Source organism: Kribbella sp. NPDC003557 (assembly GCF_040610805.1).
Taxonomy (GTDB): Bacteria; Actinomycetota; Actinomycetes; order Propionibacteriales; family Kribbellaceae; genus Kribbella.
The window spans coordinates 338183-422951 of sequence record NZ_JBEXMY010000008.1; the positions used below are offsets into that span (position 1 = coordinate 338183).

Below are 84769 nucleotides of genomic sequence, written 5' to 3' on the forward strand. Positions count from 1 at the left end.
GCCTCAGTGCTGAGACCCAACTCGACGTTGGGGGACCGACAGCTTCGCGCCGACCAGGTACGTGGCGGCGGTGGCGCGTACCTGGCCTGCATGTGCCGCCGGTCGGTCGCTCCCATGATCGATCCGACCCTGGCTACCGGCAGCTCCGACGTCGGCATTCCCGCGACCGAGGCCACGCCTACAACCACCACGGAAACCAACCTCACTCGGCGGCCAACCATCACCCGCATTGACAAACCTGCTCGTCATTGCAGCTGGCTGGCGATTCCACAGACGGCTCGTCGCCCGCGGCTGCTCTACGGAGAGGCTCGCCGTCGGCGGCGGTTCCACAAAGGCTCGCGGCCGGCGGCGGTTCCGCAAGGGCTCGCCGTCGGCGGCGGTTCCACAAGGCTCGCGGCCGGCGGCGGTTCCGCAAGGGCTCGTCGCCCGCGGCTGCTCTACGGAGAGGCGCACCGTCGGCGGCCCTCCCACAAAGGCTCGCCGCCGGCTGGTGTCTCCGCGAAAGGGCTGTGGTCAGGGGGTCAGACCTGGCTGGCGCCGCCGTCGACGTAGATCTCGGCGCCGGTCATGTAGGCACTGGGCGGCGTGGCCAGGAACAGGACCGTGGCAGCGATCTCCTCGGGGGTGCCCAAGCGGTTCATCGGGACGCCCGACGCCAGTCCCTTCAGGAGTTGGGCGGCGTCCTCGGGGCTGCCGGCCAGGCCTGAGAGGCCGGGTGTGTTGATCGGGCCGGGGGCGATGGCGTTGACGCGGATGTGGCGCTCGACCAGTTCGGCTGCCCAGCTGCGGGTGAACGAGCGCACGGCGGCCTTGGTGGCGGCGTAGACGCTGAAGGCAGGCGCGCCCTTGACGTCGATGTTGGAGCTGGTCAGGATCACCGACGCGCCGGGGTTGAGCAGCGGCAAGGCCTTCTGCACGGTGAAGATCGTGCCGCCCACGTTGGTGTTGAACGTCGTCGCGTAGTGGTCCCAGGTGACGTCGGGTAGGGCCGAGAACTCACCGGCTCCGGCGTTGGCGAACAGGACGTCCAGGCCCTGGCCGCGGGCAGAGATCGCGGCATAGACGCTGTCCAGGTCTTCGGGACTGGAAATGTCGGCCTGGATCGGGGTGATGTTGCCGGAGGCCACGGCGTCCAGGGCCTCCTTGCGGCGGCCGGTCGCGAACACGTGCGCGCCCTCGGCGGCCAGCAAGCGGGCGGATGCGAGACCGATGCCGGAGGTGGCGCCGGTGACGAGGGCGGTCTTGCCGTCGAGCTGTCCCATCAGAAGTTCTCCTTGGTGAGTTCGGAAAGGTGGGTGGGAAGGAACGAGTTGGCCCCCAGGAAGTGCAGGGCCACGTGGTCGGCGCCCGCCTCGAGCTGAGCGCGGACGCGGTCGCGGATCTCAGCGACGCCGCCGTGCGCGACCAGAGCGTCGATCAGGCGGTCGCTGCCGCCGGGGACCAGGTCCTGGTCGGTGAAGCCCAAGCGACGCAGGTTGTTGCGGTAGGCCGGGAAGCCGATGAACATGCCGATCTCGGCGCGGGCGATCGCCCGCGCCCTGGCCGGATCGGATTCGAGCACCACGGCCTGGTGCGGTGCGATCAGCGGGCCTTTTCCGACGCGAGCACGTTCGCGAGCCACATAGGAGGGCGTGACCAGGAACGGGTGCCAGCCGGCCGTACGGGCGACGGCCAGGTCGACCATCTTGGGCCCGAGGGCGCCGAGCAGCAGGCGATCGGCGGGCACCTCGAGCTGATCGAGGTAGCGGCTCATCGACGCGATGGGGTTGCCGTAGTCCTGGCCACTCGAGGCAGCGCCGGCAGCGTTTCCGACGCCCAGCCCGACCAGCAGCCGGTCGGCGTCGAGCTCGGCGATCCTCTTCGACAGCTCTTGCGGTGACTGACCCCAGATGTTCAGGACGCCGGTCACGACCGTGCTGTGCGGCGCGGCTTGGAGCAGGTGCTTTACGTCGTCGAGTGCGCCGGTGCCGTCGAGACCCGGAATCCAGAGGGTGTCCCAACCGGCTGCCTCGAGATCAGGCAGCGACGGGTGGCCCCGGAATCGCATGCTCCAGAGCCCTATGCGTTGCATGACCAGCCTCCAAATTCTGTACCGTTCGGTATGGATTGGAACAGTAGTACCTTCCGAGTTATTTCTGTACCGAGCGGTTAGAATCAGTGGTGTGACGGTGAAGACACGAGGACGGCCGCGGGGCTTCGACGCGGACGCGGCGCTCGACCGGGCCATCGAGGTGTTCTGGGAGCGCGGCTACGAGGGCGCGTCGCTGGCCGACCTGACCGACGCGATGGGGATCAACCGTCCGAGCATGTACGCGGCCTACGGCAACAAGGAGGACCTGTTCCGTCGGGCGGTTGCGCGCTACGCCGAGCGCGACATGGCGTACGCCCAGGAGGCGCTCGCTGAGCCGACCGCGTACGCGACCGTGGAGAGGTTCTTGAAGGCGAACGCGGACGCGCTCACACTGCCCGGTCGGCCGGCTGGGTGCCTGTCGATCCAGGGCGGCCTGGCGGGCGGAAGCGACAACGGTCAGGTGGCGCAGTTCCTGGCCGCGAGCCGTCTGGCCGGCGAGAAGCGCCTGGCCGAGCGCCTGGCCCGCGCGGTCGACGAGGGCGACCTGCCCGCCGGCACCGACCCGGCCGACCTCGCGCGCTACGTGATGACCGTGAGCGAGGGAAACGCGGTGCACGCGGCGGCCGGGGCAGACCGTGCAAGCCTGTACGCCACGGTAGAGATCGCCCTACGCGCGATCCCGAGACTCTGAGCGCTGTCCGCGATCCTGAGCCCCTGAGCGCTGCGCGTGATCCTGAGCCCCTGAGCGCTGCGCGTGATCCTGAGCCCCTGAGCGCTGCGCGTGATCCTGAGCCCCTGAGCGCTGCGGGCGATGCCGAGCCCCCAGGCGCTGCGCGGGATCCCGAGACGCCGGGCGGGGCGCGGCCATCCCTGGATCCGGGCCGCGTTGTGGAGCGCAGCGAGCTGTTCGTGAGAAGGGTGCACCTCGGCGGCCGAGGTGAGTGGCTCAACCAGCCGCGGTCACAGGGCGAACGGCTGCGGTCGGGCGGCGGCAGGTGGACGGGACCGGCCTGTGGCCTGGCCCGGTCATCTGCGTCTTTCCATCTACGGCTAGTTGCGCATGTGTTTGCCGCGGGACGGCTTTTGGGCTTGTTCGGGTGGGGTGCGGATGGCTCGGAGTTCGGTGGGGCGGTCCTGGTCGGGGCGGATGGGTTGGAAGCCGCCGGTGCCGGGGTCGGTGTCGCCCAGGTCGAAGTCCCAGCTGTCCTCGTTGGCGAGGCGGCTGTGCCAGCGGCCGTAGAGGCCGTAGATCGCGATGCCGATGACCATCCAGACGCCGAACTTGGTCCAGGTGCTCGTCTTCAGGTTGAGCATCAGCCAGACCGTCGCTGCCAGCGACAGGAGCGGGATCAGCGGGACCATCGGCACCCGGAAGCCGCGCTCCAGGTTGGGCTCGGAGCGGCGCAGGGTGAGGACGCCGATCGCGCAGAAGGCGAAGCAGAACAGGGCTCCGATGACCAGCAGCTCTTCGAGTTCGAGGACCTTCGGGTAGAGCGTGAGGGCCAGCGCGGCGATGCCGGCGGCCGTCGCGGCGCGGGCGGGGGAGGAGTAGACCCGGCTGACCCGGCCCAGGCTCTTCGGCAGCAGGCCGTCGCGGCCCATGTTGAACAGGACCCGGCTCTGCGCGATGAGGACCACCATGATGACCGTCATCAACGCGAGCAAGGCGCCCAGGTTGACCACCTTCGCGGCCCATCCGACGCCGACCGCGGCCAGGGCTTCGGAGACCGGTGCGCCGCCGCCGAGCTTGCCGTACGGGCGCATGCCGACCAGGACGACGGCCATCGCGATGTAGAGGATCGTCACGGCGCCGACGCCGAGCAGCATGCCCTGCGGGACGGTCTTGCGCGGGCTGCGGGCGTCCTCGGACGCGGTCGCGATCAGGTCGAAGCCGATGTAGGCGAACACGATCGTGCTCGCGGCGGTGAAGATGCCCATCGTCCCGAACGAGCCGAACGACGAGTCCAGGATCCAGCCCAGCAACGTCGGGCTCGCGGTCGCGGGCGCCGCCCGGGCCGGCGGCACGAACGGGTGGTAGTTGTCCATGTTGATGTGCGCGGCACCGACGATCACCACCAGGAGGATCACCGCGACCTTCGCGATCACGACGACGGTCAGCACCCGGGCCGAGAGCTTGGTGCCGGTCACGACGAGCGCGGTCAGGATCAGCAGCAGCAGCGGGGCGACGAGGTTCACCTTGGCCTCGGGGCCGAAGAACTGCGCCACACCCGCGGGGAGCGTCACTCCGAATCCGTCGAGGGTGGCCAGGAAGTACGCCGACCAGACGCGCGCGACGATCGCCGCCGCGGTGACGAGCTCGAGCACCAGTGCCCAGCCGACCAGCCACGCCCACGCTTCGCCGAAGGTGACGTAGCTGAAGGTGTACGCGCTACCGGAAACCGGGATCGTGGACGACAGCTCGGCGTAACAGGCCGCGGCCAGCAAACAGACGATCGCGGCGATGACGAACGACAGGATCACTGCCGGTCCGGCGACATTCGCCGCCTGAACGCCGCTGATGCTGAAAATGCCGGAGCCGATCATCACGCCCAGGCCGAGTACGACCAGGTCGCGACGACCGAACAAGCGCGGCAGACGGTGCCGCGCATCCTCGACTCGAGTGAACGCCGACTCGACCGGCAGGCGCCGGCCTACGGTCTGTCCGTTCGCTGAGGGGGCCATGGTCAGGGGTGCCTCCGTTGCTACTAGGGCAATCGGGCCGAACAGTAGTCGACCGTCGGGCTATCGACCAGACCTCCTCTCCTCGGCGTCCGCGCGGTGCCTTGCGATGCCGGGCCACCTCACGCATCGTCGAGACATGACGCCGGACGAAGTCAGTGGAAACCGTTCCTGGCCGGAAGGTTTCGCTGTGTTACTGGCTGACTACGAAAGGCATCTGACGGCGGAAAGAGACCTCAGCACTCACTCCGTGAGAGCCTACATCGGAGACGTCGCGGATTTACTCGAACATTTGATTCGGCTTGGTCACGATGATCTTGAGCAGTTGGACATCCGGGGTCTACGGTCCTGGCTGGCCAAACAGCAAAGTCTGGGGAAATCCCGCAGCACGATGGCTCGCCGTGCGACGGCCGCGAGGGTGTTCACGGCGTGGGCGCAGCGGACCGGGCGGATCGAGACGGATCCCGGAGCGCTGCTCGCGAGCCCGAAGGCGCACAAGAGCCTTCCGGGGGTGCTCGGCCAGGCGGACACCCGCGCCGTCCTGGACGCGGCCGGAGTCGCGGCTGACGACGGCAGTCCGGTCGGGCTGCGCGATCTCGCGATCATGGAGTTGCTCTACGCAACGGGTATCCGCGTCGGCGAGCTGTGCGCCCTGGATGTGGATGACGTCGACCGGTCGCGTCGCGTCGTGCGGGTCTTCGGGAAGGGGCGGAAGGAGCGGTCGGTCCCGTACGGGGTGCCGGCCGGGCAGGCGCTCGAGCGGTGGCTGGCCGAGGCACGGCCGAAGTTGGTGCGCGAGGGGAGCGGGCCCGCGGCTTTTCTCGGGGCGCGTGGTGGCCGGATCGATCAGCGGACGGTACGGCGGATGGTGCACCAGCGAATCGCTGTCGTCGACGCACCGGATCTCGGGCCGCACGGGCTGCGCCATACGACGGCCACGCATCTTCTCGAGGGTGGCGCGGACCTCCGGAGCGTCCAGGAACTTCTCGGGCATGCGTCGCTCGCGACCACCCAGATCTACACGCACGTCTCCACCGATCGGCTTCGCCAGGCCTACCAGCAGGCCCATCCGCGGGCCTGAGGGAACGCGCACGGGCAGGTCGAGGCGACGGATGTTCGCGGGTGATGCGGCGTGTGGGCGCCGGCATGCGGCAGACTGCGGGACATGCGGGTTTCGGCGAAGTCTGACTATGCGTTGCGAGCTCTGATCGAGATCACCCAGCGATGGGTGGCCGGCGATCCTGCCGTGGTGTCGGCCGAGGAACTGAGCCGGGCGCAGGGCATTCCGCACGGGTTCCTCCAGGGCATCCTCGCCGACCTGCGCCGGGCCGGCGTGCTGTCGAGCCAGCGCGGGCAGTCGGGCGGCTGGCGGCTGGCCGTCGACCCGAACGAGATCTCCGTCGCCGACGTGATGCGCGCTGTCGACGGGCCGATCGTGAGCATCTCGGGCGTCCGGCCCGAGAGCGTCACGTACAACGAGCACGCGGTCGTCCTGCAGCGCGTCTGGATCGCTGCTCGCGCGAGTCTGCGGGACGTCCTCGAGAACACCACTCTGGTCGATCTGGCCAAGAACAAGTTGCCGGCCGGAGTCGAGCGCCGGTCGCGCGACGAGGACGCCTGGCAGGCCCGGGTCCCCGGGAGCTGATCCGGTGTTACAGTCGAGACTTATATAAGCCACGACTGTAGGAGATGGGCGATGCAGCAGATCAAGACGTTCCTCATGTTCGAGGGTGGCGCGGAGAAGGCGATGACCTTCTACCAGTCGCTGTTCGACGACGCCGAGGTCGTGTCGATGGTCAAGTACGGCGCTGAGGGGCCGGGACCTGAGGGGTCCGTGATGGTTGCGGTGTTCCGGCTGGCCGGGCAGGAGTTCATGTGCAGTGACAGCTACCAGCACCATGGCTTCACCTTCACTCCTTCGATGTCGTTGTTCGTGGACTGCCGGGACGAGGCGGAGCTCGAGCGGTTGTACGGCGCGCTGGTGGACGGCGGGGGTGCGCTGATGCCGCTGGGGGACTATGGGTTCAGCAAGAAGTTCGGGTGGGTGAACGACCGGTACGGGGTGTCGTGGCAGCTGAATCTGCCGCACGAGTGAGCGTCATTCGCGCCTGAGCAGCAGGCCGGCGGTCAGGGTGAGCGCCGCCGTGACGGCGATGACGAGCTTGGCCGCGCGCCGGTTGTCTGGTGGGTCTGTGGGCGAAGGCGCAGATGGTGCGCTGCGTGCTGCCGGTCGGGTCGGGCCGTGGGTGAGTGGGAGTAGGCGGACCGGGCGGTGCGGGAGCAGGGCAAGGGGGTTGAGGTACTGCTTGCCCTGGAGGAGGCCCCAGTGCAGGCAGGTCCTGGGTGGGCAGTGCGAGCCCGCGGCCGAGAGGCGGCCGATGACGGTGCCGGTGGTGACGGTGGCACCGACCGCGACCTCGGGGATGACGGGTTCGTACGTCGTGCGGCGGGGGCCGGCGGTGATCGTGATGACGCCGCGGCCGGCGAGCGGGCCGGCGTAGGTGATCGTGCCGGGGGTGGCGGCGAGGACGGGCTGGCCCGGGCGGCCTGCGAGGTCGACGCCTCGGTGGCCGGGTAGCCACGGTTTCGCCGGGAGTTCGAAGCCGTGCACGACCTCCGGCCGAGGCTGCAGCGGCCAGGCGGCCGGAGGCGGGGTAGCCAGAGGCAGGGCGGCGTGCACGGGTGGGATGGCGGCGGGTGCGGGTGGGGCGGCGGCGAGGGGGAGGAGGGCGAAGGTCATGCCAGGGAAGGTGCCGTGGGTGGGGTGGGTTTTGACCGGCGAGAGCGGATTTGTGGACAAGTGGGGCCGGTTCGCATCCGGTGCGGGTGGTCCCGTACACTTCCGGTGGCGCCACACCTCGGTGGGGCGACTACGCATGCCTGCACAAGTGCGTTGGGTCCGACGGTCCCGGAGCGATCCGGGTGGATTCGCGCGACGGGCATCAGGAGCCGCGGATCATCCGGTCCGGGGCGAGACAACCGAGTAGACCCGGAACGCAAGCCGGGTCGCAATAAGGAGACCACCTCATGGCCGTCGTGACCATGAAGCAGCTGCTCGAGAGCGGCGTGCACTTCGGGCACCAGACCCGGCGCTGGAACCCGAAGATGAAGCGCTACATCCTCACCGAGCGCAACGGCATCTACATCATCGACCTGCAGCAGTCGCTGTCCTACATCGACCGCGCGTACGAGTTCGTCCGCAGCACGGTCGCGTCGGGCGGGGCGATCCTGTTCGTCGGCACCAAGAAGCAGGCCCAGGAAGCGATCGCCGAGCAGGCGACCCGGGTCGGGATGCCGTACGTGAGCCAGCGCTGGCTGGGCGGCATGCTGACGAACTTCCAGACCGTGAACAAGCGGCTCCAGCGCCTCAAGGAGCTCGAGCTCATCGACTTCGACGACGTCGCCGCCTCCGGTGTCACCAAGAAGGAGCTGCTGCAGAAGCGTCGCGAGCACGACAAGCTGCTCAAGACCCTCGGCGGTATCCGCGACATGGCCCGGGTCCCGGCCGCCGTGTGGATCGTGGACACCAAGAAGGAGCACCTCGCCGTCGACGAGGCGCGCAAGCTGAAGCTGCCGATCATCGGCATCCTGGACACCAACTGCGACCCGGACGAGGTCGACTACCCGATCCCGGGGAACGACGACGCGATCCGCTCGGTCGGCCTGCTGACCCGCGTGGTCGCCGACGCCGTCGCCGACGGCCTGATGGCCCGCTCGGGCCAGGGTGCCGCCGCGGCCGGCGAGGAGCTGGGCCAGGAGGAGCCGCTGGCCGCCTGGGAGCGGGAGCTGCTGGAGAGCCAGAACGGCGCCGCCGAGGCGAAGGCCACCGAGGCGAAGGCCGCTGAGGCCGCCCCGGCGACCGACGTCCTGACCGAGCCGGTCGCGACCGACGCCGCGGTGACCGAGGCCAAGGCCGAGGAGACCCCGGCCGCCGAGGAGACCCCGGCCGCCGAGGAGACCCCGGCCGAGGCGCCGAAGGCCGACGAGGCCTGACAGCTCGTAAGCCGCCCGGTTCACTCCGGGCGGCGCCGGGCCACGCCCCCAGGACCCCGGCCGGGGTCCTGCGGGCACCCTGACAGCCCGCCCACCCAGCCGCACCAGACAAGACGAGAGAACGAGGAATGGCGAACTACACCGCCGCTGACGTGAAGAAGCTCCGCGACACCACCGGCGCGGGCATGATGGACGCGAAGAAGGCGCTCGAGGCCACCGACGGCGACTTCGAGAAGGCCATCGAGGAGCTGCGCATCAAGGGCGCGGCCAAGGCCCAGAAGCGTGGCGCCGAGCGGTCCGCCACCAACGGCCTGGTGGCCGCGGCGGAGAACGCGCTCGTCCAGCTGAACTGCGAGACCGACTTCGTCGCCAAGAACGAGCAGTTCCAGCAGCTCGCCGCCGACATCGTCGCGCACGCCGCGGCGAGCAAGGTCGGTGACGTCGAGGGCCTGCTCAACGAGAAGCTGACCGACGGCAAGTCGGTCGCCGAGAACATCGAGGCCCTGGCCGCGGTGATCGGCGAGAAGCTGGAGCTCGGCAAGGTGGCCGTCTTCGACGGCAAGGTGACGGCGTACATGCACAAGCGCGCCGCTGACCTGCCGGCCCAGGTCGGCGTGCTGGTCGAGTTCGAGGGCGACGACGTGGAGGCCGCCCGTGGCGCCGCCATGCAGGCCGCCGCGATGCGCCCGCTGTACACCACCCGCGACGAGGTCCCGGCCGAGACGGTCGAGAACGAGAAGCGGATCGCCGAGGCGACCGCGCGCGAGGAGGGCAAGCCGGAAGGCGCCCTGCCGAAGATCGTCGAGGGCCGGGTGAACGGGTTCTTCAAGGACGTCGTGCTGCTCGAGCAGCCGTCGGTCACGGAGAACAAGAAGACCGTGAAGGCTGTGCTCGACGAGGCCGGTGTCACCGTGAAGCGGTTCGCCCGCTTCGAGGTCGGCGCCTGATCCCGCGAAGGATCTGAGCACACAGTCAACGAACGAGGAGGCCGGAATCGTGACGGAAACCCTGGGTACCGAGACGAGTCCGGCCTCTTCGCCGTTCTCGCCCGCCTATCACCGGGTGCTGCTGAAGCTCTCGGGTGAGGTGTTCGGCGGCGGCAAGCTCGGCGTCGACCCCGACGTGGTGAACTCGATCGCCAAGCAGATCGCCGACGTGGCCCGGGCGGGCGTCCAGGTCGCCGTGGTGGTCGGCGGCGGCAACTTCTTCCGCGGCGCCGAACTCCAGCAGCGCGGGATGGAGCGCAACCGCGCCGACTACATGGGCATGCTCGGCACCGTGATGAACTGCCTGGCGCTGCAGGACTTCCTGGAGAAGCTCGGCATCGAGACGCGGGTGCAGACCGCGATCACGATGGGCCAGGTCGCCGAGCCGTACATCCCGCGCAAGGCCGAGCGGCACCTGGAGAAGGGCCGCGTGGTGATCTTCGGCGCCGGCTCCGGCATGCCGTACTTCTCCACCGACACCGTCGCCGCCCAGCGCGCGCTGGAGGTCGGCGCGGAGGCCCTGCTGATGGGCAAGCAGGGCGTGGACGGCGTCTACGACTCCGACCCGAAGAAGAACCCGGACGCGGTGAAGTTCGACCAGCTGTCGTACGACGACTTCCTGGCCCGCGGCCTCCGGGTCGCCGACGCCACCGCGATCAGCCTGGCCCGCGACAACGCGCTGCCGATCGTCATCTTCGGTCTCGAGGAGGGCAACATCGCCCGGGTGATCCACGGCGAGAAGATCGGCACGGTCGTCTCCCGGGGGCAATAACCCGGCGGAGGACGGCGTACCACTAGGATCGTTGGACACAGGCGAAGTAGGACCGGCCGCACCGACGCGGCCCGAGGAAGCGAGGAATGTCGTGATCGACGAAGCTCTCCGCGATGCCGAGCAGAAGATGGCCAAGGCCGTGGAGGTTGCGAAGGACGACTTCGCCGCGATCCGCACCGGCCGGGCGCACCCGCAGATGTTCGCGAGCATCCTGGCCGATTACTACGGGACCCCGACTCCGCTGCAGCAGCTGGCCGGTTTCCAGGTGCCGGAGCCCCGGACCGTGCTGATCTCGCCGTACGACAAGGGTGCGATGACGGCGATCGAGAAGGCGATCCGCGACTCGGACCTGGGTGTGAACCCGGGCAACGACGGTGCGGTGATCCGGGTCGTGATGCCGGCGCTGACCGAGGAGCGCCGCAAGGAGTACATCAAGGTCGCGAAGACCAAGGCCGAGGAGGCCCGGGTCTCGGTGCGCAACATCCGCCGGCACGCCATGGACCAGGTGCACAAGACCGTCAAGGACGGCGACGCCGGCGAGGACGAGGGCAAGAGTGCTGAGAAGCGGCTCGACGGGTTGACGAAGAAGTACGTCGACTCCATCGACGACCTGCTCAAGCACAAGGAAGCCGAACTGCTCGAGGTGTGATGGGCGTCGAGAGCACGCCTGCGCCGAGTCCCAGCCCGAGCCGTGCCGGGCGCAATCTGCCTGCGGCGATCGCGGTGGGTGTCGGGCTCGGCGCCCTGATCCTCGGATCGCTGTACTGGCAGAAGGTCCTGTTCGTCGTCCTCGTGCTGGCGACCGTCCTGGTGGCTGTCGACGAGATGATCAAGGCGCTCCGGACCGGCGGCGCGGTGATCCCGAAGATCCCGCTGTTCGTCGGGACGGCGGCGATGCTGCTGGCGGCGTACTTCGGCGGTCCGATGGCGTTGCTGGTCGCGCTCGGGATCACCGTTCTCGGCACGATCTTCTGGCGGATGCCGGGCGGGTCGGTCGGGTTCGTCCGGGACGTCAGTGCCGGGGTGTTCCTGATCGGCTACGTGCCGCTGCTGGCCGGGTTCGCGATCCTGCTGGTACAGCCGGAAGCGGACGGTCCGGGCCGGGTGCTCACGTTCTTCCTGGTCGTGGTTGCCAGCGACGTCGGCGGGTACGCCGCGGGTGTGCTGTTCGGCAAGCACCCGATGGCGCCGACGATCAGCCCGAAGAAGTCCTGGGAGGGCTTCGCCGGCTCGACGCTGGCCTGTATCGGGGCCGGCATCGCGTCCGTCGTCTTCCTGCTGGACGGTGACTGGTGGGTCGGCGCGATCGTCGGCGCGGTCGCGGTGGTGACCGCGACGGTCGGCGACCTCGGCGAGTCGATGATCAAGCGCGACCTGGGCATCAAGGACATGTCGAACCTGCTGCCCGGTCACGGCGGTGTGATGGACCGGCTGGATTCGCTGCTCGCGACGGCGCCGATCGTCTGGCTTCTCCTGCATGTGCTGGTGAAACCATGACGGTTGCTCCGGACGGACGGTCGCTGGTCGGCGACGTCGTACGGCTCGATCGGATGCAGGAATCCGACATCGACGAGCTGTACGCCGCGATCGGCAACGAGCAGGTGTACGCCGGTGGTTTCGGCGGCGGACCCGCGGCGATGCCCGCCGACGCGGACGAGATGCGGGCGAAGTGGATCCCGGCCGCGGCCAAGCGGTTCGCGTACGTCGTCCGCCTGGTCGCCGACGGCTCCGTCGTCGGTACGTCGAGCCTCGGCGACGTCGACGTCGTGAACGAGCGGATCCACCTGGGCTGGACCGGCTACGCGCCGGCTGTCTGGGGGACCGCGGTCAACCCTGCGACCAAGCTGTTGCTGCTGGAGCACGCGTTCGAGGTGTGCGGCTTCGGCCGGGTGAAGATCCAGACCGGGTCCAAGAACACTCGCTCGCAGGCGGCGATCGCCAAGCTCGGCGCGACCCGCGAGGGCGTGCTGCGCCGGCACATGCTGACGGCCGACGGCTCGTTCCGCGACACGGTGGTGTTCTCGATCCTGGCCGACGAGTGGCCGGATGTGCGGAAGCGGCTGGAGGACCGGATCAGCCGGTGAGCTTCGCCAGCGCGGCGTAGTTCGCGAGCAACGCGCCGCGGTCGTAGGTGTTCGTGGTGATCAGCAGCTCGTCCGCGGCGGTACGGCGTACGAGATCGCTCAGCGCCTCGTCGACGTCCGCGGACGTCCCGTAGATCTGGCCGCGCAGCGCGTTCTCGAAGAACTCCTGCTCCCGCGCGGTCATCGGCTCCGGCACGTCGGGCCGCAGCGGCGGGAACACGCCACGGGTACGTGAGTACGCCGCGGCCCATGCCTCGGGCAACAACAGCTGCCGGGCGGCCTCCGCGGAGTCGGCGATCGCGGCGGTGACGGCAAGGATCACGTACGGCTCGGGCGCCCAGGCAGACGGCCGGAACGTACTGCGGTAGTCGTCGAGCAGCTCGGCCGAGTCGGAGCGCGCAGCCAGCACCACGGGCAGCCCCAGCGACGCAGCGATCGTCGCGCCCTCGCCGACCGCGAGGACGAACGGTGGGATCTGCAGCCCTTCGCCCGGTCGTGCATGAACCTGATCGGTCGACGTACCGGCTAGATACCCGAGGAGTTCCTGCACCTGTGCCGTGAAGTCCTCCGCCGCATCCTTGTCGACACCCAGAGCACGCCGTACGCCGTTGGTGAAGCCGACCGAGCGCCCGAGCCCCATGTCGATCCGGCCCGGGTACAACGACTCCAGTACGCCGAACTGCTCGGCCACGACGAGCGGCTTGTGGTTCGGCAGCATCACGCCGCCGGTGCCGACACGGATCCGGTCGGTGCGCGCGGCAACAGCCGCGGCCAGCACGGTCGGCGCGGAGCCGACCACTCCGGGCACGCTGTGATGCTCCGAGACCCAGAAACGCTTGTAGCCAAGCTGTTCCACCTGCTGAGCGAGCTCGACGGTTGCCCGTAGCGTCTCCGCCTCGGACTCGCCTACCCGTGTCCGCGAGCGGTCCAGGACTGACAGCGGGACAGGGAGCATGCACAGTCCAACCTGCCTGCCGGAGCCGTCATTCCCCGAGCAGCAACCGCAGCTCGTCGCGGAACCGATCCGGGACCGCCAGGGGAGCGAGGAACTCCTCCTCCACCTTCAGACGGACCTCCTCGGCGGACGCGAACGTCGACTCGCCCTGCGGCGTCAGGACGACGACGTTCCGCCGCCGGTCCTCGGTGCTTCGCCGGCGCTCGACGAGCCCGCGTTCCTCGAGCCCGTCCAGCAGGTCGCCGATCGACGTACGGTCCACCCGCAGGCGCGCCGCGACCTCCAGCTGCGACAGCGGCTCGCCGGCCACGATCGCCGACAGCACGGCCAGGTCCCGCCCAGTCACGCCGTACGGCTCCAGTGCCGTGGCCTGTGCCTCGGTGAGCTGCGCGAGGACGTGTTTGAGCAGATACCCGAGCCGGTCAGCCATGGGTCAAATCTACCGGGCACCTGATCGTCAGTAGAGCTGATCATCAGTTACCCTGACGATTATGTCACCAACCTTCGGTCTGAAGACCACCCCGATGCACGTCCCGTACGCCGACATCCGCCGCGTCTGGCTGGAGGCCGACGAGGAGCCGCGAATCCGCGACGCCTGGCTGTGGGACCACTTCCTCCCACTCGCCGGCCCGAAGAACGGGGACGTCCTGGAGGGCTGGACCCTGCTGACCGCGCTCGCCGCGCAGACCACGCGGCTCCGGCTGGGCCTCCTGGTCACGAGCAACCGGATCCGCCCGCCGGCCGTCCTCGGCAAGATCGCCAGCACGCTGGACGTGATCTCCGGCGGCCGCCTCGTCATGGGTCTCGGCGCCGGTGGCACCCACCAGCCCTCAGGCCCGAATCCCGCGATCGAGGAGTACGCCGCCTACGGGCTGTCGCTCGTGCCGCCGGGGGAGGGGATCGACCGGCTGCGCGAGACGATCGAGATCCTGCGGCTGATGTGGAGCGAGGAGGAGTTCGACTTCCACGGCCGGTACTCCACGCTGGAGCGGACCCGGAATGCGCCGAAGCCGGTCCAAGAAGGTGGTCCGCCGCTGCTGATCGGCGGCTGGGGCAACCGGATGATGCGGCTGATCGCGGAGTACGCCGACATCTGGAACATCAGCGGCCCGCCGCACACCGACCTCGACACGCTCGCCGATCGCGCCCGCCGGCTGGATCTGGAATGCGAGCGGATCGGCCGCGACCCGTCGACGATCAGCCGCTCTTTGCAGCAGATCGTGTCGTACGACGACCCGGGCGAGACGCGCGCGATCGTGCGGAAGGCCGTCGGCCTCGGGTTCGACCACATCGTCCTGTCGCTGCCGCGGCCGTACCCGGAGCGGGCCGTGCGCTGGCTGGTGCGCGAGATCATCGAGCCTTTCGACTGACCTGGAAAGGGTTGGTGATTTTTTCACCACACTGCAACGCGCCGTGTCAGGATCAAACCGGACGGTCCGCCCCGGTCGTCCAGTGAGGAGCTGACATGATTCCCACGACGAAGTTCAAGGCCGCCCTGTGCGGTCTCGCCCTCATCACGGCCGCGGCCCTCCCGGTGAACGCGGCCACGGCCGCACCGGCAACCGAGTCGGCAGCTGTGTCGGCAGAGGCGGTCGCGGCGAGCAAGCCGGTCCCGAAGCTCGGCTACTCGACGCAGACCCTCAAGACGCTCACCATCGATTTCCAGTACCAGCAGACCGGCTACTGGTGCGGCCCGGCCGCCACCCGGATCGCGCTCTCGGCCCGGATCTCACCGCCGAGCCAGCAGCAACTGGCCAACGAGCTACCCACCACGACCAACGGCACCGACTGGATCGGTCAGGTCACCCGGGTGCTCAACAACCACCTCGGCACCGGCTGGTACGAGACCAAGGAGATGCCGAACGACCCGCCCACGCAGGCGCAGCGGGACCTGCTCTGGCGGGACGTCGTTCTCGACATCAACAACAACTACCCGATCGTCGCCAACATCGTCGCGCCGGCCAGCAACCACCCGCCGGGCTACCCGAACTACACGATCTATCACTACTTCACGGTGATCGGGTACGACGACAGCGACCAGACCGTGCTGATCGCCGACCCGGCAGGCTTCGCCCCCACGGCGACGTACTGGCTGACCTTCAACCAACTCGCCACCCTCATCCCGCCGAAGGGCTACTCGGCCTGAAGCCCACTTTGTGCACCAGATCCGTACGGCGACCGCGCTGAGACACGGATCTGGTGCACAAAGTCGGCCGGTACGGTGTGGGCGTGAGTCGAGCGCCGCGGTTGGAGATCGAGTACTGCACGCAGTGCCGGTGGTTGATGCGGGCGGCGTGGACCGCGCAGGAGCTGCTGACGACGTTTTCGAAGGAGCTCGGGGAGGTCGCGCTCGTGCCGGGGACCGGGGGAGTGTTCGACGTCAGCCTCGACGGGGAGTTGTTGTGGTCGCGGAAGGCGGAGGGCGGGTTCGCCGAGATCCCGTTCCTGAAGCAACTGGTGCGGGACCGGATCGCCCCGGACCGCAAGCTGGGCCACTCCGACCGCAAGGCCCCGGGTGATGCGGGTCATGGGATGTGAATTTGTGAAGCGTCGCACCGGCGGGCGACAATAGGGCGGTTATGTCTACCTCCCTGCCTCTTGTTTTCGATGAGCCGCGCCGCGCCAAGAAGCCGCCGCGGCACCTGGCCGACCTCACCGGGGAGGAACGGCGTACGGCGGTGGCCGCGCTCGGCGAGCCCGCGTTCCGCGCCAAGCAGCTGTCCAACCACTACTTCTCCCGGCTGGTGTCCGACCCGGCCGAGATGACCGACCTGCCCGCCGCGACCCGCGACAAGCTCGTGGCGGACCTGATGCCGCCGCTGCTGACCCGGGTCCGCGACCTGGAGTGCGATAACGGGGAGACCCGCAAGACGCTCTGGAAGCTGCTCGACGGCTCGCTGGTCGAGTCCGTCCTGATGCGGTATCCGGGCCGCGCGACGATGTGCGTGTCCTCGCAGGCCGGCTGTGGGATGGCGTGCCCGTTCTGCGCGACCGGCCAGGGCGGCCTGACGCGCAACATGACGACCGCCGAGATCGTCGAGCAGGTCGTCGACGGCGCCCGGGCGCTCGCCCGCGGTGAGATCGCCGGCGGGCCCGGCCGGGTCTCGAACATCGTGTTCATGGGCATGGGCGAGCCGATGGCGAACTACAAGGCCGTGATGGGCGCCGTCCGCCGGTTCACCGATCCGTCACCGGAGGGCCTCGGCATCTCCGCGCGCGGCGTGACCGTGTCGACGGTCGGGCTGGTGCCGCGGATCAACCAGCTGGCGACCGAGGGGATCCCGGTCACGCTCGCGCTGTCGCTGCACGCCCCGGACGACGAGCTGCGCGACGAGCTGGTGCCGATCAACAACCGCTGGAAGGTCGACGAGGTGCTGGACGCGGCCTGGGGGTATGCGCGCCAGACCAAGCGCCGGGTCTCGATCGAGTACGCGATGATCCGCGACATCAACGACCACGCCTGGCGGGCCGACCTGCTGGCCGAGAAGCTCAACGCGCGCGGCGACTGGGGCTGGGTGCACGTCAACCTGATCCCGCTGAACCCGACACCGGGCTCGAAGTGGACCGCGTCCGACCCGGCCGACGAGCGCGAGTTCGTCCGTCGTCTCGAGGCCGGCGGGATCCCGGTCACCGTGCGCGACACCCGTGGTCAGGAGATCGACGGCGCCTGCGGTCAGCTCGCCGCGAGCGAGTCCTGATGCTGAAGCCCGAGTTCCGGGTGCGCCGGCTCGGGCAGCGCTACGCCTGCGAAGAGGTCGACGCGTTGGTGGCGCGCATCCTCGCGACGGCCGAACGCCGGTCCGTCGGGCCGGACGTGACCGTCGACGAGATCCGCGGCGCTGCCTTCCGTACGCCGCTGCTCGGGCCCGGGTACTCGGTCGAGGAGGTCGACAACTTCCTCGCCGAGGCGGAGCGCTGGCTCCCCGGGCGCCCCGCGGCCGAGTCTGCGGGCAGAGCGACGCCGGTGCCGGGAGAACGTCCGGCGCCGCAGTTCGCCACGGTCCGGCTGCGTGAGGGGTACGCCGTCGACGAGGTCGACGACTTCGTCGAGCGCGTGATGGCGACCGTGAACGGAGGGCCGGTGAGCCGTCCGGTGACCGTGCGGGACGTCCGCAACGCGCAGTTCAGCCCGACCCGGCTCTCCGAGGGGTACGACATCGTCGAGGTCGACGCGTTCCTCGACACCGCGGAGGAGTGGCTCAGCTAGCGCGTCAGCGGAGCCCGGTGAGGACCTTCGCGAGCGCGGCCGGCTGGGAGAACATCGGCCAGTGGCCGGTGTTCAGTTCGACCAGCTCCCAGGACGGGTTGGCGAGCTGCTCGGCGACTGCTGACGAGGGCGTCGCGCCGTCCATCAGGCATTTGATGTACGTCGTGGGCAGCTCGCCGATCGGCCTGCTCAGCTGGGCCGGCTCGGTGATCGAGCGGCCGGGATGCGGCGTACCGCGCTCCAGGATCACCGCGATGCTTTCGTCGGACAGGTCCTGGCCGACGTAGTCCTCAGCGGTCAGCGGCGGCCAGTAGCCGTCGGTGCTCTCCAACTGGCCCCGCACCCAGGCCTGGCCTTCCTCCGACCAGCCGTCGACGAACGACTGCCCGTCGGCCGGGATGTTCGAGTCGACGTACACCACCCGCCGCAGCCGGTCCCCGATCCGGCCCGCCGCCTGTCCCACCGGGATCCCGGAGTAGCTGTGCCCCGCGAGCACGACGTCGCGCAGGTCGTTCTCCTCGACCACGGTCACGACATCCTCGACGTGCTGTTGCTGTCCCGCGTCCTGGTCCCGCCGCTCGGCCAGCCCGCTCAGGGTCACCGCGAACACCCCGTGCCCCTCGTCCCGCAGCACATCCGCGACCTCGTCCCACGCCCACGCCCCGAGCCACGCCCCCGGCACCAATACAAAGTTCGCCATGCTGCGCACCGTAAACCAGCCCACCGACAAACCGGACGGTCTGCACGGACGCCGGTCCGAAGAGGCAGACCCCCGGCGGCCCGCGCGGGCGGGGTGGGGCATGATCGAGCGGTGAAGATTCTCTCGATCCAGTCCGCGGTCGCGTACGGGCACGTGGGCAACTCGGCCGCCGTGTTCCCGCTCCAGCGCATCGGGGTGGAGGTGCTGCCGGTCTACACGGTGAACTTCTCGAACCACACCGGGTACGGCGCGTGGCGGGGGCCGTTGATCAGCCCGGACGACGTCCGGGAGGTCCTGCTCGGGATCGAGGAGCGCGGCGTCCTGCCCCAGATCGACGTGGTGCTGTCGGGCTACCAGGGCGGCGAGGGGATCGCCGACGTCATCCTCGAGGCGGTGAAGCGGGTCAAGGCGGCCAACCCGGCGGCGGTGTACTCGTGCGACCCCGTGATGGGGAACGCGAAGTCGGGCTGTTTCGTCGCGCCCGCGATCCCGGTGCTGCTGCGCGACCGGGTGGTCCCGGCCGCCGACATCATCACGCCGAACCAGTTCGAGCTGGGCTTCCTGACCGGCACCGAGCCGGACACGCTCGAGTCCACGCTGGCCTCGGTGGAGCTGGTGCGCGCGACCGGGCCGCGGACGGTGCTCGTCACCAGCGTCGAGCGCCCCGACCGCGAGGACGGCACGATCGAGATGCTGGCCGTCGACGACAGCGGCGCGTGGCTCGTGCAGACGCCGCACATCCCGATGAAGGCGAACGGCTCGGGTGATGTGACGGCCGCGCTGTTCACCGCGCACTACCGGCGGACGGATGATCTCGCCGAGGCGCTCGCCCGGACGACCTCGAGTGTCTTCGACCTGCTCACCCGCACCCACGAGTCGGGGGAGCGCGAGCTGCAGCTCGTCGAGTCGCAGGACGCGTACGCCGCGCCCCGGATGCAGTTCACACCCCGCCAAGTCGCCTGACGAGCCCGACTCACCCGGCTGCGGCGCTGAGGATCTCCGCGAGCGCTGCCGGCTGGGACAGCATCGGCCAATGCCCTGTCCGCAGCTCGACCAGCTGCCACTGCGGTGACTGCAGCTCCTGTTGTACGTCGGGAGCGGGCTCGTCACCGGCCATGAGGCACTTGACGTACGTCGTCGGCAGCTCGCCGATCGGTCTGGCCAGCCGTGCGGGCTCCGTCAGCGTCAGGCCGGGGTGTGGCGTACTGCGGGACACCAGCTGCTGGACGGCCTCGTCGGACAGGTCTTGGTCGACGAAGTGCTCCGCCGGGGCCGGAAGCCAGGTGCCGTCGCCTTCGAGCAGCTGCTCCTCCAGCCAGGCCCTGTCGTCGTCGGACCACCCGTCGGCGAACGACGCGCCGTCAGCCGGAACGCTCGAGTCCACGTACACCACCCTGCGCAGCCGGTCGCCGATCCGTCCGGCGGCCTGCCCGACCGGGATCCCCGAGTAGCTGTGCCCGACCAGCACCACGTCGTACAGGTCGTTGCCCTCGATCACCGAGACGATGTCGTCGACATGCTGCTGCTGGCCGACCCGCTCCGTCCCCGGCCCTCCGCGCTCCGCCAACCCGCTCAGGGTCACCGCATACACGGCATGCCCCGCATCCCGCAGCCGCTCCGCGACAGAGTCCCAGGCCCACGCGCCCAACCGAGCCCCCGGCACCAACACGAACTCACCCATGCCGGGCACAGTAGAACATCGTCAGCCGACCAGCGCGGCGGCCTCTTCGATGGTGTCGACGAGGTGGACGGAGTGGGCGAGCGGGCGGTTGGTGGCCAGGGACTGCAGGAGCGGCCAGACAGGGAGCTTCACGGTCCAGTGCTTGATGTCCACGAGGATGAGCGGGATCTGGGTGGCGGCGTCGCCGTAGTAGTTCGGGGTGACGGCCTGGAAGACCTCCTGGACGGTGCCGGCGGCGCCAGGGAGGTAGATGATGCCGCCGCGGGCGCGGCCGAGCAGGACGTCCTCGCGCTGGGCGTTCGAGAAGTACTTCGCGATCGAGCCGGCGAACACGTTCGGCGGCTCGTGGCCGTAGAACCAGGTCGGGATCGACACCCCGCCGTCCCCGGGGAACCGGGCGCGGACGCTGAGCCCGGCAGCCGCCCAGGCGCCGATCGAAGGCCGGAACGACGGTACGGCGGCCAGTTCGGCGAGCGCGGCGTCGACGTCTGAATCGTCGTACGACGCCAGCGACGCGCCGAGGTTGGCGGCCTCCATCGCGCCCGGCCCGCCGCCGGTGACGACCATCTGGTTGCGACGGGCAAGCGTTCGCCCGAGCAGCACCGCGGCCCGGTAGTTGTCGTCGCCCCGCAGGACGCCGTGGCCGCCCATCACGCCGACCCACGGCTCGTCGGCGGGCAGTTCGGCCAGGGCGTCCGCGATCGCGTGGTCATGCAACGCCGCGGCGAGCGTACGGCGGGTGTCGCCGCGCTCGTCATGCTGGCGGGACCACGCGTAGATCCGCGCGTCGGGCGTCGCGTCGTACCCGTGCTCGATCCCGGCGTACAGCTCGTCGGCGTCGTACAGCCGCCCGCGGTACGCGTCGAACGGCAACGCCGGGATAGCCGGGAACACCAGCCCGCCGCCGTCCCGGATCCACAGGTCGGCCTTGTCCTCGAGGGCGCAACCGAGGAACACCGAACCGGTCGGCCTGAGCGTCAGCAGCTCCGCGGTCCGCCCGGTCAGGTCCACCGACTGCACCCGCCAGCCCATCATCGCCGTCGCCCCCGCGGCCAGGAGCTGGTCGAAGTGTTCCAGCGACTCGATGTCCACATGCGGAATGCTCGGCAACGTCACGCAGAGCACACTAATGGACGCCTACTCCCGGCTGAGGTAATGCTTAGGCATGACACATGCGGAGCTCTGGGAGCGTCACAAGGCCGTTATGCCGGCTTGGCTCGCGTTGTACTACGAGGAGCCGATCGAGATCGTCGAGGGGTCGGGCCGCCGGGTCACCGACGGTGAGGGAAACACCTACCTCGACTTCTTCGCCGGCATCCTGACCAACGCGATCGGGTACGACATCGCGGAGATCTCCGACGCGGTGCGTGAGCAGCTCGGCTCCGGGATCGCGCACACCTCGACCGTGTACCTGATCCGCAAGCAGATCGAGCTGGCCGAGCAGATCGCCGAGCTGTCCGGGATCCCGGACGCGAAGGTGTTCTTCGCGAACTCGGGCACCGAGGCGAACGAGACGGCCCTGCTGCTCGCCACCCAGAACCGCCGCTCCAACCAGGTGCTGGCGATGCGCAACTCCTACCACGGCCGCGCGTTCGGCACCGTGGCGATCACCGGCAACCGCGGCTGGTCCGCGAGCAGCCTGTCGCCGGTGAACGTGCAGTACGTGCAGGGCGCGTACCGGTACCGCAGCCCGTTCCGGGACCTGTCCGACGCCGACTACGTCAAGGTCTGCGTCGACGACCTGCGCAACGTCATCGAGACCACGACCGCGGGCGACGTCGCCTGCCTGATCGCGGAGCCGATCCAGGGCGTCGGCGGGTTCTCCTCGCCGCCCGACGGGCTGTACGCCGCGTTCAAGGAGGTCCTGGACGAGTACGGGATCCTGTTCATCTCCGACGAGGTGCAGACCGGGTGGGGCCGGACCGGCGACCACTTCTGGGGCATCCAGGCGCACGGTGTCGTCCCGGACGCGATGACGTTCGCGAAGGGGCTCGGCAACGGGTTCGCGATCGGCGGCGTGGTGGCGCGCGGCGACCTGATGGACAGCATCAAGGCGAACTCACTGTCCACGTTCGGCGGCAACCCGATCTCGACCAGCGCCGCGAAGGCCACCATCGACTACCTGCTCGACAAGGACCTGCAGGCGAACGCGGCCAAGCGCGGCGCGCAGCTCGCCGACGGCCTGCGCGGCATCTCCGACGAGTACCCCGAGCTCGGCGACGTCCGCGGCAAGGGCCTGATGCTCGCGGCCGAGATCGTCAAGCCCGACGACAACGCCCCCGACGCGGCCGCCACCGCCAAACTCCAGCAGGAGACCAAGAACCGCGGCCTGCTGGTCGGCAAGGGCGGCCTCTACGGCAACGTGCTCCGGATGGCGCCCCCGATGACGCTGACCGAGGAAGAAGCCACGGAGGCGCTGGAGATCATCCGCGACTCGTTCAACACGCTGCACTGACAGTCGCCGGACCGAACCAGGTCGCCATCGCCTCGTCCAAACCCTCGGCGGACGGCTCGTCCGTGGCCCAGGCGACGTAGCCGTCCGGCCGGATCAGTACCGCGGCCGGCGCGGAGACGTCGCCGACGCCGGGCACGGTCCAGCCGTCGGTGCCGCACTGCGCCTGGACACACTCGACGCGGTCCGCCCACCCGTCGATGGACGGTGCCACGCCCTGCAGCGTCAGCAGCACGGGGCGGCCGGCGGTCAGCAGTTGATGGACGCGAGTGGCCTCACCGGCAACGGTGAGGTCCGCGTCCGGAACACGGCGTCCGATCAGCGTGTGCTCGCCCTTGACGTCGTACCGGACGTCGAGGGCCGTGAGCATCAGGCCGAGCCGGAAGCGTACGTCGTCGCTCTCGAGCAGCCCGGTGAACGTCTCGCGCAACGCGTCGACGTGCCGGCCGGGCCGTGACAGTGCGGTCTGCGCCCGGGTGTTCTGCAGCACGCGGGCAGCGACCGGGAACCGCTCGGCCTCGTAGCTGTCCAGCAGCTCGCTCGGCGCGTGGCCCTGCACGACGGCCGCGAGCTTCCACCCGAGATTGACCGCGTCCTGCACGCCGAGGTTCAGCCCCTGGCCGCCGGCCGGGAAGTGGATGTGCGCCGCGTCCCCGGCCAGGAACACGCGGCCCTCGCGGTACCGGTCGGCCTGCCGTGCCGCGTCGCCGTACTGCGAGACCCACCGCGGACTGTGCATGCCGTAGTCGGTGCCCGCGACCTCGCAGAACGAGGCACGGAACTCGTCGAACGACGGCTGGTGCGCACGATCGAGGACGCGGTCGTACCGCTGCACCATCAGCCGGTGCCAGCCCGGCTGGAACTGGATCACCGAGAAGTCGCCCGGACCGCGCCGGTGCCCGAAGACCGTGCCGGCCGGCGGTTCGGTCAGCTCGACGTCGGCTAGCATGCCGACCATCGTCGCGTCCGTGCCGTCGAACCCGATGCCGGCCAGCTTGCGGACCGTGCTGCGCCCGCCGTCGCAACCGACCAGGTGCGCGCAGCGGATCAGCCCGCCGTCCGGGCCGCCCACCTCGACCTCGACCCCGTCGTCGTCCGGACGGATCCCGGTCACCGGCGAGGACCACCGGACAGTGGCGCCGAGCTCGGTCGCGCGCGCCTCGAGTTCGCGTTCGACCACCGCCTGCACGATGCCGAGCGTGTACGGGAAGCGGGTGGGGAAGTCGCCGAACTCCATCCGCAGGCCGCCGAAGTGGCCGGCCTGGATCAGCCGTCCCTGCGGCAGCAGACGGTCCATCAGGCCGCGCTGGTCGAAGATCTCCATCGTGCGGGCGTGGATGCCGCCCGCCCGCGACTCGCCCGTCCGCGCCGGGAGCGCGTCGACCACCACGACGTCGATCCCGGCCAGCCGCAACTCGGCGGCCAGCATCAGCCCGGTCGGCCCGGCGCCGGCGATCAGCACATCCATGAGCTTCTCCTTAACGTCCTTCGATTTTCTTTAACGCTGTTAAGGAGAGCAAAACGTTGTTAAGCTTGTCAAGGACGAACAGGAGATCGACGTGAAGCTCGACGCCAGGACCATCGCCACCGCGGCGCTGCCGTTGCTCGACGACGGCGGGGTCGACGGCCTGACCATGCGCAAGGTGGCCACCGCGCTCGGCGTCCAGGCGCCGGCGCTCTACTGGCACGTCAAGAACAAGCGGGAGCTGCTCGACGCGATGGCGCGCGTGCTGTTCGTCAGCGCCGTCGACGGGCTGGAGGCGCCGCGGAGGGGGACGGACTGGCAGGACTGGCTGGCCGAGCTGGCCGGCCGGCTGCGCAAGACCCTGCTGCGGTACCGGGACGGCGCCCGTGTGCTCGCCGGCACCAACGTCAGCGACGACTCCATGTGGCGCGTGACCGAGTTGACGCTGCGCACACTGGAGGACGCCGGGTTCTCGGCGCGCGACGTGACGCGGGTGTTCCCGCTGCTGCTGCACTTCACGATCGGCTACGTCATCGAGGAGCAGGCGCGGACCGGCGTCGACTACCCCGACGGCAATCCGTACCAGGCGGACCGGATCGGCCGGTCCGTCGACGCCGAGCGTTATCCCCTGACGGCGCGGATGGTCGGCGACCTGTTCGCGGCCGACCCCGACGCGGAGTTCGACCACGGCGTGCGGGTGATCCTGGCCGGCGTCCGCGCGACGTACGACCTCGGCCCCGGAAACTGAGAAGGTCCCTCCTCGCACGAGGAGGGACCTTCGGGTCAGATCTTGTCGTCGGCGTCCAGGGTGTGGGCGGCGTCAGGTGCCTCGGTCATCGGGGGCGGTGCGCCGGTGATCTTGCGGCGCCGGCGGGACCGGCCCTCGAGGTAGCGGGCGAGCAGCGACAGCAGCGAGCAGAGGCCGATGTAGATCAGCGCGACCACGATGTACGTCGGGATGTACGGGAAGCCGTACGTCAACCGGCCGCCCATCTGCTTCGCGACGTACAGCAGCTCGGCGTAGGTGATGATGAAGCCGAGCGCGGTGTCCTTCAGCAGCACGACCAGCTGGCTGACGATCGCCGGCAGCATCGCGCTGATCGCCTGCGGCAGCAGGACGAGCCGGACCACCTGGTTCTTCCGCAGACCGAGCGCGTACGCCGCCTCGCGCTGGCCCTTCGGCACGGCGGCGATGCCGGCCCGGAAGATCTCCGCGAGCACCGAGCCGTTGTAGAGCGTCAGGCCGAACACGACCGCCCAGAACGGGCTGAGCCCGAGCTGGAACTGGATGTTGCCGAAGTAGAAGTAGAACATCAGGATCAGCAGCGGGACCGCGCGGAACAGCTCGACGATCAGCGTCGCCGGGGTCCGGACCCACTTGTGGTCGCTGATCCGCGCCGCCGCGAAGACCGCACCGAACAGCAGTGCGAGCACCGCCGCGAGACCGGCGGCCCGCAGCGTGTTGAGCAGACCGTCGAGCAGTTGCTGCTGGATCGACGAGTACTGGAACTGCCGCCAGAGCCGGCCCTCGAACTGGCCGTTCTGGTACATCCGGTTGATCAGCCAGGCGAGCGCGCCGACCAGCACGACGATCACCACGATGTTGGTGATGCGGTTGCGGGTCTTCGCCCGCGGCCCCGGGGTCTCGTAGAGGACTGTGCTCATCAGGCCACCGCCGTCCGTCGTTCGGCCCATCGTTGCAGGAAGATCAGCGGCACGATCAGGATCAGGAAGCCGATCGTGATCCACAGCAGGGTGAGCAGCTGGTTCTCGCCGCGCTCGGACATCGCGGCCGGGATCGAGCCGGCCTCCGCGACCGAGAACCCGGCCGCGATCGTGGTGTTCTTCAGCAGCGCGATGAACACGCTCATCAGCGGCGGGATGATCGCGCGGAACGCCTGCGGCAGGACGACGATCGACAGCACCTGGTTGAACGACATGCCGATCGCGCGGGCCGCCTCGGCCTGGCCGGGGGCGATCGTGTTGACGCCGGACCGGACCACCTCGCAGACGAACGCCGACGTGTAGATCGTCAGCGCGCCGACGCCGGTCCAGAACGGGCTCGGCAGGGCGAGCTGCATCTTGGCGGCGCCGAAGAACAGGAACGCGAAGACCAGCGTCAGCGGAGTGTTCCGCAGGACATTCACGTAGCCGGTGCCGATACCGCGCAGGGCCGGCACCGGGGAGACCCGGAACGCACCCAGGATCGTGCCGAACACCAGACTGAGCACGCCGGACACCACGAACAGGCGGATCGTCAGCCAGAAGCCGTCCCGGAACAGCGGCCAGTTGTCGGTGAGGACCGAGAACATCGCGACCTTCCTCTTGCCTTCAGGAACAGAGTCCGGCCGCGGCGCCCGTTGCGGACACCGCGGCCGGCTGTTGGGTCAGTACTTCTCGAGCGGCGGCGGGGTCGAGTCGGAGCCCGACTTGCCGAGCGTCTCGTCGTAGATCGCCTTCCAGGTGCCGTCGGAGGCCGAGGTCTCGAGGATCGAGTTCACCTTGTCCCGCAGCGCCTTGTCGGCCAGCGGCAGGCCGATGCCGTACTTCTCGGTGCTGAACGGCTTGCCGACCACCCGCAGCTCGTCGGGCGCCGTGGCGGCGTAGCCCTTGAGGATCGCGTCGTCGGTGGTGACCGTGTCGACCTTCTTGTCCAGCAGCTGGGAGACGCACTCCGAGTAGGTCTTGAACTCGGAGATGTTGCTCGCCTCGGTCAGCTGCTCGTCCTTGACCCGCTGGATCGGGGTCGAGCCGGTCGCGGAGCAGACCTTCTTGCCCTTCAGGGCGGTCTTGCCGGCGTCCATCGAGGTGTCGTCCTTGCGGACCAGCAGGTCCTGACCGGCGATGAAGTACGGGCCGGCGAACGAGACCTGCTTCTTGCGCTTGTCGGTGATCGAGTAGGTGCCGACGTAGTAGTCGATCTCACCACCGGCGATCGCGGTCTCGCGGTTCGCCGACGGGATCTCCTTGTACTCGATCTTGTCCGGGTCCATGCCGAGGCCGGCCGACACCATCCGGGCCACCTCGATGTCGAACCCGCAGCGCTTGCCGTCGGCGTCCTTGTACCCGAGGTTCGGCTGGTCGGCCTTGACGCCGACGATCAGGTTGCCGCGCGACTTCGCCTTGGTGAAGGTCTGGCTGCCGGCCACGTCCACGCCGCTGGCCGCGGTGAACTTGTGCAGCTCGCCGCAGGAGTCGGACGCGCCGCCGCCGCTGTTGCCGCCGCCGGCGCTCGGCTCGTCCTTGCCACACGCGGCGGCGGTCAGCGCGAGCGCTGCGACGCCGAACGTGGCGACGAGGGTGCGCATTCTCATGATCAGGTTCCCCTTCGTTTCGTTGCTGGTACAGCCCGCGGGCGGCGCGACTGCAGGTCAGTGCTTCAGGATCTTGCCGAGGAAGTCCTGGGCCCGCCTCGAGGTCGGATTCGTGAAGAAGGTCTCCGGGTCGGACTGCTCGACGATCTCGCCGTCGGCCATGAACACCACCCGGTTCGCCGCGGTCCGGGCGAAGCCCATCTCGTGCGTCACCACGACCATCGTCATGCCCTGCTTGGCGAGGTCGATCATCACCTCGAGGACCTCCTGGATCATCTCCGGGTCGAGCGCCGAGGTGGGCTCGTCGAAGAGGATCACCTTCGGGTCCATGGCCAGGGCCCGCGCGATCGCGACGCGCTGCTGCTGGCCACCGGACAGCTGGGCCGGGTACTTCGTGGCCTGCGAGGCCACCCCCACCCGCTCCAGCAGCTCCATCGCCCGCTTCTCGGCCTGCTTCGGGTCCGTCTTGCGGACCTTGCACGGGCCGAGGGTGACGTTCTGCAGGATCGTCTTGTGCGCGAACAGGTTGAAGGACTGGAAGACCATGCCGACGTCCGCACGCAGCTTGGCCAGCTCCTTGCCCTCGCTGGGCAGCGGCTGCCCGTCCAGCGTGATGCTGCCGGAGTCGATCGGCTCCAGCCGGTTGATCGCGCGGCAGAGCGTCGACTTGCCGGACCCGGACGGGCCGATCACCACGACGACCTCGCCCTGGTCGATGGACAGGTTGATGTCCTTCAGGACGTGCAGTTCGCCGAAATGCTTGTTGACACCGGTCAGCGCGACCAGACCGGTTTTCGTCAGCGTGCCGGAATCGCTCATGGCCAGAACCTAGCGGAGCGGGGGGCCCGGTCGCAGCGCTGGGTGGTACCACGGTGGTAACGATCTGCAATAAAGGCACGCTCCGTACCAGGGTCGTCACGGATCGCCGAAATGCATGTTTTCCCTATGTAACTGATGGTCGGAGGACGATCACTTCCACGCCTGCGGACGGGGACGTATGGTCCCTGCGGCCCTCGCACGACAGGGCTACGGGAGCGCCGCCACGGGACGGCGACCCGCCAAGAACCACACCGGAGTGCGTCATGCGGATCTCGCTGACCAAACGCAGTCGTCAAGTCATCGCCGGCGGGCTGGGAACCGCCCTCGTCGCCGCCGGGATCGGCGCCTACGCCGGCCGCTACGAGCTGAAGGAAGAGTGGCTCAAACATCAGTGGGCCGGGCGGCACTACAACGCCGCCGTGATGGAGAAGGCGCTGATGATCGCCGGCGGGAATCCCGCCGAGATGCAGAGCGAGTCGAAGGAAGCGTTCACGATCGCCGACGAGTTCGAGCAGGCGCGGACCGCGCCGGGCGGCATCGTCGCGCCGGGCGCCTACTCGGCCGCCTTCGCCCAGCTCACTGCCCTGCCGCACACCGCCGGTGCGTGGCGTGAGGTCACCAAGGTGCCGTACGACGCCGACGACGCCCGGTACCGCGACTGGTACTCGAACTCCAGCGGCGGCGCGGGTTACGTCACGGGCCGGATCACCGGTCTCGCCGCCGACAACGCCAACCACGTCTACGCGGCCGGCGCGAACGGCGGCGTGTGGCGCTCCAGCACCGGCGGCGGCAACTGGACACCGCTCAGCGACACGCTGCCGTCCCTGAGCGGCGGCGACCTGCAGCTCGCCGGTGACGGCTCGCTCTGGTACGCGACCGGCGAGGCGAACACCGGCGGTACGTCGTACGTCGGATCGGGCGTCTACCGCCTCGCGAATCCCACGACCGGCACGTACGCGCCGACCGACCGCGTCGGCGGCAAGGAACTGGAGTCGACGACTGTCGGCCGGCTGCGCTGGGGCGGCGGGCAGGTGTTCGCGGCGACCAACCGCGGCGTCTGGTACCACGACGCGTCGACGAACGCCGGCGCCTGGAAGGTCGCGTTCTACCCGAACCCGGACTTCATGCCCGAGATCAAGGACGACGCCGGCAACGTCCTGGTGCCGGCCGGCAGCCAGACCGGGGGCGCGACGGATGCGGCGTACAAGAACATCGTCAACGACATCGCGATCGACCCGAAGAACCCCAAGCATGTGATCGCCGCGATCGGCTGGCGGTCGGGTGACACCTACAACGGGTTCTACGAGACCAACGACTACACCGCCGGTCCGTCGAGCTGGAAGCGGCTCGATGTCGTGCTGGGCGGTATCAAGAACAGCACCGACGTCGGCTACACGACGTTCGCGTTCAGCAAGACCGGCGATCGGCTGTACGCGATGGTGCAGCAGCCGAGCAAGATCAACGGCAGCACGAGCCTGGCGGGCATCTTCGTCTCCAAGACCGGCAGCCCGTCGGGTCCGTGGAACAAGATCGCCGACCCGCAGATCCTGCACAACAGCGGCTCCGCCCTGGACCGCAAGGGGTACGCCGTCGGCGTCCAGGCCTGGTACAACCAGTTCCTCGCCGTGGATCCGGCCAACGCCGACCATGTCTGGGCCGGGCTGGAGGAAGTGTTCGAGACGACCGACGCCGGCGCCCATTGGGCCACGGTCGGGCCGTACTGGAACTTCGGCTTCCCCTGCTGGAACATCGACGACTCCAAGAACACCTGTCCGATGGCACCGCACTCCGACCAGCACTCGGTCGCGGTCGGCACGTCGGGCGGCAAGCCGGTCGTCTTCGTCGGCAACGACGGCGGCATCTACCAGCGGCCGGTCAACGGTCAGGTCAACGCCAACAAGAACGGCACCGACTGGAAGTCGCTGACCACCGACGGGTCGATGGACGCCTTGCAGTACTACTCGGTGTCGGTCGGCAAGGACACCAAGAACGGCGGCGTCGTGGTGTCCGGCGGTCTGCAGGACAACGGGGTCTCGAACCTGTTCGCGGTCCAGCCGAACGGCAGCAACGGCGACTCCAAGATGGGCTCCAACTTCGGCGGCGACGGCGGCGACGGAGCGGCCGATCCGCAGAACGGCTGCAACCAGCTGCAGGAATACGTCGCTCTGGCGGTCAAGATCACCAACAACTGCGCACTGAACAAGGGTGCGCTGAGTGAGGCCGACGCGAGCTCGTGGAGTCTGGACCCGGGGGACCCGAGCCCGCGCTTCATCGCTCCGATCGCGATCGACTCCGCGAACTCGAACGGCTTCATCGCCGGTGGTCAGTACGTCTACACGTCCACCAAGGGCTGGGGCATGCGCAGCGCGTCCGAGTGGACGAAGGCGTTCGACCTCGGGGCGGGGCACTCGGCGACGGCGGTCGCGATGCGCGGCGGCGTCGGCTGGGTGAGCTGGTGCGGTCCCTGCAACAACACGGGCTTCGCGCGTGGTCTGGCCACCAATGCCGGCGGCAGCTGGCACCAGGTGACCTTGCCCTCGGAGTTCCCGAACCGGTACCTCGCGGGCGTCGGCATCGACCCGGCCAACGGCGCGCACGCGTACGTCGCCGTCAACGGCTTCTCGCGCCGCTTCACCGAAGGGCCGGGTGCGGGTGTCGGTCACGTGTACGAGACCAAGGACGGCGGCAGCACCTGGTCGGACATCTCGGCGAACCTGCCGGACGTTCCGACGAGCGCCGTCAAGCAGCTGGCGAACGGAGCGCTCGTGGTCGGATCGGACCTGGCCACGTTCTACCGGGCGCCGGGCGCGACGAACTGGCAGGTGCTGGGCACCGGCCTGCCGACCACCACGGTGATGGACATCGAGTCCGGCCCCGACGGCAACATCTATGCCGCCACCCACGGTCGCGGCATCTGGAGCGTCACTCCACCGGCCTGACCCGCGGACCGGCGACGGCCCACCCCCGCACGGGGGTGGGCCGTCTCACGTACTCTTGGTGGCTGTCATGCGTACTTATGAGGTCCGCACCTACGGGTGCCAGATGAATGTCCATGACTCCGAGCGGCTGCGCGGGCTGCTGGAGGACGCGGGCTACGTCCGCGCGCCCGAGGGTGACGAGGCCGACGTGGTGGTCTTCAACACCTGCGCGGTCCGGGAGAACGCCGACAACAAGCTCTACGGCAACCTCGGTCACCTGGCGCCGGTGAAGGCCCGCAAGCCCGGCATGCAGATCGCCGTCGGCGGCTGCCTGGCGCAGAAGGACAAGGCGTCCATCACGCGGAAGGCGCCGTGGGTGGACGTGGTCTTCGGGACCCACAACATCGGCTCGCTGCCGGTGCTGCTGGAGCGGGCCCGGATCGAGCAGGAGTCGCAGGTCGAGATCCTCGAGTCGCTCGAGGTGTTCCCGTCGACGCTGCCGACCCGGCGCGAGTCGCCGTACTCGGCCTGGGTGTCGGTGAGCGTGGGCTGCAACAACACCTGCACGTTCTGCATCGTGCCGGCGCTGCGCGGCCGGGAGAAGGACCGCCGGCCGGGCGAGATCCTCTCCGAGGTCGAGGCGCTGGTCGGCGAGGGCGTGCTCGAGGTGACGCTGCTCGGCCAGAACGTGAACTCCTACGGCGTCGAGTTCGGCGACCGGTACGCGTTCTCGAAGCTGCTCCGGGCCTGTGGGGAGATCGACGGGCTGGAGCGTGTCCGGTTCACCTCGCCGCACCCGCGCGACTTCACCGCGGACGTCATCGAGGCGATGGCCGGGACGCCGAACGTGATGCCCTCGCTGCACATGCCGCTGCAGTCCGGCTCGGACACCGTGCTGAAGGCGATGCGCCGGTCGTACCGGCGGGACCGCTACCTGAAGATCATCGAGGACGTGCGCGCGGCGATGCCGGACGCGGCGATCACCACCGACATCATCGTCGGGTTCCCGGGGGAGACCGAGGAGGACTTCCAGGGCACGCTCGACGTGGTCCGGCAGGCCCGGTTCGCGGGCGCGTTCACCTTCCAGTACTCCAAGCGTCCCGGGACGCCGGCCGAGTCGATGGACCACCAGGTCCCGCGCGACGTCGTCCAGGATCGGTACGAGCGTCTCGTCGCCCTGCAGGACGACATGGCCTGGGCCGAGAACAAGCTGGTCGTCGGCCGGTCCGTCGAGGTGCTCGTGGCCGAGGGGGAGGGGCGCAAGGACGCCGCCACCCACCGGCTCAGCGGTCGCGCCGCGGACAACCGGCTCGTCCACTTCGCCGTGCCGGACGGCGCCGAGACGCCGCGACCGGGTGACATGGCAACGGTCGAGGTCACGTACGCCGCGCCGCACCACCTGGTCGCGGACGTGTTCGGCGGCGTCCGCCGGACCCGTGCCGGCGACGCCTGGGAGCGGGCGCAGGACGCGCCGGCCGCTGCGCCGGGCGTGATGCTCGGGATGCCGACGCTCGGCGCGAAGCCGATGGAGCCGGCAGTGGGCGGCTGCCAGGCCGGATGAACCTGCCGGCCGACGCGGAGCCGTTCGCCTTCGGCAGGGACGCCGACATCTACGCGATCGACGACGACTGGGTGCTGCGGCGGTACCGCAACGGTCACCCGGTCCGTGACGAGGCCGACTTCATGCGGCACGTCGCGCAGCACGGGTACCCGGTGCCCGCGGTCCGCGACGTCGACGGCGCGGACATGGTCATCCAGCGGCTCGACGGGCCGACGCTCGGCGACGCCGCGATGGCGGGGGAGCTCAGCGCCACCGAGATCGGCCGGATCCACGCCGACCTGCACCACCGGCTGCAGGCCGTCCCGGCCCCCAGCGGTACGCCGGGGCGCGTCGTCGTGCACGGCGACCTGCATCCGCTGAACGTGATCTCCACCGCGGGCGGCCCGGTCGTCATCGACTGGCGCAACGCGGAGGAGGGCACCCCGGCCTTCGACGTCGCGATGACCGCGATCATCTTCGCCCAGGTCGCCCTCGACCCGTCGTACGAGAACTTCAGCGACCTGCTCCGCGACGCACTGGCGACGTACCTCGCCAACTCGATCGACCCGACCCCCGGGCTCCCCGAGGCGCTGCGCCGACGCGGCAACAACCGCACACTGACATCCGCCGAGCTCGCCCTGCTGCCCGCTCAGGAAGCCCTGATCCGCTCACACCTCTAGGCCTCTAAGCGTTGAGGAACTGCGACGGCTTGAGTGGGCGGGTGACGATGCGGAGTTCGCCGATGTGTCCGGCGAAGCCCTGGTCGACGGTGTTGGCGTAGTGGCCCGCGCCGACCAGCCAGGGTTTGCCGGTGGCGGCGAGGCCGTTGGACGGGGTCGCCGGGTTGCGGAGCAGCTCTGAGGAGTCGACGTACACGACGCTGTGCCGGCCGTCGTTCACGATCGCCAGGTGGAACCACTCGCCGGCGCGCTGCTCGTGGCCCCAGTTGGTGAACGTCTCGTCGCGATCCACCGGGTACACCGCCCACTGCACCTGCAGACCGCCCGAGAACCCGAGCTTCGCGGCCGGCTCGTCCGGGTCGCTGCCCGTCTTGCCCGCGTCGCGTCCGGTGCCGAGCCGCGTGAACAGCCCTTCCCACGCGTGGTCCTGCCCGTCGGCGGCGAGCTTCACGAACGCCTCGATCGTGTAGCCGCTCGCGAACGTCATCGCGTTCAGCGGGGCGCCGTCCGGCGTCCTCAGGTACCCGCCGCGGGCCGGGTTCTTGCCGCCGGGGAACAGCCAGCTCGCGTGGCCCGGCTGATCCGGGTGGTACTCCGCCGATGCCGTCGGCAGGTCGTTGCTGAGCTGCACGCGGGTCAGGTCGTTGCCGTGGCCCGACTGGTCGAGCACCGTGTCCGCGACCGGCCCGTCGAAGCGCCAGTACGCCGCCGTACCGGGGATGACGAGCTGCTTGGCCGGACGCGCCGGCCGGACCGGCTCCGGAGCGAACCCGGCGAACCGCTCCGCGAAGTCGATCGGCACGCTGAACCGGTCGACGTCGTCGCTCAGCTCGATCTCCGCCTCGGCCAGCTCGTTCCGCCGGGCCGGGTCCTGCGCCAGGATCCACGGCGCGATCGTCTCGACGTCGATCGTGTTCCGGGCCAGGTCGAAGTGGTAGAGCCGGACCATGCCCGAGCCGCCGTAGTACCGGTCCTGGTAGTTCGTGATGTGCAGGTGCACGTCGTTGCCGGCGGCATTCTTCCGGGTGACGCGGCCGGGCGGCCAGTAGTGGCCGTTGAGGGTGAGGAAGATCTGGTCGTTGCCGTCGACGAGCTGGTCCCAGACGCGGTTGCCGTGGTCGCTGAAGTACGCGACCGGGTTGCCGTGGTCGGCGTTCACCAGCTCGTGAATGGTGAGGATCACCGGCAGCTTCGGGTGCGCCTTGATCACGGCGCGGGCCCAGGCGAAGCTGGCGTCCGACGGGCGCCAGTCCATTGCCAATAGCAACCACTGCCGGCCGGCGGCGCGGAACACGTGGTAGGAGTTGTAGCCGTTCGGCGTCGATCCGCCGTACGTCGGCATCCACCGGAACCGGCGCGGGCCGAACGTGTCCAGGTACGGCGACGGGCCGCGGGTGTCGTCCTTCGAGCCGTCGATGTCGTGGTTGCCGGCCAGCACCGAGTACGGGAAGCGGGCGCGGTCGAGGAGGCCGAAGACCGGGTCGGCCTGGGCGAACTCGCTCGCCAGCGCGTTCTCCACCACGTCGCCGAGGTGCGCGACGAAGACGATGTTCTGCTCGCCGCGCTGGTCGATCAGGTACTTGAACGTCGCGGTGAGCGGCGCGGCGTCACCGCGGTCCTGGTCGAACTGGTACTGCGTGTCCGGCACGACCGCCAGCGTGAATCGCGGATGCTCCGTGTCGATCCTGCTGGTCCCGCTGCTTGCTGATGCGGTCGAGGCGCTCAGTACGCCGGGCGCTGCCACCGCGCCCGCCCCGAGTACGCCTGCCTGCAAGAGCCGACGCCGGCTCGTTCCGTCGTACCGCTCGTCCATCGCCCCACGCTCCTGTGCTCGCTGACACCGCAGCGAACCTCATGGCGTGGGCCCGGCGGTGAACTCAGGCGAAACCCTGGGCGATCACGGCGGGAAGCGCATCACCGGTCAGCGACGCGAGCACGCGCGCCTCGTGCGGGACGACGGGATCCGGCAGCTTGTCCAGCCGATACCACTCCAGGCCGGCCGCCTTGTCCGGTTCCATCAGCCGCGGCTCGCCTGTCCACTTCTCGGTCACGAAGAAGAAGTCGACCCGCTCGTCGATCGGATCGCCGTTGCCGCCGGTCCGGTGCATCGCCGTCAGCGGCACCAGATCCGCCGCGTCGACGTCGATCCCGACCTCTTCCTTGAGCTCCCGCACCGCGGCCGCCAGCACCGACTCACCCCGCTCCACGTGCCCGGCGGGAACCGCCCAATACCCGTCCATATAGCCGGTGTCGGCCCGCAGCAGCAACAACACCTCGTCCCCACGCCGAACAATCACATAAGCCGCCGGCACGACCACAAACCGATCCATACCCGCACCCTATTCACCCCCACCCACCCACTCCCACAGGACACCGCTCCGCGGCGACTGTCCTGTTGCCCGCCTCCGGCGGCACGGTCGGTGGCAAGTGTGGTGGGGCCCGCAGGAAGGACACCGCTTCGCGGTGACTGTCTTGTTGGCCGCCTCCGGCCGCGGCGCGGATTGTGCGGGCTGGAGGTTTGTGCTCGGCCGGGGAGGTGGGGGCTGCAAGTCGGGCACGCCTTCGGCGGCGTGGACTGGCGGGCGTGCAGCCTTGTGGCGGGTGGATTGGCGCGTTAGGAACTGCAGATCGGATGCCCCTTCGGCGCGGCTGCCTTGTTGGCCGACCTCGTCGGGCGAACTGCTCTGAGGTCCGGACATGTGCGACGGGCTGCTGCGCTGAGCGGCAGGCAAATCATGCCTTGGCTGCGCCCGCCGGATCGGGAGCTTCGCCGGGCGCGGACCGTGAGCACACCCATCTGAGTCCGCAAGAACCTCGTGCGGTGGCGGTTCGTGCAGACTCGACCCTGGGGAGGGTAGCCGGTTGGTAGCGCCGAATGGAACCGACGCCGGACTGTCGAGCGTCAACTGGTCGCCATTACGACATACCTGCCGCAATCGCGCTTGCACCGCCTGCGGCGTTCTCGTCCGAGCGTATGTCGGCTGAGGTCACACTGGACTTCCGTCTGGTCGGATATCCATCCCACATGGTCGAGTATTCGCTGGCAGCACTCGAGCGAAATCGCAAAATCTCGTTCGGCTCTGCGAATACCGCTGAAATCATTAGGTACTGCCTCATGCGGAGCCCGGGCAGCCTGAGCCAGTCGTATGACGACGGACGAGCGAATGCAATCTCCCGGCCACGCGGATCTGCCAACACGTAGATTCGGCGACTCCATTCGTCGCCGGTGTCGTTAAGGGGATGGAATAGCAGTCTGGTGAATCCGGCCTGTTCAAGTATGCGTACGGCCTCCTCTGCACCTGCGAGGCAGCTAATCAATCTCTCCAAGTCGGCCGTTGAGCGATTGAAGTGCAGTTGATCATTCCGGACGCCGTTCACATCTGCCGACACGAGGACTCTGCTCACATTACTTAGTATTGATAGAATATTCCGCTGCGAGCGCTCGGTAAGGTCTAGGAATGCCATGTCGTGAACAAAAGCGAATTTTTTCAGAGTGGTGTGCTTAACATATTCGGGAAGATCTGCGTCAGACCGCACGCACTCGGACGCCTTCGTTGTCATGTGTTCGAGATGGCGAGCAAGTATCTGAAACCCTCTACATAGAGGGTAGAGGGTGTTCTTCTCCGAGAAGCGAATGACTTCGGATTCCGATTCGCGCTCCTCTTCCGCTGTGTTGAGAATTTGGAATGCTGCGATCCTATCCACCTCGGAGCGATATCGATATGGGCGCGGAGAGGCAATATGGTCAGTCGTCAATGCCCACGTGACAAACGCTAGGCTGTCGTCAAGAAGTTCTTCTAGCATCACGAAGTAGTTGGATGCCAATGCCCTGATTGCCTCTTGATCGACGACTGCGCTGACGCCGGCTGTCTGAGTCACATGTTTCATCTTGTCGTGCAGCTGCCAGAATCTCGCATTTGAGTCTAGGTCGCGATCGGGGCTGAATCCGAGCTTCCAGAGCATTGCGCCAATCAAGTCCGCGTCGGTGGTGTACCTGTGCTCGTCGATCGAGAGATCTGTGCATGCGGCGATCATGTTGGTGCGCCGCGAAAGCACAAGCCTTCTAAGCACCTCCTCAGGCGTGCATGACCTCACGAACTCTGCGATCTTCAGCTGCAGAGTCTCACCTTCGACGCCGCGAAGTTGCCATTCGAGTTCCGAAGTATCTGCGCCTTCGTCCATTAGGTATAGCTGGTCAACGAGGCGACGTAGCCTTAACGGTCCGATTTGGGCGTGGATGCTATGGAATCGAGTTCCGTAATGAGAGATCTGCGGTTGCAGCCCGAATGATCCTGAAACGTAATTTTGGTTGACCATGGGAATCCGAAGTTCTTCTGCGGGAACTCGGATCGTGTTGGTCGCGATCAAACGATCGAGGGCGTCGATGATAGTCGCGTCCGGTGCCATCAAGATGAGCTGCATGCAATGTGCGCGCGTCAACTCGTCTTGTGCTCTGCCGGGGCCCGGGAAAATTCCAAGTTTGCCCACCTTTGCTCGGAAGTCATGATCCGCTCCGCCGGTCAGCAATCTAGCCAGCAGTGCATGGAGTTCTGTGACGGAGAGGCAGTCTCCGAGAAGGTAAATGAGGGTTGATGGGGATTTGTCATCATATGTGGTTCGCTGCAGGCCAGCGATCTCTGCGATGAAGTCACGCCAGGCTGATGGCTCTTCAGAGATGTCGCGCAATACCCGGTTGATCTTCGGGCGCTCGTCATTGACAGCGGCATTGTGATCGGTTGTTAGATAGCAAGGGTGAATTGACTGGCACGTAAGGTCGGCGCAGTGATACAGAGGAATCCGTGTCGTTGGCGCAATCCATCTAGCCTCTTGACCGAACTGCAAGCCGTAAGGTCCAGATATGATATCGCCCAACTGGAATACTCCGCGCGGGGTTGCGTCGAGTAGATTCAAGGTCTCTTCGTAGCTTAAGGAGTTTCGCTCTACCGGAAATATTCCTGCTGCCCGATCATATAACTCACGCCCATACATGAACGGATGCAGGATATCGCCGTCGACAATCTGTCGGTGAATCGATTGGTGTAGTGCGCCAAAGTCCGTCTTTTCAAGGTCAACGAGCATGTCGACATGCGCCGTCGCCAAGAAGCACATTATCGTGGCCTCCTTGGCTGGTACCTGATGCTTGGTAATTAGTGTCTGCCGAATGGCGATACCGTCGCTCGTGAGGACAATAGAGTTGTTCAACGAATCCGGGATCTTGTAGTCCTTGCGAAGTATGCAATCTTCTAGGAAATTGACGTAATACGAGGTTAGGAGCAATCTGCGCCGCCACTCGTTGTCTGGATACTTGCCTTCGAGTTCTTCCTTGGTCATTCGTTCAGATCGCACGTATGCCCTCCCCAGTGCTTGGCGGATTGGCGCCGACGTCTGACGGACGGCGCCGGTGAGCCAGCCATACCTGACTTGAGGGATTAGGCGTCTGTAGGACTTCGACGCCCGCGCATGCAGGATTGAACGCCAATGCAATTGGCGTCATGACTCACCCCCAACCTCGAGCCCCCTCAAGATCGCACGATCGTAACGATGAGTGATGTGTGCTGACTAGCCCACGGTGGTCTACTTATCGCACCACGTTACGTTTGACTGCGTTGAGTAGCAGACTCATCACCGATGGTGCCGCTCGTTCCACCTCGACCGCATGTCTGGGCGAGAATCCAGCTTGATGTGTCCCGGACCAAGGAATCTTGACGCTCGCTTGCCACTCCAGCACGGTTGGTTGGTATGACATCGTCGCTCGGAGCGCAGACGCGGTGCCTGGCGTGAACGATCATCGACTTGACGCGGTGAGAGTCGAGCAGTGGTCGACAAGCCTTTGCCCGAGCGGTGGGCGGGCAGAGCGACATCCGGCGGCGGGACTCAGTTGCTCGGAGCTACGGTCTTGGTCATCACGCAGTGGTTCTTGCCTTTGGGGCGGTCGTAGGTGAAGCCGGCTTTTTCGAAGAGGGTGCGGGTGCCGTTGTAGAGGAAGGAGGCGGTGATCTTCTTGCCGCCCGTGTCCTGGGGATAGGCCTCGACGCGTCCGCCGCCGGACTGGGCTACCAGGGTCAGGGCGCCCTGGAGGGCGACGGACGAGACGCCTTGGCGGCGATAACTGCGGTCGGTGAAGAAGCAGGTCAGGCGGTAGTCCGGCAGTTGCCCCAGCCCGGCCTCGTACTCCTTGCGGTGGTAGATGTTCGGCAGCTCGGCCGGCGTCCCGTACTCGAGCCACCCGACCGCCCGCTCCCCGTCGAACACGAGCGCCGCATGCGCCCGCCCCTCCAGGACAAGGCGGTGCTTGAGGTCCCGGTTGCTCTCGGCCTCGAACGTCTTCTCGTCGTGCATCGTGTGGAAGTACGTGCACCAGCACCCACCCCACACCCCGTTGTGCCGTTCCGCGAGCGCCGCGAACCCGTCCCAGGTCTCAGGCGCCAACGCCCGTACCACCAGCTCGCCCATGAGCCGAGCGTACGACGCTATCCGGACGATCCTCGTCCGGAACGTCAGACGGTGTACGTCGTACCGGGGGAGGCGTACTCGATCGTCCCCGAAAACCTCTCGGCCGCGCGCGCAACTGCGACAGACGGCGTGAGCGAGCGGCCGACATGCGTGAGAATCAGACGCTTGGCGCGTGCCGCGGCCGCCGTGTCGCCGGCCTGCTCGGGAGTGTGGTGCGCCGGCTCCTCGGTGGAGGTGTCCGCCTCGCAGAGCAGTACGTCGCAGTCGGTCGCCAGGGCGGTCAAGCTGTCGCACGGTGCGCTGTCACCGGAGTACACAAGAGACCGCCCACCAGTCTCGACACGTACGGCGTACGCGGGCATGCCGTGCTCGACCGCGCGACTGGTGAGCCGGACCGAGCCGACGGCTGCAACCTGTCCGTCGTACAGCTCGATGATCTCGAACGCGGACTCGATAGGGCTCCGGGCCGGACCGTGGGTGAGGAAACCCGCGAGCCGGTCGGCGATCCCCGGCGGGCCGCACAGGGGGATCGGCGCGCGCAAGGTGACGTCGGCGTACAGCGCGCCGTAGTACGCCGTAAGCAGGTCGGCGCAGTGGTCCGCGTGCAGGTGCGAGATCCAGATCGCGTCGAGCTCGTCCAGCCGAGCGTGCCGCTGCAGCGGACCGAGTGTCCCGGTGCCCGCGTCCATCCAGATCCGCGTACCACCCGCTGCGACAAGGTATCCGGAGCATGGGTTGTCCGCCGCCGGGTAGGGCGTAGCGGAGCCGAGCACGGTGAACTGGAGACTCATGAGGAGAGCCTAGGCACGGCGAAGGGCCGCAAGCGGGGTGCTTGCGGCCCTTCGTGGGTGTGCTTCAGGCGGGGTTCTGCCGGTCGGGGATGTCGTCGTTCTGGCCGTCCAGGTTGTCCAACCCTTCCTTGGCCTTGTCGACTCCCGTGTCGATCTTGTCGCCGTACTTGCCGCCCGTCTTCTCGTCGACGAAGTCACCGGCCTTGTCCAGACCTTCACCGACCTTGTCGCCGTGGCTGTCGACCAGGTCGGTGGCCTTGTCCTTGAGGTCCTCGGCCTTGCCCTTGAACTTGTCGAAGATGCCCATCTCGGGGCTCCCATTCCTGCGTAGTTGAGTGCTTACAGACAGCTAGCGTGATCTTCGCACCCCGAACGCCGGAACTGTGGGATCTCCGCGAGCGCCGTACCCAAAACGATGCAGGACAGGAATCTACTACTCGACGTCCCCGCCGCTGTCCGTCGTGCCACCGCCGGACTCGACGTCGCCGCCCGACTCCACGTCGCCGCCGGAGTCGCCCCCCGGCTCGACGTCGCCGGCGCTGAACTCCACGTCCCCGCCGCTCTTGCGCGACTCGACGTCACCACCGCTGCGCTTCGCCGCGGACAGCTCGTCGGTCTCGTCCCCCAGGCCGAGCGCGTCCTTGGCCGCGTCCGACTCTTCCTCGAACGGATTCGTCACTTCGTTCCTCCCGTAGAAATGTTGCGAACTCCAGCGTTCCTACCGAACTTTCCGGGTCATCCACAAGACCGGTCCGTACCTCTTGGCGAACTCTTCAAGCCGGTGCTGCCAGACTGGAGCGATGTCTGCTCCCCTCGTCGTCGCGGTCGTCGGCCCCACCGCGGCCGGGAAATCCGACCTGGCCGTCGCCCTGTCGCAGCGCCTGGGCGGCGAGGTGGTGAACGCGGACGCCATGCAGGTGTACCGCGGCATGGACATCGGCACCGCCAAGATCGGTCCGGCCGAGCGCGCCGGCGTACCGCACCACCTGCTGGACATCCTCGACGTCACCGAGACGGCCACCGTCGCGGAGTTCCAGGAACTCGCCCGGCACGCGATCGACGACTGCATCGCGCGGACGCGGGTCCCGGTGCTGGCCGGCGGTTCGGCGCTCTACGTCCGCGCGATCCTCGACGACTTCGTGTTCCCCGGCACCGACCCGGCGGTCCGCGCCCGCCTCGAGGCCGAGCTCGAGGCCCGCGGCTCCGGGGCCCTGCACGCGGAGCTGCGACGGAAGGACCCGAAGGCCGCCGAGCAGATCCTGCCCAGCAACGGCCGCCGGATCGTCCGCGCGCTGGAGGTCATCGAGATCACCCACGGCCCGTACGTCGCGACGCTGCCCGAGCACCGCTACGTCTACGAGGGCGCGGTCCAGCTCGGTCTCGACGTGCCGCGGCCGGTTCTCGACGAGCGGATCGACCGCCGGGTGGACCGGATGTTCGACGCCGGATTCGTCGCCGAGGTGCGAGGTCTGCTGAACAAGGGTTTGATTGAAGGCAGGACTGCCAACCGTGCCCTCGGGTATTCGCAGGTGATCGCGTTGCTGAACGGTGAGATCGACGAAGCGCAGGCCCGGGAGCGGACCGCCCAGGCCACCCGAAGGTTCGCGCGCCGGCAGGACTCGTGGTTCCGGAAGGACCAGCGCATCACCTGGCTCCCGTACGACGCCGACGACCTGGTGGAGAAGGCACTCGAAGTGATAGCCCAAGGCAACCGCGAAGCCGCCCCCGGCGTAGTCGAGGTGACAACAGGCCCGGGCCAGGACACTGGGGCCGTCGATGCGAGGGGGTGACCGTGAGGCCGAGTTCCGTGAGTACCTGCTCGCGGACCGCTCGAGGCTGATGCGCACGGCGTTGCTGCTCACCGCGGGGGATGTGCACACCGCCGAAGATCTGGTCCAGACCGCGTGCACCCGGGTGTACGTGCACTGGCACCGGATCAAGCACGAAGGCGCGGGCCCGTATGCGCACCGCATCCTGGTCAACGCCTTCCTCGACGAGCGCCGCCGGGCCGGCCGCCACCCGGAGGTGGTGACGGCGGAGGCGGTCGAACCACGACTGACCGATGTACCGGACCACGCGGACACCCTCGCCATCCGCGGCGCGTTGCTGGACCTCGCGCCGCGGCAGCGGGCCGTGCTGGTCCTGCGGTACTTCCAGGACCTCGATGTCGCCAGCTGCGCGCGGATCCTGGAGTGCACCGAGGGCACGGTGAAGAGCCAGACGGCCAAGGCGCTCAAGCGCCTGAAGGAACTGATGACGGAAGAGACGGGGAGTAGCTGAGAGCGCAGTGGACGAGGTCAAGAAGTTACTGGAGGGGTTCGCGGACCGTGCCGCCGAAGGGCTGCCGGACGCGGACATCGACGCGGACGTCACCCGTGGCCGGCTCGCCCTGCGCAGGATCAAGCGCCGGCGCCGGGTCACCGGGGTGCTGTGCGTCGCCGCGGCGTCGGCCCTCGTGCTCGCGATCGGCAACCAGGTGAAGTGGTGGGGCAACGGCAGCGAGGTGGCCGGCGGCCCCAGCGGCACGAGCGGCACTGTCGAGCCGAAGACGTCGGCGGCGAGTCCCGCGACGGCACCGGCCGTGACGCCCGAGTCGAGCGAGACGTTCTCGGCGTTCGGCGCGCCGGTCGTCGAGCTGGTGGCGAACAAGCAGCCCTGGAGCACGATCACCTGCTCGCTGGCGCCGAAGGGCTGGAGCGCCGAGACTCCGATCGCGGCCAACCTGGTCGTGCTGTCGCAGCCGGAGATGCGGACCACGGACAGCGCTGCCAAGGTGGTCCTGCAGGCCGCGCCGCAGGCCCGCAGCCTGTCGCAGGTCCGTGTCGCCGACGCGAGCGGCAAGACCTTCCACATCGGCACCCTCGACGGCCGCCTGAGCGGTCAGGTGAAGCTCGCCGACCAGTGGCTCCTGGTCGAGCTTCCGGCGGGCACGGTCGAGTGGCCGGACGACGTCCTGCGCCGGTTCATGAACTCCTGCACCGTCGACTAGGCGCGCCACAACTGGCGCCGGACCCGCACGTGAGATAGGCAGGGCATGTCCCTGTCCCCGAGTCCGTGTGGGGGAAGTTCGTGAAGAAGCTAGTCGCAACCCTGTCCGCAGGCACTCTGATCCTGACTGCCTTCACCGCAACAACGACCACCGCCGGTGCGCAAGCCCCGACCAGACAGCCGACCTCGATCGGGTACGGCGGCGCCGTGTCGTCCGTCGACCCCGACGCGACGAACATCGGCCTCGACGTCCTTCGCCGCGGTGGGAACGCCGTCGACGCGGCCGTCGCGACCGCGGCGGCTCTCGGTGTCACCGAGCCGTACTCGGCCGGTATCGGCGGCGGCGGGTATTTCGTGTACTACAACGCCAAGTCGCACAAGGTGTACACGATCGACGGCCGGGAGACCGCGCCGGCGACGATGCCGTCGAACGCGTTCGTCAACCCCGCGACGGGCCAGGCGTATCCGTTCGCGCAGCTCGTGACGTCGGGTGTGTCGATCGGCGTACCGGGAACGCTCGCGACGTGGGACCGGGCCCTGAAGCAGTGGGGTTCGCTGTCCCTCGGCAAGGCGCTGAAGCCGGCTGCGGATCTGGCCGACCACGGTTTCGTGGTGGACCCGACGTTCCGTCTGCAGACGCTGGAGAACAAGGACCGCTTCGCGCAGGTCGTGCCGACCGCCAAGCTGTTCCTGCCGAACGGTGACGCGCCGCAGGTCGGCTCGCTGTTCAAGAACCCCGAGCTCGCGGACACCTACCAGCTGATCGGCCAGCAGGGTCCGTCGGCGTTCTACACGGGACCGCTCGCCGGTGAGATGGCGGCCGTCGCCAAGAACCCGCCGAAGACCGCGAACGCCACGCTGCCGTTCTTCCCCGGCTACCTGCAGACCAGCGACCTCGCCGCGTACAAGACCATCGACCGCAAGCCGACCAAGGTCAGGTACGACGGCCTGGACATCTACGGCATGCCGCCGTCGTCCTCGGGCGGCAGCACCGTCGGCGAGGCGCTGAACATCCTGCAGCCGCAACACCTGCGGCAGCAGTCGACGACGCAGGCGCTGCACACGTACCTCGAGGCGTCCGCACTGGCCTTCGCGGACCGCGGCGCGTACGTCGGCGACCCGGCGTACGTCGACGTACCGCTGAAGGAGCTGTTGTCGAAGGGGTTCGGGGCCGAGCGGTCCTGCCTGATCGACCCACAGAAGGCGGCGACCAAGCCGGTGCAGCCGGGCTCGCCGGACGGTGACTACGCGCGCTGCGGCAAGAGCAGCGCCGTCGACGAGCGCCCGGACACCGAGGGACGCTCGACGACGCACATGGTCGCGGCCGACAAGTGGGGCAACGTGGTGTCGTACACGTTGACGATCGAGCAGACCGGCGGCAGCGGGATCACCGTGCCGGGGCGCGGCTTCCTGCTGAACAACGAGCTCACCGACTTCTCCGCCGTACCGGACGCGAAGGACCCGAACCGGGTCGAGGCCGGGAAGCGGCCGCGGTCGTCGATGTCGCCGACGATCGTGCTGCGCGGCGGGCGGCCGTACATCGCGCTCGGTTCGCCGGGCGGCTCGACCATCATCACGACCGTCCTGCAGACGCTGACGAACCGGCTCGACCGCGGCATGACGCTGCCGCAGGCGATCGCGGCGCCGCGGGCGGCGCAGCGCAACACCGCCTCGGTGACCGCGGAGCAGGCGTTCATCGACCGGTACGGCGCGGCGCTGGCGCCGTACGGCCACACGTTCACACCGGCCGGTGCGCCGGGGAGTTCGGCCGCCGAGATCGGCGCGGTCGCGGCACTGGAGTTCCTGCCCGGCGGCGCGATCCTCGCGGCCGCCGAACCGGCCCGGCGCGGTGGGGGAGCGGCCGGAACGGCGTGGCCCCTAAAGTGAGGTGATGATCGCGGCGACCAGGCCGGCCCGCTCGGCCAGGGTCGCCGCGATGATCTGTTCGTGGACGGCGTGGGCGCCCTTGCCGAGCGGGCCCAGGCCGTCCAGCGTTGGGATCCCCAACCACCCGGTCAGGTTGGTGTCGGCCGCGCCGGATGCGGCCGCACCGCCGACCTCCTGGCCGACGGACCGTCCGGCCGCGGCCACCTTCGCCAGTAGCTCGTCTGTCGCGGGTGACGGCTGCCAGGCAGGCCGGTTCGACATCACCCGCACCGTCAGCTGAGCGTCCCGTACCGGCTGCAAGGTCGCGACGGCCTGCAGCACCGACTCCTCGGTCGACGGGTCGACGAACCGGAACCCGATGTCGGCCGACGCCGATCCCGGGACGACGTTCGTGCGCCCGCCGCCCGCGATCGTGCCGACGTTGCACAGCACATGGTCGTGCCCGGCGACGATCCGCCGGACGGCGACCAGTTGGTCGACGAGCTCGTCGATCGCGGACACGCCGCTCGACGGGTCGAGAGCGGCATGCGCCTCGCGGCCGGTGACCTGGATCCGGACCCGCGTGCTGCCCCAGCGGGACGTCTTCAGGTCGCCGTTCGGGTGCGGCGGCTCGAACCCGAAGGCGGCGTACACGCCCGCGGCCTCAGCCGTCACCAGCTCGCGCGCCGACGGCGAGCCGATCTCCTCGTCCGCGACGACCACGACCCGCAGCGGGCGGTGGTCGCGGCCGGCGACCTGCTCCAGGGCCGTCTCGAGAACGACCAGGCCGCCCTTCATGTCGAACACACCGGGGCCGTGGATGATCCCGTCGGCCTCGCGCCACGGCATCGCGTCGCGCAGTTGCCCGATCGGCCAGACGGTGTCGTGATGCGCGAGGAAGAGCAGTGGCGCCTCGCCGGCGCGCCCGGGGAAGTCGGCCACCAAGTGGTCGCCGGTCGGCGCCGGCACCCGCCGGACGGTCCCGCCGAGCTCCGCGTACCGCTGCGCCAGCCGGTCGGCGAACGCGTCCAGCGCGGCGGCGTCACCGGTCGGGGTCTCGGTGCCGACGTACTCCCTGAGTCGCTCGATGCTCATGGATAGTCAACGTATCATCATCCGATCGGCGGTTGACCAGCGTGGATCAGGCGGGGATAGGATCCGGATATGAATCGTATCTCTGAGGTGAGCTTCCGCGCGGTCTCGCTCACCACGGCGGCGAGGTTCGCCGAGGCCTCGACGCTGTACCGCGAGGTCTTCGGCTACCTCGACCCGGCGTACGGGCTGAATCCGCGGCTGCTCGGCGCGCTGGCGAGCAACGGCGGTTCGGTCGTCGGCATCCTCGACGAGAACGACTTGCTGGTCGCGTTCGCGTACGGCTTCTGCGGCACCGACCGGCGCGGCTTCTACCACTACTCGCAGTCGGCCGTGGTCGCCGCGGACCAGCAGGGCCACGGCCTCGGCCGGATGCTCAAACACGCCCAGCGCGAAGTTGCCCTCAGCCACGGGATGTCGCGGATGCGCTGGACCTACGACCCGGCGCAGATCCGCAACGCGCACTTCAACCTCGACGTCCTCGGCGCCCGCGGTCGCTGGTTCGCCCCCGACATGTACGGTCCGGGCACCGATCGCGTGATCGTCGAGTGGGACCTCACCCGCGAGCAGCCCACTGTCCCGGCCGCCCTGACCGAGCTGATCGTGCCGGCGGACGCGGGCGACCTGCGGCGATCGTTCGAGGAGCTGCTGGCGAAGGGACTCGTCGCCGTCTCGTGCCGCCGGCTCCCGGACGGCACCGGCGCCTACTACTTCGGACCGGCCGACGATGCCTGACGACCCGCTGAACCGCGAACTCGCCAGCCCCCACGAGCGGTACGACGCCCGGCTGCAACGGCGCTCGTCGACGCTGCTGCAGCGCCGGGTCGTCGAGCAGGAGCGCGCCTCGATCGACGAGGCCCTGGACCAGATCCTCACCGACGAGTCGATCGCCCAGGCCGCGGCCCGGATCGTCGCCGCCCGCCGGCGGTTCATCATCGGCTCCGCGAAGTCGTACTCGTACGCGTCGCTGCTCGCGTTCGACCTCGGCGTCGGGCTGTCCCAGGTGACGCTGGTCGACGGCACCGTGGTGCGCGGTGTCGACGTGCTGTCCGACGTCCGGTCCAACGACCTGATGGTCGCGTTCTCCTTCCGCCGGTACCGCCGCGACACCGTCGAGATCGCCCGCCGGTTCGTCGAGGCCGGTGGTGAACTCGTCGCGGTCACCGACTTCGAGGACGCGCCGCTGGCGAAGCTGGCCGACCAGTGCATCTACGTCGCGACCGGCAGCGCGTCGTACGTCGACTCGCCGACCGTCGTCGCATCGGTGCTGCACGTCCTCGCGACGCTGACCACGGCGAGCGCGAAGGGCGCCCGCCGACGGCTGGTCGAGCGCGACCGGCTGAACACGGAGCTGGGGTTGTATGTCAACTGACCTGAAGATCGTCGCCGCCCGGCTGCACCGGGTCCGGATGCCACTGGTGCACGAGTTCCAGACCAGCTCGCACCGCAAGGCGTACCTCGACCACATCCTGGTCGAGCTGGAGGACGCGTCGGGCGCGGTCGGCTGGGGCGAGATCGCGTCGTCCTCCGATCCGTACTACGCGCCGGAAACCGTCGAGTCCTGCTGGCACATCGCCTCGACGTACCTGCTGCCCGCCGTCCTGGATCGTCCGTGGTCGCGCCCTGGCGACCTGGCCGGCCTGTGGTCGAAGGTCCGCGGCAACCAGTTCGCCAAGGCCGGCGTGGATACGGCCGCCTGGGTCCTGTGGGCTGAGACCCGCCAGCTGCCTCTCGCGACAGCTCTGGGCGGCTCACGGACCGAGGTCGTGGCGGGCGTCTCGCTGGGCATCGAGCCGACGATCGACGAGCTGCTGACCCAGGTCCAGCAGCAGGTCGACGCCGGGTACCCGAGGGTCAAGCTGAAGATCGCCCCCGGCTGGGACGTGGAGCCGGTCCGGGCCGTGCGTACGGCGTACCCGGAGCTCGACCTGCACGTGGACGCGAACGGCATCTACGGGGCGGACGACATCCAGCAGCTGCGCAAGCTCGACGAGCACCGGCTGACGATGATCGAGCAGCCCTTCGCGCCGCGGGACCTGCTCACGCACGCCGAGCTGCAACGCACGATCAGCACGCCGGTCTGCCTCGACGAGAGCGTGGAGACCGTCGACGACCTGGAGACCGCGCTCGCGCTAGGAGCGCTGCAGGTCCTCAACATCAAGGTGTCCCGGATGGGTGGGCTGACCCCAGCGCGTGAAGCGCACGACCGGGCGCGCGACGCCGGGCTCCCCGTCTGGTGCGGCGGCATGCACGAGTTCGGCGTCGGCCGGCTCGCGAACGTCGCGCTCTCCGCTCTCCCCGGGTTCACCCTCCCATCGGATGTGTCCGCCTCGGAGAAGTACTACGCCCGGGATGTCGTCGTACCCGCCGTGACCGCGGTCCGGGGCGTCGTCCAGGTGCCCGAGGCAACTGGTCTCGGGCAGGCCGTGGACCGCGAGCTGATCGCCGCCAACACGGTCGCCGAGCTGTCCCTCGGGCCGGAACAGGAGTGATTCGATGCGCGTGGCCCTGATGGCACTGACCGGCGGTCTGGTCGCGGACGGCACCGGCGCCGAGCTCAGGCCCGGCACGGTGCTGGTCGACGGGGAGCGCATCAGCGCGGTGCTGCCACCCGGCGAACCGGTCGCCGGCGCGGAGGTCATCGATGCCACAGGCAACATTGTGGCACCGGGGTTCGTCGACCTGCACTCGCACGCGGACTTCAGTCTCGGGTCGAGTCCGGCGGCCGAGTCGCAGCTCACCCAGGGCGTCACCACACTCGTCGCCGGGAACTGCGGCTGGTCGCCGTTCCCGATCACCGATCTCGAGATCCTGCGGGCGGGGACGGCGTTCCTCGGACCGAAACACGACTGGTCCTGGCGCGACCTGGCCGGCTTCGCGACGACGCTGGAGCCGGCCGTGAACCTCGCGCTGCAGGTCGGCCACTGCACACTGCGGATCGCCGCGATGGGCAGCGCGCAGCGACCGCCGTCGCCGTCCGAGCTCCGGACGATGCAGGACCTGCTGCGAGCAGCCGCCGACCAGGGCGCCGTCGGCTTCTCCACCGGCCTGATCTACGCACCGGGCACCTACGCCTCACCGGAAGAGGTGGCCGCGCTCGTCGGAACCGCCGCGGAGTGCGGGCTGCTCTACTCCACCCATATCCGCAACGAGGGCGCCGGTCTGCTCGCCGCACTGGACGAGGCGATCGCGGCTGCGCGGGCGGGTGGCGCACGGCTGGAGGTCTCCCACCTCAAAGCCGTTGGCAAGGCCAACCACGGCCTCGTCGCTGCGGCCCTGGACCACCTGGACCAGGTCGGCGACGTCGATCTCGGCTGGGACGCGTACCCGTACACCGCCACCAGCACGACACTCACCACCAGGCTCCCGACCTGGGCCCTGGCCGGTGGCGAACTGCTCGACCGGCTCGCCGATCCGTCCGAGCGCGCGCGGATCGCGCACGCCCTGCGCACCGACGCGCTGCTCTCGCCGGACTCGGTCGTGATCGCCTCACTGCCCCCGGGCCGCTACGAGGACAGCCGCGGCCTCAGCCTCACCGAGATCGCCCGGCGTGATGGGGTGGACGCCGCCGAGATCGTGCTCCGCATCCTGGAATCACACGAGGCCGCAGTCAGCGTCGTGAACCATGCGATGAGCGAGGACGACGTGACGACAGTGATCGAGCATCCACGGACCGCTGTCGCCAGCGACGGCTGGATCATGGACGCGGCCGGGCCGGGCCACCCGCATCCCCGCAACTTCGGCACCTTCCCGCGCGTCCTCGGCCACTACGCCCGCGACCGGGGCGTGCTCAGCCTTCCCGAGGCGATCCGCCGGATGACCTCGCTCCCGGCCTCCCGCCTCGGCTGGTCCGACCGCGGCGTGATCAAACCCGGCGCGATCGCCGACCTGGTCGTCCTCGACGCTGCGCAGATCGCCGACAAGTCGACGTACGACGACCCCTGGCAGCTGTCAGTCGGCGTGGAGCACGTCCTCGTCGCCGGCCAACCGGCCTTCACCAACGGCGCGCCCACCGGCCGCCGGGCCGGTCGGATCCTCGGCAGCTGAACAGTACGTACATGGCGCCTACATAGTGCACTTGAGCGTGATCGTGTCCGCGCGTACACCGTCTCGCCGGTGCTCTACCTGTCGAGACGCTTGAACCGCTTCGGCCCGTCCGGCAGCGGGGGAGGAGCTGCCGGGCCGTCGTCCGCATCGGTCTCCAGCCAGCCGTCGTGCTCAGCCAGCAACGCATCCAGCGCGGGCCGATCGACATCCTCCAGGACGACGACCCACGGGTGATCCTCGTCGTCGTCCTCGCCGTGGAACCGCCCGCGCCGCACGTCCCCGCCGAGCCGTCCGGCGACCGCGGCGGCATCGTCCCGCTCCCAGAAGTACGCGATCAGCTGCACGGACGACACCGTACGCTGTGCCCATGAGTACGTTTGCCTGGTTGAAGGGGCACGGCACGGAGAACGACTTCGTGATCCTGCCCGACCCGGACGGTTCCGTGCACGGCGAGCTGGACGCGTCCGTGGTGCGGTTCCTGTGCGACCGGCACGCGGGCCTCGGCGCCGACGGCGTGCTGCGGGTGATCCGGGGCGACAAGCAGTCGTACGTCGAGGACGGCGGCGACTGGTTCATGGACTACCGGAACGCGGACGGCTCGATCGCGGAGATGTGCGGGAACGGCGTCCGGGTCTTCGTGAAGTACCTCGCCGAGGCGGGCCTGATCGACGGCAAGCCCGTCCGGATCGGGACCCGCGCGGGCATCAAGGAGGTCGCGCAGAACGACGACGGCACGCTGACCGCGGACATGGGCGAACCGAAGCTCCCCGCCGCGGCCGGGATCGTGGTCGAGGCCAACGGTCACCAGTGGCCGGCCGTGTCCGTGGACATGGGCAATCCGCACGCCGTGGCGTTCGTCGACGACCTGGCCGAGCCCGGCAACCTGTGCGACCAGCCCGGCTGGTCACCCGCCGAGGCGTTTCCGGAGGGTGTGAACGTGGAGTTCGTCGTCCGGCGTGGTCCGCACGACGTCCAGATGCGGGTGCACGAGCGCGGCGCGGGGGAGACCCGGTCGTGCGGGACGGGCACCTGTGCCGTCACGGTGGCGGCCGCGCGCCAGGCCCGCGACGAGCTCCCGGTGACGTACCGCGTCGGCGTACCAGGCGGTGAAGTCTCCGTCACGTGGCGTGCCGACAACCACCTCGAACTGACCGGCCCGGCCGTGCTGCACGCGCGCGGCGAGTTCGACCGTTCCTGGTTGCCGGGAATCTGATTCCTGCGTGGGGCGTTGACTCCTGGTAAACGGGTCGCCTGTACTAGGAGCCCGTGCCACCATGGAAGGTATATGACGACCCATTCACAGGCATACGAGACCACCGACGTCGAAACCGACCTCATCGAGGGCGATGACTCCGGCGATTCGTTGACGGGTCACGATGAGTATGACCAGGATCTGACCACCGAGGGCCTCGACCTCGAGGAGCGCCAAGCGCTGCGCCGCGTGGTCGGTATGTCGACCGAGCTGACCGACATCAGCGAAGTCGAGTACCGCAAGCTGCTGCTCGAGCGGGTGCTGCTGGTCGGCGTCTGGACCGAGGGCAGCGCCGAGGACGCGGACAACTCGCTGGCCGAGCTGAAGCTGCTGGCCGAGACCGCCGGCTCCGAGGTGCTCGACGGCGTGATCCAGCGCCGGAAGAAGCCCGACCCCGCGACCTTCATCGGCTCCGGCAAGGTGGCCGACCTACGCAACCTGGTAGCCGCGCTCGGCGCGGATACCGTGATCGCCGACGGCGAGCTGGCCCCCGCGCAGCTGCGCAACCTGGAGGACAAGCTCAAGGTCAAGGTGGTCGACCGGACCGCGCTGATCCTGGACATCTTCGCGCAGCACGCGAAGAGCAAGGAAGGCAAGGCCCAGGTCGAGCTGGCCCAGCTGCAGTACATGAAGCAGCGCCTGCGTGGTTGGGGTGGAAACCTGTCCCGCCAGGCCGGTGGCCGGGTCGGTGCGGCCGGTGGCGGTATCGGTGGCCGTGGCCCCGGTGAGACCAAGATCGAGACCGACCGGCGCCGGATCAACACCAAGATCAGCAAGCTCCGCCGGACGCTCAAGGAGATGAAGAGCACCCGGTCGACGATGCGCCAGGAGCGGCGCCGGCACCTGGTGCCCTCGGTCGCGATCGCGGGGTACACCAACGCCGGCAAGTCCTCGCTGCTGAACCAGATCACCGGTGCGGGCGTGCTGGTCGAGGACGCGCTGTTCGCGACCCTGGACCCGACCACCCGCCGGACGACGACCGCGGACGGCCGCGTCTACACGCTGACCGACACCGTCGGATTCGTCCGGCACCTGCCGCACGACATCGTCGAGGCGTTCCGGTCGACGCTGGAAGAGGTCACCGACGCGGACCTGCTGCTGCACGTGGTGGACGGTTCGCACCCCGACCCGATCGCGCAGATCCAGGCGGTCCGCGAGGTGCTGGCCGAGATCCAGGCGACCGACGTCCCGGAGATCGTGGTGATCAACAAGGCCGACGCCGCCGACCCGCTGGCGCTGGCCCCGATCCTGCACCGGGAGCCGAACGCGATCGTCGTGTCCGCGCGCACCGGCGAGGGCATCGACAAGCTCCGCGAGCTGATCGAGGGCGCGCTGCCGCAGCCGCACATCGCCCTCGACGTCCTGCTCCCGTACGACCGCGGCGACCTGGTCTCCCGGATCCACTCCGAGGGCTCGGTCGAACACCTCGAGCACACCGCCGACGGCACCCGGATCACCGCCAGGGTCCATCCCGCCCTGGCCGGCGACCTGACGCCGTACGCAACGGCCTGACGAAGCGAGAACGGCCCCCGAGTTTCCTCGGGGGCCGTTCTGCGTTTTCAGTGTGTTTCAGTGCGTCACTTGCGCTTGGTCACCTGGACCGTCATCGAGGTGTCGGTCTTCGACAGGACCTTGATGTTGACGCCGTTGTTCGGCACCTTCACGCTGCTCGTCGGCTGGTCCGCGGTCCAGTACGACTTGCTGTCGTTGAAGGTCGGGACGGCGTTCTGGCCACGGATGTAGCTCGCCTGCCCGTTGAAGTGCAGGGTGAACGAATCCGCCTTCTCCAGACCGAACGGCGCGTCGTACGCCGCGATCCGCGGGCGCCAGATCTGGCCGTCGAGACGGTTGATCGGCGTCGGGTGCGAGTCGATCGGCAGGACCAGGCCCTCACCGGGGTGCTCGTTGGTGTTGTTGTCCTCCTGCGAGGTGTCCCAGTACCAGACCAGCAGACCGTCCTGGTACGGGAAGTGCTCGACCTTGTCGGGCAGCGAGTTCGCCCAACCGAAGTTGTACGGACCCGTCTTCAGGTACTGGTCGTAGGAGGTGTAGTTGATGTTCGACGCCAGGTAGTAGTTGTCGTGCAGGCTGGTGTACGACGCACCGACCGAGCTGAAGCCGTTCAGCGTCCAGCCCTCCGGAGAGGTCTCCGCACCGGAGTCGACGACCGTGGCCGAGCCCGACGTCACCTTGATGTCGTCGGCGAAGAACCCGATCCCGCCGGCCGCCGGGTCGGTGGCGTAGCGGAACTGCAGGGTGATCGTCTTGCCGGCGTACGCGGACAGGTCGAACGTCGCGGGCACCCAGCCGGCGCTCTTGCCGTCGATACCGTTGCCCTCGGCGTCCTTCGTGATGCTGCCCTTGATCGGCTTCGAGCCGGTCCCGTCGTTCACGTCGACGTAGGCGTAGTCACACGCGTCCGGACCGCAGTCCTCGATGTCCCAGTTCGCCTGGAACGTGAGGCTCGCGGGCTGACCGGCCGGCAGCGTGACCTGGCGGCTCATCGTGTGCGTGAAGCCGTTGCCCTGACCGCTCCACCAGGACTTGGTCCCGGCCGCGGGCTGGACGAGCTGGTGCGTGACCTCCTTCTTCGGCAGCGTCACCACCAGGCCCTGGGCCTTCTTCGAGTTGTACTCGTGCGGGCCGAGCTCGACGGTCCGGTTCTGGCCGGCCGCGACGATCTCGTAGTCGAGCCAGCCGAGCTGGATCTTGTCCCACGCGTTCAGGTCCGCGGCGCGCTCACCGATACCGCCGTCCGTGGCCGCGCTGACCCGGCTCTGCGCCATCAGCGTCCACCAGTTCACGCCGTTCTCGACCGCCGCACCCGAGGTGTCGTACTCGTCCGGCAGACCGAGGTCGTGGCCGAACTCGTGCGCGAAGACACTGACGCCGCCGTTCTCCGGCTGGATCGTGTAGTCGCCGACGTACAGGCCGGTGTCACCGATCTGCGCGCCGCCGTTCGGGTTGGTCGCGGGGCCGCCCGGGAACCCGGCGTACCAGCGGTGCGACCAGATCGCGTCCTCACCCTGCTGCGGGTCACCGTCGGCCTGGTCGCCGCCGGAGTGCACGATCTGGAAGTGGTCGATGTAGCCGTCGGGCTCGTTGAAGTTGCCGTCACCGTCGAAGTCGTAGCGGTCCCACTGGTCGAACGTCTTCAGGTCCGCGGTGATCTCGGCCTTGGTCCGGCCCTTGGCCTCCTGGTCGGCGACCCACTGGTTGACCGCGTCCTGGATCAGGTACCAGGTGTTGCTGCAGACGTTGCCGCCGCACGGGTAGCCGTTCGACCGGCCGTACCGGGCCTCGTTGTACTTGACCTTGACCCAGTCGGTGACCTCGCCGGCCACCGAGTACCGGCCGGACGACTGCTTCTCGTAGTACTTCTTCAGCGAGTTGCCGTTGCCGAAGTACATGTCCTGGTAGTGCTGCTGGCTGTAGTCGGCCTGCCAGACGGTGGAGTTGTCCACCGAGCGGTCAGGTGCCGGAATCGCGTTGTGCAGCGGGCCCTCGAAGGTGGCGGGGCCGGGGATGCTCGCGTTCTGGTCCTTGTCCGGGTAGCTCGGGTGCCGCTCGTTGCCGAACTCCGCGAGCACGACGAAGATCCGGTCGGTCTTCTCGCGGGACAGCTCGACGTACTGGTCGACCTTGCCCTTGGTGTTCTTGACGCCCTTGGCCCCGGCGGCCTTGGTGCCGAGCTTGACGACCGTGCTGCCGTTGCGCTGCTCGGGCGTGGCCTGGCCGTTGATGACCTTGGTGAGCGCCTCCTGCCGCAGCTCGCGACGCTTGTCCTCGAGCGGGCTGGGTAGCTCGTCGGATACCGGTGCGGGCTCACTGGCGGCGGGCGCCGAACCCTGCGTGGACGGTGTGGCGGCGTTCCCGGACGAGGCCGCGGCGATGCCGAGCCCGGTCGTCGCCGCCAGGGCCAGGCTGAACAGCCCGGCGGGTAACTTGCGCACGATTCCCCTCCGTTGTTGATGACGCAGTGTGTTCGTAGCTCCCCCGAGCGTGTGCGCGCGACAGTACGGGGAAAATCGGCCCAGCTGAAGTGGATCCTGAGGAAAACCTGTGAATCAGCGGGGAATCCTGCATGTCTGAGTAGAAGCGCTCACGCTTTCCAGCCCCCTGCCTTGGCAGACTGTGCGCGTGGAGCGCGAGACCGTCGACCTGCTGCAGCCGCTGTGGCGCGCACTGGTCGTCTTCCGCGTCCTCACCTGGGCGTTCGCCTGTTTCGGCGTGTGGACCCGCTGGGAGGGCATCGTGCACCCGTACGGCGCGGTGCTCCAGCTCGCCGTGATGGGCGCCTGGACGCTGATCTCGTCGTACGGCTACAGCCGCCGCTGGGGGCGCCGCAACACCCGGCTCGCGTTCGCGGACCTCGCGGTCACGGTCGCCTGCATGTACGCGACGCTGTGGGCGCAGCCGCTGCTCGACATCCGCGCCGGCGCGTCCGTGCTGACGTCGGTCTGGGCCGCCGGGCCGGTCCTCGCGCTGGCGATCTCCCGCGGGCGCGACGGCGGCCTGCTCGGCGCGGCCACGATCAGCCTGGCGCTGCTCTCGCTGCGCGGCGTCGAGCACGCGTCGAAGATCCTGAGCAACGTTCAGCTGTTGCTGGTGGCCGGTCTGGTCGTCGGGTACGCCGCGTCGACCATGCGGCAGGCGGGGCGGCGGCTCCGCGAGGCGATCGCCGCCGAGAGCGCGACCGCCGAGCGGCTGCGGCTCAGTCGCTCGATCCACGACGGCGTACTGCAGGTGCTGGCGCAGGTGCAGCGGCGCGGCACGGCGATCGGCGGCGAGGCGGTCGAACTGGCCCGGCTGGCCGCCGAACAGGAAGTTGCCCTGCGCACCCTGATGTCGTCGCGGCCGGCCGTGGTCGAGGGGGATCGCGTTGATCTGTGTGGACTCTTGTTGCCGCTGGCCACGACCCGCATCGACGTCGTCGTCCCGGCCGCGCAGGTCCTGCTGCCGGCGCCGACCGCCGCCGAACTGGTTGCCGCGGTCAAGGAGGCGCTGAGCAACGTCGCCAAGCACGCCGGTCCGGACGCCCGGTCCTGGGTCGTGGTCGAGGACCTCGGCGACGAGGTGCTGGTCTCGGTCCGCGACGACGGGATCGGTACGACGCCCGCCCGGCTCGACGAGGCCCACGCGAACGGGCACCTCGGTGTCAGCCAGTCGATCCGCGGCCGGATCGCCGACCTCGGCGGCACCGTCACCGTCCGCACCGCCCCCGGCGAAGGAACCGAATGGGAGCTGAAGATATGACGCGCGTGATGATCGTCGACGACCATCCGATGTGGCGCGAAGGCGTCGCGCGGGACCTGGGCAGCCGCGGCTACGACGTGTGCGCGACCGCCTCGGACGTGGCCGGCGCGGTGAAGATCGCGCTGGCGACCCGCCCGGACGTGGTGGTGATGGACCTCCAGCTCGGCGACGGCTCCGGCGTGGACGCGACCCGCGAGATCACCACGGCGCTCCCCGACACGCGCGTGCTGGTGCTGTCGGCCAGCGCCGAGCAGGACGACGTCCTCGCCGCGGTGAAGAACGGCGCCTCCGGGTATCTGGTGAAGTCCGCGTCACTGGACGAGTTCGACGACGCGGTCCGCCGTACCGCCGAAGGCGACGCCATCTTCAGCGCGGGCCTCGCCGGACTGCTGCTCGGGGAGTACCGCCGCCTCGGCGGGACCGGACCCGAGGTCCCCCGACTCACCGACCGCGAAACCGAAGTCCTCCGCCTGGTAGCCCGCGGCCTCACCGCCAAACAGATCGCCACCCGCCTGGTCCTGTCCCACCGCACCGTCGAGAACCACGTCCAGAACACCCTCCGCAAACTCCAACTCCACAACCGAGCCGAACTCGTCCGCTACGCCATAGAAAACGGCCTCAGCGAATGATCTGACCCACGCCCGTTACGCAGGCGCTGGCTTCGTCGCTCCGCTCCTCAGGCGCGCCTGCTCCACGCGCTCCCACCCACCCCCGGGCTGGCGCCCGGAGCGGCGAGCTGGCGCTCGCGTGTCGGGCTAGCGCCCGGAGCGGCGAGCTGGCGCTCGTGTGCCGGGCTTGCGCCCGAGGTGTGGCGAGCTGGCGCTCGTGGTGCCGGGCTGGCGCCGGGGAGACCCTGCGCGCATGCCTCGCCGTGGAGCGCATCGTGCTGATCGCAGCACGTCCGCACCTGCCGAGCTACTGCCTGTCCGGCTTGTCCGACCTGCAGGCCGGTTGAGACCGCGATTCGTGCAGCGCATCCGTCGCAAGCCTCGCCCCAGCCGCGCGTGCACTCGTTCGCGGGCGGCAGCCCGCAACTCCCCGCGCCAGCGGACACCCCAGGCGCCAGCCGGAAGCACATACTCCGGCGCCAAGCCGGGGGTGGGCGGGAGCGCGCGTAGTGGCCGCGACGAGGAGCCTCGCGACGAGGAGTGGTTGCGTAGCACGCGTGGGCTTGATCACCAGCCCCCGGACGCGGTCGGACCGCGAGGCTGGCCCCGTTCGCCCGGATAGTCCCACCGGTGCGACGCGGTCGCTTGTGGGATTGTGCGGGGGACGGGTTGAATGGCATTCGTACACTGTGCGTTCCACGTCCTCGTGGATGCTCTCTGTCACGACACCTGCATCGCGGGTGCCCAGCTCCGGAGGCTTCGGTGAACCGGTCGTCCCTTGTCCGCGCGCTTCTCGCGTTCCTGGTCCTCGCCGCGTCGACGTATGTCACGTTGACGGCGAAACCACAGCTCGGTCTCGACCTGCGCGGCGGGACGCAGATCGTCCTGCAGGCGAAGGACTCGCCGACGGTCAAGGCGACCAAGGAGACGACCGACAAGGCCACCCAGGTCCTGCACCGGCGGATCGACGCGCTCGGCGTCAGCGAGCCGAACGTCACCCGCCAGGGCGAGAACCGCATCATCGTCGAGCTGCCGGGCGTGCAGGACCCGCGCGAGGCCGCGAAGGTGATCGGCAAGACCGCGCAGCTGACCTTCCACGAGGTCCTCGACCAGGTCGAAGCCAAGCCGGCCAAGCCGGCGGCGGGGGAGACCTACCTGCCGCCCGAGAGCGGCCAGGGCTTCCTGCGCCTCGCCAAGCCCGCGATGACCGGCGAACTGGTCAGCGGCGCCGAGCACCGGCTGGACCCGCAGCAGGTCGCGCAGGGCTGGTTCGTCGAGATGAACTTCAAGGGCGACGGCGGCAAGATCTGGGCGAACATCACCGGCAAGGCCGCCTGCCAGCCGGTCGGTACGCCGCAGCGCCTGATCGCGATCGTGCTGGACAACGAGGTGATCAGCTCCCCGCAGGTCGACCCGAACGGCGGCAACCAGCTCTGCAACTCGGGGATCGCCGGCGGCACCACCACGATCTCCGGCTCGTTCACCGAGGAGAGCGCGAAGGATCTCGCCGCGCTGATCTCCGGCGGCGCGCTGCCGGTGCCGGTCGAGGTCATCGACCAGCGCACCGTCGGCCCGTCGCTCGGCCAGGACGCGATCCAGGCCAGCGCCCTCGCCGCGATCATCGGCCTCGCCCTGACGGCGCTGTTCATCATCATCGTCTACCGCCTCGTCGGCCTGATGGCGGTCTTCGGCCTGATCGGGTACGCCGCGATGTCGTACGCCGCTCTCACCGCGCTCGGCGCCACACTGACGCTGCCCGGCCTGGCCGGTTTCGTCCTGGCGATCGGCATGGCGGTCGACGCGAACGTCCTGGTCTTCGAACGCGCCCGGGAGGATTACATCGCCGGCCGCACCGACGGCCTGCGGAGATCGCTGCGCAGCGGTTTCCAGAACGCGCTGTCCGCGATCGCCGACTCCAACATCACCACCTTGCTGGCCGCCGGCCTCCTGTTCTTCCTGGCCGCCGGCCCGGTCCGCGGCTTCGGCGTCACACTCTCGATCGGTGTGATCGCCTCGATGCTGTCGGCCCTCGTGGTGACCCGCGTGCTCGCCGAGTTCGTCGTATCGCGCGGCTTCGTCCTGCGTCGCCCCGGCCTGAGCGGGATCGCCGGTCACGGCCGGGTGCGGATCTGGCTGGAGGCTCGCCGGCCGTCGCTGATGAAGCACAGCCGCCGCTGGCTGGTGATCACGGCTATCGCGATCATCGTGAGCGTCGCCGGTGTCGCCGTTCGCGGCCTGAACCTGGGCATCGAGTTCACCGGCGGCCGCCTGATCGAGGTCAGTACGGCGCAACGCATCACGCCGGACCAGGCGCGCGCCGCGGTCGCCGAGGCCGGCTACCCGACCGCCGTGGTCCAGGCGTCCGGCACCGACGACATCACCGTGCGGACCGGCACGATCAGCGACGACGAGGCGGTGAAGATCAAGGAGTCGCTGGCCAGGATCGGCGGCGACGCCGAGGTGATCCGCAACGAGAGCATCGGCCCGTCGCTCGGTGAAGAGCTGCGCAACAAGGGCCTGATCGCGCTCGGCATCGCCCTGCTCGCCCAGCTGGCCTACCTCGCTGCACGCTTCCGCTGGACCTTCGGCGCCGGCGCCGTCCTGGCGCTGCTGCAGAACGTCGCGGTCGTGGTCGGAGTCTTCGCGTGGACCGGGAAACCGATCGACGGCATCTTCCTGGCGGCGATCCTGACCATCATCGGCTACACGGTGAACGACTCGGTCGTCGTCTTCGACCGGATCCGCGAGACCCGCAGCGCGCGGGCCACCGACAACCTCGGCACGACCATCGACACCGCGATCGTGAACGTGCTGCCGAGAACCATCAACACCGGTATCTCGACCTTGTTCATCCTCGCCGCGCTGCTGTTCCTCGGCGGCGACTCGCTGGCTGACTTCTCGCTCGCGCTGCTGCTGGGCATCCTCGTCGGCACGTACTCCTCCAACCTGACCGCGGCACCCCTGCTCCTCGAGCTGGAGCGCCGCTACCCGGCCCCGCCGCCGCGTCCCAAGCGCGCCCAGGTGGATCGGGACGCCCAGCCGGACCGCGGCGCGGTCGTGTAGCACGGCGGGTTATCCACACCCCGGCCGCCGGACCGGAAATCTGTCCGTCCGGCGGGCTAGGGTGTGGCGGTGGGTGTTGATGTGCGGGAACTGCTGGAAGCTGCCGTGTCCGGGATCGCCGGTCAGACCAGGCCGGGGCAGGTGGAGATGGCGCAAGCCGTGGACACCGCGATGCACGACGGGTCGCACCTTCTCGTCCAGGCGGGCACCGGCACCGGCAAGTCCCTGGGCTACTTGGTGCCCGCGCTGCTGCACGCGATCGAGGACCGTCGCGTGGTCGTCTCCACGGCGACGCTGGCGCTGCAGGCGCAGCTCGTCGACCGGGACGTCCCGGCGTTGCTCGACGCGACCGAGAAGCTCCTGCCGCGCAGACCGAAGTACGCGATCCAGAAGGGGCGCAACAACTACGCCTGCCTGCACCGGATCCGGGAGGGCGCGCCGGACGACGACGGCATGCTCGTCGACGTGCCGCCGGCGGGCGAGGTCGGCCGCCAGGTCGTCGAGCTGCGCGACTGGGCCGAGCAGCAGCTGGCCGACGGCGGGGCCGGTGACCGCGACCACGCGCCCTCCCACCAGTACCAGGCCTGGCAGCAGGTCTCCATCGCCGCCCGCGAGTGCCTCGGCGCCGAGAAATGCCCGTACGGTGAGGAGTGCTTCGCGGAGAAGGCGAAGGAAGAGGCCCGCAAGGCCGACATCATCATCACGAACCACGCGCTGCTCTCGATCGACGCCTTCGAGAACCGGATCGTCCTGCCGGAGCACGATGTCGTCATCGTCGACGAGGCCCACGAGCTGCCTGCGCGCGTCACCGGCGCCGCGGGGGACGAGCTGTCGCCGCAGATGGTCGAGCGCGCGGCGAAACGCGGCCGCCGGTTCGTCGACGACGACAAGGCCGACGACCTGATCGACGCCTCCGACGCGCTCCGCGCCGCGCTCGACGGCACCCGCGAGGGCCGGATCGAGGCGTCCAACGGGCCGGTGCTGGAGGCAGCCGCCCTGGTCCGCGACGCGGCCCGCGCGATGTATTCCGACCTGAACAAGAAGTCCGACGACAAGGACAATGACCCCGACGGCGCCAAGCGGCAGTCCAAGGGGGCGGTCAAGGAGATCTTCGACGTCGCCGAGCGGGTCGCCGCGCTGAGTGACGCGGACGTGGTCTGGATGATCGACCGCGACCGCTTCGGCCGCGAGCTCCGGATCGCCCCGCTCACCGTCGCCGGTCTGCTGCGTGAGCTGGTCCTCCGCGACCGGACGGCGGTGCTCACCTCGGCGACGCTGACGCTCGGCGGCGACTTCGACGCGATCGCCCGCCAGGTCGGCCTGCGCCCCGCCGACAAGCTCGGCGACGACGAGGAGATGCCCGAGCTCGACGACTCGTCGGAGACGGGTCCGCTGCCGTGGCGCGGCCTCGACGTCGGCTCCCCGTTCGAGTACGAGAAGCAGGCGATCCTGTATGTCGCCAAGCACCTCCCGCCCCCACACCGCGACGGGCTGGGCAAGAAGCAGTTCGAGGAGATCATCGACCTGATCACCGCGGCCGGCGGACGGACGCTCGGCCTGTTCTCGTCCCGGCGCGCGGCGGAGGCGGCGACCGCCGCAGTGCGCGAGGCGACCGACCTCAAGGTGCTCTGTCAGGGCGACGCGCAGCTCGGCGAGCTGTCCCGCGAGTTCGTCGAGGACCCGGAGACCTCGCTGTTCGGCACGCTGTCGCTGTGGCAGGGCATCGACGTGCCCGGGTCGACCTGCAACCTGGTGATCATCGACCGGATCCCGTTCCCGCGGCCGGACGAGCCGCTGATGGCGGCCCGGCAGCGCGCCGTCGACGAGGCCGGCGGCAACGGGTTCATGGCCGTGGCCGCGACCCACGCCGGGCTGCTGCTCGCGCAGGGCACCGGCCGGCTGATTCGCCGGAGCTCGGACCGCGGCGTGGTCGCGATCCTCGACCCCCGCATCGTCACCCAGCGGTACGGCGCGTTCCTGCGCGCCTCCTTGCCGCCGATGTGGCCGACCGCCGATCGTGAGAAGGTGCTCGGGGCCCTGAAGCGATTGCAGACGTCATGAGTCCGTCGTGAGCCGGGCATGAGTCCGGTGACCGGTCCACCGGTGCTGCCGATGATGGCGGCGCTGGGCCAGATGCCGTCCGGCGCGGGCTGGTCGTACGAGATGAAATGGGACGGCATCCGCGTCATCGCCGAGGTGGACGAGGGCGTCTGCCGGCTCTGGTCGCGCAACAGCCACGACGTCTCCGGCGGGTACCCGGAGCTGGTCGGCCTCGCGGAGGCGCCGGGTCTGCGGCTGCCCGCCGTCCTGGACGGGGAGATCGTCACGCTCGACGAGAACGGCGCGCCCTCGTTCGGCCTGCTGCAGCGGCGGATGCACGTCCGCGATCCACGCCAGCTCAGGCATCTGATCACCGAGGTGCCGGTCTCGGTGCGGCTGTTCGACCTGCTCCGCTTCGACGGCAAGTGGTTGCTGGACGCAACGTACGACGACCGCCGCGGACTGCTCGAATCACTGGACATCGGCGACCCGTTCTGGGAGGTCCCAGCGGCGTTGACCGACGGCGACGACGCGCTGGAACAGTCCGCCGCGCAAGGGCTCGAGGGCGTCGTGGCGAAGCGGCGCAAGTCGCGGTACCTGCCCGGCAAGCGCAGCTCCGACTGGATCAAGATCAAGCCGGTCCTCACCAGGGACGTCGTCCTCTGCGGCTGGCACCCGGGGGAGGGGAACCGCGAAGGCAAGATCGGATCCTTCTACTGCGGCGCGTACGCCGACGGTGAGCTGGTGCTGATCGGCAAGGTCGGCTCCGGGCTCGACTTCGCCACCCTGGACATGCTGAGCGCCGAGCTGACCGGCCTCGAGATCGCCCGCCCGGCGTTCGAACCGGTCGGCATCTCGATGCCGGACCGCCGGCGCGCGCATTGGCTCGACCCGGTCCTGGTCGCCGAGGTCACGTACTCCGGGTGGGGCGGCGACGGCCGCCTCCGGCATCCGGTATGGCGTGGTTTGCGCCTCGACATCGACCCGGAATCGGTTCTCGTCGGGCGCGACTGAATACATTCGCGACCGGCGACGACATGCGGCTGCGGGCGCAATTGTTCGAAATGCGGTGAATGTTCTGCGGCGTTGAGACGCTTTCTGTTCAACTGTCGCAGAAAATGCCGGGAATTCAGTCGTTCGTTTCCCGGGACGGGGCCGGGACCGCGAGTGCGGCCTCGATCTTGTCGACCAACTTCTCCGGCGAGTGTGTCGGCGCGTAGCGCGCGATCACCCCGCCGTCCCGGCCGACCAGGAACTTGGTGAAGTTCCACTTGATCCGGCCGCCGAGCAGGCCGCCCTGCTCGCGCTTGAGCCAGTTGTACAACGGGACCGTGCGGGACCCGTTGACGTCGATCTTGGCGAACATCGGGAACGTGACGTGGTAGATCGTCGAGCAGAAGTTCGCGATCTCGTTCTCGTCGCCGGGCTCCTGGTGGCCGAACTGGTCGCAGGGGAAACCCAGCACCGAGAAGCCCTGCCGGCGGTAGGTCCGGTAGAGCTTCTGCAGGCCCGTGTACTGCGGGGTCTGGGCGCACTGCGACGCCGTGTTCACCACCAGAAGCACCTGGTCGCGGAAATCGGCAAGAGACTGTTCATTGCCTTCGATCCGGCGCGCGCTGAAGTCATAGACAGTCGTCATGACTCAATGCTGACACGACACGCCCGACTTCGCGCGCCGTCCGATATGTCAGACTCGGCGCAGAACTGTTACGACCTTTCCGAGAATGATCGCGTCCTTGCCGTCGATCGGCTCGAAAGCGGGGTTGTGTGGTAGCAGCAGGATCTCGGTCTTGGTCTTCTTGAACGTCTTCACGGTCGCCTCGCCGTCGATCATCGCGGCCACGATGTCGCCGTTCTCCGCGGTCGGCTGCTGGCGGACGACGACCCAGTCGCCGTCGCAGATCGCCGCCTCGATCATCGACTCACCCTTGACCCGCAGCATGAACAGCGTGCCCTCGCCGACCATTGCCTTGGGCAACGGGAAGACCTCTTCGATCTCCTGCTCGGCGAGGATCGGGCCACCGGCGGCGATCCGGCCGACGACCGGCACGTACGCCGCGTCCGGGTGCGCGTCACCGGCGCCGGTCTCGTCGTACGCCGTCTGGCGGACCGGGCCGAGCGCCGACCTGCGCGCCGCCGCGTCGACCTCGCCCGGGTAGCGGACCTCGATGGCACGCGGCCGGTTCGGGTCGCGGCGGAGCAGGCCCTTCTGCTCCAGGACGCGGAGCTGGTGCGACACCGAGGAGGAGCTGGTCAGGCCGACCCGCTCACCGATCTCGCGCATCGACGGCGGGTAGCCGCGGCTGTCCACCGAATCGCGGATGACGTCCAGCACGCGGCGCTGGCGCGGGGTCAGCCCGGTCGCGTCGGCCGGCCCGTCGGGCAGCTCGGCGACCGTGCGGTCCGCCTTGCCCGCCGCCTTGTCCACGGCGTCGTCCTTGCTGGAACCGCTCGGCGTCCTGGCCATCGCTCGTTGCTCCTCGGATCGGGCCGGCGATCGTCCACCGGCCGAAGCTTGCTCGACTGAGATGACCGTAGACCGAATCCTGAGATTCTTCAAACATCTGTTCGAAGGCGTGTCGGTTCGTATGTTTGTTCGGGTGTCAGGTTATAAGGCGCGCGCGGGGTGTTGCCGCGGCAGGGAATTTCCTGGGCGTGTCCCGGTTGGAGATGGTTGCGCGACGGGCGGCTGTCGGTTAATCATTCGTACAGGCGTTCGATCGAACAGGTGTTCGGTCCGGTCGGATGAGGCGGCTCTCCAGAAACTGTCGGAGGCGGCCGATAGACAGGAACCAGCACCGCAGAACGCGCACCGACCGAGGTCTTGGAGGATCCGATGAGCACAGCAGCTGTCGCCGCCGACGTGCCGGCCCCGCGCCGCTCACACCAGGCGTCGCCACGGCCCCTGCGCGTGGTCCCACCCCCGACCTCCCGCACGACCACCCCGGAAGCCACGGACCACTCCGCGTCCGCCCCGACCGGCCGTTCCGGCGCCGCGCTGACCGGCCGTTCCGCCGCCGCGGTGACCGGCCGTTCCGGCGCCGCGCTGACCGGCCGTTCCGGCGCCGCGCTGACCGGGCGGCGTCTGGCCGAGCCGGCCGCACGCTCCGCGTCGCCCGCGGCGGTGCCGTCGCCGGCGGTGGCGCCGCGGCGGCGGCCTCGGGTCGAGGGGGCGTCGACGGACAGGCTTTCGGTGCGGGGGTGCTCGGGGGAGTCCCTCGGGCGCGAAGCTCGCCCCGAGCCGAGCCTGCGTCTCACCCGCCGCGGCCGGATGCTCCTGACCGCCGTGTCGGTCCTCGTCTTCGGCGCCGCGATCCTGGTCCTCGGCCTCCGCGTGGCAGGCGTCCTGGAGCCCGGTCCGCGCTTCACCGACACCGTGCCGGTGCAGGTCGCGCCGGGTCAGACCCTCTGGTCCATCGCCGAGGACACCAACCCGAGCGTCGACACCGCGACCGTCGTGGAGAAGATCGCCGACCTCAACAAGCTCGCCACGCCCGCCGACATCACCCCCGGCCAGACCCTGCAGATCCCGGTCGCGCGCTGATCACCACGGCTTCGTGGCATAGCCCATGTAGGACACACGCGTGCTCTTCACCCGTCCGGCGTCCAAGGCCCGGCCGAACTCGCCGATGCTGATCCCGCCCCGACGCACCCGCATGAAGTCCCGCAACACCCCGAGCTTGCCGGCCCGCACCCCGAGCCCGGTGATCTCGCCCAGCCGCAACCCGTGCCGCCGCAGACCATCGGCGAGTTCGGCCGGCCTGATGAACATCTCCCACGCGTGCCACGCGACGTCCACAGCCCGGGTCAGTCGCCATTCCTGCATCACCTTGATCACCAGCACCTTCGACGCGAACGTGCGGTTGATCGTGTCGAACAGGTAGAGCCCACCCGGTTTCAGCACCCGGGCCGTCTCCGCGAGCACATGGTCCAGATCCGAGACATGCTCGAGTACGTCGCAGCAGTACGCGATATCGACGCTCTCATCGGCGAGCGGCAGACGCTCGCCGGCCGCGACGACGTACCGCGCGTCGAGACCCGAAGCGTTCGCGTGGCCGACGGCGGTCCGGACCGAGACCTCCGACGGATCGAGACCGATCACCCGGCAACCGAGCCGCGCGAACTCCTCGGCCAGGAACCCGCCGCCACTCCCGATGTCGACGACACGCCGGCCGCTGGGATCCCTCCCGGTCCGCTCCAGCACGTCACGGAAGTACGCGAAGCGTCCCGGCGTGAAGCTGCCCTGCAACAGGTTGAGCGGATTGTCCTCGTCCCACCAGCCGTCGCCGATCCGGTCGTAGATCTGGTTGTCGATCCGCATGGCGCCCCCTGCTGAGAACTGTCCAGGAGCGGCCCCGCCCGATCAACGGGTGGCGTCCCGCCATTCGTCCTCGAGCAGCGCGTACACGTACTCGTTCGCCCATTCGCCCTTGAACAGCGAGGCGTCCAGGTGATGTGCCTCGCGACGCATCCCCAGCCGTTCGAGCAGCCGCGCCGACGCCGCGTTCCGGTCGTCGAGGATCGCGACGATCCGGTGCAGCTTGAGCTCCTCGAAGCCGACCCGGAGCATCTCCCGCGCGGCCTCCGCGGCGAGCCCCTTGCCCTGGTAGTCGGTGTGCAGCGCGAATCCGATCTCGCCCTGCCGGTCGGCCTCACTGGCCCACTTCAGCAGCACCTCGCCGATCACGGTCCCGGTCTCGCGCAGTTCGATCGCGAGCACCAGCCACTGACCGTCCTCAGTCAATTCGCCCTGCGGCAGCTTCCGTTCCAGCGCGGCCCGGGTCTCCTCCCGGTCGCGCACCGGCCACGGTGTGTACCGCACCACCTCCGGCCGCGAGTGGAACGCGAACAGATCGTCCAGATCGTCCATCCGGTGCGGCCGCAGCTCCAGCCGCTCGGTCAGCAACGGGTATGTGGGTCGGAATCCAGTCACGGCACCATCCTCGGCTACTCTGTCTAACAACGTTAGACAGTACTCCGACCCTCGACCCCGGACAACGAGATTCCGTGACCAGACGCGACCCCTCCTCCCACGCCGCGGCCGGCATCTCCGTCGCCGCGATCGCTGATGCAGCCCTGGCCGTCATTCACGCGGACGGCGTCGACGGCCTGACGATGCGTGCCGTCGCAGAACGCCTGCACGTCCGCGCCCCGTCGCTCTATCACCACGTCCACAACAAGTCCGAGCTCCTCGACCTGGTCGCCCGGAACGCCTTCGACCAGTTCACCGCGGACACCACGGCGTACGAGGAGCTGACGACCGTCGACGAGTGGATCGAGCTCACGCGGTCCGGCTCGCTCGAGTTGCGCGCCTTCTATGCCGACCATCCAGGGCTCGCCGGGCTGATCCAGTCCAAGGCGTCACCGGATCGGGATCAGGGCGCCGGCTCCAGGGCCGAGCTGATCCGCGCCCAGATCGAGGCCCTCGTACGGATCGGCGTGCCGGAACCCGACGCGCGGCGCCTCTTCGAGGTCACCGCCCGCTGGGGCCTGGCCGCCGTCGTCGCGGATCCAGCCGATGACTTCTTCGCCGCCGGCCTCGACCTGTTCCTGTACGGCGTCCGCGCCCGGCTGCTCGAACTGCTCAGCTGACGGTCGCCAGCCAGAGCTCGGCGTACCGCTTGCCGTCCACCGCCGTCGCGACCCGCATCGTCGTCGCCGGCCCGTGCGGATCGTTCGCGACATCGGCCGCGTGGCGGGTGTCGACGATCGTCCGCCCGCGCGACCAGCCGCCGGACAGCTCGATCCGCACCGGGCACTCCCGCGTCGTCAGGCCCGAAGGGTCGATCACCGCGCACACCGCGCCGCCGTCGCCGATGCTCCCGCCGTCCGACTGGAATCGCTCGCTGCGCTTCTCGATCAGCTTCCCCGCCAGCTCCGCCGAGGGCGATCCGCCCAACGCGCGGGCCTGGTCGAGCGTCACGATGACGTCGTAGAACACGTCCAGCCCGTACATGGTCAGCGGGATACCGAGGTCCCGCGAGGCGGCCAGCACGATCGCCGCCGCCTCCGGGTCGGTCCAGATGTTGAACTCCGCCGAGGCCGTCGCGTTCCCGATCCCCGCGGCGCCGCCCATGAACACGATCTCGCGCAGCCCGCGCGCCGCCTCCGGGTAGGTCCGTAGTAGCAGCGCGATGTTCGTCAACGGCGCCAACGGGATCAGCGTGATCAGCTCGCCGGTCGCGGCCGCGTCCCGCAGCACGTCCCGCAGCAGCTCGACCGCATGCCGGGGATCGGTCGGCCGCGTCGACCGCGGCCAGTCCAGGTCCCCGAGCCCGTCCTCACCGTGCACATGCCGCGCCTCCCGCACCGGCTGGATCAGCGGTACGGCGGCGCCGCGGGCAACGGGGACGTCGGGCCGGCCCGCGGCGTCGAGCACCGTGAGCGTGTTGCGCACGACGTCGTCGATCCCGACATTCCCGCCGACGCACGTCACGGCCTTCAGGTCGAGCTCGGGATGCCGCGCGGCCAGCAGCAGCGCGCAGGCGTCGTCCAGTCCCGTGTCGACGTCGAGGATCACCGGCTTCATGCGCACATCCTCAGCCATGCCGGTCAGGAGCGCACCAACCGCGCGATCGCGGCGGACGCCTCCTTGATCTTCGCGTCGGCCTCCGGACCGCCGGCCGCGGCGGCGTCGACGACGCAGTGCGCGAGGTGGTCGTCGAGCAGGCCGAGCGCGACGGACTCGAGCGCCTTCGTCATCGCCGAGATCTGGGTGAGGATGTCGATGCAGTATTTCTCGTCCTCGACCATCCGCTGCAGCCCGCGGGCCTGCCCCTCGATGCGCTTGAGCCGCGCCAGGTACGCCTTCTTGTCGCCGATGTAACCGTGCTGCGCATGCTCGCCGGCCGGTTCGGTCACGCTCACCACATCCTCCCTGGGTCCCGGCGAACCTTATCGCCCACGGGATCACTCTTGCGCTTCTCCTGATACCCCCCTATGGTATCCGAGCAATCCAGATATACCCCATACCCGTAGGGAGTTTAGATATGAGTGAGACGAAGTCGTCGCGGCGGTGGTGGGCGCTCGCCGTCATCGCCGCGGCGCAGTTCATCGTGATCATGGACACCTCGATCGTCGGTGTCGCGCTGCCGAAGATGCAGGGCGAGCTCGGCTTCAGCCCGGGCAACCTGTCGTGGGTGTTCAACGCGTACGTCGTGGCGTTCGGCGGGTTGCTGCTGCTCGGCGGCCGGTTGTCGGACCTGCTCGGCGCCCGGCGCGTCTTCGCGGCCGGCTGGGGCGTCCTGCTCGTCGGGTCGCTCGTCGCGGGCCTCGCGACCGGTGTCGGAGCCGAACTCGCCGGCCGGGCGGTGCAAGGCGTCGGCGCCGCGCTGATCGCACCGTCGGCGCTGACGCTGCTGATGATGCTGTTCGGTGCGAACCCGCGCGAGCTGACCAAGGCGATCGCGCTGTACGGCGCCGCGGCGCCGGCCGGAGGTACGGCGGGCGTGTTCCTCGGCGGCGTGATCACCGAGTACCTGTCGTGGCCGTGGGTGTTCTACCTGAACTTCCCGATCGCGCTGGCGGCACTCCTCGCGACACCCGCGTTGATGCCGCGGGCCGCTGCCCGCTCCGGATCGGTCGACGTGCTCGGCGCACTGACCGTGACCGGGGGGCTCGCCGCGGGCGTGTACGCGATCGTCCGCGCTCCGCAGGTCGGCTGGGCGTCGGCGTCGACGCTGCTGGTCGGCGCGCTGGCCGTCGTACTGCTCGCTGTGTTCGTCGCGGTGCAGGCCAAGCGGCGCGAGCCGCTGATGCGGCTCGGGATCTTCGCGACGCCGAACCTGGCCGCGGCCAACGTGGCCCAGTTCCTGCTCGGCGCGGCCTGGGTGCCGATGTGGTTCTTCCTGAACCTGTACCTGCAGCAGGTCCTCGGGTTGAGCGCCTTCCCGAGTGGCTCGGCACTGCTGCCGATGACCACGTTCATCATGCTCGGGATGATCGTCGTCGCGCCGAAGCTGATCGCCAAGGCAGGCCCGAAGAAGACCCTCGTCGGCGGTATGGCGGTCCTCGCCGCCGGGCTGCTGATCCTGTCGCTGCTGCGTCCGACCGGCTCGTTCTGGGTCGACGTGCTCCCGGGATCGCTCGTCGCGGCCGCCGGCATGTCGCTGGCGTTCATCCCGAGCCTCGGCATCGCTCTGTCGTCCGCGCGGCCGGAGGAGGGCGGCCTGGCGTCCGGCATCGTGAACACGAGCTACCAGATCGGCTCGGCGCTGGGGCTGGCCGCGATGACCGCGGTAGCCGCTGCCAACGGCGCCGACCTGCTGGACGACGCTGTGGCGCTGACCGACGGGTACTCGGCGGCGCTTGTCGGCGCCGCGGTGATCGCCGCCGCGGGCGCCGTACTGGCCGGTGTGACGTTGCGGACGCGGAAGGCTCCGGCCGAGCCCGGAGCGGAGACCGTGGCGACCGGCCGATGAGCTGTGGACAACTCCCCGGGACGGCTTCGGCCGGGCCCGGGGAGCCGTCTGTGCGGGCCGTAGTTTGCGCCTCGAAAGGGTCGTCGCGACGGCGCCACGCGGGAGTACACGGGGCCGCCTCGGTGTTGAAATCTGTGACACGCCCGGGCAATCCGAGCGTGCTTGCAAACTGTCGGAGCAGCGATCTAGGATCCCTACATGTAGTGGTTACACGGGTGTAATTTTCCACAGGTAGTGGTTGGTTGCACACAGGTTCTACACAAGTTGTCCCCAGGCCGATCCACAACCCACCCCCACGGGGTGGTCACGGGAGGAGTGTTCGCGTGCACTGTCCGTATTGCCGGCACGCCGACTCCCGGGTGGTCGACAGCCGGGTGGCCGAGGACGGCGGAGCGATCCGCCGCCGGCGGCAGTGCCCGGTCTGCGAGAAGCGGTTCACCACCGTCGAGCAGATGCAGCTCACGGTCGTGAAGCGCTCCGGCGCGACCGAGCCGTTCAGCCGCGAGAAGGTCATCAACGGGGTCGGGAAGGCGTGCAAGGGCCGGCCGGTGAACGCCGACCAGCTCGCGCGCCTGGGTCAGAAGGTCGAGGACGCGCTGAAGGGCGGCGGCTCGCCGGAGGTGCCCGCGCACGAGGTCGGACTCGCGATCCTCGGGCCGCTGCGGGAGCTCGACGAGGTCGCGTACCTGCGGTTCGCGAGCGTGTACCGGCAGTTCGAGTCGGCCGACGACTTCGAGACCGAGATCGCGCTGCTGCGGGCCGAGAAGGAGCCGCAGGGCACCGAGCCGGGCCAGCGGAAGCCGACCCAAGAGCCGGCCCAGTAGACGTAAACCGGGGGAACGAGAAGTAGTTCCACATGTAGTGGCGTCGCGCAGTACTCCAACGGGGCGGTCCCGACAGACCGCGGCAGTAGACACAGGGCGAGGAGCAACCATGACAGAGACGGTGACCGGCCACTCGGGGTCGACCAAGCGGTCGGCGGCCGGGTTCCGCGGGCGGAAGAACGCGCCCGCGGGACTCACCATCGAGCGAGTCTTCAGCACCGAAGGCGTGCACCCGTACGACGAGGTGACGTGGGAGCGTCGCGACGTCGTGCAGCAGAACTGGAAGACGGGTGAGACGGTCTTCGAGCAGCGCGGGGTGGAGTTCCCCGACTTCTGGAGCGTGAACGCCTCCACCATCGTCACCACGAAGTACTTCCGCGGCGCGGTCAGCCACGACAACCGCGAGTGGAGCCTCAAGCAGCTGCTCGACCGGGTCGTGAAGACCTACCGCAAGGCCGGCGAGGAGCACGGCTACTTCACCACGCCCGCCGATGCCGAGGTCTTCGAGCAGGAGCTCACCTGGCTGCTGCTGCACCAGTACTTCAGCTTCAACTCGCCGGTCTGGTTCAACGTCGGGACGTCCTCGCCGCAGCAGGTGTCGGCCTGCTTCATCCTCGCCGTGGACGACTCGATGGAGTCGATCCTGAACTGGTACAAGGAAGAGGGCCTGATCTTCAAGGGCGGCTCGGGCGCCGGCCTGAACCTGTCCCGGATCCGCTCCTCGAAGGAGCTGCTGCAGTCCTCCGGCGGGACCGCGTCCGGCCCGGTGAGCTTCATGCGCGGCGCGGACGCGTCGGCCGGCACCATCAAGTCCGGCGGCGCCACCCGGCGCGCGGCGAAGATGGTCGTGCTGGACGTCGACCACCCCGACATCGAGGAGTTCGTCGACACCAAGATGCGCGAGGAGGAGAAGATCCGCATCCTGCGGGACGCGGGCTTCGACATGGACCTCGGCGGTCGCGACATCACCTCCGTGCAGTACCAGAACGCGAACAACTCGGTCCGGGTCTCGGACGAGTTCATGCGCGCGGTCGAGGAGAAGGGCGAGTTCGGGCTGCGCGCGCGGCTCGACAACTCGGTGATCGAGACCGTCGACGCGCGGACGCTGTTCGACAAGATCTCGCAGGCCGCGTGGGCCTGCGCCGACCCGGGCCTGCAGTACGACGACACGATCAACGACTGGCACACCACGCCGGAGACGGGCCGGATCACCGCGTCCAACCCCTGCTCGGAGTACATGCACCTGGACAACTCGTCCTGCAACCTCGCCTCGCTGAACCTGATGAAGTTCCTCCGCGACGACGACCTGTTCGACTCGGAGAAGTTCGTCAAGGCCGTCGAGCTGATCATCACCGCGATGGACATCTCGATCTGCTTCGCGGACTTCCCGACCGAGGCGATCGGCGTCACCACCCGCGCGTACCGGCAGCTCGGCATCGGCTACGCCAACCTCGGTGCGTTGCTGATGGCAACGGGTCACGCGTACGACTCCGACGGCGGCCGCGCGCTGGCCGGCGCCATCACCTCGCTGATGACCGGTACGTCGTACAAGCGCTCCGCCGAGCTCGCCGGCATCGTCGGCGCCTACGACGGCTTCGAGCGGAACAAGGACGCGCACACCCGGGTGATGCGCAAGCACGCCGCGGCCAACGACGCGATCCGCACCATGCACGAGATCGACAAGGACGTCCAGAAGCACGCCACCGCGGCGTGGGAGGGCGTGCTGAAGATCGGCACGAAGAACGGCTGGCGCAACGCGCAGGCCTCGGTGCTCGCGCCGACCGGCACCATCGGCTTCATGATGGACTGCGACACGACCGGTATCGAGCCGGACTTCTCGCTGGTCAAGTTCAAGAAGCTGGTCGGCGGCGGCTCGATGCAGATCGTCAACACCACGGTCCCGCGGGCGCTGCGCCAGTACGGCTACACCGAGGAGACGATCGAGGCGATCGTCGAGTTCATCTCGGAGCACGGCCACGTCGTGGACGCGCCGGGCCTGAAGCCGGAGCACTACGAGATCTTCGACACCGCGATGGGTGAGCGGGCCATCAAGCCGATGGGCCACGTGCGGATGATGGCGGCGGCGCAGCCGTTCCTGTCCGGCGCGATCTCGAAGACGGTGAACCTGCCGGAGACCGCGACGGTCGAGGAGATCGCCGACGTCTACTTCCAGGGCTGGAAGCTCGGCCTGAAGGCGCTCGCGGTGTACCGCGACAACTGCAAGGTCGGTCAGCCGCTGGCGGACGCGAAGGCGAAGAAGGCTTCGGAGGCCGTTGCCGCCGAGGCTGCCGTCGCGGAGAAGATCGTCGAGAAGATCATCGAGTACCGGCCGACCCGCAAGCGCCTGCCGAAGTCGCGGCCGTCGCGGACCACGTCGTTCACCGTCGGCGGCGCCGAGGGCTACATGACCGCCGGCTCCTACCCGGACGACGGCCTCGGCGAGGTCTTCCTGAAGATGGGCAAGCAGGGTTCGACGCTCGCCGGTGTGATGGACGCCTTCTCGATCGCGATCTCTATCGCGCTGCAGCACGGTGTGCCGCTGGAGACCTACGTCCAGAAGTTCACCAACCTGAAGTTCGAGCCGGCCGGTCTGACCGACGACCCGGACGTCCGGATGGCGCAGTCGATCATGGACTACATCTTCCGCCGCCTCGCGCTGGACTACCTGCCGTTCGACGAGCGGGCCGCGCTGGGCATCTACTCCGCGGAGGAGCGGTCCCGGCAGCTCGACACCGGTTCGTACGAGCCGGTTCCGGTCGAGGTGTCCGAGGCCGAGTCGCTGAAGACGGTCGAGCCGGCCGCCGAGCTCACGGAGCACGCCGATGCTCCCGCGAAGCCGGCCGACGCGGCAGCCGCCAAGCCGGTCAAGGGCGAGGCGCACACCACCGCCGAGATGCTGGAGCTGATCACCGGCACCTCCGTGGACGCCCCGCTCTGCTTCACCTGCGGCACCAAGATGCGCCCGAGCGGCTCCTGCTACGTCTGCGAGGGCTGCGGCAGCACCTCCGGCTGCAGCTGATCCACCCGGCCGGAACCGCTCCACCGGCTGGAGCTGATCCACCGGCTGGAGCTGCTCCGGGCGCTGGAGCTGATCCACCGGCCGGAGTTGCTCCGGGCGCTGGAGCTGATCCACCGGCCGGAGTTGATCCAGCGGTCGGTCCGGCCGGCCACCAGCTGAAAGCGCCACGGCCCCGGGAACTTCCCACTTCCCCCGGGGGCCGCAGCGCGTCTACCGTCGAGCTGTGGAGGGGATCGACGGTCTCCTCGCAGCCGGGGAGCAGGCGCTCGGCACCGGGGACTGGGTCGCGGCTCGGGCCGCGTTCGGCGAGGCGGTCGGGATCTCGGCAACGGCTCGGGGTCTGGCCGGACTGGGGGACGCCCACTGGTGGCTCGGCGACGTCGGCACGGCGTTCTCCTGCTGGAAACAGGCCTACGCGCAATTCCGCCGTACCGATCCCGCGCAGGCCGTGTTCACGGCCATCGGCCTGAGCCTCCTGTACGACGCCAACTTCGGTGACCGTGCCGCGGCGCGAGGCTGGGCCGCGCGGGCGGTGCGGGTCTCGTCGGAGGTCGGCGATCCGGTCGTGACTGCCTGGGCGTCGCTCGCCCGGGCAGGGTGTACCGACGACGCATCGCAGGTCGCTGCGTCGTCCGAGGCGGCGTACGACATCGCGGTCGAAGCGGGAGACCACGATCTGGAGCTGTGTGCCTTGAGTTTGTGGGGCTCGGCGCTGATCAACCGGGGACACGTGCTCGAGGGCACGGAACTGCTCGACGAAGCGCTGGCGGGCGCGCTGGGCGGTGAGGGGACCCGGCCGGACACGGTGGTCTTCACCAGCTGTCTGCTGATGCGGTCCTGCGTACGCGGCGCCGATTTCCTGCGCGTCGTGCAGTGGACGCGGTCGCTCGACGGCTTCATCGACCGGTACGGCTGCCCGTACCTGCACGCAACGTGCCGGGCGTCGTACGGCGCTGTTCTGGCCTGCACCGGTGACTGGCCGCGGGCAGAGACCGAACTGTCCGCGGCAGCGGAGTTGGCCCGGGACGCGTTGCCCACTGTGCAGGCCGAGGCGGCAGCATTCCTGGCTGACCTTCGTTTGGCGCAGGGGCGCTTGGCTGAGGCTCGGCGACTTCTCACCGGGTTCGAGGATCGCTCCGTCGTAGTGCCTGTGCTTGCTGCCGTTCACCTGGCCGGCGGTGAGGCCGCGGTGGCGATTTCGCTGATTCAACGCCGGCTTGATCGGTCGATGCCGTTGGAGGAGGCTCGGCTGCGGGAGGTGCTCGGTCAGGCCTGCCTGACGACCGGTGACAGGGCTGGAGCCGCTGCGGAGGCTGCTCGGCTGAGTGCGCTCGGGTCGAAGACTGACAGCGGCCTGATCGCTGCTCGCGGCGCGCGGTTGTGTGGGCAGACCCTGTTGGCGGAGGGGCGGCATCGCGAGGCAGTGCTGCGGCTTTCGGCGGCGCAGACCTGGTTCGGCTTGCTGGAGATGCCGCTCGAGGTCGCGCGCACCCGGATGATCCTGGCCGCCGCGATGGCTCCCGACGAGCCTGCGGCTGCCGTGGCGGAGGCCCGGATGGCTTTGGCGGTGTTCGAGGACCTCGGCGCGGCGGCCGACGCCGATGCCGCGGCGGCCTGGCTCCGAGCAGCCGGGGCTGGTGCAGCCCGCCTCGGACCGCGTGGCGTCGGGTTGCTGACCAAGCGCGAGTACGACGTACTGACCGTGCTCGCGGAAGGGCTGCCGAATCCGGAGATCGCGGCCCGGCTGTACATCAGCCGCCGCACCGTCGAGCACCACGTGGCGAGCATCCTGTCCAAGCTCGGCGTACGGAACCGGACCGAAGCCGCCGCCTACGTGACCCGGGTGAGCGAATAGGCGAGATCGCCGATGCTCGGGGTCTCTCCCGGCGCGATGCTGACGTTGGGAGGTAGGACCATGACCGAGGCATTGCTGGACCCCGCACGCGTCGAGACCTTCGGTGCGCGGATGGGTGAGGTACTGAACGAGGGGATGCTCGCCCTGCTGATGAGCATCGGGCACCAGGTCGGGCTTTTCGACACGGTGGCAGAGTTGCCTCCGGCAACAAGTCCGGAGATCGCCGGCACCACTGGGCTCGACGAGCGCTACGTGCGTGAATGGCTGGGCGCGATGACGGTCGCCGGAGTGATCGAGTACGACGCCGGTCGCCGGACTTATTGGTTGCCGCGTGAGCACGCCGCCTTCCTGACCCGCTCGGCGGGGCCGCAGAACCTTGCGGGCGCGACGCAGTTCATGGTGCTGCTGGCGGGTGTCGAGTCGCGGCTCGTCGAGTGCTTCCGTCGCGGCGGAGGTGTTCCGTACGTGGAGTTCACCGAGTTCCACCGGCTGATGGCCGAGGACAGCGGCGCCGTGTTCGACGCCGCGCTGCTGGACACGGTTCTCCCTTTGATAGCTGGGCTTCCGGGTCGGTTGGCGGAGGGCATCGACGTCGCGGACATCGGTTGTGGGAGCGGGCACGCCATCAATCTGATCGCGTCTGCCTATCCGCGCAGCCGGTGCGTCGGCTACGACTTCTCGTCCGAAGCCGTTGCCGCGGGGCGGGCAGAGGCAGCCGCGCTGGGACTGGCGAACGCGGAGTTCGTCGTCCGGGACGCGGCCGCGCTGGGGGAGTACGAACGGTTCGATCTGATCACCGCCTTCGACGCGATCCACGACCAGGCGCACCCGGCCGACGTACTGGCCGGCATCGCGGCGGCGCTGCGCCCGGGCGGGGTGTTCCTGATGGTCGAAATCGCAGCATCGAGCAACCTCGAGGACAACGTCGACCACCCGTTCGCCACGTTCTTGTACGGCGTCTCGACGATGCACTGCATGACTGTGTCGCTGTCGCTCGGCGGCGACGGCCTCGGCACTGTGTGGGGCCGGCAGAAGGCCCTGGACATGTTGACCGACGCCGGCTTCGTGTCCACCACAGTGACCCAGGTCGACGACGACGCCTTCAATGCCTACTACATCGCACGAAAGGCTTAGTGGCCCGAGTGGTCCGAATCGGCCGGCGCCCGGCCGGTGCCGTCGAGAGCCGCGAGTGAGGCCAGCTCCGCGTCGGTGAGGTCGAAGTCGAAGACCGCGAGGTTCTGAGCGAGGCGTTCGCGGTCGGCCGATTTCGGGATGGGGACGACGTTCTGCTGGGTCTCCCAACGCAGCACGACCTGGCCGGGGGAGCGGACGTGGCGCTTCGCGATCTCCTGCACGGTCGGGTGGCTCAGCAGGTCCGTGCCCTTGCCGAGCGGGCTCCAGGCCTCGGTCACGATGCCGTGGCGGGCGTGGAACTCCCGCTCGGCCGGCTTCGCCCATACCGGGCTCAGCTGGACCTGGTTCACCTCTGGCGCGCCGCCGGTCTCGTCGATCAGCCGCTGCAGGTGTGCCGGCTTGAAGTTCGACGTACCGATCGCGCGCACCAGACCAGCCTCGCGGAGCGCGATGAGTCCCTGCCACGCCTCGACGTACCGGTCCTGCTGAGGGTTGGGCCAGTGGATAAGCAGGAGGTCCAGGTACTCGACGCCGAGCTTCTCCGCGCTCGCCTCGAACGCCTGGCGCGGGCCGTCGACGCTGTGCCAGCGCTTGTTGAACTTCGACGTCACGAACACCTCGTCGCGCGGGGCGTTCTTCAGCGCCTGGCCGACGCCGACCTCGTTGCGGTAGTTCTCCGCGGTGTCGATCAGGCGATACCCGAGCTCGAGCGCCGTGCCGACCGCCCGCTCGGCGTCCGCGTCGTTCATCGGCGACGTTCCGAGCCCGACCCGCGGCATCGCGGTCCTGTGACTCAGCGTGACTGTCGGAACTTGACTCATCGGCTTCCTCCTTCGGCGTACGCGCCCGGCCCACGATAGGCCGATCACGGTCCGCACCTGTTTCCGCGGTCTTCGATCCCGCCGTACGGCGTACGGTTCGAGCGGCCCGTCTCAGCTCCGAGGCACCCCCGCGCGAACTGTCGGATCTGTGGTTCATCATGGTGCGACGGGCGGCGAAAAGCGTTGGAGGGGTGGGCTTATGAAGAACCGGCTGATCACTCTGGTGGATCTGGGGCTGGACAGTTCGTTCGACGCGTCGATGTCCTTCGTGCAGGGCATCACCGGCAACATCAACGCCGGCTGGGACCGCCCGTATCTCGACGTCAACTTCGTCCGGACCCGGGACCACGAGACCGCCTTCTCGGCCCTCACCACCCCCTCGACCGTCCTGCACGTGATGGCACACGGTGACCACAGCGAGGAGCCGTCGTTCCTGTCCACCGACGGCGAGACCCAGGTGTCGCTGCGGTCGCTCGCCGACTGGTTCCTCGACCACCAGTGGGGCATTGCCAGCGGCGTCGTCATCGCTGACGGCTGCAAAACCGGCATCGGCAAGTGGCAGCGCGCCATCCGTGACTGCATCCAGGACGACATCACCTACATCGGCACGAGCACGGTCATCGGCTGGTATGAAGCCACGGTCTTCTGCTCGGCCTTCTACGGCGCCCTGGTCCGCAACCGAGGCCTCGGCCGCACCCCCGCCGAGCAGGGCTGGGACGCCGCCAGCCGGGCCATCCGTGCCTACGAGACCCTCACCGACCAGCGCTGCCCCTACAAGCCGGTCCTCCTGACTCCGTCCCGCCAGGCGCTCCGCTCCCTCACCGGCTGACCGACACGCAGAGCAATCGCCACGCTCCGCACCCCATGGGAAACTTTCTGTGGACTTGGTCGACCTGCTGACGTCCGCCCGACGCGGTGAAGGAACGGCGCCATGAAGCTCCATCGGAATTCCCTCCTCACCGCTGCGGCGATCGTGCTGGTCCTGTACGTCGTGTCGCTGATCGCCGGGCTGCCGGCCTGGGCGGCAATCGTGCTGATCGTGGTGCTGCTGGTGTTGCTGGCCGTCGTGTGGAAGCAGCCCGACGAGCCCCGTCCGGTGGTCACGAAGCCCGCGCCCGCGCCGCATGTCGTCCTCCCTGACCCGGAGCCGGTTTTCTCCGGGCCGCCGTCCAGGACGATCGCCGACGTGCGGTTGCCGTCGGCCTCCCCGGACTTCCAGTTCAGCTTCTCGGCGATCGTGCAGTGGTCGACGGTGCTGTCGGGTTCGCGCCATGCGGATCTCGGTGCGGTCGCGGTCGATGCTTTGCTGGACCGGGCCAGGTCGCTCACCACCCGGCAGCAGGTGACCGAGGAGTCCCTCAACCAGCACCGCCTGGCCGCGCTCCTCGGCGAGCCCGCGCTGGACGAGAAGGGCTTGGTCCGGAGCTGGGCGACCGAGGTGAGACTTCGGCTGCCGGACGCGGATCAGAAGCACCTTCAGCACCTCGCCGCGCTCCACCGGCGGGAGCAGACAACGCTGCTCGAACGCCGGATGGAGCAGGACAAACGTGCCTACCTGAAGGACGACGTTTTCGCCACGCCGGGCTCGGCTGCGGTCTGGTGGATGGTGAACCACCCTGGCGAGGTCGAGACCGCCCTCGGCCTCCTCGACACCCTTGCCGAACTGTCGGCCGCGGCGAACGACCTCCCGGCGCGACGAGTCGCCGCCGAAAAGATCGAACGCCAACGGCCGACCCGCGCCGAACTCGCCTTCAGCACGGCAATCGAGGACCTGACCACCCCCGACGACCACAGCCCTCAACCGACCCACGCCGAAACCGCCCCAACCCAGGAGCGCCCGGCACCGGTCGACAACGGAACCACACCGAGCCAGGCCACGACCACGCCGAGCCAGGGCCGCACGGCCCCGCCGGACGAGGACGGAACCGCGCCGACTCGGGACCGTACGCCTTCCGGCCAGGGCGGAATGGCATCGGGCGAGGACGGAGTCGCGGAGGGCCAGGGTGGCGCGGCGGGCGAGTCCGAGCAGCGGCCGGTCCGACGGCACGGCCGTCACGAGGCCCGTCCCGCCACGTCCGGCCAGCACAGTCCCGCGGCCGGCCAGAACGGCTCGGCAACCGGCCAGAACGGCTCGGCGACCGAACAGAACCGCTCGGCGGTCGAGCAGAGCGGCTCGGCGGCCCGACAGAACCGCTCGGCGGTTGAGCAGAACGGCTCGGTGGCCCGACAGAGCGGCTCGGCAACTGAGCAGCCGGCGGAGGTGGCGTACCGGGAGGAGTTCTTCACCGAGTAGGCCGGTGAAGCGGGCCGTCTGCAGGGTGGGCCCGCCCCACCGGGGTCGACCGCGCATGCCTACTCGTCCAGCCAGCGGATCACGGTCGCTCCGTTGTGACCGTGAATGGTGAGCAGCGCCTCGATCCCGTCCTGCCACACGGTCGTGGTCGGGTAGTTCCCGCCCCAGCGCAGCGCGACCGTGCCGTCGCTCCACTCGATTCCCTCCGCGACAACGCCCGTCCCACTCACGCCGGAGACGTCGCGGTGGCGGACCAGCTCGAAGCGGCGTGGTCCGGACGTGTGTGCGACGCGCAGATGACGCTGTCTGGTGGTGCGCAGCAGCGTCGCGGTTCTCCCGCTGATCTCGTCCATGAGGCAAGTCAACGCGTGGTCACGCGTCCCCACCAGGAACTCAACCGGTATCCACAGCGCACAAATTCTGCCCACCGGCGGTGACCGAAACGCCATATTCTCATTGCAAGGAGTGACCGACCTGCAAGGAAGGAGCACGGATGACAGTCATCGAGGAATGGACCGGCCGGCATGCGCACGCCTTGCGTACGGCGCTGCGGCTGACGAACGAAGCGTTCGCGGAGCAGCTGGGGATATCGCCGCGCACGCTCACGAAGTGGCGCGAGAGACCGGAGGTCGTGCCGAGTCCCTATCTCCAGGAGGCGCTCGACACCTACCTCAAGAAGGCGCCTCCCGACGCTCATGTCCGGTTCGCGGCCAATCTCGGCCTGGATCGGGCCGGCGGGGCGATCGACAACGCCGTGCTGACCGAGCTCAACACGGCGCTCGGCGACCTGACCCGCGCCCTGGCGCGCCTCCAGGCACACGACCCGGAGCGATCTGCCTCGCCGTGACCGCAGGGGCAGGCAGACTGGGCGGCTGAGCGCGTGCGGAAGGAGCTGCGGATGAGGCGACGCCCGGTGAACTCGTCGAGTGTGCGATCGGTCGGATGGTCCGACGGGACGCTCGAGCTCGAATACGTCAACGGCTACATCTACCAGTACTTGGACGTTCCGCAGCCGGAGTTCGCGGCGTTGATGGCCGCGCCGAGCATCGGCACGTACGTCAACAAACACATCAAGCCGTACTACGACGTGCGCGAAATCTGAGTTTCCGGCCGGTTTCCGGCGGGCACCGGTGGGGGCGTTCACACGGGGGTGTGCGCCCAACCCTGGAGGTGAACATGCGCACTCGTAGGTCCACTACGACTGGTTCCCGCGCCGTTGCGATCGTTGTTGTGGTCTGGCTGCTGATCGGTTTCGCCGCCGCCGCGCAACGCAACTACTTCGCCGGCTCCGACGCGACCTGTGCCCGAGTCGGCACCACGCTGGTGACGATCGTCGCCGGCCCGCTCAACTACATCGGCGCCAACCCGAAGATCGACTGCTCGGCGCCGCAGCCGTCGCGATAATCGACGGCCGCGAGCCCGGTCCGCCGTACTGTCGCTGCGGGGGTTTCTGACGACGGAAACCGAAGAGGGGCAGGGACATGCTGCGCGGTGGAATCGAAGCCGATCTGGACGAGTTCGGCGTACCGGGTGCGAGCTGGGTCGTGTTCGACGACGGTGAGGTCACTGAAACTGGGGAAGCCGGCGTCGCCGACGTGTCGGGTGGTGGACCTGTCACGCCGGCGACGCTGTTCCAGGCGGCTTCGATCAGCAAGCCGATCGCCGTCCTGGCGATGCTCCGATTGGTCGATCGCGGTCTCCTGGACCTCGACGAGGATGTGAACCGCAAGCTGACGTCCTGGCAGGTGCCACCGGTCGGCCAGTGGCAGCCCGCGGTCACACTTCGTCAGTTGGCGAGCCACAGCGCCGGTCTGACCGTTTCCGGCTTCCCGGGATACGCGCGGGATGCTGCATTGCCGACGACAGCGCAGATCCTCGACGGCGTGCGACCGGCCACCAACATCGGCGTACGCGTCGATCTCGTGCCGGGAACGCAGTTCCGGTACTCCGGGGGCGGCACCATGGCCCTCCAGCAACTGTTGGAGGACGTGACGGGTACGCCGTTCCGTGAGCTCATGCAGGAGTTGGTGCTGCAGCCGCTCGGCATGTCCGACAGCGACTACGCGCAACCGCTTCCACCAGAGCTCCACCCGAGAGCCGCTACTGGGCATGACGACGCGGGCAGCGCGCTGGACGGTAGGTGGGATATCTATCCGCAGCTCGCCGCGGCAGGACTCTGGACGACGCCGGCCGACCTCGCGAAGTTCGCGCTGGGAGTGCAGCGTGCGTATGCCGGCGTGGACAACGCGGTGCTCTCGGTCGAGATGGCGACAGAGATGCTGACCCCACAGATCGCGGCGACCTCACGCATCGGTGGGCTCAACCACTTGGGTCTCGGCCTCTTCGTGGACGATTCAGGCGGCCGCTACGGGCACAGCGGCGGCAATGCAGGGTTCTGCTGCCACATGCTGGCGTACCGCGACACTCGGCAGGGTGCTGTGGTGATGACTAACGGAGACGCGGGGATGTGGGTCGTACTGCGCGCGTTCGCCGCCATTGCGTCCGCGTACGGATGGCGCGGGTACCCGGATGAGGTCGAGCACCCAGATCTACCGACCGATGAGCAGCTCGAGGCGCTGGCCGGGCCGTACTCGCTGCAGAGCGGGATGACCTTCGAGGTGAAGCCGGCGGCGAGAGGCCTGGAGGTGCGATTCGACGGGCAGCCACCGTTGCAGTTCAGAGGGCTGTCCGCGGAGCGCTTCGCCGGGGACGGCATCGACGCGCAGCTCGAGGTCAGGGATGGCGGGCTGGTCCTCCACCAAGGCGGTGCGGAGTTTCCCTGCGTCCGGGAATAGGTCGTGGGGGAGGTCGGTTACACCTGATGCCGTCCGGAACATGACCCCGGGCCTCAACCTAAGCCGCTACGAGCGGCCACTCGCCGAGAGGCGTCTGCTGGGCGGTGCGGTACGTGACAGGTGGGAGCCGACCAGGCTCCCACCTTGTCGTCTCCCACGAAAAGGACTTGTGTGGGTGCGGCATCATGGAAGTGTCGCTCGCGGAGACGCGTGCGAGTGGAGTGACCAGAGGGACTAGCTACTGGTTCCCTCGACGCCGGGCGACGGTGTCGAGGGCAGGCGCTGGGAGGCTCGGACGAGAGTCCGGGACCCGATTTGCATCTGCGCCGCGAATGTCAGTAGTGTTCTTCTCGTTGGAGCGAGGCGCGGGACGCGAAAGCGGCCGGCCCTCCGACAAACTCCCTGAAGGTCTCGGAAACTGAAACGCGCCCCGGCGGGTTTCAGGCACTGGGGCGTGCGGGGGGGACTGGGTCGAAAAGAGCCGATTTGACCGGCTGGAATCGGGTCAGTAAAGTTGGGCGAGTTGCCCCGGGGCTTCGAGCGAAAGTGCGAAGCGCGGTGTGCGTCCGATTCTTGAGAACTCAACAGCGTGCCGAAAGTCAATGCCGAAAGATGCATTAACCCCGTACACAGGCATTGGATGACTCTCCTACCCCTGGTCTCTTCGAGATTTTGGGTGATGGGTTGTCTGTTGTTCTGTGTCGGATTCCTTTGAAATTATTACGGATGACAAGCCAGTTTAATGGTTTTGTTTCTGATTCAAAGGATCGCTTTTCGATTGTCGACTCTCCAGTTTCGGCTGGTTTGTCATATTTTTCAACGGAGAGTTTGATCCT

At 68.9% G+C, this 84769-nt stretch carries 81 protein-coding genes; 49 read left to right on the forward strand and 32 right to left on the reverse strand.

The window, feature by feature from the left end:
* Nucleotides 1-521: 521 nt before the first annotated feature.
* Both ABZW60_RS33170 and ABZW60_RS33175 read right to left on the reverse strand, forming a co-directional pair.
* Complete coding sequence (locus tag ABZW60_RS33170; RefSeq protein WP_355483605.1) at nucleotides 522-1262, reverse strand: SDR family oxidoreductase; 741 nt, start codon at nucleotides 1260-1262, stop codon at nucleotides 522-524.
* On the reverse strand, nucleotides 1262-2071 hold the full coding sequence (locus ABZW60_RS33175) for a TIGR03620 family F420-dependent LLM class oxidoreductase (protein WP_355483607.1): 810 nt from the start codon (nucleotides 2069-2071) through the stop codon (nucleotides 1262-1264). Before ABZW60_RS33175 ends, ABZW60_RS33170 begins: the two co-directional genes overlap by 1 nt.
* A 91-nt stretch (nucleotides 2072-2162) precedes the next feature.
* Here ABZW60_RS33175 and ABZW60_RS33180 point away from each other — a divergent pair, with 91 nt between their 5' ends.
* Entirely contained in the window at nucleotides 2163-2762 is a 600-nt protein-coding gene (locus ABZW60_RS33180; RefSeq protein WP_355483609.1) for a TetR/AcrR family transcriptional regulator, read from the forward strand.
* Between the two features lie 359 nt (nucleotides 2763-3121).
* Here the strand turns inward: ABZW60_RS33180 and ABZW60_RS33185 are convergent, their stop codons facing one another.
* Nucleotides 3122-4657 carry an amino acid permease gene (locus ABZW60_RS33185; RefSeq protein WP_355483611.1) on the reverse strand — a complete coding sequence of 512 codons (1536 nt, stop codon included), beginning with the start codon at nucleotides 4655-4657 and terminating at the stop codon, nucleotides 3122-3124.
* A gap of 232 nt (nucleotides 4658-4889) precedes the next feature.
* On the opposite strand from ABZW60_RS33185, the gene ABZW60_RS33190 reads away from it, so the two are divergent.
* The 3 genes from ABZW60_RS33190 to ABZW60_RS33200 all read left to right on the forward strand — a co-directional run bounded on the left by ABZW60_RS33190 (nucleotide 4890) and on the right by ABZW60_RS33200 (nucleotide 6845).
* Nucleotides 4890-5831, forward strand: a complete 942-nt coding sequence (locus ABZW60_RS33190) for a tyrosine recombinase XerC (RefSeq protein ID WP_355483613.1) — start codon at nucleotides 4890-4892, stop codon at nucleotides 5829-5831.
* Between the two features lie 84 nt (nucleotides 5832-5915).
* Nucleotides 5916-6395, forward strand: coding sequence for an Rrf2 family transcriptional regulator (locus ABZW60_RS33195; RefSeq protein WP_355483615.1), 480 nt, complete (start codon nucleotides 5916-5918; stop codon nucleotides 6393-6395).
* 51 nt (nucleotides 6396-6446) lie between these two features.
* On the forward strand, nucleotides 6447-6845 hold the full coding sequence (locus tag ABZW60_RS33200; RefSeq protein ID WP_355483617.1) for a VOC family protein: 399 nt from the start codon (nucleotides 6447-6449) through the stop codon (nucleotides 6843-6845).
* A gap of 3 nt (nucleotides 6846-6848) precedes the next feature.
* Here the strand turns inward: ABZW60_RS33200 and ABZW60_RS33205 are convergent, their stop codons facing one another.
* The gene (locus ABZW60_RS33205; protein ID WP_355483619.1) at nucleotides 6849-7490 is read right to left on the reverse strand and encodes a M23 family metallopeptidase; all 642 of its coding nucleotides are present in this window, start codon (nucleotides 7488-7490) and stop codon (nucleotides 6849-6851) included.
* Nucleotides 7491-7777: 287 nt separating this feature from the next.
* Between ABZW60_RS33205 and rpsB the strand changes: the two genes are divergently transcribed.
* The 6 genes from rpsB (at nucleotide 7778) to ABZW60_RS33235 (ending at nucleotide 12585) form a co-directional block, all read left to right on the forward strand.
* On the forward strand, nucleotides 7778-8743 hold the full coding sequence (gene rpsB, locus ABZW60_RS33210) for a 30S ribosomal protein S2 (RefSeq protein ID WP_355483621.1): 966 nt from the start codon (nucleotides 7778-7780) through the stop codon (nucleotides 8741-8743).
* 128 nt (nucleotides 8744-8871) lie between these two features.
* Nucleotides 8872-9690 (forward strand): translation elongation factor Ts, encoded by an 819-nt coding sequence (gene tsf, locus ABZW60_RS33215; RefSeq protein ID WP_355483623.1) that lies wholly within the window; start codon nucleotides 8872-8874, stop codon nucleotides 9688-9690.
* Nucleotides 9691-9739: 49 nt separating this feature from the next.
* Entirely contained in the window at nucleotides 9740-10501 is a 762-nt protein-coding gene (gene pyrH, locus ABZW60_RS33220) for a UMP kinase (protein WP_307863265.1), read from the forward strand.
* A 94-nt stretch (nucleotides 10502-10595) separates the two neighbouring features.
* A complete protein-coding gene (gene frr, locus ABZW60_RS33225; RefSeq protein WP_355483777.1) occupies nucleotides 10596-11150 on the forward strand; it encodes a ribosome recycling factor in 555 nt (184 codons plus the stop codon).
* The gene (locus ABZW60_RS33230; RefSeq protein ID WP_355483625.1) at nucleotides 11150-11998 is read left to right on the forward strand and encodes a phosphatidate cytidylyltransferase; all 849 of its coding nucleotides are present in this window, start codon (nucleotides 11150-11152) and stop codon (nucleotides 11996-11998) included. Before frr ends, ABZW60_RS33230 begins: the two co-directional genes overlap by 1 nt.
* Nucleotides 11995-12585 carry a GNAT family protein gene (locus ABZW60_RS33235; RefSeq protein WP_355483627.1) on the forward strand — a complete coding sequence of 197 codons (591 nt, stop codon included), beginning with the start codon at nucleotides 11995-11997 and terminating at the stop codon, nucleotides 12583-12585. The genes ABZW60_RS33230 and ABZW60_RS33235 overlap by 4 nt, the downstream gene beginning before the upstream one ends.
* Here the strand turns inward: ABZW60_RS33235 and ABZW60_RS33240 are convergent.
* Nucleotides 12575-13540: an LLM class flavin-dependent oxidoreductase gene (locus ABZW60_RS33240; protein ID WP_355483629.1), complete on the reverse strand. Its 966-nt coding sequence runs from the start codon at nucleotides 13538-13540 to the stop codon at nucleotides 12575-12577. The genes ABZW60_RS33235 and ABZW60_RS33240 overlap by 11 nt on opposite strands.
* Before the next feature lie 28 nt (nucleotides 13541-13568).
* Nucleotides 13569-13970, reverse strand: coding sequence for a MarR family transcriptional regulator (locus ABZW60_RS33245; protein WP_355483631.1), 402 nt, complete (start codon nucleotides 13968-13970; stop codon nucleotides 13569-13571).
* A gap of 61 nt (nucleotides 13971-14031) precedes the next feature.
* Here ABZW60_RS33245 and ABZW60_RS33250 point away from each other — a divergent pair, with 61 nt between their 5' ends.
* From ABZW60_RS33250 to ABZW60_RS33270, 5 genes are all read left to right on the forward strand, one after another.
* On the forward strand, nucleotides 14032-14910 hold the full coding sequence (locus ABZW60_RS33250) for an LLM class flavin-dependent oxidoreductase (RefSeq protein WP_355483633.1): 879 nt from the start codon (nucleotides 14032-14034) through the stop codon (nucleotides 14908-14910).
* A gap of 95 nt (nucleotides 14911-15005) precedes the next feature.
* Nucleotides 15006-15686, forward strand: a complete 681-nt coding sequence (locus tag ABZW60_RS33255) for a C39 family peptidase (protein WP_355483635.1) — start codon at nucleotides 15006-15008, stop codon at nucleotides 15684-15686.
* Between the two features lie 83 nt (nucleotides 15687-15769).
* Nucleotides 15770-16078, forward strand: coding sequence for a SelT/SelW/SelH family protein (locus tag ABZW60_RS33260; protein ID WP_355483637.1), 309 nt, complete (start codon nucleotides 15770-15772; stop codon nucleotides 16076-16078).
* A 41-nt stretch (nucleotides 16079-16119) separates the two neighbouring features.
* Entirely contained in the window at nucleotides 16120-17238 is a 1119-nt protein-coding gene (rlmN, locus tag ABZW60_RS33265) for a 23S rRNA (adenine(2503)-C(2))-methyltransferase RlmN (protein ID WP_355483639.1), read from the forward strand.
* Complete coding sequence (locus tag ABZW60_RS33270; protein ID WP_355483641.1) at nucleotides 17238-17747, forward strand: DivIVA domain-containing protein; 510 nt, start codon at nucleotides 17238-17240, stop codon at nucleotides 17745-17747. Before rlmN ends, ABZW60_RS33270 begins: the two co-directional genes overlap by 1 nt.
* Nucleotides 17748-17751: 4 nt before the next feature.
* On the opposite strand, the gene ABZW60_RS33275 is transcribed toward ABZW60_RS33270, so the two are convergent.
* Complete coding sequence (locus tag ABZW60_RS33275; protein WP_355483643.1) at nucleotides 17752-18447, reverse strand: alpha/beta fold hydrolase; 696 nt, start codon at nucleotides 18445-18447, stop codon at nucleotides 17752-17754.
* Between the two features lie 111 nt (nucleotides 18448-18558).
* Here ABZW60_RS33275 and pdxY point away from each other — a divergent pair, with 111 nt between their 5' ends.
* Nucleotides 18559-19410: a pyridoxal kinase PdxY gene (pdxY, locus tag ABZW60_RS33280; RefSeq protein WP_355483645.1), complete on the forward strand. Its 852-nt coding sequence runs from the start codon at nucleotides 18559-18561 to the stop codon at nucleotides 19408-19410.
* Nucleotides 19411-19420: 10 nt separating this feature from the next.
* Here the strand turns inward: pdxY and ABZW60_RS33285 are convergent, their stop codons facing one another.
* Both ABZW60_RS33285 and ABZW60_RS33290 read right to left on the reverse strand, forming a co-directional pair.
* A complete protein-coding gene (locus ABZW60_RS33285; protein WP_355483647.1) occupies nucleotides 19421-20128 on the reverse strand; it encodes an alpha/beta fold hydrolase in 708 nt (235 codons plus the stop codon).
* A gap of 21 nt (nucleotides 20129-20149) precedes the next feature.
* Nucleotides 20150-21163: an LOG family protein gene (locus ABZW60_RS33290; RefSeq protein ID WP_355483779.1), complete on the reverse strand. Its 1014-nt coding sequence runs from the start codon at nucleotides 21161-21163 to the stop codon at nucleotides 20150-20152.
* Nucleotides 21164-21293: 130 nt separating this feature from the next.
* On the opposite strand from ABZW60_RS33290, the gene ABZW60_RS33295 reads away from it, so the two are divergent.
* Nucleotides 21294-22583, forward strand: coding sequence for an aminotransferase class III-fold pyridoxal phosphate-dependent enzyme (locus tag ABZW60_RS33295; RefSeq protein ID WP_355483649.1), 1290 nt, complete (start codon nucleotides 21294-21296; stop codon nucleotides 22581-22583).
* On the opposite strand, the gene ABZW60_RS33300 is transcribed toward ABZW60_RS33295, so the two are convergent.
* The gene (locus tag ABZW60_RS33300) at nucleotides 22567-24048 is read right to left on the reverse strand and encodes an FAD-dependent monooxygenase (protein ID WP_355483651.1); all 1482 of its coding nucleotides are present in this window, start codon (nucleotides 24046-24048) and stop codon (nucleotides 22567-22569) included. The two genes, ABZW60_RS33295 and ABZW60_RS33300, sit on opposite strands and share 17 nt — an antisense overlap.
* Before the next feature lie 91 nt (nucleotides 24049-24139).
* Between ABZW60_RS33300 and ABZW60_RS33305 the strand changes: the two genes are divergently transcribed.
* Entirely contained in the window at nucleotides 24140-24793 is a 654-nt protein-coding gene (locus tag ABZW60_RS33305) for a TetR/AcrR family transcriptional regulator C-terminal domain-containing protein (protein ID WP_355483653.1), read from the forward strand.
* A 35-nt stretch (nucleotides 24794-24828) separates the two neighbouring features.
* Here ABZW60_RS33305 and ABZW60_RS33310 read toward each other — a convergent pair whose 3' ends face one another.
* The 4 genes from ABZW60_RS33310 to ABZW60_RS33325 form a co-directional block, all read right to left on the reverse strand.
* Nucleotides 24829-25710 (reverse strand): amino acid ABC transporter permease, encoded by an 882-nt coding sequence (locus ABZW60_RS33310; RefSeq protein ID WP_355483655.1) that lies wholly within the window; start codon nucleotides 25708-25710, stop codon nucleotides 24829-24831.
* A complete protein-coding gene (locus ABZW60_RS33315; protein ID WP_355483657.1) occupies nucleotides 25710-26357 on the reverse strand; it encodes an amino acid ABC transporter permease in 648 nt (215 codons plus the stop codon). The genes ABZW60_RS33310 and ABZW60_RS33315 overlap by 1 nt, the downstream gene beginning before the upstream one ends.
* A 75-nt stretch (nucleotides 26358-26432) precedes the next feature.
* Nucleotides 26433-27359 (reverse strand): glutamate ABC transporter substrate-binding protein, encoded by a 927-nt coding sequence (locus ABZW60_RS33320; RefSeq protein WP_355483659.1) that lies wholly within the window; start codon nucleotides 27357-27359, stop codon nucleotides 26433-26435.
* 57 nt (nucleotides 27360-27416) lie between these two features.
* On the reverse strand, nucleotides 27417-28145 hold the full coding sequence (locus ABZW60_RS33325) for an amino acid ABC transporter ATP-binding protein (RefSeq protein ID WP_355483781.1): 729 nt from the start codon (nucleotides 28143-28145) through the stop codon (nucleotides 27417-27419).
* 296 nt (nucleotides 28146-28441) lie between these two features.
* Here ABZW60_RS33325 and ABZW60_RS33330 point away from each other — a divergent pair, with 296 nt between their 5' ends.
* From ABZW60_RS33330 to ABZW60_RS33340, 3 genes are all read left to right on the forward strand, one after another.
* Complete coding sequence (locus tag ABZW60_RS33330; RefSeq protein ID WP_355483661.1) at nucleotides 28442-31117, forward strand: hypothetical protein; 2676 nt, start codon at nucleotides 28442-28444, stop codon at nucleotides 31115-31117.
* Nucleotides 31118-31184: 67 nt separating this feature from the next.
* Entirely contained in the window at nucleotides 31185-32657 is a 1473-nt protein-coding gene (gene miaB / locus ABZW60_RS33335) for a tRNA (N6-isopentenyl adenosine(37)-C2)-methylthiotransferase MiaB (protein WP_355483663.1), read from the forward strand.
* The gene (locus ABZW60_RS33340) at nucleotides 32654-33316 is read left to right on the forward strand and encodes a phosphotransferase (protein WP_355483664.1); all 663 of its coding nucleotides are present in this window, start codon (nucleotides 32654-32656) and stop codon (nucleotides 33314-33316) included. Before miaB ends, ABZW60_RS33340 begins: the two co-directional genes overlap by 4 nt.
* A 4-nt stretch (nucleotides 33317-33320) precedes the next feature.
* Here the strand turns inward: ABZW60_RS33340 and ABZW60_RS33345 are convergent, their stop codons facing one another.
* The 7 genes from ABZW60_RS33345 to ABZW60_RS33375 all read right to left on the reverse strand — a co-directional run bounded on the left by ABZW60_RS33345 (nucleotide 33321) and on the right by ABZW60_RS33375 (nucleotide 41239).
* On the reverse strand, nucleotides 33321-35129 hold the full coding sequence (locus ABZW60_RS33345) for a LamG-like jellyroll fold domain-containing protein (protein WP_355483666.1): 1809 nt from the start codon (nucleotides 35127-35129) through the stop codon (nucleotides 33321-33323).
* 64 nt (nucleotides 35130-35193) lie between these two features.
* Nucleotides 35194-35646: an NUDIX domain-containing protein gene (locus ABZW60_RS33350; protein WP_355483668.1), complete on the reverse strand. Its 453-nt coding sequence runs from the start codon at nucleotides 35644-35646 to the stop codon at nucleotides 35194-35196.
* A 586-nt stretch (nucleotides 35647-36232) separates the two neighbouring features.
* The gene (locus tag ABZW60_RS33355) at nucleotides 36233-38647 is read right to left on the reverse strand and encodes a hypothetical protein (protein WP_355483671.1); all 2415 of its coding nucleotides are present in this window, start codon (nucleotides 38645-38647) and stop codon (nucleotides 36233-36235) included.
* Nucleotides 38648-39190: 543 nt separating this feature from the next.
* Nucleotides 39191-39769 (reverse strand): GNAT family N-acetyltransferase, encoded by a 579-nt coding sequence (locus tag ABZW60_RS33360; RefSeq protein WP_355483673.1) that lies wholly within the window; start codon nucleotides 39767-39769, stop codon nucleotides 39191-39193.
* A 44-nt stretch (nucleotides 39770-39813) separates the two neighbouring features.
* Entirely contained in the window at nucleotides 39814-40560 is a 747-nt protein-coding gene (locus ABZW60_RS33365; RefSeq protein ID WP_355483675.1) for an MBL fold metallo-hydrolase, read from the reverse strand.
* 64 nt (nucleotides 40561-40624) lie between these two features.
* Complete coding sequence (locus tag ABZW60_RS33370) at nucleotides 40625-40867, reverse strand: antitoxin (RefSeq protein WP_355483677.1); 243 nt, start codon at nucleotides 40865-40867, stop codon at nucleotides 40625-40627.
* Between the two features lie 126 nt (nucleotides 40868-40993).
* Nucleotides 40994-41239 (reverse strand): hypothetical protein, encoded by a 246-nt coding sequence (locus tag ABZW60_RS33375; protein WP_355483679.1) that lies wholly within the window; start codon nucleotides 41237-41239, stop codon nucleotides 40994-40996.
* Between the two features lie 121 nt (nucleotides 41240-41360).
* On the opposite strand from ABZW60_RS33375, the gene miaA reads away from it, so the two are divergent.
* The 4 genes from miaA to ggt all read left to right on the forward strand — a co-directional run bounded on the left by miaA (nucleotide 41361) and on the right by ggt (nucleotide 45435).
* On the forward strand, nucleotides 41361-42350 hold the full coding sequence (gene miaA, locus ABZW60_RS33380; RefSeq protein WP_355483681.1) for a tRNA (adenosine(37)-N6)-dimethylallyltransferase MiaA: 990 nt from the start codon (nucleotides 41361-41363) through the stop codon (nucleotides 42348-42350).
* Nucleotides 42337-42840, forward strand: coding sequence for a SigE family RNA polymerase sigma factor (locus ABZW60_RS33385; RefSeq protein WP_355483683.1), 504 nt, complete (start codon nucleotides 42337-42339; stop codon nucleotides 42838-42840). The genes miaA and ABZW60_RS33385 overlap by 14 nt, the downstream gene beginning before the upstream one ends.
* 7 nt (nucleotides 42841-42847) lie before the next feature.
* Nucleotides 42848-43549 (forward strand): hypothetical protein, encoded by a 702-nt coding sequence (locus ABZW60_RS33390; RefSeq protein WP_355483685.1) that lies wholly within the window; start codon nucleotides 42848-42850, stop codon nucleotides 43547-43549.
* Nucleotides 43550-43629: 80 nt separating this feature from the next.
* On the forward strand, nucleotides 43630-45435 hold the full coding sequence (gene ggt, locus ABZW60_RS33395) for a gamma-glutamyltransferase (protein ID WP_355483687.1): 1806 nt from the start codon (nucleotides 43630-43632) through the stop codon (nucleotides 45433-45435).
* Here the strand turns inward: ggt and ABZW60_RS33400 are convergent.
* Entirely contained in the window at nucleotides 45427-46509 is a 1083-nt protein-coding gene (locus ABZW60_RS33400; RefSeq protein WP_355483689.1) for a M20/M25/M40 family metallo-hydrolase, read from the reverse strand. The genes ggt and ABZW60_RS33400 overlap by 9 nt on opposite strands.
* A gap of 69 nt (nucleotides 46510-46578) precedes the next feature.
* Between ABZW60_RS33400 and ABZW60_RS33405 the strand changes: the two genes are divergently transcribed.
* From ABZW60_RS33405 to ABZW60_RS33420, 4 genes are read left to right on the forward strand one after another with little or no spacing between them, the layout of a single operon-like run.
* On the forward strand, nucleotides 46579-47241 hold the full coding sequence (locus ABZW60_RS33405) for a hypothetical protein (protein ID WP_355483691.1): 663 nt from the start codon (nucleotides 46579-46581) through the stop codon (nucleotides 47239-47241).
* Nucleotides 47234-47878: an SIS domain-containing protein gene (locus ABZW60_RS33410; RefSeq protein ID WP_355483697.1), complete on the forward strand. Its 645-nt coding sequence runs from the start codon at nucleotides 47234-47236 to the stop codon at nucleotides 47876-47878. The genes ABZW60_RS33405 and ABZW60_RS33410 overlap by 8 nt, the downstream gene beginning before the upstream one ends.
* Nucleotides 47868-48998 (forward strand): o-succinylbenzoate synthase, encoded by a 1131-nt coding sequence (menC, locus tag ABZW60_RS33415; protein ID WP_355483699.1) that lies wholly within the window; start codon nucleotides 47868-47870, stop codon nucleotides 48996-48998. The genes ABZW60_RS33410 and menC overlap by 11 nt, the downstream gene beginning before the upstream one ends.
* Before the next feature lie 4 nt (nucleotides 48999-49002).
* Nucleotides 49003-50553, forward strand: a complete 1551-nt coding sequence (locus ABZW60_RS33420; RefSeq protein ID WP_355483701.1) for an amidohydrolase family protein — start codon at nucleotides 49003-49005, stop codon at nucleotides 50551-50553.
* Between the two features lie 74 nt (nucleotides 50554-50627).
* Here ABZW60_RS33420 and ABZW60_RS33425 read toward each other — a convergent pair whose 3' ends face one another.
* Complete coding sequence (locus ABZW60_RS33425; protein WP_355483703.1) at nucleotides 50628-50897, reverse strand: hypothetical protein; 270 nt, start codon at nucleotides 50895-50897, stop codon at nucleotides 50628-50630.
* Nucleotides 50898-50920: 23 nt separating this feature from the next.
* On the opposite strand from ABZW60_RS33425, the gene dapF reads away from it, so the two are divergent.
* Nucleotides 50921-51766, forward strand: a complete 846-nt coding sequence (gene dapF, locus ABZW60_RS33430; protein WP_355483705.1) for a diaminopimelate epimerase — start codon at nucleotides 50921-50923, stop codon at nucleotides 51764-51766.
* A gap of 72 nt (nucleotides 51767-51838) precedes the next feature.
* Complete coding sequence (hflX, locus tag ABZW60_RS33435) at nucleotides 51839-53317, forward strand: GTPase HflX (protein WP_355483707.1); 1479 nt, start codon at nucleotides 51839-51841, stop codon at nucleotides 53315-53317.
* A gap of 65 nt (nucleotides 53318-53382) precedes the next feature.
* Here hflX and ABZW60_RS33440 read toward each other — a convergent pair whose 3' ends face one another.
* Nucleotides 53383-55758, reverse strand: coding sequence for an immune inhibitor A domain-containing protein (locus tag ABZW60_RS33440; protein ID WP_355483709.1), 2376 nt, complete (start codon nucleotides 55756-55758; stop codon nucleotides 53383-53385).
* A 187-nt stretch (nucleotides 55759-55945) separates the two neighbouring features.
* Here ABZW60_RS33440 and ABZW60_RS33445 point away from each other — a divergent pair, with 187 nt between their 5' ends.
* The 5 genes from ABZW60_RS33445 (at nucleotide 55946) to ligD (ending at nucleotide 63786) form a co-directional block, all read left to right on the forward strand.
* Nucleotides 55946-57061, forward strand: coding sequence for a DUF5931 domain-containing protein (locus tag ABZW60_RS33445; RefSeq protein ID WP_355483711.1), 1116 nt, complete (start codon nucleotides 55946-55948; stop codon nucleotides 57059-57061).
* On the forward strand, nucleotides 57058-57690 hold the full coding sequence (locus ABZW60_RS33450; protein WP_355483713.1) for a response regulator transcription factor: 633 nt from the start codon (nucleotides 57058-57060) through the stop codon (nucleotides 57688-57690). Before ABZW60_RS33445 ends, ABZW60_RS33450 begins: the two co-directional genes overlap by 4 nt.
* Before the next feature lie 741 nt (nucleotides 57691-58431).
* Entirely contained in the window at nucleotides 58432-60732 is a 2301-nt protein-coding gene (gene secD / locus ABZW60_RS33455) for a protein translocase subunit SecD (protein WP_355483714.1), read from the forward strand.
* A 63-nt stretch (nucleotides 60733-60795) separates the two neighbouring features.
* A complete protein-coding gene (locus ABZW60_RS33460; RefSeq protein ID WP_355483716.1) occupies nucleotides 60796-62793 on the forward strand; it encodes an ATP-dependent DNA helicase in 1998 nt (665 codons plus the stop codon).
* A gap of 18 nt (nucleotides 62794-62811) precedes the next feature.
* The gene (gene ligD / locus ABZW60_RS33465) at nucleotides 62812-63786 is read left to right on the forward strand and encodes a non-homologous end-joining DNA ligase (RefSeq protein ID WP_355483718.1); all 975 of its coding nucleotides are present in this window, start codon (nucleotides 62812-62814) and stop codon (nucleotides 63784-63786) included.
* Nucleotides 63787-63901: 115 nt separating this feature from the next.
* On the opposite strand, the gene ABZW60_RS33470 is transcribed toward ligD, so the two are convergent.
* Nucleotides 63902-64411, reverse strand: coding sequence for a glutathione peroxidase (locus tag ABZW60_RS33470; RefSeq protein ID WP_355483720.1), 510 nt, complete (start codon nucleotides 64409-64411; stop codon nucleotides 63902-63904).
* Between the two features lie 48 nt (nucleotides 64412-64459).
* A complete protein-coding gene (gene lexA / locus ABZW60_RS33475) occupies nucleotides 64460-65239 on the reverse strand; it encodes a transcriptional repressor LexA (protein ID WP_355483722.1) in 780 nt (259 codons plus the stop codon).
* Between the two features lie 369 nt (nucleotides 65240-65608).
* Between lexA and ABZW60_RS33480 the strand changes: the two genes are divergently transcribed.
* On the forward strand, nucleotides 65609-66316 hold the full coding sequence (locus tag ABZW60_RS33480) for a LysM domain-containing protein (RefSeq protein WP_355483724.1): 708 nt from the start codon (nucleotides 65609-65611) through the stop codon (nucleotides 66314-66316).
* Here ABZW60_RS33480 and ubiG read toward each other — a convergent pair whose 3' ends face one another.
* Both ubiG and ABZW60_RS33490 read right to left on the reverse strand, forming a co-directional pair.
* Nucleotides 66317-67093 (reverse strand): bifunctional 2-polyprenyl-6-hydroxyphenol methylase/3-demethylubiquinol 3-O-methyltransferase UbiG, encoded by a 777-nt coding sequence (gene ubiG / locus ABZW60_RS33485; RefSeq protein WP_355483726.1) that lies wholly within the window; start codon nucleotides 67091-67093, stop codon nucleotides 66317-66319.
* A 42-nt stretch (nucleotides 67094-67135) separates the two neighbouring features.
* On the reverse strand, nucleotides 67136-67705 hold the full coding sequence (locus ABZW60_RS33490) for a GNAT family N-acetyltransferase (RefSeq protein WP_355483728.1): 570 nt from the start codon (nucleotides 67703-67705) through the stop codon (nucleotides 67136-67138).
* A gap of 74 nt (nucleotides 67706-67779) precedes the next feature.
* Here ABZW60_RS33490 and ABZW60_RS33495 point away from each other — a divergent pair, with 74 nt between their 5' ends.
* Nucleotides 67780-68364: a TetR family transcriptional regulator gene (locus ABZW60_RS33495; protein ID WP_355483730.1), complete on the forward strand. Its 585-nt coding sequence runs from the start codon at nucleotides 67780-67782 to the stop codon at nucleotides 68362-68364.
* Here ABZW60_RS33495 and ABZW60_RS33500 read toward each other — a convergent pair.
* Both ABZW60_RS33500 and ABZW60_RS33505 read right to left on the reverse strand, forming a co-directional pair.
* On the reverse strand, nucleotides 68357-69301 hold the full coding sequence (locus tag ABZW60_RS33500) for a nucleoside hydrolase (RefSeq protein WP_355483732.1): 945 nt from the start codon (nucleotides 69299-69301) through the stop codon (nucleotides 68357-68359). The two genes, ABZW60_RS33495 and ABZW60_RS33500, sit on opposite strands and share 8 nt — an antisense overlap.
* Before the next feature lie 23 nt (nucleotides 69302-69324).
* The gene (locus ABZW60_RS33505; RefSeq protein WP_355483734.1) at nucleotides 69325-69642 is read right to left on the reverse strand and encodes a metal-sensitive transcriptional regulator; all 318 of its coding nucleotides are present in this window, start codon (nucleotides 69640-69642) and stop codon (nucleotides 69325-69327) included.
* A gap of 119 nt (nucleotides 69643-69761) precedes the next feature.
* Here ABZW60_RS33505 and ABZW60_RS33510 point away from each other — a divergent pair, with 119 nt between their 5' ends.
* The 5 genes from ABZW60_RS33510 (at nucleotide 69762) to ABZW60_RS33530 (ending at nucleotide 78024) form a co-directional block, all read left to right on the forward strand.
* Nucleotides 69762-71192, forward strand: a complete 1431-nt coding sequence (locus ABZW60_RS33510) for an MFS transporter (protein WP_355483736.1) — start codon at nucleotides 69762-69764, stop codon at nucleotides 71190-71192.
* Between the two features lie 323 nt (nucleotides 71193-71515).
* Entirely contained in the window at nucleotides 71516-72016 is a 501-nt protein-coding gene (gene nrdR / locus ABZW60_RS33515) for a transcriptional regulator NrdR (protein ID WP_355483738.1), read from the forward strand.
* Between the two features lie 109 nt (nucleotides 72017-72125).
* On the forward strand, nucleotides 72126-75035 hold the full coding sequence (locus ABZW60_RS33520; protein ID WP_355483740.1) for a vitamin B12-dependent ribonucleotide reductase: 2910 nt from the start codon (nucleotides 72126-72128) through the stop codon (nucleotides 75033-75035).
* A 223-nt stretch (nucleotides 75036-75258) separates the two neighbouring features.
* A complete protein-coding gene (locus ABZW60_RS33525) occupies nucleotides 75259-76890 on the forward strand; it encodes a LuxR C-terminal-related transcriptional regulator (RefSeq protein WP_355483742.1) in 1632 nt (543 codons plus the stop codon).
* A 60-nt stretch (nucleotides 76891-76950) separates the two neighbouring features.
* On the forward strand, nucleotides 76951-78024 hold the full coding sequence (locus tag ABZW60_RS33530) for a methyltransferase domain-containing protein (protein ID WP_355483744.1): 1074 nt from the start codon (nucleotides 76951-76953) through the stop codon (nucleotides 78022-78024).
* On the opposite strand, the gene ABZW60_RS33535 is transcribed toward ABZW60_RS33530, so the two are convergent.
* Nucleotides 78021-78845, reverse strand: coding sequence for an aldo/keto reductase (locus ABZW60_RS33535; RefSeq protein ID WP_355483746.1), 825 nt, complete (start codon nucleotides 78843-78845; stop codon nucleotides 78021-78023). The two genes, ABZW60_RS33530 and ABZW60_RS33535, sit on opposite strands and share 4 nt — an antisense overlap.
* A 199-nt stretch (nucleotides 78846-79044) precedes the next feature.
* Between ABZW60_RS33535 and ABZW60_RS33540 the strand changes: the two genes are divergently transcribed.
* Entirely contained in the window at nucleotides 79045-79674 is a 630-nt protein-coding gene (locus tag ABZW60_RS33540; RefSeq protein WP_355483748.1) for a hypothetical protein, read from the forward strand.
* Nucleotides 79675-79776: 102 nt separating this feature from the next.
* Nucleotides 79777-81138, forward strand: a complete 1362-nt coding sequence (locus tag ABZW60_RS33545) for a hypothetical protein (RefSeq protein ID WP_355483749.1) — start codon at nucleotides 79777-79779, stop codon at nucleotides 81136-81138.
* Nucleotides 81139-81197: 59 nt separating this feature from the next.
* Here ABZW60_RS33545 and ABZW60_RS33550 read toward each other — a convergent pair whose 3' ends face one another.
* Nucleotides 81198-81491 (reverse strand): hypothetical protein, encoded by a 294-nt coding sequence (locus ABZW60_RS33550; protein WP_355483751.1) that lies wholly within the window; start codon nucleotides 81489-81491, stop codon nucleotides 81198-81200.
* A gap of 140 nt (nucleotides 81492-81631) precedes the next feature.
* Between ABZW60_RS33550 and ABZW60_RS33555 the strand changes: the two genes are divergently transcribed.
* From ABZW60_RS33555 to ABZW60_RS33570, 4 genes are all read left to right on the forward strand, one after another.
* Nucleotides 81632-81985 carry an XRE family transcriptional regulator gene (locus tag ABZW60_RS33555; RefSeq protein WP_355483753.1) on the forward strand — a complete coding sequence of 118 codons (354 nt, stop codon included), beginning with the start codon at nucleotides 81632-81634 and terminating at the stop codon, nucleotides 81983-81985.
* 51 nt (nucleotides 81986-82036) lie between these two features.
* Complete coding sequence (locus ABZW60_RS33560) at nucleotides 82037-82240, forward strand: KTSC domain-containing protein (protein WP_355483755.1); 204 nt, start codon at nucleotides 82037-82039, stop codon at nucleotides 82238-82240.
* A 74-nt stretch (nucleotides 82241-82314) separates the two neighbouring features.
* Complete coding sequence (locus ABZW60_RS33565) at nucleotides 82315-82542, forward strand: hypothetical protein (protein WP_355483757.1); 228 nt, start codon at nucleotides 82315-82317, stop codon at nucleotides 82540-82542.
* A gap of 77 nt (nucleotides 82543-82619) precedes the next feature.
* Nucleotides 82620-83933 carry a serine hydrolase domain-containing protein gene (locus ABZW60_RS33570; RefSeq protein ID WP_355483759.1) on the forward strand — a complete coding sequence of 438 codons (1314 nt, stop codon included), beginning with the start codon at nucleotides 82620-82622 and terminating at the stop codon, nucleotides 83931-83933.
* Nucleotides 83934-84769: the final 836 nt, after the last annotated feature.

Coding starts and splice junctions, on each gene's coding strand:
- ABZW60_RS33200 (WP_355483617.1), top strand. CDS start 6,447: ATGCAGCAGATCAAGACGTTCCTCATGTTCGAGGGTGGCGCGGAGAAG.
- ABZW60_RS33175 (WP_355483607.1), bottom strand. CDS start 2,071: ATGCAACGCATAGGGCTCTGGAGCATGCGATTCCGGGGCCACCCGTCG.
- ABZW60_RS33170 (WP_355483605.1), bottom strand. CDS start 1,262: ATGGGACAGCTCGACGGCAAGACCGCCCTCGTCACCGGCGCCACCTCC.
- ABZW60_RS33270 (WP_355483641.1), top strand. CDS start 17,238: ATGCTGAAGCCCGAGTTCCGGGTGCGCCGGCTCGGGCAGCGCTACGCC.
- ABZW60_RS33350 (WP_355483668.1), bottom strand. CDS start 35,646: ATGGATCGGTTTGTGGTCGTGCCGGCGGCTTATGTGATTGTTCGGCGT.
- ABZW60_RS33345 (WP_355483666.1), bottom strand. CDS start 35,129: ATGGACGAGCGGTACGACGGAACGAGCCGGCGTCGGCTCTTGCAGGCA.
- ABZW60_RS33470 (WP_355483720.1), bottom strand. CDS start 64,411: ATGACGACTGTCTATGACTTCAGCGCGCGCCGGATCGAAGGCAATGAA.
- miaA (WP_355483681.1), top strand. CDS start 41,361: ATGTCTGCTCCCCTCGTCGTCGCGGTCGTCGGCCCCACCGCGGCCGGG.
- ABZW60_RS33530 (WP_355483744.1), top strand. CDS start 76,951: ATGACCGAGGCATTGCTGGACCCCGCACGCGTCGAGACCTTCGGTGCG.
- ubiG (WP_355483726.1), bottom strand. CDS start 67,093: ATGCGGATCGACAACCAGATCTACGACCGGATCGGCGACGGCTGGTGG.
- rlmN (WP_355483639.1), top strand. CDS start 16,120: ATGTCTACCTCCCTGCCTCTTGTTTTCGATGAGCCGCGCCGCGCCAAG.
- ABZW60_RS33540 (WP_355483748.1), top strand. CDS start 79,045: ATGAAGAACCGGCTGATCACTCTGGTGGATCTGGGGCTGGACAGTTCG.
- ABZW60_RS33450 (WP_355483713.1), top strand. CDS start 57,058: ATGACGCGCGTGATGATCGTCGACGACCATCCGATGTGGCGCGAAGGC.
- ABZW60_RS33355 (WP_355483671.1), bottom strand. CDS start 38,647: ATGACCAAGGAAGAACTCGAAGGCAAGTATCCAGACAACGAGTGGCGG.
- ABZW60_RS33370 (WP_355483677.1), bottom strand. CDS start 40,867: ATGGGCATCTTCGACAAGTTCAAGGGCAAGGCCGAGGACCTCAAGGAC.
- ABZW60_RS33555 (WP_355483753.1), top strand. CDS start 81,632: ATGACAGTCATCGAGGAATGGACCGGCCGGCATGCGCACGCCTTGCGT.
- ABZW60_RS33300 (WP_355483651.1), bottom strand. CDS start 24,048: ATGGATGTGCTGATCGCCGGCGCCGGGCCGACCGGGCTGATGCTGGCC.
- ABZW60_RS33510 (WP_355483736.1), top strand. CDS start 69,762: ATGAGTGAGACGAAGTCGTCGCGGCGGTGGTGGGCGCTCGCCGTCATC.
- ABZW60_RS33290 (WP_355483779.1), bottom strand. CDS start 21,163: ATGATGGGCTGGCGGGTGCAGTCGGTGGACCTGACCGGGCGGACCGCG.
- lexA (WP_355483722.1), bottom strand. CDS start 65,239: ATGGCCAGGACGCCGAGCGGTTCCAGCAAGGACGACGCCGTGGACAAG.
- ABZW60_RS33545 (WP_355483749.1), top strand. CDS start 79,777: ATGAAGCTCCATCGGAATTCCCTCCTCACCGCTGCGGCGATCGTGCTG.
- ABZW60_RS33285 (WP_355483647.1), bottom strand. CDS start 20,128: ATGGGTGAGTTCGTGTTGGTGCCGGGGGCTCGGTTGGGCGCGTGGGCC.
- ABZW60_RS33550 (WP_355483751.1), bottom strand. CDS start 81,491: ATGGACGAGATCAGCGGGAGAACCGCGACGCTGCTGCGCACCACCAGA.
- ABZW60_RS33405 (WP_355483691.1), top strand. CDS start 46,579: ATGAATCGTATCTCTGAGGTGAGCTTCCGCGCGGTCTCGCTCACCACG.
- ABZW60_RS33570 (WP_355483759.1), top strand. CDS start 82,620: ATGCTGCGCGGTGGAATCGAAGCCGATCTGGACGAGTTCGGCGTACCG.
- ABZW60_RS33420 (WP_355483701.1), top strand. CDS start 49,003: ATGCGCGTGGCCCTGATGGCACTGACCGGCGGTCTGGTCGCGGACGGC.
- ABZW60_RS33480 (WP_355483724.1), top strand. CDS start 65,609: ATGAGCACAGCAGCTGTCGCCGCCGACGTGCCGGCCCCGCGCCGCTCA.
- ABZW60_RS33330 (WP_355483661.1), top strand. CDS start 28,442: ATGCGGATCTCGCTGACCAAACGCAGTCGTCAAGTCATCGCCGGCGGG.
- ABZW60_RS33400 (WP_355483689.1), bottom strand. CDS start 46,509: ATGAGCATCGAGCGACTCAGGGAGTACGTCGGCACCGAGACCCCGACC.
- menC (WP_355483699.1), top strand. CDS start 47,868: ATGTCAACTGACCTGAAGATCGTCGCCGCCCGGCTGCACCGGGTCCGG.
- ligD (WP_355483718.1), top strand. CDS start 62,812: ATGAGTCCGGTGACCGGTCCACCGGTGCTGCCGATGATGGCGGCGCTG.
- miaB (WP_355483663.1), top strand. CDS start 31,185: ATGCGTACTTATGAGGTCCGCACCTACGGGTGCCAGATGAATGTCCAT.
- ABZW60_RS33565 (WP_355483757.1), top strand. CDS start 82,315: ATGCGCACTCGTAGGTCCACTACGACTGGTTCCCGCGCCGTTGCGATC.
- rpsB (WP_355483621.1), top strand. CDS start 7,778: ATGGCCGTCGTGACCATGAAGCAGCTGCTCGAGAGCGGCGTGCACTTC.
- ABZW60_RS33250 (WP_355483633.1), top strand. CDS start 14,032: ATGTCACCAACCTTCGGTCTGAAGACCACCCCGATGCACGTCCCGTAC.
- ABZW60_RS33255 (WP_355483635.1), top strand. CDS start 15,006: ATGATTCCCACGACGAAGTTCAAGGCCGCCCTGTGCGGTCTCGCCCTC.
- ABZW60_RS33385 (WP_355483683.1), top strand. CDS start 42,337: ATGCGAGGGGGTGACCGTGAGGCCGAGTTCCGTGAGTACCTGCTCGCG.
- ABZW60_RS33190 (WP_355483613.1), top strand. CDS start 4,890: ATGACGCCGGACGAAGTCAGTGGAAACCGTTCCTGGCCGGAAGGTTTC.
- ABZW60_RS33520 (WP_355483740.1), top strand. CDS start 72,126: ATGACAGAGACGGTGACCGGCCACTCGGGGTCGACCAAGCGGTCGGCG.
- ABZW60_RS33315 (WP_355483657.1), bottom strand. CDS start 26,357: ATGTTCTCGGTCCTCACCGACAACTGGCCGCTGTTCCGGGACGGCTTC.
- tsf (WP_355483623.1), top strand. CDS start 8,872: ATGGCGAACTACACCGCCGCTGACGTGAAGAAGCTCCGCGACACCACC.
- ABZW60_RS33295 (WP_355483649.1), top strand. CDS start 21,294: ATGACACATGCGGAGCTCTGGGAGCGTCACAAGGCCGTTATGCCGGCT.
- ABZW60_RS33195 (WP_355483615.1), top strand. CDS start 5,916: ATGCGGGTTTCGGCGAAGTCTGACTATGCGTTGCGAGCTCTGATCGAG.
- ABZW60_RS33410 (WP_355483697.1), top strand. CDS start 47,234: ATGCCTGACGACCCGCTGAACCGCGAACTCGCCAGCCCCCACGAGCGG.
- ABZW60_RS33365 (WP_355483675.1), bottom strand. CDS start 40,560: ATGAGTCTCCAGTTCACCGTGCTCGGCTCCGCTACGCCCTACCCGGCG.
- ABZW60_RS33340 (WP_355483664.1), top strand. CDS start 32,654: ATGAACCTGCCGGCCGACGCGGAGCCGTTCGCCTTCGGCAGGGACGCC.
- ABZW60_RS33205 (WP_355483619.1), bottom strand. CDS start 7,490: ATGACCTTCGCCCTCCTCCCCCTCGCCGCCGCCCCACCCGCACCCGCC.
- ABZW60_RS33230 (WP_355483625.1), top strand. CDS start 11,150: ATGGGCGTCGAGAGCACGCCTGCGCCGAGTCCCAGCCCGAGCCGTGCC.
- ABZW60_RS33500 (WP_355483732.1), bottom strand. CDS start 69,301: ATGAAGCCGGTGATCCTCGACGTCGACACGGGACTGGACGACGCCTGC.
- ABZW60_RS33245 (WP_355483631.1), bottom strand. CDS start 13,970: ATGGCTGACCGGCTCGGGTATCTGCTCAAACACGTCCTCGCGCAGCTC.
- ABZW60_RS33275 (WP_355483643.1), bottom strand. CDS start 18,447: ATGGCGAACTTTGTATTGGTGCCGGGGGCGTGGCTCGGGGCGTGGGCG.
- ABZW60_RS33240 (WP_355483629.1), bottom strand. CDS start 13,540: ATGCTCCCTGTCCCGCTGTCAGTCCTGGACCGCTCGCGGACACGGGTA.
- ABZW60_RS33560 (WP_355483755.1), top strand. CDS start 82,037: ATGAGGCGACGCCCGGTGAACTCGTCGAGTGTGCGATCGGTCGGATGG.
- hflX (WP_355483707.1), top strand. CDS start 51,839: ATGACGACCCATTCACAGGCATACGAGACCACCGACGTCGAAACCGAC.
- dapF (WP_355483705.1), top strand. CDS start 50,921: ATGAGTACGTTTGCCTGGTTGAAGGGGCACGGCACGGAGAACGACTTC.
- ABZW60_RS33320 (WP_355483659.1), bottom strand. CDS start 27,359: ATGAGAATGCGCACCCTCGTCGCCACGTTCGGCGTCGCAGCGCTCGCG.
- ABZW60_RS33310 (WP_355483655.1), bottom strand. CDS start 25,710: ATGAGCACAGTCCTCTACGAGACCCCGGGGCCGCGGGCGAAGACCCGC.
- ABZW60_RS33235 (WP_355483627.1), top strand. CDS start 11,995: ATGACGGTTGCTCCGGACGGACGGTCGCTGGTCGGCGACGTCGTACGG.
- ABZW60_RS33360 (WP_355483673.1), bottom strand. CDS start 39,769: ATGGGCGAGCTGGTGGTACGGGCGTTGGCGCCTGAGACCTGGGACGGG.
- ABZW60_RS33535 (WP_355483746.1), bottom strand. CDS start 78,845: ATGAGTCAAGTTCCGACAGTCACGCTGAGTCACAGGACCGCGATGCCG.